Below are 83,753 nucleotides of genomic sequence, written 5' to 3'. Positions count from 1 at the left end.
GTGAGCCTGCCGCTCGACACGCCCAACGAGTTCCAGGGGCTGAGCGCCACCTCGGTCTCGTTCTCGGTGAGCGCCGAGCAGGTCCGGAACAACCCGTAACGCCCTGAAGGTGCGAGGCCCCGGGGCCGCCGCGCGGCGGCTCCCGGGGCCCTTCGCCTTGACACGCCCGGAGCGGCGTGTTATGTTATCGGCGCCGGAGCGCAAGAGGAGCGCTTTCCGAAGCGGGATGTTCATGAACGACCACCGTGCGCGCGGTGGTCATTCTCTATGCGCGGCGCCTGCCCGACGGGGAGGGCGGCCGCGCGACGAGGCAGACGACGAGAGAGGGAGAGGACGCACGTGCGCCAGCAGGTTCGCCGCGATCTGATCCACCTGGCCTGGCCGACGGCACTGGAGCAGCTGCTCAGCCTGGTGACGCAGATGGTCGACATGGCCTTCGTCGGCCGCATCGGTGCGTACGCCGTGGCCGCCGTGGGCGTCATCATGCAGCCGCTCTGGTTCACCTTCGGGCTCGCAGGCGCGCTGGGCGCCGGCATCGTCGCGCTCATCGCCCGCCTCACCGGCGCCCGGGAGGAGCGGGACGTCCGCCGCGCCACGGGCACCGCGTCGTGGCTGGGCGTCTCCCTCGCCGTGCTGCTCGGGGTGGCGCTCCACTTCGGTGCGTCCGCCATCGTCACCGTCATGGGTGCGCCGCCCGACGTGCACCCCCACGCCGTGCTCTACCTGAAGATCCTGGTGCCCGGGCTCATCGGGCAGTACTGGTTCATCACCATGTCCGCCGCGCTCCGCGCCGTGGGCGAGACCCGGATTCCCATGCTCCTTTCCCTCGGCGTCAATGCGCTGAACGTCGGGCTCGACTGGCTGCTCATCTTCGGCAACCTCGGCTTCCCCGCCCTGGGTGTGGCCGGCGCGGCGTGGGCTACCTCCGTCGCCCGCCTGGCCGGTGCGCTCGGGCTCCTGGCGGTGCTGGCCCTCCGCCGCGACCCGGTCTCGCTGCGCTGGGAGACCTTCCGGCAGTTTGTGCCCAGCCTGGCCGGGCGCATCCTGCGGGTGGCCGGCCCGTCCGCGGTGGAGCGCTCGGCGGGCTCGCTCTCCTGGGTCGTTTACGCCATCATCATCAACCGGCTCGGCACCGTGGCGATCGCCACCCAGCAGATCGCCTACGTCTGCGAGGACCTGATCTGGCTCGTCGCCTTCGGCATGGGCTCGAGCTGCGCCACACTGGTGGGCCAGTCCCTGGGCGCGCGCGAGCCCGAGCGGGCCAGGCTCGCCATCCTCGAGGGCCTCAGGCTGGGCGGGCTCTTCACGCTGGCCGTCGCCGCGAGCTTCATGCTGGCGCCCGGGCTCTACATGCGTTTCTTCACGACCGATGCCGCGGTGATCGACCTGGGGATCATCGCGCTGCGCGTGGCCGCGCTGGCCGACATCCCCATGGGGCTCACGCTGGTGCTCAACGGCGCGCTCCAGGGTGCCGGAGACACCCGCGTGCCGGCGCTGATCACCCTGCTCGGCAGCTGGGGCGTGCGCCTGAGCCTGGCCTTCGTCATGATCGACTTCTTCGGGTGGGGGCTGCTTGGCGCCTGGATCGCCGCAGGTGTGGACTGGGTCGTGCGGCTTTCGCTCTTCTGGGTGCGGTTCATCCGGGGCCGGTGGCAGGAGCTGGCGGTGTGAGGCACCAGCCGGCCTCGGATGGCCGCCTTAGTTACGGATAGACGTTGGCGCCACGTGCGGTGGCCGAAGGGCTCGATTTTGGAAAGGCGCTGGAGAACGGTTCTGTGAAGAGTTACAATCTGCATGAGGGCATGTGAATCTGGGAACTTGCGTCGCGGGGAGGTGACCGCGGGGTGAGGAGGATGGAAGGCCCCGCCCTGGGCCTGCTCGGGCTGGGGCTCAGCCTGGCGCTCTGGCACGCGGTTGCCCTGCAGTACCCGCTGTGGGCGGTGCCGACCCCGCTTGCGGTCGCCGGCGAGCTCGTGCGCCTGGCCCGGGAGGGAGCGCTCTTCAGGGCGGTGGCGATCACCACCGGCCGCACGCTGGCCGGCTTCGGCATCGCCGTCCTGCTGGGCGGGACCGCCGGGCTCCTCGCGGGGCTGCTGCCGAGGCTGCGGCAGGCACTGGCGCCAGTGGTCACGGCGGTCCAGGGTGTGCCCCCGGTGGCGCTCATCATCGTCGCGCTGCTCTGGTTCGACGCCAACCGCTCGGCGCCGGTCTTCACCATCGCCGTCGCCGTGCTGCCGATCATCTTCGCCGCGGCGCTGGAGGGGACCCGGGCCGTCGACCGCAGCCTGATCGAGATGGCCGCGGTCTTCCGCGCCCCCCGGCGCCTGCTGGTCACCGAGATCTACCTGCCCCACCTGCTCTCCTACCTCTTTCCGGCGCTGATCTCCGGCCTCGGCCTCGCCTGGAAGGTCGCCCTGCTGGCCGAGCTGATGGCCGGCAGCAAGAGTGGGATGGGCGCAGGGCTGGGCGCGGCACGGGTCAACCTGAACGTCGCCGGGATGTTCGCCTGGATCGCGGTGGTGGTGCTCCTGCTGCTGGCCATGGAGAACCTGCTGCTCCGGCCGCTGAAGCGGCGCCTGGAGCCCTGGCGCCGGAGCCAGGAAGGGGGTGGGGGCTGATGCTGACCATGACCGGGGTCGGCCACGATTACGGCAGCGTGCGCGCCCTGGACGGCGTAGACCTCCTCCTGGAGCCGGGGCGGATCATCGCCATCGTGGGGCAGTCCGGCTGCGGCAAGACCACCCTGCTCCAGATCGCGGCCGGGCTGATCGCACCGACGCGGGGGCGGGTGGAGAACCGCTTCCGCCGACCGGCCTACGTCTTCCAGGAGCCGCGCCTCCTGCCGTGGCGGACGGCGTGGCAGAATATCGCCTTCGGCCTGAAGGCCCAGGGCGCGCCGCCGGCGGCGCAGCGCCGTGCGGCGGAGGCGCTCATCGAGCGGCTGGGCCTCACCGGCGCGGCCGACATGTTTCCCCACGAGCTGAGCGGCGGCATGCGCCAGCGGGTCGCGCTGGGGCGGGCGCTGGCCACCGAGCCTGACCTGCTGCTGCTGGACGAGCCCTTCGGCGCGCTGGACCCGGGCCTGCGGGCCGGCATGCAGCGGCTGCTGCTGGACCTGCTGGCTGAGCGCCGCCTGGCCGCCCTCTTCGTCACCCACGACCTCACCGAGGCCGTGCGCATGGGCGATGAGCTGATCGCCCTCTCGCCGGCGCCGGGCCGCGTGATCGCCCGGGTGGCGCTGGGCCGCACGCCCGGCACCGACGCCGATGCTTACGTCCACCGGACCGTTGCCGCCATCTGGCCGCAAGTCTCCGCAGCTTACCCCGACTAGGAGGGATCCCCATGCGTCGCCGTGTGTCTGCCATTCCCAGGCTGATCGCCTGCCTGCTCGCCGCCGGCCTCCTCTTCGGCTGCGCCCGCCCGTCGGCGCCCGCGCAGCCCGGGCCGTCCACCGCCCCAACCGCCCAACAGGGCACCCAGGAGCCAGGCAACCCGGACTCCGGCGGCCAGCAGCCTGGCGCCTCGGAGCCGGCCGACGAGCTGTCTGAGGCGGTCGAGCCCCTGGCGTCGCTCCAGATGCAGGCGCCCGCCGCGCCCCCGTCGATCTTGCTGGCCCACCTGGCCGCGCAGGAGCGGCTGACCAGCCAGGTCTCGGAGGTCAGCTTCCAGGCCTTCGCCACGCTGGACCAGCTGCGGGCCGACATGGTGAAGGGCCAGGTGCAGGTGGCCGCGGTGCCCACCTACGTCGCCGCCAACCTGTACCAGAAGGGCCTGCCGGTGAAGCTGCTCAACGTGACCGTGTGGGGGCACCTCTCGGTGCTGACCGCCGACCCTGACATCAACGGCTGGGAAGACTTGCGCGGGAAGACGGTCTACATCCCCTTCAAGGGCGACTCGCCGGACCTGATCTTCCAGATCGTCGCACGGGAGGCCGGCCTCACCGAGGATGACATGAGCCTCGCCTACGTCTCAGCGGCCCCCGAGGCGCTGCAGATGCTGATGGCCGGCAAGGCCGACGCGGCGGTGCTGCCCGAGCCCGTGGCCAGCGCGGCCATCATCCAGGGCAAGCAGAACGGCGTGCCGGTGCGGGAACTGTTCGAGCTCCGGCAGGAGTGGGGCCGGGTGACGGGCCGCGAGCCGGTGATCCCGCAGATCGGCACCATCGCCGTGACCGAGCTGATCGATGAGCATCCCGAGGTGATCGCCGCCATCCAGGAGGGCCTCAGGGAGTCGGTGCAGTGGATCAAGGCCAACCCCGCCGAGGCCGCCGCGATCGGCGAGCCGTACCTGAACGGCCTCAAGGCCCAGGTGATCGAGAGCTCCCTCGGCCGCACCCCGTTTGACTTCGTGCCGGCGGCCGAGGCCCGGGAGGAGATCGAGTTTTTCTTCACCAAGCTCGCCGAGCTCTCGCCCGAGATCATCGGCGGCGGGCTGCCCGACGACGCGTTCTACTACACGGGCGAGTAGCTTCTCTGCCCGACCAGGCGGTAATCCGTGACCCTGATCACGGGCGGCCCGGACGGCAGCTTCCCGGCGGCGAACAGCACTGCCCGGGCCGATGCGGTCACCGTTCTCGGCCGGCCGGTGGACCCGGTCGCCGAGCGGGCGAGCCGCCGGCCTGCTACCCGAATCGCCCGGTGATATACTCTTCCGTGCGCCTGTCGGACGGGGCGGAGAAAATTCGCTCCGTCCGATCCATTTCCACCAGGCGGCCGTCGAGCATGAAGGCGGTCCGGTCGGCCACGCGGGCGGCCTGCCGAAGACTGTGGGTCACCAGCACGATGGTGACCGTCCGCTTCAGGTCGGTCATCAGCTCCTCGATCTTGCCCGTAGCGATGGGGTCCAGGGCAGAGGTCGGCTCGTCCATCAACAACACCTCGGGGTTCACTGCCAGTGCCCGGGCGATGCAGAGCCGCTGCTGCTGGCCCCCGGAGAGGGCGGGGGCCGGCTTCCGCAGCCGGTCCTTCACCTCGTCCCACAGGGCCGCCCGCCGGAGGGCGGTCTCCACGATCTCGTCGAGATCCCCCTCGTACCCGTTGACGCGGGGGCCGAACGCGACGTTGTCGTAGACGGACTTGGGGAAGGGATTCGGCTTCTGGAAGATCATGCCGATGCGGTGGCGGACGGCCATCGGGTCGGCGCCCACGCCGTACAGGTCCTCGCCGCGGTATCGGACCTCCCCGGCCACGCGGGCGCCGGGCACCAGGTCGTTCATCCGGTTCAGGCAGCGCAGGAGGCTCGACTTGCCGCAACCGGAGGGGCCGATGACCGCCGTTACCGCCCGGTCGGGAATCTGCAGTGAAACCTGGTGCAGAACCTGCTGCGTGCCGTAGTGGAGATCGAGGTTCCGCACGGCGAAGCCTTCGGAGAGCAGCACGGCCATCGTTACCACTCCGCTTTCCTCTGGAACTTGTTGCGAAGCCAGATCGCGGCGCCGTTCATCCCCAGCAGCACCAGCAGCAGCACGAGGATGCCTGCCGCGGCGGCCTCCTGGAAGGCCCGCTGCGGCATGGAGGCCCAGTGGTAGATCTGCACGGGCAGCACCGTGAAGCTGTCCAGGGGGCTGACGGGCAGGCGGGCGACGTAGACCCAGGCGCCCACGGCGATGAGCGGGGCAGACTCACCCAGGGCCCGCGAGAGGGAGAGGATGGAGCCGGTCATGATGCCGCCCAGGGCGGCGGGGAGGACGACGGTGAACACGGCCTGGCCGCGGCTGGCGCCCAGCGCGTAGGCCGCGTGCGCCAGCGAGGGCGGCACGGCCCGCAGCGCCTCCCGGGCGCTCACGATCACCACTGGCAGCACCAGCAGGGCCAGGGTGAGGGCGGCGGCCAGAACCGAGCGGCCCAGGGCCAGCCCGCGCACGAAGAAGGCCAGTCCGAAGAGCCCGTAGACGATGGACGGGACGCCGGCGAGGTTGGCGATGCTCAGCTGCAGGATGCGGTTGAGCTGCCGGAGCCAGGTCGGGCTCGCCGGATCCCCGGCGTAGAACTCCAGGAAGATCGCGGTGGCCACGCCGACTGGCAGGGCGAAGGCCGCGGCAAGGAGGACCACGTAGACCGAGCCCACCAGTGGCGCCAGGATTCCCGCCCGGTCGGCGAAGCGGGACCCGTAGCTGCTGAGGAAGGCCCAGCTGAGGCGCGGCAGGCCGGTCTGGAGCAGGTCCCGGAGCAGGAGGGCCAGGACGGCGGCGGCTGCCGCGGCCGCGAGGAGGAAGAGGGCGTGTGCGGCGGCGTCCAGCCAGCGCCTCCGCCGGCGGCGGGCGGCGCCGGGGGCCGAAGAGTATCGGACGCGCCGGGCAACGCGAGTGGTGTTCATGGCTGCTCACGCTCCCGGTACCGGCGGCGGACGGCTCCGGCCAGCAGGTTCATCGCCAGGGTGATGAGGAACAGCGCCATGCCGACGGCGTACATGGACGTGTACGCGGCCGAATCCACCTCCAGGTCGCCCTGGGCGACCTGGGCGATGAAGCCGGTCATGGTCTGGATGGACTCCAGCGGGTTGAGGGTCAGCTTCGGCGTGGCGCCGGCGGCCATGGCGACGATCATGGTCTCTCCGGCCGCCCGTGAGACGGCCAGGATCACGGCCGAGACCACGCCCGACACGGAGGCGGGCAGCACGACGCGCAGCGCGACCTCCAGCCGGGTGGCGCCCAGCGCGAAGGCCGCCTCCCGCAGCGAGCGGGGTACGGCGAGCATGGCGTCCTCGGCCATGGAGGCGACCATGGGCAGGATCATGATGCCCACCGCGATGATGGCCGAGAGGGCGTTGAACACGTCGAGGTCGGGGATCGCACGCCTCAGCAGCGGCGTCACGGCGGTGAGGGCGAAGAAGCCGTAGACCACCGTGGGCACGCCGGCCAGGAGCTCCAGCACGGGCTTGAGTACCCGGCGCACGCGGTCGGGGGCGTACTCGCTCAGGTAGAGCGCGCAGGCCAGGCCCATGGGCACCGCCACCAGCGCCGACCCGGCCGTGATCAGGAAGGTGCCTGAGAGCAGCGGCAGGATGCCGAAGCGGGCCGGCTCAAAGGTGGGAGTCCAGCGGGTACCGGTCAGGAACTCCCGGATGGAGACGAGGGCGAAGAAGCGGCTGGTCTCGGTGACGAGGGAGACGACGATTCCCACCGTCGTGATGAGCGAAACCAGCCCGGCGGGCAGCAGGAGGGCGGCCAGCAGCCGTTCCCGCACCGCCGTGGGAGTCCGGCGACGGTCCGCGGTGAGATGACCCTCCGCCGCCGGGCGGCTTCCTGCAGCCGTTGCAGACATCGCGTCACCCCCCGGATGGTGTGAGCCGCAGACGGGACGAGGGGACCGACTCGGTTTCCGACGCCGGCTCACCTCAGCTTTGCCAGACCCTCCTGGTACCGCGCGGCCGGAAGCGGCGTGTAGCCCACCTGCCGGGCCAGCTCAGCGGCGTTCTCCAGGTAGAAGGTGAGGAAGGCCTTTACCTCGGGCCGGGCCAGCGCCTGCCGGGAGGGGTAGATGAAGATCTCCCGGGCGAGGGGGTAGGTGCCGTCGGCGATGGTCTCGTCGCTGGGGGCCACGCAGCCCTCACCGGCGTCGACGGCCAGTACCTTCAGCCGGTCCCGGTTCTCCACGTAGTAGGCGTACCCGAAGTAGCCGAGGGAGTTCCGGTTGCCCGCCACGCCCTGCACCAGGATGTTGTCATCCTCGGAGGCGGTGTAGTCTGCGCGGGAGGCCCTTGCCTTGCCGTTCACCACCTCCGTGAAGTATTCGAAGGTGCCGGAGGCGGTGCCCGGGCCGTACAGCCTGATCTCCTCGTCCGGCCAGGCGGGGTCGACCTCGCTCCAGCGGGTCACGGTGGAGTCCGGCGCCCAGATCTTGTTCAGCTGGTCGATGGAGATGCAGGTGAGGAACTCGTTCTCGCTGCTCACCACCACCGAAAGGCCGTCGTAGGCCACCGGCAACTCGACGGGCTCCACGCCGTTCTGCCGGGCCTCGGCGATCTCGGATTCCTTGATGGGCCGGGATGAGTCGGCGATGTCGATCTCGCCCTTCACGAACCTGGCCAGTCCGGCCGAGGAGCCGGAGATGCCCACCGGCACCTCCACGTCGGGGTGCAGCTTGCGGAACTCCTCGGCCACGGCGATGGAGATGGGACCCACGGTGGAGGAGCCGTCGATGGTGATCGTGCCCGAGAGCTTCTGCTGGGTGCCGCCAGCCCCTGGCGTGGCGTTGTCCGTCTGCTGCTGCCGGGCGCCCCCGCCGTCCGGCGCGACGCCGCCATCCAGCGACTGTTGCCGGCCGCCGCAGGCCGTCACCACGGCGAGGAGGGCCAGAGCTGCCCCCGTCATGATCAGCGTTCGCTTCATGGACAATCCCCTTTTCTGTGTGCTGCCAGCGCGTAGCCGTATGGCTCTGCTTGAATGCTACCAGCCGACTGTTGTGAACTCGTGTTGGTTTGGTTAGCCGCTGATTAAGGGTTGCTAAAGGCCGATCATGCTCGGCCTGGCGGAGCCACCCCCGAATCGGGCGTGGCTCACGGGTCCGCGCCACCGGCTCGTCGCTCTTCGAACACGGGGCGGCGGGAACGGACCAGTGCCCGCGGACCGCCAAGCCGTCAGGGCGTTGACGGACTCACCCCATGACGAGTAAGACCCCTCCCCCGCCGGCGGGCGGAAGAGGGGTCTATCAGCATCAGACCTACGAGAGCCGCGCCTTCAGACGCTCGTACTCTTCCCGGCTCACCGCACCGGAGCGGAAAGCCTCCTCCAGCTCCGCGCGGTTGCGGTACGCCGACTTGCCGCCGAGCAGGCCGGACAGGCTGTTCACCCGAGCCCAGACGACCAGGCTGATCAACAGATTGAGCAGGATGGCGATGGCGAGCAGCCAGGCCACCCACTTCGGCCACATCACACCGACCATTGCAGATCCGTCCTTTCGTCTCCGGCCGAACGATCGGCCGGGTGCAAATTGATTGGCGCCATTCTGCTTATTCGCTAACCTTCCCTTACATCCCTTCCCGCTATTCGGAGGATGGTATGTCTTGCCGGGCTGTGCACAAAACTGTACAATAGGTCCGTAGCACAATCTTGTGCACAAACGGGGGTGATCGGCGCGTGCAGCTCGTCCGCATCGGCGACAAGGTAATCAACCCCGAGCGCATCTACCGGATGGTGGACCGCATGCTCGAGCTTCGGGCGCAGGGCCACTCGCAGCAGGAGGTGGCCGAGATCCTTGACGTCGACCGCACCCTGATCTCCAGGCTGGAGTCGGTGGGCGAGATGCGCAAGGGCAAGAAGATCGCCCTGGTCGGCTTTCCGGTGAAGAACGGCCCCGAGCTGACGCAGATGGCGCAGGCGGAAGGGGTCGATTTCATCCTTCTGATGTCGGACCAGGAGCGTCTGGACTTCGCCCGGAGCCAGAACGGCATCGAGGTGCTCAACCAGGTCATGCGCCTGATCGCCAGGGCGCGGGAGTGCGACGCCGTCATCTTCATCGGCTCTGACCAGCGGCTGAAGATGGTGGAGGCGCTGGTTGGTCCCCATGTGATCGGCATCGAGATCGGGCGGTCACCCATGTCAGAGGACGTCTACGTCGATCCCGACCGGGTTCGCAGCCTGATCCGCAGCCTGCAGGGCTGAGCGTGAGGAGGCAACTTCCGTGAAGCGCATTGTGAGTGTCAGCCTGGGGTCGTCCAAGCGGAACTCCACGGCAACCGTCACCATCCTCGGCGAGGAGGTGACGGTGGAGCGCATCGGAACCAACGGTTCGATCGAGAAGGCAATCGCCCTCATCAAAGAGCTGGACGGCAAGGTGGACGCCTTCGGCATGGGCGGCATCGACCTTTACGTGCACGCCAGCGGCCGGCGCTACGCCTTCCGGGATGCCCGTCGCATCGCGGCTGCGGCCACCCGTTCGCCCATCGTGGATGGCTCCGGCCTCAAGAACACTTTGGAGCGCCGCACGGTGCACTGGGTCAACGAGAACCTGATGCCCCTCAGGGGCAAGCGGGTGCTCATGACCGCCGCCGTGGACCGGTTCGGCATGGCGGAGGCCCTGGACAGCGTCGGCGCAGACATCGTCTTCGGCGACCTGATGTTCGCGCTCGGGATCCCGATTCCCATCCGCCGGTTCCGCACCATCCACATCCTGGCCCGGCTGCTCCTGCCCATCATCACCCAGCTGCCCTTCACCTGGCTCTACCCGACGGGGGCGAAGCAGGAGAGCCGCGAGCCGAAGTTCACCGAGTACTACCAGTGGGCGGACGTGATCGCCGGCGACTGGCTCTACATCCGGCGCCACGCCCCGGACCGGCTGCCGGGGAAGACCATCCTGACCAACACGGTCACCCCGGCGGACATCGAGTGGATGAGGCAGGCCGGCGTGGCCACGCTGGTGACCACCACCCCGAACCTGGGCGGCCGCTCCTTCGGCACCAACCTCATGGAGGGGCTGATCGTGGCCGCCGCGGGGCGGAAGCCCGAGGAGATGAGCCCCGCCGACTACGAGCACTGGCTGGACCGCATCGGCTTTGCGCCCCGTGTCGAGCACTTCGCGGCAGCCCGGAGCGGCAGCGCCGCCAGCGACTGACGTCGACCGCCGGGCACGGCACTGCAACCAGCGATTGACAACACGCGCGAACTAGGAGGGTCTCCGTGCACCTGTTCACCGAACACGTAAATCCTCACCTGGGACGGCTGCTTGAAGCCATCAACATGGACAAGCGATTCGTCCGGGGTGAAGGCTGCTACCTCTACGACGCCGACGGGCGCAGGTACCTGGACTTCGTGGCCGCATACGGCGCCCTCCCCTTCGGTTTCAACCCTCCCGAGATCTGGGCGGCCCTCCGCGCGGTGGAGGCGAGCCTGGAACCCTCCTTCGTCCAGCCCTCCGCCCTGCAGGCGGCGGGCGAACTCGCAGAGCGGCTGGTGTCCATCGCGCCCGCCGGGCTGCGCTACGTCACCTTCGCCAACTCCGGGGCCGAGGCGGTGGAGGCGGCCATCAAGGCCGTGCGCGCCGCCACGGGGCGCATGGGCATCATCGCATGCGAGAACTCCTTCCACGGCAAGACGCTGGGCGCGCTCTCGGCCACCAACCGCACGTCGTACCAGAAGGCCTTCGGCGCCCCGGTGCCGGGCTTCGCCAAGGTGCCCTACGGCGACCTGGAGGCCCTGGAGCGGCTGCTCAGCGAGCGGGGCCCGGAGTTCGCCGCCTTCTTCGTCGAGCCGATCCAGGGCGAGGGCGGCATCGTGGTGCCGCCGCCCGGCTACCTGCGGGCCGCGCAGGAGCTCTGCCGGCGGCACGGCGTCCTCTTCGTGCTGGATGAGATCCAGACCGGCCTGGGCCGGACCGGTTCCCTCTTCGCCTGTGAGGCCGAGGGGGTGACGCCCGACGTGATGGTCCTGGCCAAGGCCCTCGGCGGCGGCCTCTTCCCCATCGGGGCGATGCTCTGCACGGAGGAGGTCTACACCGAGGAATTCGCCATGAAGCACTCCTCCACGTTTGCCGGCAACACCCTCGGGGCCCGGGTGGGCCTCCGCTCGCTGGAGCTCCTCACCCGCGACGACCGGGCGCTGGTCCGCCAGGTGGCGGAGAACGGCGCCTTCCTGAAGGCCGGCCTCGAGCGGCTGCAGGAGAAGTACCCCCACGTGCTCCGGCGGGTGCGGGGCCGGGGGTTCATGCTGGGCATCGAGATCGGCGTCGACCGGACCACCTACGGCCGCACCTGCCTCCTCGGCGTGCTGGCCGAGCAGGAGAACCTGTCGCCGGTGCTCTCCTCGTACTTACTGAACGTCTGCGGGCTCCGGGTGGCCCCCACGCTCAACGGCTCCGCTGTCATCCGCATCGAGCCGCCGCTCATCGCCACCCGGGAGCAGTGCCAGGAGGCCATCGACGCCATCGAGCGCATGCTGATCCCGCTGGCCCAGGGGAACACCGCCGAGCTCGTCTCCCACCTGCTGGGGATCGAGTCCCGGCCGCAGGCGCTGCCGGCCCCCGCTCCGGCGCCGCTGCCCGAGCCCAGCGGCGACCCCGACGAGGGCCGCGTCGCCTTCCTCGTCCACCCGGTGGACCTGCGCAACTACCCCGAGATGGACGAGTCGTTCAAGGTGCTCAGCACGGAGGAGATCGCCGAGCTGGCCGATCGCTTCAACGACCTGCTGGAGCCCTTCGTGGCCGGCTCCGCCCACATCACCGCCGCGAACGGCCGCAGGGTCTTCGTCGACTTCATCGTCGTGCCGCGGACCGCCGACCAGCTGATGAACATGCCCCACGCCCAGGCCATCGCCGAGGTGCGGGCCGCGGTGGAGATCGCCAAGGCGCGCGGCGCCCGGCTGGTGGGCCTCGGCGCCTACACATCGGTCGTCACCCGCGGCGGGCTGCACCTGAAGAACCCGGGGGTGGCTCTCACCACCGGCAACTCCTACACCGTGGTCTCGGCCGTCGAGTCGATCTACCTGGCGGTGCAGCGACTGGGGACCCGGCTGCCCGAGGCGACCATCGCCGTGGTCGGCGCAACCGGCGCCATCGGCCGGGCCACCGCGATCCTGCTCGCCGAGGAAGTCGGCTGCGTTGTGCTCATCGGCAACCCCGCCCGGCCGGAGGCCAGCCGGAAGCGGCTCCTCAAGGTCGCGGGCGACGCCGTCGCCCACCTGGCCGACCTCGCGCGGGAAGGCCGCCGGTTCGCCCCGGGCACCATCGGCGACCGGCTGCTGGAGCTGGGCCCGCTGCCGGATGCGGAGGCGGGGCCGGAGGCCTGGCAGGCGCTGGCTCTCCGCCTGGAGGAGGCGGGGGCGCTCCGGATCTCCACCGAGATCGACGCCGATCTGCCCCTGGCCGACCTGGTGGTCACCGCCACCTCCACCGCCGAGGAGATCGTGACGCCTGCGAACCTCAAGTTCGGGGCCGCCGTCTGCGACATCTCCCGCCCGCCCAATGTGTCGCGGGCCGTGAAGGAGGCCCGCCCTGACGTGCTGGTGATCGACGGCGGTGTGGTGGAGGTGCCCGGCCGCCCTGACCTGGGCTGGCACTTCGGCTTCGAGCAGGGGCTCGCCTACGCCTGCATGGCCGAGACGATGATGCTGGGCCTGATGCACCACTACGAGGACACGTCGCTGGGCACCGACCTGAACCTGCCGACGATCCGGCAGCTCCGCCAGTGGGCCGAGGAGCTGGGCTTCCGCCTGGCGCAGCTGCGCTCCTTCGACCGGCCGCTCTCGGAGGCGGAGTGGAACGAGCTGATCGCCGCCCGCACCCGCGTGCTGAGCGCGGCGGGGGACGACTAGAGAACAACCGAGACCGTACATGGAGCGGGCGGGGACGAGCGGTCCCCGCCCGCATACGCGTGGCACGAGTCTCCGGGAAGGAGAGCCGGGCGGAGAGGGGGGGACAGGGACCTCCGGCCCCCTGCGTCCGTCGGGTGGCGAGCAAGATGGTCTAGGCCGTGGTGGTGCCAAAGTATGGATGCGAGAAACTCCTGCCGACCTGGCAGGAGTTTTGTGTGTCGTGGAGAAACACCAATGTGGAAACGGTTCCACACCACATATCTCGAGACTTTGTAACATATTCATACTCTATTGTGGAAACGTTTCCTGAAGGAGACGTGTCATGGCTGTAACCATTCGGGATGTGGCACAGCGGGCCGGCGTGGGCGTGGCCACGGTCTCGCGGGTGCTGAACGGAACCGGCTACGTGAAGGCTGAGACCCGCGAGCGGGTGCTCGAGGCTGCCGCCGCGCTGGGCTACGTGCCCAGCCAGCTCGCCCGGGGGCTGGTCCGCCACCTGAGCGACACCGTGGGCCTCGTCATCCCGGACATCACGAACCCGTTCTTCCCGCTCATCACGCGGGGGGTGGAGGACGCCGCCAGCGAGGCGGGCTACACCGTCTTCCTCTGCAACACCGACAATGACCCCGCCCTCGAGGCGCACGACGTGCAGAAGCTGCGCGAGCGCCGGGTGGACGGGATCATCTTCGTGGGCACGACCGAGCGGCGGGAGTTGGTGGACCGGCTGCTGGCCGACGGCGTCCCCATGGTGGTCATGGACCGGCAGCTGGGGCACGCCGACGTGGACACCGTGCTGGTGGACAACCGCTGGGGGGCTCTCGCCGCCTGCCGCCACCTGATCGAGCTGGGCCACCGGCGCATCGCCCACGCTGCCGGCCACCAGTCCACCCGCACCGGGCAGGACCGGCACGAGGGCTACCGGGAGGCGCTGGAGGAGGCGGGCATCGCCTACGACCCCGCGGCCGTGGTGTGGGGCGACTTCACCTACGAGTCCGGCTACCGGGTCGGGCAGGTTCTGCTGGGGCGCTACCCCCGGCCGACGGCGATCTTCGCCGGCAACGACCTGATCGCCCTCGGCGTCATCCGGGCGGCGGAGGAGGCGGGGCTCTCCGTCCCCGACGACCTCTCCGTCGTCGGCTTCGACGACATCCAGATGTCCGCCGTGGTGCGGCCCGGCCTCACCACGGTCCGCCAGCCGGCCCGGGAGATGGGCCGCCTGGCGATGGCGATGCTGCTGGAGCGGATCACCGGGAAGGTGTCCGGTCCCGGGCGGCGCCACGTGTTCCAGCCTGAGCTCATCGTGCGGGGGACAACCCGGAGGAGGGAGCCGCTTGCATAGGCCAGTCGTGGTGGTTGGGAGCTTGAACCTGGACCTGGTGGTGACTCCGGAGCGCGCACCGGCGGCCGGCGAGACCGTCTTCGCCCCCCGCCTCGACCAGTTCCCGGGCGGGAAGGGCGGCAACCAGGCCGTGGCCGCCGCGCGCCTCAGCGCACCGGTTGCGATGGTCGGCCGGGTGGGGCAGGACGCCTTCGGCGACCGGCTGCTGGAGAGCCTTCGGGCCGACGGCGTCGTGACGGAGGCGGTCTCCCACTCGGCGACGGCGGGCACCGGCACGGCCGTGATCACCGTCGACGCGGCGGGGCAGAACCGCATCGTGGTCGTCCCCGGCGCCAACGCCGAGGTGGCGCCGGAGGTGGTGGAGGCCCACCGGCAGCTTATCGCATCGGCCGCCGTCCTCCTGCTGCAGCTGGAGGTGCCCGTGGAGTCCTGCGAGCGGGCGGCCGAGATTGCCGCGGCCGCGGGCGTGCCGGTCATCCTCGACCCGGCCCCTGCGCCTTCCGAGCCGCTGCCGCGGCGGCTCAGGGAGTGCACCTGGCTGGTCACGCCCAACGAGACCGAGGCTGCGACGCTCACCGGCGTGCCGGTGGAGGGGCGGCGCGGGGCCGAGGAGGCCGCCCGGGCCCTGGCGGCCCAGGGGTTCAGGCAGGTGCTGATCAAGTGCGGCGGCGAGGGCGCCTACCTCTATCGGGACGGTTCCGGCGCCTGGTTCGACGCCTTCGCGGTACCCGTAGTGGACACGACGGCCGCAGGCGACGCCTTCGCCGGCGGGCTGGCCGCGGCGCTCCAGCGGGGCATGGCGCTGGAGGAGGCCGTGCGCTGGGGCATGGCGGCCGGGGCCCTCGCGGTGACCCGGGCCGGCGCGCAGCCGGCGATGGGCACGCTGGGCGAGCTGAAGGCCCTTCTGGAGAGAGGGAGGCAGCGGGCATGAAGAAGACGACGCTCCTGAATCAGGCCCTTTCCGAGGTCGTGGCGGGCATGGGCCACACCGACCTCCTTGTCATCGGCGACTACGGGCTGCCCTGCCCTCACGGGGTGCGGCGGATCGACCTCGCCCTCCGGCCCGGCATGCCCGCCTTCCTCGACGTGGTGGAGACCGTCCTGACCGAGCTGCACGCCGAGGCGGCCATCGTCGCCCGGGAGACCGCCGAGAGGAATCCGGAGGTGGCCGAGGGGCTGAACCGGATCCTGGGCGGCGTGCCCGTGGAGACGGTCTCGCACGAGGAGCTGAAGCAGATCTCCGGCCGGGCGGTGGCCCTCGTCCGCACCGGCGAGTGCAGCCCCTATGCCAACGTGATCCTCAGGGCGGGGGTGACGTTCTGATGCCGGCCTCTCCCGTGGTTGAGATGCGGGGGATCGTGCGCAGCTTCCCCGGGGTGAAGGCGCTCTCGGGCGTCGACCTGGAACTGCGGGCCGGCGAGGTGCACGCTCTCCTGGGGGAGAACGGCGCGGGCAAGTCGACCCTGATGAAGATCCTGGGCGGCCTCTACCACCCCGAGGCCGGGGAGATCCGGATCGACGGCCGGCCCGTGCGCATCGAGTCGCCCGCGGCGGCCACGAAGCTGGGCATCGCCTTCATCCACCAGGAGCTGAACCAGGCGCTGCACCTCTCGGTGGCCGAGAACATCTTCCTGGGCCGCCCGCCCGTGACCGGCCCCCTCCGCCGGGTGGACTGGCGGGCCATGTACCGGGGCGCCGCTGCGGCCTTGGAGCGGCTGGGCGCGGAGATCGACCCGCGCGCCGCCCTCGGCGGCCTGGGCGTGGGCGCCCGGCAGATGGTCGAGATCGCGCGGGCCCTCTCGCTCGACGCCCGGGTGCTGATCATGGACGAGCCTACCGCGGCCCTCACCGGGGCCGAGGTGGAGCGGCTGTTCGCCGTCGTGCGGTCGCTTGCCGCCTCCGGCGTGGCCATCGTCTACATCTCCCACCGGCTGGAGGAGATCTTCAGCCTCTGCCGGCGGGTGACCGTGCTGCGTGACGGCCACCGGGTCGGCTCCTGGACCATCGACCAGGTGAGCCCCGACGAGCTGATCGCTCACATGGTCGGCCGCCAGCTGACCGAGCGCTTCCCCAAGGTCGCCGTTACGCCGGGCGAGACGCTGCTCGAGGTGCGGGACCTGACCCTGCGGGGAGCAGGCGGGGCCGTCTCGTTCAGCGTGCGCCGGGGCGAGATCGTGGGCCTGGCGGGCCTGATGGGCGCCGGCCGCACCGAGCTCATGCGGGCGGTCGCCGGCATCGACCGCCCGGCCGGCGGCGCGGTGCTGCTGGAGGGCCGGCCTCTGCCCCCAGGGGACGCCGCGGCAGCGATCGCCCGGGGGCTGGTGCTGGTGCCCGAGGACCGGCGCCGCCAGGGGCTGCTCACCGGCCGTTCGGTGCGCGAGAACCTGAGCCTGGCCCGGCTGCGCAGCCTCTGCCGGCTGGGACTGATCCAGGCGGGCGCCGAGCGGCAGCTGGTGGATGCGTACGTTTCGGAGCTCGGCATCCGCACGCCGCACCGGGAGCAGTCGGTGACGAACCTGAGCGGCGGTAACCAGCAGAAGGTGATCCTCGGGCGCTGGCTGGCCACCTCGCCCAGGCTCCTGATCCTCGACGAGCCGACGCGCGGCATCGACGTGGGCGCCAAGGCCGAGATCTACCGGCTGATGGGCGAACTGGTACAGCGGGGGATGGGGATCATCCTGGTCTCCTCGGAGCTGCCCGAGGTGATGGGCCTCTCCGACCGCATCCTCGTGATGCACGAGGGGCGCCTCACCGCCGAGTTCGGCCGGGCGGAGTTCGACCAGGAGCGAATCATGCAGGCAGCCACCGGGAGGAAGCGCCATGCAGGCTAGAGTGCAGATCAAGGACCGCGTGCGGCAGATGGGCCCCGGCCTGGCCGTGATCATCATGGGGCTTGCCCTCGCGCTGCTCAGTAGGGATTTCCTCACCGTCTCCAACCTTCTCAACCTGCTCCGGCAGGTCTCCATCAACGCCATCATCGCCTGCGGCATGACGCTGGTGATCCTCACGGGCGGCATCGACCTCTCCGTCGGCTCCGTGCTGGCGCTCTCCAGTGCGGTGCTGGCCGGCCTGGCCAGCGGGGGCACCCCCTGGCCGCTGGCCCTGCTGGCCGCCCTCGCCCTGGGCGCGGCGCTGGGCCTCTTCAACGGCGTCGTGATCACCCGCGGCCGGATCGCCCCCTTCGTGGCCACCCTCGCGACGATGGCCATCGCCCGGGGCCTCACCCTGGTCTACACGGGCGGCCGCCCGATCACCGGGCTGCCGGGCGCCCTCCGCTGGCCGGGCACCGGGTACCTGGGGCCCGTCCCGGCGCCGATCATCATCATGGTGGCGGTGTTCGCCCTCGTCTACCTGATGCTCGCCCACACCCCGGTCGGCCGCTTCATCTACGCCGTGGGCTCGAATGAGGAGGCGGCCCGCTTCGCCGGCATCCCGGCTGCCCGGGTCACCGCGCTCACCTACGTGCTCACCGGGCTGGCGAGCGCCCTCGCAGGCGTGATCCTCACCGGCCGCCTGAACTCGGCGCAGCCCACGGCCGGCGCCGCGTTCGAGCTCGACGCCATCGCCGCGGTCGTGCTGGGCGGCACCAGCCTCGCCGGCGGCCAGGGCGGCGTGCTGGGCACGGCGGTGGGCGCCCTCATCATCGGAATTCTCGACAACGGGCTCAACCTGCTCGGCGTCTCCTCGTTCTACCAACAGGTCGCACAGGGCGCGGTCATCCTGCTGGCTGTGCTGATGGATCGGCGCAGGTAACGGCCGGGCCCCTCACATAAAGCGACGCACAGGAGGATGGTCATATGAACCGGATCGTGCGATTCCTGGTTGCACTGCTCACCGTCGCAGCGCTGGCCGCCTGCTCGTCCGGCGGCTCCAGCAAGACCCCGAGCCCCGGCCCCTCGACCGGTACCGGTTCCGAGCCCGCCCCGACCACACAGGTCAAGACCCTGGGCCTCGCTGTCTCCACCCTGAACAACCCGTTCTTCGTCGACCTGCGCGACGGCGCCCTGGCTGCGGCTGACGCCGCCGGCGTGAAGCTGATCGTCATGGACGCGCAGGACGACCCGGCCAAGCAGATCAGCCAGATCGAGGACCTGATCACCCAGAAGGTCGACGCGCTGCTCATCAACCCCACCGACTCTGACGCCATCGTGACTGCCGTTGAGTCGGCCAACAAGGCGGGCATCCCGGTGATCACCGTCGACCGCGGCGCCAACGGCGGCGAGGTCGCGGCCCACGTGGCCTCCGACAACGTGCTGGGCGGCAGGATGGCCGGCGAGCTCATCGTCGAGCTGATCGGCGGCCAGGGCAAGGTGGCCGAGCTGGAGGGCATCCCCGGCGCCTCCGCCGCCCGTGACCGGGGTCAGGGCTTCCACGAGGCCGTCGACGGCGTCTCGGGCATCGAGGTCGTCGCCAGGCAGCCGGCCGACTTCGACCGGGCCAAGGGCCTGACCGTCATGGAGAACATCCTGCAGGCGAACCCTGACATCGTGGCCGTCTTCGCCCACAACGACGAGATGGCCCTCGGCGCCCTCGAGGCCATCGAGGCCGCCGGCAAGGCCGGTCAGATCAAGGTCGTCGGCTTCGATGCCACCGACGACGCCGTCAAGGCGGTCCAGGAGGGCCGCATGGCCGCCACCGTGGCCCAGAAGCCGAAGGACATCGGCCGCCTGGGCGTGGAGGCCGCCGTCAAGCTCCTGAACGGCGGGCAGGTCGAGGCGTACATCCCGGTTCCGCTGGAGCTGGTGAAGAAGTAGGTCTGCGGCGCCCGGCCAGGAACGAGGCCGACACCTGCTGAGGCGGGGCGCTCGCGCCCGGCAGAGACAGGCTTCGGCACCTGGCGAGGCAAGAGGAGGCCCCCCGGCGAGGGGGCCTCCTTTTCAGTTGCACCAACCCGATCGTTTAACGGTTCGTAACAAGGCGATAAAGCCCACGTAACCGGGGCTCGTCATAATGAAGGGGAGGAGGGTGATGCATATGCTGCGACGCGCCACGGCCGCCCTGCTGGCCCTGCTCTTGGCCGGCTGTGCCGCCGGCGTGAGCCCCGACCCGGCCCCCCCCGGCCCCGCCCGGCTGCTGTTGGCCTTGCCCGACGGCTTTCGGATGTCGCTCAGGCCCGTCGACCCGGTGACGCTGGCCGACCTGCCCGGGTTCAGCCCGATCCCCTTCTACAACGGCTCCGAGCATGCGTTCACCCCGGACGGCCGGACGCTCGCGTTCTTCCGCAGGTCCAGCGGTGAGCAAGGTGACGCGCTCCACTTCGTCGACGTGGAAAACTGGGTAGTCGAGACGATCCCGCTCTCGCTCGCGAACGACTGGGCGGGTCACCTCTTCTTCAGCACGGACGGGTCCACGCTCTACTGGATCGAGGTCGCCTCGGCGGACCAGGGCGTGTGGCGGCCCTATGTGCTGCACCGGTTCGGCCGGACGGACGGCACGATGGGCGTGATCAGCAAGCTGCCGGAGACCTTCATGCCCCTCGAGGTTCAGCCGCTGGCCGACGGGCGGGTGGCCATATTCGGACAGGCGGTCACGGACGAGAACATGGCCGAGGGCGATGCCCGGGTGCTGCTCATCCGCCTGACCGATGGAGAGGTGGAGGCGGAGATCCCACTGCCGGGCGTGGTCTCGGGGCAGCGGACGAGCGCGGCGGGCGAGTACCGGTACGACCGGCCGGGCCTGGCCTGGGACGTGGAGCGGAGCCTGCTCTACGTGGTGGACGGTAGCCCCGACCGGGTGACGGTGGTGGACCTGGCCGGAGGCCGTCTGGCGCGCCAGGCCGAGCTGCGGACTGCATCCTGGCTGGAGCGGCTGGGCCTCGTGCGCATCGCCGCCGCCAAGGCGCTGCCCGGCACCTGGGTCTCAGCCGCCCTCAGCCCCGGGGGCGACCGGCTCTACGTGGCCGCCTTCCGTGACGAGGTGGAGGGACCCTTCCACAGTCCCGCCGTCTGGCGCAGCTCGCCGCTGGGCCTGACGGTCATCGACACCGCCGGCCTGCGCGTGGTACGTCGGCTGGACCTGCCCGTCGGGGAGGTCGCCCTCGCGCCCGACGGCCGGACCCTCATCCTCTGGGGCCGGAGCTTCGTGTGCGAGGGCAGCTGCACGCAGGAGGGGCACGGCATCTACCTGGTGGATGCGGCGACGCTGAAGGAGAAGGCCCACCTGCTGCCGGGCAACGACGCGACGCTGCTGGGCTTCTCGCCCGACGGGCGCTACGCCTACATCGGGGAGGACACGGGAGCAGGCAACGTCTGGCACCTGGACCACCGGGTGCTCGACCTGGCGACGGCGCGCCTCGGCGCAACCCGGAAGATCCCGCGGGGGTACGCGTTCTACGTGCAGTAAGGAGGTGCGGCGCCATGCCGGTGCGGGTGCTGCTGGTGGACGATGAGCAACCGTTCGTCATGGGCCTCACCGCGAGCCTGCGGCAGGCCGGCTACGACGTCAGCGCCGCCCACGACGGCGAGTCGGCCTGGGCCGCCTTCCGGGAGCAGGCTCCCGACCTGGTGCTCCTGGACATCATGCTGCCCGGCGTGGACGGGCTGGAGCTCTGCCGGCGCATCCGGGAGCACAGCGGCACCCCGGTGATCATGCTGACCGCCCGGGGTGAGGACGTCGACAAGATCGTCGGCCTGGAGATCGGGGCCGACGACTACATCACGAAACCCTTCAACGTGCGGGAGCTGCTGGCCCGGATGAAGGCGGTCCTGCGCCGCAGCGCTGCCGTACCCGCCGCGCCGGAGCGCCTCCGTTTCGGGGCGGTGGAGGTGGATCTGGCCCGGCAGGCCGTCACCCGCGGCGGCAGGCCGGTTCCTCTGGCGCCCAAGGAGTACGACCTCCTGGCCTTCCTCGCGCAGCACCCGAACCGGGTCTTCGGCCGGGACGAGCTGCTTCAGCGGGTGTGGGGCTACGACTTCCCCGGCGACGACCGCACGGTGGACGTGCACATCCGCCGCCTGCGGGAGAAGCTGGAGGAGGACCCCGGCCGCCCGGCGCTGATCCTCACACGCTGGGGGAAGGGGTACTACCTGGCAGATCCGCCGGAGGGGAGGGGCGGCCTTGGGTCGTAGCCTCAGCCTGCGGCTCCTGCTCTCCTACCTGCTGGTCACGCTGCTGGTGCTGGCCACCGTTGACGTGCTCTCGCTCACGTACCTGGAGCGGACGGCCCTGTCGGAACGCAGGGCCGCCCTGTCCGAGCAGGCCACCGTCGTCGCCGGGGCCAGCCGGCAGTACATGCTGAAGGGGCACGACTACCTCGAGTACATCGCCCAGGACATGGGCCGGCTCGCCGGCACCCGGGTGATCATCCTGGACGCCCGGGGGGTGGTGCTGCGCGACTCGTTCTACGACCCCTCGCTGCTGAACACCAGCCTGGCGGCCCGCCCCGAGGTGGGCGCGGCGCTGGAGGGGGCGTACGCCACCCGCCTTGAGCGCGTGGACGGAGCGGGCCGCACCCTCTACGCGGCGGCCCCCATCCCCGACGACCGGGGGCGCGCGCTCGGGGCCGTGCTGGTGGCCACCAGCGTGGAGCCCCTACTCGCCGAACTGGCGCCCGTCCGCCGAGTGCTGCTCACCGTCAGCCTGGCGGCGCTGCTGGTCGCGGCGGGCGCCGGGTGGTGGTTGGCCAGGTCGCTGACCCGGCCGGTGGCCGCGCTCACCGCGGCCATCCGGGCGGTGGAAGCGGGTGATCTCACCAGCCGGGTGGCGGTGGACTCTCAGGACGAGCTGGGCCGTTTGGCCGAGGCCTTCAACCGCATGGCCGACCGCCTCTCCCGGCTGGAGGCCAGCCGGCAGGCGTTCGTGGCCGACGCCGCGCACGAGCTGCGCACGCCGCTGGCCGGGCTGAAGGCCCTGGTGGAGCCGCTCCTCTCCGGAGCCGTTCCGCCCGGGCCGGAGCAGGAGGCGTTCCTGCGGGAGATCGGGCGCGAGGTGGACCGCCTGGCCGAGCTGGCCGCGGACCTGCTCACGCTCTCGGAGCTGGAAGCCGGCCGGCCGCTGGCGCCCGGTGAGAGCGACCTGGTCGTCCTGCTGGGCTCGGTGCGGGCGCGCCTCACGCCGCTGGCCCAGGCGAGGGCGGTCTCCATCCACCTCGATGCCCCCGCCGCCCTTCCCGCGGTGGTCGACCCCCTCAAGCTGGAGCGGGCATTCTACAACCTTGTCCACAACGCGATCGCGCACAGCCCCGCGGGTGAGGCGGTGACCCTCTCCGCGGCGCGGCAGGGCGACTGGATGTCCGTCACTGTGGCCGACCGGGGCCCGGGGATCCCGCCGGAGGAGCTGGGCCGCATCTTCGACCGCTTCTACCGCCGGGAGCGCTCGCGGAGCCGGGAGCGGGGCGGAGCGGGCCTCGGGCTCAGCATCGCCAGGGAGATCGTCGAGGCCCACGGCGGGCGCATTCGCGTTGAGAGCGTGGTGGGGGAGGGAACGCGCGTTGTCGTGGAGATCCCAGAGGGGCCCGGAACCGGCGCCGCGGCACGCACCGGACAGGCCGGTGCAGTTACGGCCGCTGGTACGGACGGGCCCGAGGCCGCCGGTGATACGCCTTAGGGCGACACCGCAGCCGGGGCTGCGGCGCCTGTCCCGGCCCGTGACGCTGACGAAACTGTGGTCGTCCCTGACGGTGCCAAAACCGTCGTCGTTCCTGACGGAGCGGGGACCGTCTCCGCTTCGGGTGCTGCGGAGGCTGCCGCTGACCGCCTTGCTGCTGCTGGCGCTGCTCACGCTCCCGGCCCTGGCCGCCGGATGCGCCGGGCGGGAGACGCCCGGGCCGGTCGTGAGCCCGGTGCCCTCCCCGACCCTGGAGGAGGTGACCCTCTACTTCCCGCACCGCACCCGCGAGGGGCTGGTGCGGGAGGTGCGGCAGGCGGAGCGGCGGGGGGAACAGCCCGAGCGGTTTGCGCTGCAGCAGCTGCTGGCGGGCCCCCGCTCCGCGGAGGCCCGCCCTGTGTTCGCGCATGCGTTTTCGGATGGTGAGATCGCCGTCTCCGCCAAGGTGCTCGGAGGCGAGATGGTGCTCTTGCTTACGGCAGAGGCGGCCGACGCGCTGGCCGCTGGCGGAGACCTGCTGCCTGTTCACGCCGTGGTCGCCACCCTGGGGAGCCTCGCCCGGGTGGAAACGGTGCAGTTCCGCGTGGAGGGCCGGGAGGAGCCGCTCGTCGTCGCGGGCACGGACCTCTCGCAGCCGCTCACGCCCCGTTGGGACCTGGTGCTGGAGTGATGCTGCAACGCAGTCGCTGGCCGACGACTGCTGGGGGCCCAGGGCGACCCGCTGGCAGCTGGAGCGGGCGCCCGCCGAAGGCAGGCCACAGAAGCCGCCGCAGGAGGTAGTTCTACTCCAGCGGCGCTCTCAGCGTCATCGGCCATCCCAGATACCGGTACCGGACGACAAGCACCTGCTGACCCACGAACTCCTTCCAGGTCTCGATCCTGACGCCGTACAGCACGTCGGGGACGGGCCTGTCCGGCGCGATGACCAGGCCCTTCCCGGAGTCGAACGGCTCGTGGGCGGACGAGCCCGGATCGGCCGCGACGCTCTCGGGGAGCAGGATGCTCGACCCCTGACGCGCCGTTGAGACGATGAAGACGTCAGCTTCGGGATTCTCCACCGCAATCTTCTCGATGGTCACGTTCCACTTGCCAAAGTTGCACAATCGCTTGCCAACGAGGTGGGTCTCGCCGATCTGGTTCGACGCGCCTCCACAGAGCGCCAGGGGCGGATTGGCCTTCGCCAGAGCGACGGCCGCCCCGTAGCCGAGGGCGGCCAGCAGGGGGGCCAGGACGGCGGCCCACCGGATTACCCGGCGCCTCAGACCGCGTCCGGCGCTCATGGCTTCACGCCCAGCTCCTCGCCCGTGATGGAGAGCCGCTCCGCCCCCGAGGGGGTCACGACGAAGGTGGACTCCAGCCCCACCGCGCCGCGGCCCGGGAAGAAGAACTTGGGCTCGACGGCGATGACGTTGCCCGCCTCCAGCGGCTGCTGCTGCCGGGGGGCGAGGATCGGCCACTCGTCCAGCTCCAGCCCCACGCCGTGGCCCACGAAGCGCACCCGGCTCTCGCCCCAGCCCATGAAGTGCTCCTCCAGCCCGGCCCGCCGGGCGATGGCCACCGCCCGCTCCCAGAGCTGCTCGCCGGTGGCCCCGGGGCGGGCCTCCTCCGCGATCATGTCCAGGATCTCCCGGCAGACTCCGTGGGCCCGCACCAGGTCAGGCGCCAGCCGCCCGACCACCATGGTGCGGGTCTGGTCGTGCACGTAGCCGTCCACCACCGTCGGGTAGTCGACGCAGACCGGCTCGTCCCGCCGGATGGCGCGCCGGCCCGCCCCGTACGGGGCTGCGGGAGTGAGCCCCTCGCCGCCGAAGGGCGTGTCGGCGAACGAGAACGCCAGGCCCGACTCGCCGGCCAGCACCATCATGACCGGCGACTCGAAGGCGTTGTGCGCGTGCCAGCGGATCATGCCCTGGGCGCCCGCCAGCCGCTGGGCGGTCTCGCCCACCACCGAGAGCTCCAGCTCGGTCAGCCCCTCCCGCAGGGCGACGTAGAGCGCCTTGTAGGTCTCGTCGGCCGCCCGGGCGGAGGCCCGGACGCGCTCCACCTCCCACGGCGACTTCACCGACCGCAGCTGCCGGATGGCCGGCCCCACGTCCACCGCCTCCACGCCGGGCAGGTGGCGCCGGTACAGCTCGAACTGGGTCACCGGCAGCCGGTCCAGCTCCATGCCGATCCGGCGGGCGGAGCCCAGGTGGTCCGGCAGGGCGCGCAGGCTGGTCAGCGGCTCGATGTGGCTCAGGGCCGACTCGCGCCGGGCGCGGTCCAGCACCCGGCGCACCAGGTAGCGCGGCTCGCCGGCGGCCGGCACCCAGAGGTGACCCTGCTGGGCGCTGCCCGTGAAGTAGAGGAGCGACGTGGTGCTGTGCAGCAGAGCCCCATCCAGCGCCTGCCGCTCCAGGGCGGCCTGCAGCCTGCGGATGCGGTGCTCCAGCTCGGTGCGGGGCGTGAGGAGCACAGAAAGCCCTCCCTCGGTCTACGCGTGTTTTCATTTGGACGAACGATAGCAGTGCCGGGCGACGGGCCCGTGCATAGGCTGGGAACAGACGCAGTCGTGTCCCTGTCCGGAAGGAGGTGGCCCGTTGCTCCTGGAGATCATCTCGGAGGCCGTCGTCGGTCGGGGCGAGGTGACGGTCAACTGGTCGCACCAGGTGACAGCCCAGGGCGTCTCCCAGGTTCTCGGTGTGCGCGTCGGGCAGGCCACCTGCGCGCTGAAGCACGAGGGGAACGGCCCCCAGGCTGACATCACGCTGGAGGCTGACCTGTGGTGCCTCGGTTCCGGCGGTACCGAGGTCCTACACACAAGCAGCCACACCGTGCAGGAGGTGTCGGTGTCCCTGCGGGGCACCCTGGTGAGCGACCCCAGCTACCATCTGCGCCTGGTGGGAACCCCGCGCGCCACCGGCGTGCACGTCGAGGGCGAGACCATCCACGTCGACTTCTCGGCGACGGTGGAGGTCGAGGCCAGGGCCCTCACCCGCTACTGGGTGCGGGCGGAGGATCACGTGCCCGAGGTCTGAGCGCGCCTCCCGTTGTCCCGTGAACCGAGCCAACGCCGCACAACCGGCCCGTGGCCACTGCCACGGGCCGTTGGCATTACGTAAACCACGCCTCCCCCTCCTGCATACCGTGATAGGAGGAAAGGCAGGGGGTGCAAGTGAAAGCCCTGGTTCTCTTCGCCGGACGGGGGAGCCGCCTGCGGCCGCTGACCCACACCCGGGCCAAGGCAGCGCTTCCCGTTGCTGGCCGGCCGATCTGGCAACACGTCTTTGACTACCTGGCACGATTCGGCTTTGAAGAGATCGGGGTGGTCGTCAGCCCCGGGCAGCCGGAGCTGGAGGAGGCGGTGCGGCAGTGGCCCCACCTGCGCGTGCACGTGATCCAGCAGGCCGAGCCCCGGGGCATCGCCCATGCGGTGGCGACAGCCCGGCCGTTCCTCAGCGATGAACCCTTTCTGCTCTACCTGGGTGACAACCTGACCGACGCGGACCTCACACCCGCCCTCCGGCGCTTCGCCGAGGCCTCGCCCGCCGCACTGCTCACGCTGAAGCGGGTCGCCGATCCCAGCGCATTCGGCGTGGCCTCCCTGCAGGGTGAGCGCGTGGTGGGGGTCGTGGAGAAGCCGGCCGACCCGCCCTCCGACCTGGCCGTGGCCGGCATCTATCTCTTTTCCCCCGCCGTGCACGCCGCGATCGAGGGCCTGCGGCCGTCGGCCCGCGGCGAACTGGAGATCACCGACGCGATCGGCGGGCTCATCGCTGCCGGCCAGCTGGTGCTCGGCCACACCCTGACGGGCTGGTGGCAGGACGCGGGCAGCGTGACGGGCCTGCTGGAGGCCAACGCCCGCCTCCTCGCCGCCCTCCCTACCCGCATCGACCGGACGGCCGTCCTGGAGGAGGTGTCCATCGAGGGGCCCGTGCAGATCGGCCCCCGCGCGGTGCTGCGGGGGGTCCGGCTCAGGGGTCCCCTGGTCATCGGCGCCGACTGCCGGGTGGTGGGCAGCGAGATCGGTCCGCTGACCAGCGTCGGCGACGGTGTGACGCTCGAGGGGGTCAGGCTTGTCAACTCCGTGCTCCTGCCCGGCTGCCGGCTGGAAGGGCCTGCGCTCCACCTGGCCGACTCGGTGGTGGGCGCCGGCGCGCAGGTGTGGACCCGGGCGGAGAGCCCGGCCGCCCTGGTGCTGGGCGACGACGCGCACCTGCTGGTTCCGCCGCAGCAACCGCAACCCTGGGAGGTGACCCGGTGAACAACCGGCCAGCTACCCTCTTCATCCCCGCAAACACCGGGATCTTCGTGCCCTCCACCACCGAGGCGTGGATCATCCGGAGTGGGCGAGAACCCGTGCCTGCGCCTGCCGACCCGGAGGACTTCTGGTCCCGGCGGTCGCACGCAGTCGCGGCGGCCCTGGCTAGTGCGAGGAGAGAGGACGACGCCCGAGCTGACGACCAAGTCCCGCCTGAGATCCTGGCCCTGGCCGAGCAGGCGGCGCGCGCCTGGGACATGAAGGTCACCGGCATGACCGTCGCCGCCACCAAGCCCGAGAAGGGCTGGGGTGCGATCTGGAGGATCGAGACCAACCGCGGCACCCGCGCCCTGAAGCTCCTGCACCGACCCTTCGAGCGGAACCTGTTCTCCATCGGCGCCCAGGAGTACCTGGTCAAGCAGAAGGCCCGGGTGGCGCCTCTGGTGCCGACCCGCGACGGTAAGCTCTACACCGTGGTCGGCGGGCGCATGTTCATCGTCGCCGAGTGGATCCAGGGGCTGCGCCAGGCCCCGAAGGAGACCATCGACGGACCGGAGATGCTCTGCTACGGCCTGGGCGAGTTCCACCGCCGCTCCCGCGGCTACCAGCCCCCGCCCGGCGCCTACCACGCCAGCCGGCTCCACCGCTGGCCCCGGGTCTATCAGAAGCTGCGCACCAAGCTGGACTGGTTCGAGCACCTGGCGCGGGCCTACCGCGACATGCCGGCCAGCCCCCTTCTGCTGGAGGTGCTCCCCCGGTTCCGCAACCAGGCCGACGAGGCGATCCGGCTCCTGGAGGAGTCCGCCTACCGCGACCTGATCGCCCGGGGGGACCAGGAGTGGGGCCTGGCGCACCAGGACTACGGCTGGTCCAACGGCCAGATCGGTCCCGACGGCAAGGTCTGGATCATCGACCTGGACGGCGTCGCCTTCGACCTGGCCTTCCGCGACCTGCGCAAGCTGATCACCGGCACGATGGACGACCGGGGCGACTGGGACGTCGGCTGGATGCGGGCGATGATCCGGGCCTACAACGAGGCCAACCCGCTGGAGCCCGCCGCCCTTCAGGTGATGCTGATCGACATGCTCCTGCCCAACGAGTTCTACAAGCTGGTGAAGGACGCCCTCTTCGACCCCGGGATGATGCTGGACGCCACCATGGTCGCCGCCCTCCAGCGGCTGCTGGTGACCGACGAGCGCAAGCAGCGGGCCCTGGCGGAGCTGGGCCTCAAGCGCAGGAGGTGAAGGCGCCGTGCGCTGCCTGATGATCTGCACCGAGAAGCTGCCCGTCCCGCCGGTGCGGGGCGGCGCGATCCAGACCTATATCGCCGCGGTGGCGCCGCGCCTGGCCCGCCACCACCAGCTGGCCGTCATCGGCGTCAGCGACCCCGAGCTGCCCCAGCGGGAGACCCGGGACGGGGTGGCCTACTGGCGGGTGCCCGGCGGCACCTTCCCGCTCTACCTGGAGCGGGTGCTGGACCTCCTGCGCGACTGGAACACCCGGTTCGACGTGGTCCACATTTTCAACCGGCCCAAGATGGTCCTGCCCGTGCAGGAGGCGCTGCCCGGGAGCCGCCTGATCCTCAGCCTGCACAACGAGATGTTCCGCCCCGAGAAGATCGGCGCCGACGAGGCGAAGGCCGCGATCGAGGCGGTGGACCGCATCGTGACGGTGAGCGACTTCATCGGCCGCGGCGTGGCGGCGCTCTATCCCGAGGCGCAGCCCAAGCTGCAGACCGTCTACTCCGGGGTTGACCTGGCGCGGTTTATGCCCCTCTGGAGCCCGGAGGCGCGCCGGATCCGGCAGCGGATCCGGTCGGAGCACGGCCTCGGCGGCGGACCCGTGGTGCTCTACGTGGGGCGGCTCTCGCCCAAGAAGGGGGCCGACGTACTGCTCCGGGCCATGGGGTACGTGGCCCGGCGGTATCCGCAGGCGACCCTGGTGCTGGTGGGCAGCAAGTGGTACGGCGAGGACCGCATCAGCGACTACGTGGCCTACGTGCGGGCCCTGGCGGCCCGGGCGCCGCTGAAGGTCTACACGACCGGGTACGTGCCCGCCGACAAGGTCCACGAGTGGTTCGCAGCGGGCGACCTCTTCGTCTGCGCCTCGCAGTGGGAGGAGCCGCTGGCGCGGGTCCACTACGAGGCGATGGCCGCCGGCCTGCCCATCATCACCACCGACCGGGGCGGCAACCCGGAGGTGGTGCGGGGGCAGGGCAACGGCCTCGTCGTGGAGGAGCCGTCAAACCCCGAGGCCTTCGCCCGGGCGATCCTGCGCCTGCTGGGCGACGCCGACCTGCGCGTGCAGATGGGCCGCCGCGGGCGGGCGCTGGCGGAGGAGCGCTACGGATGGGACCGGGTGGCCGGCGACATCCGCAGCCTCTGGGAGCGTGGCTGAGCGATGCGGATCGCGCTGGTGTGCACGGAAAAGCTGCCGGTGCCGCCGGTGCGGGGCGGCGCCATCCAGACGTATATCGACGGGGTGCTGCCCTTTCTCAGCGCCCGGCATGACGTGACGGTGGTCGGGCGCACGGACCCCGCCCTGCCCGACCGGGAGGCGGTCGCCCTCGCCGGCCCGTCCCTGCCGCAGGGCAGGGCGGGCGGCGGCACCGTGCGGCACGTGCGCCTGCCGGCCGAGGGCGGGGCCGAGTCCTACGGGGACCGGGCGGCCGCCTTCCTGGCCACCGAGCGCTGGGACGTGGTGGAGATCTTCAACCGCCCCGCCTTCGTGGAGCGGATCGCCCGCGCGGCCCCCGGTGCCCGGCTGGTCCTCTCGCTGCACAACGCCATGTTCGCCCCCCACCGCCTGAGCCCGGCCGAGGCCCGGCGCATCCTGGCCAGGGTCGACGCCGTGGTGACCATCAGCGACTTCATCCGGGGCTCCATCGCCCGGCTCTACCCGGAGTACGCGGGCAAGCTCCGCACGATCCGCTCGGGGGTGGACCTGGAGCGCTTCCGTCCGGGGCCGTCGCCGCAGTCGGAGGCGCTCCGGGCCCGGCTCGGGCTGGCGGGGCGGCCGGTGGTGCTCTCGGTGGGCCGGCTTTCGGCCAAGAAGGGGATCCACGTGCTCCTGGAGGCGATGGAGCGGGTGCTCCTCACGCACCCCGAGGCGGTGCTGGTCCAGGTGGGCTCCCGCTGGTACGGCCGGGACGACGCGGACGCCTACGTGCAGGCCGTCCGGCAGCAGGCCGCCCGCCTGGGCGACGGGGTGCGGATGGTGGGCTACGTTCCCTACCACGAGGTGGACGCCTACTTCCGCCTGGGCGACCTCTTCGTCTGCGCCTCGCAGTGGGAGGAGCCGCTGGCGCGGGTCCACTACGAGGCGATGGCCTGCGGGCTGCCCATCGTCACCACCGACCGGGGCGGCAACGCCGAGGTGGTGGAGGAGGGGCGGAACGGTTTGCTGGTCCGCCCCTGCCACCGGCCCGAGGGGTTCGCCTCGGCCATACAGGCCCTGCTGGACGACCCGGACCTGCGCCGCCGCCTCGGCGCCGAAGGCCGCCGCATGGCGGAGGAGTCGTTCAGCTGGGAGCGGGTGGCCCGGGAACAGCTGGCCGTACTGGAGGGGTGAGCAATGGCGCGCTTTCTCGTGACCGGGGCGGCGGGGTTCATCGGTTCGCACCTGGTGGAGCATCTGCGCGCGTCCGGCCATACCGTGGTGGGGGTGGACCGCCGTCCGGGGGCCGACGTGCAGGGCGACCTGCTGGAGATGGACCTCGCCCCCCTGCTTGACGGGGCCGAGTACGTGATCCACCTCGCCGGCCAGCCGGGGGTGCGGGAGAGCTGGGATCAGTTCCCCGCCTACAGCCGGGGCAACATCGAGACGACCCAGCGCCTGCTGGAGGCCGCCAGGGGGCGGAGCCTGAAGAAGTTCGTCCTGGCCTCCACCTCGTCGGTCTACGGCGAGGCGCCCATGCCGGCCAAGGAGGACGGGCCGACGCTGCCCGTCTCGCCCTACGGCCTGACCAAGCTCGCGGCGGAGCGGCTGTGCGACCTGTACGGGCGGACGGCGGGCATCCCCTGGGTGGCCTTGCGGTACTTCACCGTCTACGGCCCCCGCCAGCGCCCGGACATGGCGTTCTCCCGCTGGCTGACCGCAGCGCTGACCGGCGCGCCGATCAAGATCTACGGCGACGGCCAGCAGCTGCGCGACTTCACCTACGTGGGCGACGCCGTGGTGGCGACGCAACGGGCGGCCCTCAACCCCGTGGTCGGCATGGCCATCAACGTGGGCGGCGGCACCGCCGTGACGGTGCGCAAGGCCATCCGGCTGATCGCAGCCGTCACCGGGCGTCCGGTCCGGCTGCAGTACCTGCCCCCCGCCCCGGGCGACATGCGGGAGACCCGGGCCGACACCACCCGGCTGTGGCAGGAGGTGGGCTTCCTGCCTTCGACGCCGCTGGAGGAAGGCCTCTGGCAGCAGTATCAGTGGCTCCTGGCGGGGCGGGAGTGAGAAGCGCCCCGCCCCCGCCATGAGCAGACGGTCTCCGGGTGGCATAGCCTGATACGAGAACATAACCCGAGGAGGATGACCCTTGTCCAGCATACGGTTGCAGGAGATCGTGACCCGTGCCGTCGTGGGACGATGCGACCGCCGGGTTGTCTGGTCGCGCTCCGCTCCCGCCGAGGATGCGGACTGCGTGCTCGGGGTTCACGTGAGCAGCACGGCCGTCACGGTGGAGCCCGGCGCCGAGGGGCCCGAGGTCCACCTGACCGCCGTTTGTGAGGTGTGGTGCGGCACCGCCGACCGTACCCGGGTGGAGCGTCTCACCTGTACACACGCCGAACCGGCCAACGTGCCGCTGATCGCCCAGGTCGTCGGCGATGTGGAGACCACCTGCAAGCTGGTCGGCGGCGTTCGCTGCGTCGAGGCCGAGGTGCGGGACGGGCTGATCCAGGTGACCCTGGAGTCCCGCATCGCCCTGGAGGCCGTCGGCCGGGCCCGCCTCTGGGTGAAGGCTTACGACCTGCTGACCGACGGCGAGGTCGAGGACCTCGACAGCTCCGTGAGCTCGGACTTCAGCGATTCCTCGGCGAGCGTGAGCGAGCCGGCCGGCGCGTTCGCTCCCGAGGTGGTGGCGGAGCACGAGGCGATCGTGGAACCGGACGAGGTTGCGGCTGAGGCGGAGGCGGAAGTGGAGCCGCAGCCCGAAGAGCATGTGGCCACGCTGAACGGCGTGCGCCAGCACTCCGCCCCCGAGCCCCGCCGGACGGCCGTCTCCCGGTTCCAGCGGTACTCGGGCCTGGCCCGGGTCTCGATCGTGCAATAGCCGCACACTCGCCCCCCGACTCGGGGGGCGTTTGTGCTGGGTGTGGTGATTCGCGCCGTTCACCCGCCCTACAGCGCATCCAGCTCTCGCAGCAGCAGCTCCCGGCGGTCCACCGCCCAGCGGCGCAGGCGCTCTACCTCCGCGGGGAAGTCGGCCTGCGCAAGGTAGGGGTCTCGCTCCAGCCAGCGCTCCAGCTGCTGGCTGAGCCGGTCGATCAGCGGGAGCACGGTGTCGGGGGCCAGCGGACCGCCGAGGGCGGTCCGGAAGGCGCGGCGGAAGCGCTCCCGCCCGTGCGGGTGGGTGAAGAGGCGGTGGGAGAGCTTGTTCCAGCCCGTCACCGGCACCCGGTCCAGGCGGGCGGGGCGGCCGTGGATGTCGATGCCCCAGGTGGCGTCGTAGTCCCACGGGATGATGCGGAAGCGGCGCTGGTTCGGCTCCAGGTACAGGGCGTAGTTGTGCATGAACCCGTCCCGGTTCCCGACGAAGACCGCCCCGATCACCCAGTGGATATAGCGCTCCAGGTCGAACCAGCGGGCGGCGACCTCCGGCACGTCCTCGGCCGGGGACAGGTTGATGGCCATCAGCATCTCTCGGATCGGGCCCGGATCGGCTCCGCCCAGCGCGAAATACCCCTTCTCCAGGGGTTCCTTCAGGGTGCGGGTGAAGGGGCTGATCAGTCCCAGGTTGGCGTTGCGGTTCACGGCGTAGAAGATGGGGCCCGGGGTCCAGCCCCGGCGCCGGCAGAAGTCCTCGTCCACTGACTCCAGGGCCACGTACAGCCCGGCCGGCTCGCCGCTGACGATCAGGTGTACGTGGCGCCACCGGGGCGCGTCCACGCCCAGGGCGGGGAAGAGCGTGTAGCAGAGCGCCGAACGGAGCAGGGTGGGGTCGACGAAGTCCGCGTTCAGGTGGATGCGGCGGACGGCGTGGCCGGCAGGCGGCTCGTCGGGCAGGCGCGCACCCCGCAGGGTCACCTGCAACGACCGCTTGGGGAACTTCCGGGAGTGCGCCCCCCGGATGCGCACGGAGACAGGCAGGGCGGGCCCCCGGTCCCAGCTGAGCTGGCCGGTCACGCTGCCCTCGGCCAGCCTCGGCCACGGGTCTGGCCCCAGGTCGAGTTCACACAAGTGCACGAAACTTCTGCCCCCTCCAGGCCCGGCCCAGGTGACGGAATACGCCGGGCGGGCATAGGATGGAACGTCAGGTCGCAGCAGGGACCGCACAACCACCTCGGAGGGATGGGAGCATGACGCAGTTCGAGAACCTGGCTGATCGCCTGCTGGAAGTGGTCGAGGAAGAGAAGCTGGATATGGATTCACTCTATGCTGAGGAGCCGGTCCGGGCTCACCTGCTGCAGGCCACCGGTGATGGCGAGGGTGACGAGGACGCCGGCTCGGGCGACGGCTCGGGCGGTTCGGGTGACGGTTCGGGCAGCGGCTCCTACGGCGACGAGGAGGACGGTTCGGGCAGCGGCTCCTACGGCGACGAGGAGGACGGTTCGGGCAGCGGCTCCTACGGCGATGAGGAGGATGGTTCGGGCGGCGGTTCCGGCGACGAGGAGGACGGTTCGGGCTATGACGCCGACGCCGAGGGCGACGGCTCGGGCGACGATGCTGACGCCGAGGCCGACGGCTCGGGCGACGACGCCGACGCTGAGGGCGACGACTCGGGCGGCGAGGCCGACGCCGAGGGCGACGGCTCGGGCGACGAGGCCGACGCCGAGGGCGACGGCTCGGGCGACGAGGCCGATGCCGAGGGCGACGGCTCGGGCGACGACGCTGACGCCGAGGGCGAGGGATCAGGCGACGACGCTGACGCCGAGGGCGAAGGGTCGGGCGACGACGCTGACGCCGAGGGCGACGGCTCGGGTGACGACGCCGACGCCGAGGGTGACGGCTCGGGCGACGACGCTGACGCCGAGGGCGACGGCTCGGGTGACGACGCCGACGCCGAGGCTGATGGCTCGGATGGCGGCTCCGGCGACGAGGAGGCCGACGGATCGGGCGGTGACTCCGACGCCTAGGACGGCGGCTCGGGCAGCGGTTCCGGCGATGTCAGGCAGGTAAGTGTAATGATGTATAAGCAAAACCCCGAGGGGTTCAGCCCTCGGGGTTCTCTTGTGGCATCAGCCGGCCAGCCGCAGAACCCGGTGGCGCCGGGGTGCCGCCCGCGTCGGCTGACCGGCAGCATGGTCTGGTGGCGCTGGGGTGACCAGGGCCCACCCGGCTAGGCGGGAGGGTGGAACCCCCGGTCCCGCCCGACGCCCCGGTAGCGCAGGCCGGCTGTCGCCATCACCTCGGGGTCGAAGAGGTTCCGGGCGTCCACGACGAGGTCGCCTGCGAGGGCGGTGCGGATCGCCTCCGGCGGGGCGGCGGCGTACTCCGGCCACTCCGTCAGCACCAGCAGCGCGTCGGCTCCCCTGGCCGCCTCCCACATGTCGTCAACCAACGTGAGCCCGTCCGGCAGGCCGGCGCCAGGCGCCGGCACCCCCGTGCTGGCAGGGGCGCTGCCTTCCCGCTGCACGCCCGTGCCCGTCAGGGCCGCTGCGAAGGTGCGGCGGGCCTCGGGGTCGTGGGCGACCACCCGGGCCCCATGCGCCAGCAGCGCCGGGATGATCTCCAGGGCCGGCGACTCCCGCACGTCGTCGGTGCCCGCCTTGAAGGCGAGGCCCCAGACGGCGATGCGCTTCCCCGCCACGGGTCCCAGCTTCGCCAGCACCCGCTGCCGCTGGCGCCGGTTGGCCCGCTCGGCAGCGGGGAGGAGGTCGAGGCGGACCCGCCGCCGCCGTGCGGTCCAGCGCAGCGCGGCCAGGTCCTTGGGCAGGCAGGAGCCGCCGTACCCGGGACCGGGCGCCAGGAAGTGCGGGCCGATGCGGCGGTCCAGCCCCACGCCCCTGAGCACGGTCAGGCCGTCGGCGCCCAGGCTGTCGGCCACGGCCGCCACCTCGTTGGTGAACGAGAGCTTGACGGCCAGGAAGGCGTTGCTGGCATACTTGATCAGTTCCGCCTCCTCCCATCCCGTGACCACCACCGGCGCGTCGATGCCCCGGTAGAGCGCCGCCACCTGCCGGGCGGCGGCGGGCTGCGCGGCGCCGACGACGATGCGGTCGGGGTGGAAGAAGTCGTGGATGGCGGTTCCCTCCCGCAGAAACTCGGGGTTCGATACCACGGCGAAGCCGGCACCCAGCCGCTGCTGGGCCCGGCGGTTCGTCCCAGGGGGCACGGTGGACTTGACGACGACGGTCAGTTCGCCCGACCGTCTCTGCCGGCGCAGATCTCCGAGCAGGCGCCAGAGGGCCGAGAGGTTCGGGGCGCCGGAGGCGGTGGGCGGGGTGCCCACGCAGGCGATCAGCACCTCGGCGCCGTCCAGCGCCTCGCTCAGGTCGGTGGTCACCTTGAGGGCCCGCCCCAGGTGTCGCTGGAGCAGGGCGTCCAGCCCGGGTTCGAAGATGGGGCTCTCGCCTCGCTTCAGTCTGGCCACTCGTTCGACGTCGATTTCCAGGAGCGTGACCTGGTGGCCCAGTTCGCAAAGGCAGGCTGCAGTGGTCAGGCCCACATAGCCCGCTCCGGCTACGGCGATTGGCAAGACGCTCCCCCCCGGTTCGATTGTTCTGTGTATCCTATGGCGCAGGAGTTCATCCGGCCTTAGCGAACCTGTGCAAAGCGCAAAGCTCACAGGGGGTTGCGTCATTTGAAGCAGTACAAGGGCTACGTCTTCGACCTGGACGGCACCATCTACCTCGGCGACCACGCCATCCCCGGCGCACCCGAGACGCTGGCGGAGCTGCGCCGGCGGGGGGCCAGGGTGGCGTTCCTCTCCAACAAGCCCATCGAGCCGGCGGCCAGCTACGCGGCCAAGCTGAACCGCCTGGGCATCCAGGCGGCGGTGGAGGAGGTGCTCAACTCCTCGATCATCATGGCCCGCTACCTGAGCCGCCACGCACCGGGGGCCAGGGTTTACCTGATCGGCGAGGAGCCCCTGGCGGAGGAGCTGCGGAAGCGGGGCATCAAGCTGGTGGCGGACCCGCTGGCCTGCGAGTACGTGGTGGTCTCGTGGGACCGGCAGTTCACCTACAAGAAGCTGAACGACGCCCTGCAGGCCATCCGCAACGGCGCACGGTTCATCGCCACGCACCCCGACCGCACCTGCCCGGTGCCGGGCGGTGAGGTGGCCGACGTGGGCGGGATGATCGGCGCGGTGGAGGGCGTCACCGGCAAGAAGGTGGAGCTGATCACCGGCAAGCCGTCGCCCATCACGGTGCAGGAGGCCATGGACCTGCTGGGGCTCACCCCCGACGAGTGCATCATGGTCGGCGACCGGCTGGAGACTGACATGCGCATGGGACGGGAGGCCGGCATGGCGACGGCGCTGGTGCTGACGGGCGTCACCCGGCGGGAGCAGGTGGAGCACTCGCCGTGGAAGCCGGACTACGTGCTGGAGAGCGTGGCCGGGCTGGTGGCGGAATAGCGAGGGAGGGGGCCTGGCCCCCTCCTTTTTCGTGACACCGGGGCTGCCCTCGCTCATATACTTTAATCCAACCGCTGACAGGGTGCGGGCGTGTGGGAGAGGAGGGTACCCGTGGACCTGAAGGAGCGACTGGAGCAGCACCGGGCGGAGGAACAGCGTCTGGCCTGGGAAGGCACCTTCCTGGACTACTTCGAGATTGTGAAGCGCAACCCCGCAGTGGCCGACCTGGCGCACGCGCGGGTTTACAACATGATCATGAACGCCGGCGTCGAGAAGGGGCCGGACGGCCAGAAACTTTTCAAGTTCTTTACCGGCGAGATCTTCGGGCTGGAGAAGCCGCTGGAGCAACTGGTGGAGTACTTCAGCTCCGCGGCCAAGCGGCTGGAGGTGCGCAAGCGGATCCTGCTCCTGATGGGGCCGGTGGGCGGCGGCAAGTCGACCATCGTCTCGCTCCTCAAGCGCGGGCTGGAGCGCTGGTCGCGCACGGAGGCGGGGGCGATCTACGCCATCAAGGGCTGCCCGATGCACGAGGAGCCGCTCCACCTGATCCCCGAGGAACTGCGGGAGGAGATACGGAAGGAGTACGGCATCTACATCGAGGGCGACCTGTGCCCCGCCTGCCGGCAGATGCTCAAGGACAAGTACGACGGCCGGATCGAGGACGTGATCGTGCAGCGCATCGCCTTCTCGGAGAAGAACCGGGTGGGCATCGGCACGTTCACCCCGTCGGACCCCAAGAGCCAGGACATCTCCGAGCTGACGGGCTCGGTGGACCTGAGCACCATCGGGCAGTACGGCACCGAGTCGGACCCCAGGGCCTACCGGTTCGACGGCGAGCTGAACGTGGCCAACCGCGGCCTCATGGAGTTCATCGAGATGCTGAAGTGCGACGAGAAGTTCCTCTACGGCCTGCTCACCCTCAGCCAGGAGCAGTCCATCAAGACCGGCCGCTTCGCCATGATCTACGCAGACGAGGTCATCATCAGCCATACCAACGAGAATGAGTTCAACGCGTTTGTAAGCAATAAGAAGAACGAAGCGCTGAAGGACCGCATGATCCTCGTGCGTGTGCCGTACAACCTGAAGGTCAACGACGAGGTCCGCATCTACGAGAAGCTGCTGGCCGACTCGGGGCTGAAGGGCATCCACATCGCACCGCACACCCTCCGCATCGCCTCGATGTTCGCCATCCTCACCCGGCTGGAGCCGTCCAAGAAGGCGGGCCTCAGCCTCATCAAGAAGCTGAAGCTCTACAACGGCGAGTCCGTGGAGGGGTTCACGCAGAAGGACATCAAGGAGCTGCAGGAAGAGGCGCAGCGGGAGGGGATGATGGGCATCTCCCCGCGCTACATCATCAACCGGCTCTCCAGCGCCCTGGTGAAGGAGGGCGTCACCTGCATCAACCCGCTGGACGCCCTGCGGGCGCTCAAGGACGGCTTCGAGCAGCACACCGGCATCACGCGCGAGGACAAGGAGAACTACCTGAACTTCATTTACGAGGCGCGCAAGGAGTACGACGAGCTGGCCCGCAACGAGATCCAGCGCGCCTTCATCTACGCGTTCGAGGAGACGGCCCGCTCGGTGTTCAACAACTACCTGGACAACGTGGAAGCCTACGTGAACAAGCAGAAGCTGATCGACCCGATCACCGAGGAGGAGGTCGACCCGGACGAGAAGCTGATGCGCTCCATCGAGGAGCAGATCGGGGTGACCGAGAACGCCAAGAAGGCGTTCCGGGAGGAGATCATGATCCGCATCTCGACGCTGGCCCGCAAGGGGCAGAAGTTCGAGTACACGAGCCACGAGCGGCTGAAGGAGGCCATCGAGAAGAAGCTGTTCGCGGACATGAAGAACGTGGTGAAGATCACCACGTCCACCCGCACCCCGGACCCGGAGCAGCAGAAGCGGATCAACGAGGTGGTGCAGCGGCTGATCGACGAGCACGGCTACTGCGAGGTCTGCGCCAACGAGCTGATCCGGTACGTGGGCACGTTGTTGAGCAGGTAGGTTGGCGGCGCGAGCGGCGGCGAGCACCGGCGTTCAGGGGGCGCTCGCCTGGTGATCCGGCTGACCTGGCAGGAGATCAGACAGAGCACCCCCACGCGTCGAGGAGGCGCTGGGGGTGCTTCGGTCGTTCCTCTCGCCCATACCCTTGGAATGGGCAGCGGGACCAAAGTGGCGGGGGAGGCATCGCCCGGACAACATTCATCATCGGTGCGGGCATCGGCGGACTGGGGGCGGCCGTGGCCCTGTACGCATTCGCGGCCAGCGCGGCCGGCCAGGCGAGTGGAAGCGGTCGAACCTGCTGCCTGACGAGGCGGCTCACTTCCAGGGGAGCAGCCCGCACTGGGCGGAAAGCTATCCGCAAGGGATGAGGCCAGTCAGACAGTGGGCATGAGGGGGCACGATGGATGGCAGGATCTGTTGAGGGTCGCATCGGCGGCGCCCTGGCGGGCAACGATATCCGCGTTACGTATGAGAACGGCGGCATCAGAGGGCGCTTCGGCGGTGCCCTGACGGGCAAGGACGTCAACCTCTTCTTCGATGGTGCGGTCCTGCGCGGGCGCTGGGGCGGCGCGATCGTCGGGAAGGATCTCTACTTCGCAATCAGCGGGAATGAGGGCCGGGGACGGATGGGAGGCGAGGTCGTCGGCTGGGACATCGCGCTGGCGCAGTCCGGCGACCAGATCACCGGCCGGATCGGCGGGACCATCTCCGGCGCTGACCTGCGGCTGACCGCCGCAGGTGGCCGCCTCACCGGTCGGATCGGCGGCGACTTCGTCGGCAAGGACTGCAACCTGCAGGTCGACGGCGTGCCCTCCCTGGTCGCGGCCGCGCTGGCGGCCATGGTCTACTACCAGCTCCACCTGGATAGCTCCTCAAGCGCGTCGGCGAGTTCGTAGAGGGGCACCTGAGGGGCCTGCCGCTGCGGGACGGCCCGGGCAGAACTGGAGCCCGCTGGTCGCGCTCTGCCCCTGAGGTGGCGTTAACCCGCCCGCCCCTGACGGAACTCCTCTGTAAGGTGGTCGCGGTCGATGAGGTACACGCCGAGCTTGCGCGCACTCTCCTTGGCGTTCTCTGTGAAGTAGGAGGTAGTGACGACGATGGCCCGGGCGCAATCATAGTAGTCCTTGCCCGAGTAGACCTCCTGAACCGCCCGGACGCCTACGGAGTTCCGGCGGTCGTATCGCTTGGCCTGTACGGCGATCCGCTCTCCCGTCCCGGGGCGGGTCAGAATCAGGTCAACGCCATAGTCTCCGGAGGCGGGCGTGAGTGCGACCTTGAAGCCCTTGCGCTCGAACAGCACCCTGAGGAACTGCTCGAACTCCTCACCGGACATCCGGTCCAACTGGGCCATTTCCCGGGCAGGTCGCAACCTGGCGCGCGCCTTTCTGCTCCGCGGAGTCAGCAGCGAGAGCACGAATGACACAAGCGCGATGGGCACGAACAAGACGAACGTGATCCACCAGATGTCCAGGACTGCTCTTATGCTGCTTGCCATCGGTCGGTCACTCCATGTCACCTTTGAAGAGCCGGCTGCCCCAGGGTGCGCCTGCTGGCATGGCCACCAGGCCCGGGTAGCAGGGTGACGCCCTCGAAGGGCCTTGACTACAGTTGGATGTCCTTTGGCCAGAGAAAGTACGGGCCGTGCTTCTTGGAGAACATGAACTGACCGCCGGCCCGTTTTCCTTCGTCGGTGAGCCTGACTTTGTCACCGTCCTTGGTAAGCCAGCTCTTCGCGATTAGCAGCTCGACCAGCTCTCCTGTGCGAAGTCCGCGTTCCCGGGCGAGTTTCGACGTCGTCAGCTTGTCGTAGCCTTGCTCGTCCCTGACAGCGTCCGACGAGTCCGGTTCCTCGCCGTCGGTGCCATCGAACTGGACTGTTTCACTGACCCTGATCAGCCGCAGGGCCTCCTCATACGTGTCGCGGTAAAGCTCGGGGTCCACGTCTCTCTGAATGTAGACCCCCATCTCGTTGTTGTTGATCTGGCTGAACTCGTACAAGTTCATCGATGTGATGATGGCCGCCTGCTCGTTGAGGTAGCACTTCGCATGGAGGTTCTGGCAGAAGAAGGTCCGCACGAACTCCATGGAACGAAGCCAGTTCATCTCCTGCGGCGCCAGTTCAGTCTTTCCGTACACGATCCGGACGTCGATCTTCATGCGGTCTTTGTCCGCCAGAAGCTCCTTAACCCGGTCGTTGAACTTCAGATACGGACTGATCAAAATCAGCCGCTCCTGGGCCTTCTTGATCAGCTCTTCCAGGTAGTAGTTCGTTGCGGTTGTGTTGAGGAACTTGGCCACGTCTTGCTCCTCTCCTCGATGACCCGTCGGATCATCTATAGTTGTCTGGTCTATTGTTCAATTACTTGAGCCCTAAGTCCTCCCGGTGCATCCAGCAGATCTGCTTCGGCCGGACCAGAACCAGCCATGACTGGCAACCGGATAGCGGTCTCCTCAGCGATGGGCAGCGAAGAGGACCCCACTCCACGCACCAGGGAGTCGGGGTCCTCTCCTCTTCCGGACCTCACCAGACCTGCTTACCGCCCGTTTTCCGTATTGACTGATCACCCGCGATCGCCTATACTCAAAACCGAGCATAAACGAGCACAAACAGCCACGATTACATGACAGGACGTGATCGGATGTTCCCGGAAGAGCGCAAGCGTCGCATCCTCGAGCGGGTACGCAGCGGCGCATCCGTCACCGTGCAGGACCTCAGCCAGGCCTTCGGCGTGTCGGAGTCGACCATCCGGCGGGACCTGCGGGAGCTGGAGCGCGAGGGCCTCTTGGAGCGGACGCACGGCGGCGCCGTCCCGGCGGACCCCACCCGCGAGGAGCCCAGCTACTTCGAGAAGACCGACCAGAACCGGGCGGAGAAGGTGGCCATCGCCCGGGTGGCTGCGGGCATGGTGCACGACGGGGCCTCGATCATCCTGGATGCCGGCACGACCACGCTGGAGATCGCCCGGCTGCTCAAGGACCGCCGCAACCTGACGGTGGTGACCAACGCCTATCCCATCGCCGCCGAGCTGGCGGATGCCCCCGGCGTCGAGGTGATCGTCACGGGCGGATCGGTCAGGGGCAACACCCTGGCCCTGGTGGGCCCGCTGGCCGAGCAGGCCCTGGAGCAGGTCAACGTCGACATGGTGTTCCTCGGCACCAACGGCATCGACCTCGAGCGGGGGCTCACCACGCCCACGCCGGCCGAGGCGTCCGTCAAGCGGCGGATGATCGCCTCTGCCCGCAAGGTCGTGGTGGTGGCCGACAGCTCGAAGGTCGGGCGCGTCGCCTTCGCCACTGTCGCCCCCGTGGCCGGCATGCATATGCTGATCAGCGACCGGGGGATGGACCAGCGCTTCGCCGCCGAACTGGTGGCCCGGGGCGTTCAGGTGCTCACCGCCGAGTAAAGGGGATGCATACAACGTTGAAGACCATCACAGCCGTCGCCCTCAACCCAGCCATCGACCGCACCCTGCTGGTCCCCGGGTTCACCGCCGGCGCCACCAACCGGGTGGCCGCGGTCCGCATGGACCCCGGGGGCAAGGGGATCAACGTCGCCCGGGTCGCGCGGGCCCTGGGCGCCCCCGTGCAGGTCCTCGGCTTCCTGGGCGAGGAGAACGCGGACCTCATCCTCAGGAGCCTCACGCAGGAGCAGGTGGCTCATCGGTTCCTGATGGTCCCCGGCGAGACCCGAGTCAACCTCAAGATCATCGAGCCGGCCACCGGGCAGCTGACCGAGCTGAACGAGAGCGGCTTTACGGTGTCGGAGCAGCGGGTGCAGGAACTCGTCGCCCTGGTGGAGCAGCTGCTGCCGGAGACGGCGGTGCTGGTCCTGGCCGGCAGCCTGCCGGCGGGCGTCCCCGTCACCGTCTACCGGGACCTCATCGCCCTCGCGCGCCGGGCCGGGGTGCCGACCATCCTGGACACCGACGGCGAGCCGATGCGCGCTGCGCTGGCCGCCCATCCCACCCTCATCAAGCCGAACCTCGCCGAGACCGAGCGCCTGCTGGGCCGCCGCCTGAAGACCCCCGATGCCGTGGTGCAGGGCGCCCGTCAGCTCCTGGCGGAGGGCCCTGAGGTGGTGGTGGTCTCCAGCGGCGCAGACGGCGCGGCGCTGGTGACCGGCCGGCAGTCGTGGTGGGCGACGCCCCCCGACATCCGCCCGGGCAGCACCGTGGGCGCCGGCGACTCGATGGTGGCCGGCTTCGCCGTGGCGCTCAGCCGGGGCCTGTCCCTGCCGGATGCGCTCCGGCTGGCCACCGCGGCGGGCACCGCCACGGCGGGCCTCGACGGAACGCAGGTATGCACAGGCGGCGCGGTGGAGGCCGTGTTGCCCCGTGTGCGCATAGCCGAGTGGAATCCCGCAGAAGGAGGTGAAGCCAAGTGAGCATCCGGGAACTGATCACACCTGAAACGGTAACCCTCGATCTCAAGGCCGGAACACCCGAGGAGGCCATGGCCGAGCTGGGCGCGCTGCTGGTGAAGACCGGTGCGGTGACGGATCTGGAGACCTACCTGCAGGCGGTGAAGGCGCGGGAGGCGCTGGGCACCACCGCGGTGGGGTTCGGCGTGGCGATCCCCCACGGGAAGAGCGGCGGCGTCAGCCGGGCGGCGGTCGCCTTCGGCCGCAGCCGGAGCGGCCTCGCCTGGGAGAGCCTGGACGGCGAGCCCGTGCAGATGGTCTTTTTGATCGCCGCGCCGGACGGCGCCCACGACCTGCACCTCAAGGCGCTTTCGCAGCTCGCCCGGCTGCTCATGCACGAGGAGGTCCGCCAGAAGCTGCTGACGGCCGAGAGCCCCGCCGATGTCGTCAACGCCCTCCAGTGAACCGCAGAACCTGGTGAACAGCTAACCCTTCCATGGGAGGTGCCGCACGTGTCGAAGAAGCTGGTTGCCGTTACCTCTTGTCCAACCGGCATTGCCCACACCTACATGGCGGCCGAGGCGCTGCAGAAGGCCGCCGCGGCCAAGCAGATGACCATCAAGGTCGAGACCCGTGGTTCGATTGGGGCGGAGAACGTGCTCACCGATGACGACATCCGCGAGGCCGACGCCGTCATCATCGCGGCGAACACGCAGGTGGATAAGTCCCGCTTTGCCGGCAAGCCGCTGATCGAGGTCGGCGTGGGCGACGCCATCAAGGACCCGGCCGGGCTGATCGACCGGGCGCTGGCCGCCAAGCCGGACCTCGTGGCCCAGGTCGAGGAGATCAAGAAGGAGCGGAAGGCGCAGGCCACGGGCTGGTACAAGCACCTGATGACCGGCGTCTCCTACATGATCCCCTTCACCGTGGCCGGCGGTATCCTGATCGCCATCTCGTTCATGTTCGGCATCGAGGCCGCGGCGACCGAGGGCACGTTCGCCTACGTTCTCAACGTCATCGGCGGCCAGGCCGGCTTCGGCTTCATGGTCCCGATCCTCGCGGCCTTCATCGCCTACTCCATCGCCGACCGCCCGGGCATCGCCCCCGGCATGGCCGCCGGCTTCCTGGCCAACTCGGTGGGCGCCGGCTTCCTCGGGGCCATCGTGGGCGGCTTCCTGGCCGGCTACCTGGTCTTCTACCTGAACAAGTGGATCCGGCTGCCCCGCACGCTGGAGGGCATGAAGCCGGTGCTGATCCTGCCGCTGCTGGGCGTGGGCATTACGGGCCTCATCATGGTGTACGTGCTGAACGAGCCCATGGCGGCGATCATGGCGGGCCTGCAGAACTGGCTGACGGGCCTGAGCGGCGGCTCCGCCGTGGTGCTGGGCCTGATCCTCGGGGCGATGATGGCCTTCGACATGGGCGGCCCCGTCAACAAGGCTGCGTACGCCTTCGGCACGGGCCTGCTGGCCTCGCAGGTGTACGAGCCCATGGCCGCCGTCATGGCCGCCGGCATGACCCCGCCGCTGGGCCTCTTCCTGGCGACCCTCCTGGCGCCCAAGAAGTACACCGACGAGGAGCGTGAGGCGGGCAAGGCCGCCGCAGTGCTGGGCATCTCGTTCATCACCGAGGGTGCGATCCCGTTCGCCGCCGCCGACCCGTTCCGGGTCATCCCCGCCATCATGGCCGGCTCGGCCGTCACCGGCGCCCTCTCGATGGCCTTCGGCGCCAAGCTGATGGTGCCGCACGGCGGCATCTGGGTGCTGCCCATGGGCAACGTGATCACGAACCTGGGCCTCTACCTGGTGGCCATCGCCATCGGTACCGTCGTCACCGCACTCGTCGTCAACCTGCTGAAGCCGAACAAGGAGTAAGCTGCTGCACCGGAGGGCGAGACGAGGCTCCCACCCAGGCGTCTGGGCGGGAGCCTCTTTGCATGCATTCCTGGCCTGGGAAGCCGCACCCCTGCGTGGGTACGGCCTCGCACTGTGCGCGAACCTTACATTTTTATAACTGACAGCTGTAACCGAACTCAAAGGGTATGGCTGCGGGGTCTTCTCAGCGAGGAGGTGCCCCACATGAGCGATTCGCAAAACCAGATGCCCACTGTCCCGCGGCCCTCGGCGTGGCAGCAGACCCGGCGGGCCCTCGCCCATCCCGCCGCGATCACGTACCTGCTGCTGTGGCTGCTGGCCGCGGCGACGCTGGCGCTGCGCGGCTTCACCGGCCTGCTCCTGCAGATCGCCGTCACGGTGGGCGCGTTGCTGGTCATCACATGGCTCCTGCTGCGCTGGCTCGCGCCGAACCCGCCGGAGGCCGAGGCTTCCCGCCACAGCCGGTGGGCCCTGTCGGTGCAGGTGGTCCTCATCCTCGCATTTGTCCTGCTGACCGGCCTGAGCGCGCTGAGCTTCCACAACGTCGCCCCGGCGGGCTGGGAGCACATCCCGCTCTGGACCCCGCTGGAGCAGGTGCTTGAACTTGCCGGCGGGCTGCTCTTCGGCAACGACAACTGGGTGCGCAACCCCTGCCTGTACATGATCTTCCCCGGCGCCGTGCTGCTGCTCTGCCGCGTCAGGCCGGCGGAGCTGGGGCTGAGGAGGGGCTACCGCTCCTGGGCCGTCGCGGCGCCGTTCCTCCTCGTCGTGGGTGCCCTGGCGGCCGTGAAAGTTGCGATGGGCGATACCCGGGTACTCTACGTGCTCCCGTTCGCCATTCTGGACAACTTCCTGCAGAACGGCTTCATGGAGGAGTTCCTGTTCCGGGGCGCCCTCCAGACCCGGCTCAACCCGCTGATCGGGGAGGGCTGGAGCCTGGTCATCAGCTCCCTGCTCTTCGGTGTGTGGCATCTGGGCGCGACCACGGCGATGCTGGGCGGCGACTACCTCGCGGGCCTGGCCATGTCCATCGCCAGCCAGGGCGCCATCGGCCTGGTGTTTGGGATGATCGCCAACCGCACCCGGAGCCTGATTGCCCCCACGGTGGCGCACATTACCCTCAACCTCCTGGGCTGAGCGTTTCGGGTACCGCGGACCATCCTCGGAGGCTCCCTCCCGGCGATTGGGCAGGAGCCTCCATCGCGCACGCCCACGGATAACCGATTCGACCTTACAGCGTGACAACAGCGAACTGTCTGGGAACAACGGGGGCGCCATGGCGGAGGTGCGGATCGCGCTGGGTGGCATCAGTTTGAGCTACCATCTCCCGCGCGTGCTGGTCTTCGCCCTGAACGGGTTCACGGAGGAGTTTCTGTTCCGCGGGGCCCTGCAGACCCGGCTCGCACTGCTCACTGGTGACGGCTGGGGCTTGGTGCTCACTTCCCTGATCTTCGGCGTCATGCATGTGGGCGCGGCCGCGGCGCTGCTGGGGGGCGACTTCCTTGCCGGAATGGCGCTGTGCGTCGCCAGTCATGCCCCCGCCGGTCTGCTGTTCGGGTTGACTGCCTTGCGCACCCGGAGTCTGATCTCCCCCACCGTGGCGCATATTGCCCTCAATCTGGCATCGGTCGCGTGGCCCGGGGCCTGACGGGCTCCCGGGCCACTCCGATTCTTATGCTGCCATGCTGCGGGGAGGAACGATTTGAGTATACAGTAAGACAACAGTGAACGGTATGAGAACGAAAAGGTGTAGACCTGTGGTCCTAGCGTATGAGGAGGCGCCCCGCATGACCGTGCCGCAGGACTTGGTTTCCCCTGCACCACGGCCCCCGGTATGGCGCGAGATCTGGGCCGGCACCAGGCACCCGGCCGGAGTCACGTTCCTGGCGCTGTGGCTGGCGTCCGCAGCGACGCTGGTGGTGCGCGGCCACACAGGAGTGCTCCCCAGGATTGCCATCGATGTCGACCTGCTGGCTGTCGTCCCTATCCTGCTGCTGCTCTGGCTGACCCTGCACCCTCCGGGGGCTCACGCCCCCCGGCACCGTCGGGCGGCCTTGTGGGGTCAGGTGGCTTTCATCCTCGCTCTCATTCTGCTCCTCGGATTAACCGGCATGAGCCTCCACAGGGTCGCACCGGCGGGTCTGGACGAGATCCCGCTCTGGACCGAGCTGCAGCGGGCCGGCAGGCAGCTGTTCCGGAACCCCGCCTGGCTGCGCAACCCGGTTCTCTACGTCGTCCTGCCCGGGGCCGTGCTCCTGCTCTGCCGCGTCAGGCCAACTGAACTGGGCTTAAGAAGGTGGTACCGCTCCTGGCTCGTCTCGACGCCGTACCTCCTTCTCATAGGGGCTGCGGCAGGTATTCAACTTGCGATGGGCGATACCCGGGTGATCCGAAGGTGGCGCGCACGGTGTTGGATCTCTTCCTGCAGAACGGCTTCTCGGAAGAGTTCCTGTTCCGAGGCGCCCTGCAGACCCGGCTGTCCCAACTGCTCGGTGATGGCTGGGGCCTGGTGCTCGCATCCCTGGTCTTCGGCATCGTTCACCTGGGCCTGAACACTAAGAGTCTGGGGGGCGACTACCTCGCTGGGCTTGCCGCGTCCGTGGTCTTCCAGGCCACCTCCGGCCTGCTCTTCGGGTTGACCTTTATGCGCACCCGGAGCCTGATCGCCCCGACCGAGGTGCATATCGTGCGCAACATGATGTTCTGAATCCTTGTTCAGCGTGCCGTTCACGGTCTGAGGCCGCCCCGAGGCCGCACCCCGCGTGGGCTGCGGTCCGGCGAACAAGGGAGAAACACCTGAGACCTGGCTTCCGTGGCCAGGTCTCGGCTCGCTTCAAGCAGTACGTGTGCTGAGGAGTCGGTCCCTTCAAGTTCCTAGTAGATGTATCCCATCCCGCCGACCGCGACGGTATTCCTCGTCTGGTCGACCAGGACCCCGCCCGAGTACGTGTCCGCATGGCAGCAGAGCTCTTCCTGAACGTAGCGGGTAACAGTGTAGAACCGGACGGTGGCCTCGCCGGGGCCGGTCACCGTCACCTGCGGCAGGAACTCCTCCGGCCGCTCCCCAGCCCACTGCCACCGGGCGGCCTCATCGGGGTCCAGCTCGGTAACGATCTCGTGGGTCGACCAGTGAGCCCCGTGCCAGCAGGCCCCCAGCTCCCGCAGTTCCCGGATGAGCAGGGAGCACTGGAAGTAGGAGAGGGGGGACCCTTCCGGCTCGAGGAACGCCTCGATGTCCTCCCTCGCCCACTCAGGCAACCCGGCGGCCCGCGGCGTCGGGATGATGCCCTGCCGCCAGGCCAGGTCAGGTCTTTCCGGCGGCGGGGGCAGCCGCCGGTCGGCGGGGACTGCGAACACGAAGCCGTTGCCGTCGGGTCCCGTGAGGTACTGGTAGGAGTCCAGGCGGTATCCTTCCTTCAACCTCACCAGGGGGAAGTAGCGAAGCAGTTCCCCCGGGTCGCGGGGCGTTGATCCAGCCATGGAGGTTCATCCTCCCCAGGCGCTGCTCCAGCTTGCTGGCATGTGCCCGGACGGCCCTTAGCTGCTTCAGGAAGGACTCCGGGGCGATGGTGACGGTGCGGAACTCATCCATTTAGACCGCCTCCTCGCAGCGGGCTGTTCACATCTGCGGGGTTCCACGGTCGTGGAGCGCTACAGCTTCCGCCAGAAGTTCCGCACGAGCCCCTCCCTGTAGCCGGCCTCGATCAAGATGTCATCGATGATCCGCCGGAGGGGTTCAAACGCCTCGCGAGTGACCGGTTTGGCCAACATGCGGCGGCAGAGGTTAACAACCTCTGCCCCTCGGGCGTGGCGTTCAACCAGCCACCATGCCTGCCACTTGGGGTAGGGATGCGGCTCCTCCCGGGCCAGCAGGGGTAGAGTCAGGGCGCTCTCGATGGCCTTGCCCAGCATGACCTGGCGGCACAGCTCTTCCCGGGAGTCCTCGATGGTGACCAGGCTGCGGAAGGTCCGGTACCGCGAAGCCACCAGCTGCGGCACGTGCTCCCGGAAGCGCTCCGCAGCCAGCGCGACCCGCGCCGGCAGTTGGGCATCAGGATCCTGCACGACCACGGCATGCTGGTAGATCCACAGCGACTCCGGATCGTCGCCGGCCAGCCGGCGGCGCAGCCAAGTCATCGGGCGGACCTTCTCGTCCACCAGCGGGGTGTGCGCCTCGTCGTGCACCCGAAGTCCCCTCGGCCCGCCGGCCCCTTGGAGCATCGCAGGATAGAGCTCGTCCGGCACGATCATCTCGATGTCGAGGTCGGAACCACATCGGGCCGTGCCGATGGAGAAGCCACCCGTCACCAGAACTTTCGCCACTGGCAGGGCGGGCTTCAGGTGTGGGTACGCGGGTTGCTCAAGCAGGCGGCTTGCGAAGTAGTCGCAAATGAGGCTCCGCACGGTCTCGTGGTCCTGTGACACCGAGGGCACCCCCTGAAGAGTTCGAAGCCCGTCCGCCCCGGCAGGCCCCTGCCATGCGATGGAGTGAAGGTGGCGCGAGTTGCACTGACGCATTGAGTGTTCCGCCAATCATGCGAATGTACCTGCTGGAGCCACCGGCCACCCGATCCATGACAGCTGCCGGGTAGCTGTGCGGTGCAGTGGCGCGGTTCGGCGGTGAGGCGCAACAGAGCGGGACCTCCCCACCGGAGGTCCCGCTTCCCCATACCCTGCTTGAGTTCCCGCTTCAATATCTTCCCCGCTGCGCCTTCGGCAGCTCGGTCCGGAGTTCCACTTGCTTCGGGATCTTGTACCTCGCCAGCAGCCCTCAGCAGTGCTCGATGAGCTCCTCCGCCGTCAGGCTCGCGCCGGGGACATAGTCCCACCGCTAATCGTCGCCAGGATCGCGACCCACAGGCAGGACGGATCACGCAGACAGGAGTTGCAAATGCGTCGCCGAATATATCGAAGGGAAAACGGTTCGTGTGTATTCTAGTATGGGGGTCTAGTCATGAAGAGGCTACCCTTTATCGCCATTCCCTCTAAGACCCTTCCTGATGTCCTGAGCGTTATCGCGGACTTTCCTCCGGGGGAACGTGCCGACACAGTTATACGCGCTCTCGCCGCAAAAACAGGGAACAGCCCCAAGACGACTGAGGAATACCTTCGCTCTCTAAGACGCCTTGGAATACTGGTCGACGACGTGCGTGAAGTCCGCTTCACGCCTAGCGGAACTCGAATCTGGGAAGAGATGCGCGCTGGATCCTGGAGAGCGCTAAAGGAGCATCTGGAAAGCACTCCAGAAGTTCGAGACCTCATGCTGGCCGCATCCAAGATAGTTGGACGAGGAACCCAGCTAGTTCAATCCGAGCACTATTACAAGTTGGTAGCCTCCGTGATGGAGCGCGAACTCGGGTACTCCAAGGTGTCTCCACGTCGAGTGGACAACTACCTGTCGCTGTTCAAGCAATGTGGATTGATCAATGACCAATTCGCCGGGGCTAGGGCGTTCGTGCCAAGCGAGATCAAGGACCATCTGGAACTTGCCCAGCTGCTGAGACTAATCTTTGCCGAGGCTAGGCAAAACAACCCTGTCTTGGAGAAGATACCGTACATTCCCATCGAAGACGTCGAAAGCTTGCTGGTATCTGAGTCTAGGATCACTCCTGATCGTTTGTGGAATTATCTGGTGCGGCTGTGGCAGGAGGACTTCATAGACCTGCTCCAGACGAAACTCTCAATCGCAAATCAACTCGGCATTCGAACGTACTCAGCTGATGGTTTCTTGTTCACCTCGATTGCCCTACGGGATGGTGACAAGGTTGGCTAGTGTGCAGATGCTACCAGTTGATTGGGAGAAGGTAACGGTAGCAAACAATCCATTCATGGGACCAGGTTCAGCTGTCTGTGACCCGTCTTCGCCCAAAGAGGATCTGAACAGGTACGTCAAAGTAGGGATAGTGAAGAATGTAACTAATCTCGTAACGAAATGCATGGCGACTGGGGTAGTCCAGCACTTCTTGTTGCTTGCCCCGTTTGGATACGGCAAGTCACGGTCCTTTGCAGCAGCTATGGCAATCGCGAAAGCTAACAATGCGATGACGTTGTACGTAAAGTTCTCCAACTACCGCACCGAAGAGGCGGTCGATGTAATACTCGGCAACCTCTGTAAGGAGCTGTTCAACCAGGCGTGTGCCATCTCAGGGGAGTCGCCAGTCGTCCTGCGCAAGAAACTGGTGGGAAACGCTGATCCGATGTCGTTGTCTCCTCTCGAGTTTCTTCCCAACTTGTCGAAAGCTCTCGGGAGTAAGTGGCTGTTAGTGTTTCTGGACGAGATCGAGAAAGTGCTTGAAGCCGAGGGCCTATCCATCGATCACAAAATCAACATCCTCAACGTGTTCAAGCACTGGGCTGAGTATGGTAAGGAAGGTTACGTGTTGGGTCTTGCTGGTACAGGATCCGTGCAGCAGTGGCTCACAACTGCTGCCCCTGAGTTCATCGATAGGTTCGAACTTCTCCGGGACGAGGGATTGTCCCCAACTGAGACCGTTCAGTACATCCGGGAGACGTGCGAGAAGGTGCTGGGCCCAGGCAAAGAGATCATCAGTGATTCAGTGGTAACAAGTCTGCATCGAATCGCCCGTGGAATCCCGCGGCTCTTGGAATCAATTGCCCATGAATGTTGGAACTGGGCGGCTGGCACGAAGAAGGTGCTGGATGCTCACCAGTTCCGCCTGATGGTGAGTGAGGTTTACGGGCTCGCCCTCAAAGAGACGTGTCGTGCTCATGAGTTCTCAGATGAGCAGATGGAGATTATCCTCAAGCTCCTTCAGTTCGGCGGGACGGCACGGCTGCGCGACTTGGTCAGTCCTGATGACCTCCAAACATATCGGACACACGGAAAATGGCTGCTCTCTCTGGCCAAGAAGTCCGATTCCAGGGTTGTCGAACGTTCGAAGCGTGGAGTCTACACGATTTCCGATGAGTTCATGATGGAGATTATCCGCCGCAAACTAGCACGGCGAGGTGGAAAGTAGTGAAGGAGCAACCTCTGAAGGCAAAGCCCCCAATCCTTCCTTTTCTCGGGATGGAGAAGGCGCCTGACGGGACCGACGATACGAATCACAAGAGTAAGTTTCGAGACCATGTAGCGGCCAAGGTCCTTAGCATGAAGCCGGTTTTTACTGATGAAGAGATCGATGAGATGTTACAGGGAACTGGAACGTATAGGGATGAACTGGAACAAGCCTTCGAGGTGCTGTACTTGGGTCAAGTTCGCACGGCTGTCTTCCTCGTGGGACGGACCCTCGAGGCGGTAACTCGACAAAGGTTCCGATCTCGAAGGATACCTGGCATGACTGTCAAGGGTAAACAGAAGTTGACGTGGAACGACATATTGGAGACATTAAAAAAGAAGAACATCATAGACAAATCGACGTATGATAGAATGTCTACCGTCAAGTCAGATCGCAATGTAGGAGGACATCCGGCCGCCCCGGAGGCCGTTGAGCAATTGGAGGGCTATGCTCGCCAGACCATAGAGATGGGGATCAAGCTAATTAAGGATATCTTGAACGGCAAGATCCTCTAGTGCGCAGAGGGGGCGCCGTAGTTGACAGATCTCAGGTCGCAACACTCCTACGACTTCTCCTCGTTGACCTGTGATCCTGACTGGTCATTCTCCAGTCTGAGTGCCAAGGAGACGAGTGAGGGAACTCATGCTTATCATAGCTATCCGATGAGATTTGTTCCCCAGCTAGTCAGGAAAGTGCTGCAGCATTATACACCCCCTGGGGCAGTGATCATGGACCCCTTCATGGGCTCTGGCACTACAATCGTTGAGGCAGCCTTGAAGGGGCACGCTGTCATAGGTATTGACGTTAATCCTCTTGCCAAACTCATTACCGATGCCAAAGTCACTCCGATAGATCCAGTGCTACTGTCGCATCGGGTGGACTGCATGTTTGAGAGAGCAGAAAGGATGAAGGGGACCGCGAAGGCACCCTTCGAACCAAGGGCGTCGGAAAGGATTGATTTTTGGTTTCCTCCATCACAGAGAGAGAAGTTAGAAGCCCTCTTGGCTGCGATTCAGGCAGAACGCAACGGTGATGTACGGCGCTTGCTCATGTGTGGTTTCTCCAATATCCTGAAATGCTGTTCGTTATGGTATCCGGGAAGTACAAAACCCGTTAGGTCAGACAAGCGAAGACGGAACCCGGAGGATCCCTTCAAGGCGATGTCGCGTCAGCTACGGATTATGGCAGAGAGGAACGAAGAACTCTTTGAGTACTGGGGCCCCACGTCCGCTATGCGTCGACCGCCGATCAAGACCCTCTGCCGCGACATCCGGCTGATGCGGTTGCCTGCTTCATCGGTTGATTGCGTGATAACCTCACCCCCCTACGTTACTTCCTACGACTACGCTGAGCTGCATCAACTTTCACTGCTATGGCTTGGATATGCTGCGAACCACCAAGATATTCGTCCTTCATTCATGGGCGCAGTTCATGGGCTTCATCCGAGTCAACATCCGACGCGGGAACTGGGGTCCAACCTGGCCGCGAGTATTGTTGATGATCTGCGGGAATCCCCAGCCGAGCCGCATCTGGTGCGCGCCGTGACAAAGTACTATCAAGATATGTGGTTGTTCGTACGCAAGGCCAGAAGAGTGCTGAAGCCTGGAGGAGTTCTAGTACTTGTTATCGGCAACACCGTCTTGCGTGGTGTACTTGTTCGTAATGCTGAAGCTCTTGCTGAGATGGGGGAGAAGCAAGGCCTTCGTCTGACTCAGGTAATAAGGCGGCGCATCCCACTCAAGAGCATTCCGCAAAGACGTGACCCTGTGAGCGGCCGGTTTACGTCTCATCAGGGTGGTACCGCGAACGCATATCCAGAGGAGTATGTGATTGTGATGAATGCATGACCTTGCGGCAACGTACCACTTGGACAGGAAGTACTGAATGCGATCCGAAAGCCCTTCGGGCGCAAGAAGTCGGGTTCAATCTAAGAATCAGAACCAAGTGTGCGCCCGTGGGTCAGTGCACGTAAGGCACGGCATTACGATGTTGAGCCGCAAGCGGGACCTCCCCACCGGAGGTCCCGCTTCCCCATACCCTACTTCAGTTCCCGCTTCAATATCTTCCCCGCTGCGCTCTTCGGCAGTTCCGTCCGGAACTCCACCTGCTTCGGGATCTTGTACTTCGCCAGCAGCCCCCGGCAGTGCTCGATCAGCTCCTCCGCCGTCAGGCTTGCCCCCGGCTTCAGCACCACGAAGGCCTTGCCCACCTCGCCCCACTTCGGGTCCGGGATGCCGACCACGGCGCACTCGGCCACGGCGGGGTGCTGGTAGATGGCGTCCTCCACCTCCAGCGGGAAGACGTTCTCCCCGCCCGAGATGAACATCTCCTTCTTCCGGCCCACGATGTAGTAGAAGCCCTCGGCGTCACGCCGGGCCAGGTCGCCGGTGTGGAGCCAGCCGTCCTGGACCGCCTCCGCCGTTGCCGCCGGGTTCCGCCAGTAGCCCGAGAAGACGTGGCCGCCCCGGATCAGCAGCTCGCCCACCTCGTTGGGGCCGCACTCCTGCCCGCCCTCCGCCACGATGCGCAGTTGCACGTGGGGGAGGGGGAAGCCCACCGAGCCCGGCTTCTCCCACGACCGGTGGTCCGGCATGCCGAAGGTGTTGGGCCCCGCCTCGGTGAGGCCGTAGCCGATCTTGAACAGGCAGCCCTTCGCCCGGTAGGCCAGCTGCACCGGCTCCGGGCAGGCGGCGCCGCCCGAGATCAGGAAGCGCACCCGGCTGAAGTCCGTCTCGGCGAAGCGGGGGTGGTCCATCACCATCTTGAACATCGTCGGCACCATGAAGATGACCGTCAGCCGCTCGTTGGTCACGGCGTCGAGCAGCTCTCCCGGGTCGAAGGGGCCCATCAGGATCGAGCAGGCCCCCAGCTCCACCAGCGGCGTGGTGAAGACGTTCAGGCCGCCCGTGTGGAAGAACGGCGTGAGGATCGGCACCCGGTCGTCCGGCGACATCGTCCAGCCGGAGATGGTGTTCCAGGCGTTCCAGAGCACCGCCCGGTGGCTGAGCACCGCGCCCTTGGAGCGGCCGGTGGTGCCCCCGGTGTAGAGGATCATCCAGGGATCCTCCAGCTGCACCTCCTCAGCGGGCGGGGCGAACTCCGGATACCCGCTCAGATCGATCTCCTCCAGCGCCACCGGCCCCGGCGGCTGCAGCTCGGCCGCGGCCTGCCGGAAGTGGGGGCCGTAGAAGAAGAGCTTCGGGTCGGTGTCGGCCACCAGCGGCCGCAGCTCGGCCACCGTGAGCCGCCAGTTGTAGGGCACGAAGATGGCGCCCAGCTTGCCGCAGGCGAAGAGCAGGTTCAGCATCTCCAGCGAGTTCTGCGCGAGCACGGCCACCCGGTCGCCCCTGCGCACGCCCCGCTGGTGGAGGAAGTGGGCCAGCTGGTTGGCCATGCGGTTCCACTGATCGTACGTGAGACGCAGCGGCTGGCCGCCCGGGTTGCCCAGGCCGGCCCGCTGCGCGCCCGGCATCACCACGAGACCCTCGCGGAAGGGGGTGTGGAGGGCCCGGCGCCCCAGCCAGTCGCCGACTGCATTGATCATGAGAGATTGCCTCCTTCGGGTGGCACGGGATTGCGACGTGGTCGGGCCTTACCCTCCCAGGTACGCCCGCTTCACGTCGGGATTCTGCCGCAGCTCCCCGGCCGGGCCGGAGAGGACCAGCCGGCCGGTCTCCAGGATGTAGGCGTGGTGCGCCACCTGCAGGGCCAGGTTGGCGTTCTGCTCCACCAGCAGCACCGACATGCCCTCGGCGTTCACCTGGCGGATGGTGGCGAAGATCTCCCGCACCACCAGCGGCGCCAGGCCCAGCGAGGGTTCGTCCAGGAGGAGCAGCCGCGGCCGGGCCATCAGGGCGCGGCCGATGGCCAGCATCTGCTGCTCGCCGCCCGAGAGCGTGCCCGCCTCCTGCCCGTAGCGCTCCCTGAGCCGGGGGAAAAGGGAGAGCACCCACTCCAGGTCCCGCCGCACGCCCGCGGCGTCCCTCCGGCTGTAGGCGCCCATGCGCAGGTTCTCCGCCACGGTGAGCTGGGTGAAGACCTGCCGCCCCTCCGGCGCCATCGAGATCCCCAGCGGCACGATGGCCTCCGCGGGCCTGCGGGTGAGGTCGTGCCCGTCAAAGGTGACCGCACCGGCGGTGGGGCGGAGCAGGCCGGTCACCACCTTGAGGGTGGAGGACTTGCCGGCGCCGTTGGCCCCCAGCAGGGCGACGATCTTGCCGTCGGGCACCTCCAGGGAGAGGTCGGTGAGGGCGCGGATCCTGCCGTATGCGGCGCTGACGTGTTCCAGCCTAAGCATGGGCCGCATCCTCCTCCTCGCCCAGGTAGGCCCTGATGACCGCCGGGTTGGACTGCACCTCGGCCGGCGTGCCCTCGGCGATCTTCCGGCCGAAGTCCATCACCGTGATCCGCTCGCAGATCCGCATCACCAGGCTCATGTCGTGCTCCACCAGCAGCACGGTGGCCCGGTAGCGGTCGCGCACCTGCCGGATCAGCTCGGCCAGCTCCTGCGTCTCTTGCGGGTTCATGCCCGCGGCGGGCTCGTCCAGTAGGATCAGCTTCGGCTGCGCGACCAGCGCCCGGCCGAACTCCACCCGCTTCTGGATGCCGTAGGGCAGCGAGTGCGGGTAGGCGTCCTTGTATGTGGCGATGCCCAGGAACTCCAGCACCTCCAGCGCCCGCGCCTCGGCCTCCTGCTCCTGCCGGCGGACGGAGGGCAGCAGGCTCCCCAGGGCCGAGGCCACCAGGCCGTAGCGGAAGCGGCTGTGCTGGCCGACCAGGAGGTTGCCCAGCACCGTGAGGCCGCGGAAGAGCTCCACGTTCTGGAAGGTGCGGGCGATGCCGTGGTGGATCACGTCGTGGGGGGCCATGCAAAGCAGGTCCTTGCCCTGGAACGAGAGGCTGCCGGCCGTCGGCTCGTAGAAGCGGCTGATCAGGTTGAAGACGGTGGACTTGCCGGCGCCGTTGGGTCCGATGAGGCCGTGGATGGCGCCCTCCTCCACCGCGAGGTCCAGCCCGTCCACGGCGACGATGCCGCCGAAGCGCATCGTCACCTGCTTCAGCTCCAGGATGGCCACCTACTTCACCCCCCTGGCTGCGGCGGGGCGCTGACGTCCGGCCCACCAGTGCTGCAGCCTGTACCAGAGCTCCACGAGGCCCCTGGGCAGGTAGAGCACGACGAGGACCAGGATGACGCCCGTCAGCACCTGGTTCAGGTTCTTGAAGACGTTCATCAGGAACGGGGAGTGGTCAAAGGCCCCCGGGCGCTGCAGCGCCAGGGAGATCTTCTCCACCACCTTGGGCAGCAGGCTCATGAAGAGGGCGCCGACGATGGATCCGGGCACCGAGGCCAGGCCGCCCAGCACGATGATGGTGAAGAGCTCCATCGACATGGCCAGGTTGAAGTCGTGCGGGGCGATGTAGTTCATCATGTGGGCCCAGAGGCTGCCGCCGATGCCGGCGTAGAAGGCCGACAGGGCGAAGGCCATCGTCTTGTATCGCGCCAGGCTGATGCCCATCGCCTGCGCCGCGACGCTGCTGTCCCGGAGGGCGATGAAGGCCCGCCCCGTGCGCCGCTTGGCGATGTTCAGGGCCGCCCAGGTGAGGATCGCCAGGGCGATGAGGATCAGGTAGTAGTAGGGCCGGTCCTCCTTGAACCAGAGGCCGTAGAGGTAGGGGGCTGCGGGCTTCACGCCGGTCCACCCGCCGGAGAGCCACTTCCAGATGTTGAGAATCTGGGGCACCGCCACGCCGAAGCCCAGCGTGGCGATGGCCAGGTAGTGGCCCTGCAGCCGGAGCGCCGGGAAGCCGAGGGCGTAGCCCAGCGCGGCGGTGATCAGCCCCGCCAGCGGCAGGGCGCCCCAGAAGGGGATGCCGAGCTTGGCGGTCAGCCCGTAGCTGCTGAAGGCGCCGATGGCGATGAACGCCGCATGGCCGATGGAGATCTGCCCGGCGAACCCCGTGAGCAGGTTGAGGCCGATGGCCACGATCCCCAGGATCAGGGCCCGGTTGATCAGGAGCACCAGCCACGACCACTCGGCCGGCAGGGCGTAGGGTAGCACCAGCAGCGCCGCGATCCCGAGGAGCAGAGCCAGCTTCCTTGCCATGTGCTACACCTTCTTTCGCTGGACGGTCCCCATCAGGCCGGCGGGCCTCACCACCAGCACCAGCACGATGAGGGCAAACGCAAACGGGGTCTTCAGCTGCGGGACGAACTGGCCGACGATGTTCTCCAGCACGCCGAGCGTGAGGCCGCCCACCACCGCCCCGGGGAGCGAGGTGAAGCCGCCCAGCACCGCGGCGGTGAAGGCCTTGATCTGCATGTCGGCCATCATGTTGATGTCCAGGTTGGTGACCGGGGCGATGAGGATGCCGGCGGTCGCGGCCAGGATGCCGCCCAGGCCCCAGGTGAGCGAGAGGATGCGGTCGGTGGCGATGCCCATCAGCCGGGCCGCCACCCGGTTCTCCGCCACCGCCCGCATGGCGATGCCCAGCTTGGTGAACTTGAAGAGCACGAAGAAGCCGGCCATCACGGCGAGGCTGACGACGAGGTTGACCAGGTCGGGCAGGGTGATGATGAGGCTCCCCAGGCTGATGGGGCTGCCGCTCACTGCGGTCGGGAAGGGCTTGGCCTGGTAGCCCCAGATCCAGCCGGCCACGCCGTTGATGATCTGCATCAGGCCCAGCGTGGCGATCAGCACGCTGATCAGGGGCGCCTGGGCCAGCGGCCGGAGCACAGCGCGCTCGATGGCCGCGCCCATCAGGAAGGCGAAGGCCAGCGCCAGCACGAAGGCGCCCCAGTACGGGAGGCCGCCGGCCTTCAGCAGGGTGAACATGATGAACGTGCCGAACATGGCCATCTCGCCCTGGGCGAAGTTGACCACGTCGGAGGTCTTGAAGATCAGCACCAGTCCCAGGGCGGCCAGGGCGTAGAGGGAGCCCGTGGCCAGGCCGCTGATGATCTGCTGGGCGAGAATCACGCAATCGCCCTCCTACGGTGGGGGGGAGAGGGGGGGAGACCCGTGGCGCCCCGCGGCCGGCGGGGGATCCGCCACGCCGCTCCCCCCGGTTTCGTGCGTTGCTTCAGCGAGGCCGCGCCTACCGGAGCTTGTACGGCTCCTTGTTCACCTGGATCATGACGATGTTGCCGTCCTGCTCCACCACCTTGTTCAGGTAGAAGGCCTTGACGCCCGCCCGCTCGCCGGGGCCGTAGGTCAGGTTGCGGGCCATGATGCCGCTCCAGTCCTTCAGGCCCTCCAGCGCTTGGATGAAGCTCTCGTAGGTCAGGTCGCGGCCGGCGTCCTCGAGGCCCTTGACCAGCAGCTCAGCGGCGATGAAGCCGGCGGTGCCGTAGGCGTCAGGCAGCTCGCCGTTGTTGTACTTGGCGTAGATCTCGAAGAACTGCTTGATGTTGGGGTCCTCCGGGTCGGCCACCGGCACCCAGCCGCCGGCGTAGAGGCCGACCGCCGCCTCGCCGGCCAGCGCCGGCACGTTCACCGGGTCGGCGTTGACGTAGGAGGTGATGGGCACGGCGGCCACGCCCTGCTTGTGCATCTCCTTGACGATGCCGATGGTCTCGGCCAGCGTGGTCATGATCACCACGCCCTCGGCGCCCTTCTGCTTCAGGTTGAGCACCGGCGTGGTGAAGTCGACCGACTTGGCGTCGTGCGGGGCGTCGTAGACCAGCTCGGCGCCCAGCTCGCCGATGTAGTCCTTCACGCCCTTGAGCCCCTGCTCACCCATGTCGCTGTTCTGCCAGAGCACGGCGATCTTCTTGAGGCCGAGCTCGTCCACCAGGTACTGGGTGAGGATCCTGGCCTCGTCGTAGTTATTGGGCTGGACGGCGAAGATGTTCTCCTGGGGCGGGTGGGCGGTCTGCTCCACGCCGGTCATCGGGTAGATGACGGGGATCCGCTTCTCCACGAAGTAGTCGTAGCTGGCCATGTAGCCGGCGGTGCCCAGGATCGGCGCCAGGGCGAAGACCTTGTCGGACTCGACCAGCTGCTTGGCGGCCGTCAGCGCCTTGGCGCCGTCGAACTGGTCGTCAGCGATCTGCACGATGTCGATCGTGCGGCCGTGCACGCCGCCCTGGTCGTTCACGTGCTTGATGTAGGCCTCGAAGCCCTTGCGCACCGAGATGCCGATGGGGGCCACGGGGCCGGACTGGGCAGCGAAGCCGCCCACCTTGACCGTGGTGTCGGTGACGCCCTGGGCCTCACGCCTGGGCGCCTCAGGCTGGGCCGTGGACTGCCCGGACGACTGCCCCGGGGACGGGCTCGTGGTCTGGCCGGACTGGCTCGAGGTCTGCCCCGGCGACTCGGCCTCGGGCGGGGCGGAGCAGCCTGCGATCAGGGCGAGGGACAGGGTGCAGGCGAGGAGCGCAGCAAACCAACGTCTCACTTCTTCTTCCCCCTCATGCGGAATGTGCGTGGATTCGCGCGGGTGTTGGACCTGTTGCGGAAGGCGGGCGGCTCAGGCCCGCTCGACCACCATGGCGATGCCCTGGCCGCCGCCGATGCAGAGGGTGGCGAGGCCGTAGCGGCTCTGCCGCCGCCGCATCTCGTAGAGCAGCGTGACCAGGATGCGGGCGCCGGAGGCGCCTACCGGATGGCCCAGGGCGATGGCGCCGCCGCTCACGTTGACCCGGCTCATGTCCAGCTCCAGCCCGCGGGCGACGGCCAGCGCCTGGGCGGCGAAGGCCTCGTTGGCCTCGATCAGGTCGATCTGGTCGATCGTGAGCCCGGCCCGGGCCAGGGCCTTGCGGCTGGCCGGGATGGGGCCCGTGCCCATGATCCGGGGCTCCACGCCGGCGGAGGCGTAGCTGCGGATGACCGCCAGCGGCTTGATCCCCAGCGCGGCCGCCCGCTCGGCGCCCATCACCACCACCGCCGCGGCGCCGTCGTTGATGCCGGAGGCGTTGCCGGCCGTCACCGTGCCGCCCTCCTTGAAGGCCGGGCGCAGCTTGGCCAGCGCCTCCACCGTGGTGCCGAAGCGCGGGTGCTCGTCGGTGTCGACCACCGTGTCGCCCTTGCGCCCCCGGACGGTGACCGGGACGATCTCGTCCTTGAACCGGCCGGCCTTGATGGCCGCCTCGGCCTTCTGCTGGGAGGCGGCGGCGAACTCGTCCTGCTCCTGCCGGCTGATGCCGAACTGCTCGGCGATGTTCTCGGCGGTGATGCCCATGTGGACCCGCTCCGTGGCGCAGGTGAGGGCGTCCAGGATCATTGAGTCCACCAGCTGGCCATGGCCCATCCGGTAGCCGAACCGGGCCGAGGGCACCAGGTAGGGGGCGCCGGACATCGACTCCTGGCCGCCGGCCACCACCACGTCGGCGTCGCCGACCATGACCGCCTGGGCGGCCAGCGCCACCGCCTTGAGGCCGGAGCCGCAGACCTTGTTCACGCCGGTGACCGGCACCGTGTACGGCACGCCGGCCTTCAGGCTGGCGATGCGGGCCGGGTGCTGCCCCTCGCCCGCCTCGAGCACCTGGCCGATGATGACCTCGTCCACCTGGTCGCCGGTGAGCCCGGCCCGCTTCAGGGCCTCGGCGATGACCACCGCGCCCAGGTCGTGGGACTTCAGGCTGGAAAGCGCGCCGCCGAAGGTGCCGATGGGGGTGCGCACCGCCGCTGCGATGACCGCTTCACGCATGGGTTTCTCCCTCCCCGGGGGTTACATCCAGACGCCGCCGTTGCAGTCGATCACCGCACCGGTCATGTAGTGGGCCCGGGGCGAGGCCAGGACGCCCGCCCAGTAGGCGATGTCCTCCGGCTTGGCCCAGTAGCCGCACGGGATGGTGGCGGTGATCTTCGCCCGCTGCTCCTCGGGGTAGCCCATCATCATGTCGGTCATGATGTAGCCGGGCGCCAGGGCGTTGACCGTGACGCCGTGGCGGGCCATCTCGACCGCGACCTCCTTGGTCAGCCCGATGACGCCGGCCTTGGAGGCGGCGTAGTACGGCGTGCCGAAGACGCCGGTGCGGCCCACGTAGGAGGCGATGTTGATCACCCGGCCCCAGCGCCGCTCCCGCATGGCGGGGGTGAAGGCCCGGGTGCAGAGGAAGACCCCGGTGAGGTTCACGTCGATCACGAAGTCCCAGTCGGCCTTGCGGGACTTCTTCATGGTGCCGTCGCGGTTGACGCCGGCGTTGTTGACCAGGATGTCGACCTGACCCACCTCGGCGGCCATGCGGCTGACCTGCTCCTCGTCGTTGACGAAGGCCGGGTAGAAGCGGGCCTTCACGCCCAGGGCCTCCGCCGCCGCCACCGTCTCCGCCGCGACCCCGGCCATGTCCGGGATGTCGTTGATGATCACGTCCGCGCCCCTGGATGCCAGCTCCAGTGCGATGGCCCGCCCCAGGCCGCGGGCTGCCCCGGTGACCAGGGCGACCTTGCCGGTGAGTTCCCGTTCCATTTCCAGCAACACCTCTGCTCTCGTTACTCGCTCTCCGCCTTGCGCGGAAGCTGTAGGCAGTGCTCCATGAAGGCCATGGCGTCCTCCAGCCGGAGGCAGCGCATTTCCTGCCCGGTCTGCACGTGGCGCACGAGCACCCGGAGGGGGGGCCCGTTCGGGCCCGGACGTGTCCCCTCCACCCGCAGGAGGCGAACCACGAAGGAAGCGATCAGCGGCTGTTCGGTCACGATGCTCTGCCTCCCGGTCACGCCGGCAGCGCCTGGCGCAGGAAGTCCACGGCGGTGCGGGCGAAGCTGTCCACCTGCTCCAGGAACATGCAGTGGCCGGCCTGCCGCAGCACGGCGATCCGGCTGTGCGGGATGCGCTTCTGCAGCGCCTCGCTGTAGCTGAGCGGGGTGAGCACGTCCTCGTCGCCGGTCATCAGGAGCGTGGGGCAGGTGATCCGGTGCGCCTCACCCATCACGTCGTGCTCCATCGCGCCCCGGATGAGGTGGAGCACGGCGTGGGCGGGCAGGGCGGTGCCCTTCTCCCGCCAGGGCTTCAGCGCCTCGTAGTGGGCGTTGAGGAAGGAGGCTCCCCAGATCCAGGCGACGGAGACGTCGAAGCGCAGGGGCCCGCCGCCGGCCTCCATGGCCCGGAGCCAGGAGTTCAACTTCACCTGCATCGCCGTGTCGGCGACGCCGTAGCCGTTGGCCAGCACCAGGGCGGAGACCCGCTCGGGCCAGCGGGCGGCGAAGCTGAGGGCCACGCAGGCGCCGCTGGAGACGCCCAGGAGGGCGACCCGCTCGAGGCCCAGCCCGTCCAGCAGCCCCTTCAGGTCGTCGGCGTGCAGCGCCGGGGTGTAGGGCCCCTCGTCCGGCTTCGCGCTGCCCCCCTGCCCCCGGCAGTCGTAGGTGAGCACGCGGAAGTGCGGGGTGAGGTGGGGCAGGTGGCCGTTCCAGCTGCTCAGGTCGGTCAGCAGGCCGTTGATGAGGACCAGGACGGGTCCGTCCTCCCGGCCCTGCCACTGGTAGTGGAGCGAAATGCCGTTGGCACGGATCTCAGGCATCGGGTTCACCTCGCGATCGCGGGCCGCTGCGGCCCTCGTCTGGTTCGTGCGGTGACGCGGGCTGGTCGCCGGGCGCTGCGGACTTGTGGCCCGGCTGAGCGCCACGGGTCGCTCACCCGGCCCTGCGGCCTTGGAGCCTGGCTGAGCGCCACGGGTCGCTCACGGGGCGCTGCGGCCTTGTAGCCAAGCTGAGCGCCACGGGTCGCTCACCCTGCGCTGGGGCCTTGCAGCTTGGCTGAGCGCCACTGGTCGCTCACCCGGCGCTGCGGCCTTGTAGCCTGGCTGAGCGCCACGGGTCGCTCACCCGGCGCTGCGGCCTTGTAGCCTGGCTGAGCGCCACGGGTCGCTCACCCGGCGCTGCCGCCTTGTAGCCCGGATGAGCGCCACGGGTCGCTCACGCGGCGCTGCGGCCTTGTACCAAGCTGAGCGCCACGGGTCGCTCACCCGGCGCTGCGGCCTTGTAGCCTGGCTGAGCGCCACGGGTCGCTCACCCGGCGCAGCCGCCTTGTAGCCCGGATGAGCGCTACGGGTCGCTCACGCGGCGCTGCGGCCTCGTATCCCGGCTGTGCGCCACGGACCGGTGCGGTCTTCATCCAGGCGGCTCAACCGCCGTTCACCCGGCACTGTGATCGTTCGCCTGACGGGCTCCCACAGGCCCCCACTCAATGGCGGTGGCGCCCCAGGCATAGCCGATGCCCGCGCTGACGCCCACCACCAGGTCGCCGTCCTTGATCAGCCCCCGCTCCAGGGCCAGGTGGATGGAGAGGATCTGGTCGATCTGGCCGATGTGGCCGTACTCCTCCAGGTAGATGGCCCGCTCGACGGGGATGCCCAGCTCGCGGATCAGGCCCTCGTGGGCCGAGCGCTTCATGTGGAGGATCGCCAAGTAGTCGATGTCCCGGGTCGTGTAGCCGCCCCGGGCGCAGGCCCGGGAGACCACGTCGACCCACCGCTGCGTCGACACGGCGTTGAGCCGGGACTTCATGCCGTCCACGTCGAACACGTCCAGCTGGTAGAGGGAATCGTCGTGGTTGTGCAGGCCGGCCAGGGTACCGCCGCCCCGCACGCCGACCGTCTCGGAGAGCGAGCCGTCCACGATGATGTCCGAGCCCAGCACCCGGTTGCGGCCGTAGTTCTTCTTGAGCAGCATGGCGCCGCCGCCGGCCCCGAGGTTGTACATGAAGGAGACCCGGGGGTTGGCGTAGTTGATGTAGTCCACGTTGCGGTAGCCGCCGGCCAGCAGCACGGTGTTGACGCCCTCGTCGCTCAGCATCAGGGCCTGGGCGAGCTTCATGCCCAACACCCAGGTGCCGCACCGCAGCTGCGTATCGAAGGCCCAGGCGCGGGTGGCGCCCACGGCGTGGGCCGTCTTGATGCCGGCCGTCCAGAGGAGGTACTCCTTGTACTCCTCGCCGATGTAGATCACCAGGTCGATGCTCTCCGGGTCGATGCCGGCCCGTTCGATGCACTGCTGTGCAGCCCGGATGCCCATGGCGGCCGTGCCGTCGTCCGGGCCGGGCAGGGGCTTGCGCAGGATCCCCATCTTGCGCTTCACCACGTCCAGCGGCACCCCCGACCGGGCTGCGATCTCCTCTGCGGTCATGAAGCGATCCGGGATGTAGATGCCGGTGCTGACCACACCGACGTGGGGTTGAGTCTTGGTCATGGGCTGCACCTCACAGCGAGCGCGTGTTGTGGGTTGGGCAGCGTGTTGCTGTTGGTTCCAACCTAGAGGGCGTGAGTAACCGTGCTGTCACACGGGAGTTACCAAAACGAACGAGGACCCGCTCGTCCGGATGGAGGAGCAGGTCCTCGTTCGCGCGTTGGAGATCAGCGGATGGGAACGCGGCACCGGTAATTTTCCTGCCGGGTGTACACCCGCGTTCCGGCGCCGGCGTCGGTCCCGTCTTCCCGAGCCAGGTCGATCCGCTCATAGCCCGCTTCCTGAAGGATGAAGCCGGTCGCGTCCGTTCCGTCCACGGGGACCGGGTTTCACGGTGGCCCTGGGCCGCGCCGCTCACCAAGTGAAAGCCGGTGAGCCACCGCGGGTGCGACGGTGGCTCATCCGTTTTCAGTTGCGGGTCCGGTTGTGGGCGGGAACGGAGGGAGACATACCTGGAGGGGTATCTTTCGGTCTGTGCAAGAAGGCGTATGGACGAGGTCTCCGGTGCCGGCGACCGACCAGGCGCTACAGGTCGGTGATCTGTGAGACATCAAGTGAAAGGGGATGAGCCACACCGGATGAGACGGTGGCTCATCCGCTTTCAGTTGTGGTCGCCTCCTGGCCAGAAACGGCGGTAGTTGATACCCTGCGGGGTATCACCCGGTCGGGTCAAGAAGGCGTATCGACGAGGCCGCTGGTGCAGGCGAGCAACCAGGCGCCACAGGTCGGTGTTCCTTAAGACATGAAGTGAAAGCGGGTGAGCCAGGGCGGGCGCGACGGTGGCTCATCCGTTTTCAGTTGCGGTCCGGAACTCGGCGGCAGCAGCGGCGCAGGCCCCAGTGCACTGTTCGATCACAGGTCGGCGAACTAGCGGCTGGCGGTTCGGCAATGACATGCCCCGGCCTCCCGGGTGCAGAACGCGACGAACTGCCCGAGCCCCGACCCCATGTCCCGGTTGCAGATGGGAGCACCGACCAACCGGGTGCTCCTCGTGCATGTTCTCCAACTCAGATCCCGAAAAACCCCACCATCCGCTCCGGCGCCTCCACCGGGGCGGAGTGGCGGAGCAGGTGCAGGGTCGGCGAGCAGGGGTAACCGTGTTGTAGACACGTGGATGGTAACGCTGTGAGCCACGGTGGCGGAGGGGGTGGCTCATCGGGTTACCCTTGCAGCCGGGTGGATGACGGCCAGAGCAGAGTCGGTTATGGCGAGGTAGTTGAACGGTGAACGGCAAGGAAATGAGCCACGCCGGGCAAAGGGGGTGGCTCAATTCCTTGCCATTGCAGCCGGGCTGGAGGCCACCACCGTGTCGTTGGATACCGGTCGGGGTAGCTGAACAGGCTGACAGGCCCCTTTGAGGTCGGTCGGGAGGGAGGTCTGAAGGCGTAGGGGAGGTAGTTGAAAGGTGAACGGCAAGGATTTGAGCCACGCTGGGTGAAGGGGGTGGCTCAATTCCTTGCCATTGCAGCCGGGCTGGAGGCCACAACCGTGTTGTTGGATACCCGACGGGGTAACTGAACAGGCTGACAGGCCCCTTTAAGGCGGGTCGCGAGGGCGGGCAGAAAGCGACAGGGAGGTAGTTGAACGGTGAACGGCAAGGATTTGAGCCACGCTGGGTGGAGGGGGTGGCTCAAATCCTTGCCATTGCAGCCGGGCTGGAGGCCACAACCGTGTTGTTGGATACCCGACGGGGTAGCTGAAAAGGCTGACAGGCCCCCTTGAGGCCGGTCGGGAGGCCGGGCTGAAGGCGACGGGGAGGTAGTTGAAACGTGAACGGCAAGGAGATGAGCCACGCTGGGTGAAGGGGCAGGCTCATTTCCTTACCAATACGGGGGGCTGATCTCCTGATCGTTGCGGTCGGGCCGGAGGCCCCAACCTAAGCTTTGGATACCCTGCGGGGTAGTTGAACAGAGACTGTGTGGCCCCTGGAGGAGAACCCGGGGGGACGGGCTGGAAGGGATCGTGAGGAAGACGAAGAGCACCCCTCAGGGTGCTCCGCTCTCGTATTGCTCGCCCATGCCGCCGATCCCCACGCTGAGATAACCGGCCACTGGACGACAACGGCCCGGTCACCTCCGCCGGGGTGGTGAGGCAGTAACTCGACCTCTCGCTCCACCAACATTATACCACGAAACTGCAGAAATTACGAGACTGGAGGGCCGCAGAGGGGGAATGTACACTGGGCAGGCTGGCACACTCTCGGACGAGGAGGGACCCCCTTTGCGGCTCAGCTGGACCAACCTCCCCTTCAAGGCGCGCAACCGGGCGGAGTTCAGCCAGGGGCTTACCAACTGGCTGGGCCAGGTCTTCTACGAGCAACTGCCCGGGCACGGTTACGAGGTGCGCGAAGAGCAGATCTACACCGCCTTCCGCATGGCCAGGGCGCTCGCAGAGGGGCAGCCCCTGTTTGCCGAGGCCGGTTCGGGGACCGGCAAGACCTTCGCCTACCTGCTGCCCGCCGTCTGCTACGCACGGTTCCAGGGCAGACCGGTCGTGGTGGCCACCTCCTCGAAGGTCCTCCAGGCACAGTTGATCGGTCCGCAGGGGGACATCCAGGCGCTCTCCCGGCTGCTGGGGCTGGGAATCGACGCCCGACTCGCCACCGAACCCGGGGAGTACGTCTGCCGGCGCAAGGCGGACGCCCTGTTCCTCCACCGCCCCAAGGGCTGGAAGGCGCTGCACAGCTGGGCCCGCAAGACGAAGACCGGCGCCCGGTCGGAGGTGCCCCGCACGCCCGACGAGCTCTGGGACCAGGTGAGCTGGGACCCCTCTCTTCCCTGCGACGCCTGCCGCATGCGGGCCACCTGCCACGTGTCAGCCGCCCGCCAGCGCTGCCGGGCGGCGACCGACCTGATCGTGACGGACCACCGGCTCTTCGCAGCCGACCTGCTCACCCGGGCCGAGCGGCTGGCCACCGGTCATCTGCCGCTGCTCCCCGCGTACTCGGCGGTGGTGCTGGACGAGGCCCACCACTGGCCCGAGACTTGGCAGCGGGCCCAGGGCCACGTGGTGAGCCGCAGGCGGCTGGCCCAGACCCTCGACCTGATCGCCGGCTACGCCAGGAAGCGCGCCCGGGGCTCGTCGCTGCAGCGCCGCTACGAGCGGCTGGCGGACGTGGTGGTCGCACAGGTCCGCGAGGCGGGACGGCGGCTCCTGGACAGCGTTGCGGCCGCGGTCGGACCGGAGGAGGGGAAGCGCACCATCCCCCGCGCGGGATCGGTGATGGAGGCGGTGGACGGCCTCGTGACGGCGGTGGAGCAGCTGCAGGACGAGCTGGCCACCGAGGAGACGATGAACGAGGGACTGGAGAGCGAGGTGACGATTCGGGCGTACCAGGCCTGGCTCGACGACCTGCTCGCAGCGCTGTCGATGCTCAGGGAACCCGACTCCTTGCCATGGCTGGAGGGAGAGGACATGTGGGTGGTGCCCCGCCGCCCCCTCCCGCTGTACGGCGAGCAGACCCTTTCCACCGGGACGCCGGTCCTCTTCTCCTCGGCGACGCTGGAGCCGGCCTACATGGCCCGTGTGCTGCAGATCAACCGGTACGGGACTTCCCGGGTGGGCGTACCGTTCAACCTGGCGGAGCAGGTGCTGGTCTACCGCCCGGCGGAGGAGGCCGATGACGTCGCCGAGACCGTGAAGATCATCGAGGCCATGCGGGGACGGGCGCTGGTGCTCCTGAACAGCCGGGCAGACCTGGAGCGGTACCGCCGGTCGCTGACCTCGGCCGGACTCCCCTGGCGGATCCTCTTCGAGGGCGACGGCGAGCGGGGCGCCATGCTGACGCAGTTCCGGAAGGACGCGTCCTCGGTCCTGGTGGGGGTGACCTTCTGGGAGGGCGTTGACGTCCCCGGCGAGTCGCTCTCCTGCGTGGTCATTCCCCGCCTGCCCTTCCCGGCCCATGACCCGCTGATCCGGGAGCGGCGGGAGCAGGCACAGGCGCGGGGCGAGGATCCCTTCCTGGCGGTCGACCTTCCGGAGATGCTCATCAGGCTGAAGCAGGGGGCCGGGCGCCTGATCCGCACCGCGCAGGACCGGGGCGTGCTGGCCCTGCTCGACCTCTCTTACCTGCGGCACCCCTGGCGGGATCTTGTAGCAGACGCCCTGCCGGAGGGGGCGGAAGTCACCGCGGACCTCCAGCGGATCGCGGCGTTCTGCCGGGATGGGCGGCGATGAGCGGGCCGGCTCCTGGTGAGGCGCCGCACCATCAGCCATGCACCCGTCGTCATGAAGCGAGGAGCACCCACGCCGGGGTGCTCCTCCCGCATTTCCTCCACGTCAGATGCCGAAGAACTCCACCAGCCGCTTCGCCAGCCGCTCCGGCGCCTCGACCGGGGCGGAGTGGCCGACGTCCGGCCAGAGCTCCAGCTGGGCGCCGGGGATCTGGTCCCGGGTCCGCTCCATCATGTCCAGCGTGACCAGGCCGTCCTTCTGCCCGTAGATGATGAGGGTGGGCACCCGGAGCCCGGCCACCTGCTCCACCAGGTTCATCACGTCCAGCGCACGCCCGTTGGGGATCAGGGCGCCGGCGGACTTGGTGACAGACTCCTCCAGCACGGCGCGGTAGAACTCGTCCTGGGGGGCGGTGGGCATCATCATGCCGAGCGCCGCCTTCAGCAGCTCGGGCATCTGCACGGCCGCCTCCAGCTGCGCGTACCGCTCGGGCGGCGTCACCAGCCCCTCGGCGGGCGCCGAGTTGATCAGCACCAGGCGCTCCACCAGCTCCGGGCGGGCGACGGCCAGCTGCATGGCGACCCCGCCGCCCAGCGAGTGGCCCACGACGAAGCAGCGCCCGACCCCGAGGGCCTGCGTGAACTGGTAGATGTCCTCGGCCAGGTCGGCGATGGACCACGGGGGCGCCGGCTTGTCGCTGTCGCCGCAGCCCCGGAGGTCGGGGGCAAGGACGCGCACGCTGCCGGGCAGGTGCTCCATCACCCGCTCCCACCAGAGCGAAGAGGCGGTGTTGCCGTGGATCAGCAGGACCGTCTGCCCTCCCTGGCCACGTTCCCGGTAGAAGATGCGCAGACCGTTCCCAAGCGATACCGCAGCCATGTGGTTCCCTCCCATCAGCGAGGTGGTCGCCTGCGTTGCGAAAGGGTGGTGTCACGCATCAGCGCGGCGTACTGCTTCATGATGGCAGGGCGGTGTTACACGGCAGTCACCAGATGGGGGGCTAGCGCTCCTCGCCGCGCACGGTGTGCGAGGCGCTCCTGCGGATCCGCTCGAAGAGCCGTGCCGTGGCGGGCATCGGGCTGATGCCCAGCTCCTCCTGCAGGTTCTGCACGCACCGCTCGTAGGTGCGGAGCGCCAGCGCCCGGTTGCCGAGCCGGAAGTGGCTGTACATCAGGAGGCGATACGCCTCCTCCCAGGTGTGGTCGGTGGCCAGAATTAGGTCGCAGAGCCGGACGCACTTCTCGTAGAGCCCCTGGCGGGCCGCGTCCTGGGCCAGCCACTCCAGCGCGCGCAGGTAGAGCACCTGCAGCCGCTCCCGCTCCTCCGAGCACCAGTCCTCGTACCGCAGCTCGGCCAGGAAGTCGCCCTGGTAGAGCTCCACCGCCTGGCTCAAGGACTCGCGGGCCTGCGCCTCCTGCCGCTGCTCGCCGCAGGCGAGGCCGTGGGCGGCCAGCCGTTCGAACTGGTCGGCGTCCAGCCAGTAGCCGGACTGGGGGTTGAGCCCGTAGGCCTGCCCCTCCCGCACGATGTAGAAGGGGTTCGCCCGGGCCGGGCGGTCCGGCTCCAGGGCGGTGAGCAGCGAGTTGAGGGCCACGCGGAAGTCCCGCTGGGCGACCGCGGGGTCCGCCTCCGGCCAGAGCAGTTCCATGATCTGCTCCCGCTGCAGCAGCTTCCCCCGGTGGGTGATGAAGAGCTGGAGCAGCTGGCGTGCCTTCTCCCGCCGCCACTCCCGGCGTGTGATCTCCTGCATCCCCCGCCAGGCCTGGAAGGTGCCCAGGGTGCGCAGCCGCAGGGTGTAGCCGGGGTGGTGCTCCGGGTCGGCCACCTTCATCTCCGCCAGGAGCCGGGTGGCGTAGGCCGCCTGGATGGACCGCTGGCGGGCCTCGTGCAGAAGCGGGATCAGGACCTGCGGGTCCTGGGGGCCGAAGAGCGTCCGCCGGGTGAAGAGGAAGCCGTAGTCCTGCTCCTGGGCGGTGGCGAGGGCGGCCTGCAGCGCCGCGGCGAAGGCATCCCGGTCCCGCCGGCGGTGGGCCAGCAGCGCCTGCCAGAGCCGGGTCATGGTGAGGCCGTAGGGGTCGGCGGTCTGGGTGAAGGCCTGCTCCGCCTGCCGGAGGTAGCCGTCCGCCTCCGGCCGGGCCAGCGCGGCCGCCGAAGCGCCGAGGCTGAGCAGGCAGTAGCCGTGGAACCAGTTGTCGCAGGCTGCCCGGGCGATGCGGGCCGCCTCCAGGCCGTGGTGCTCCGCCTGCGCCCAGTTGCCGGCCCGGTGGCCGTAGAACAGGGAAAGTCCTGCCAGCGGCTCGGCCTTGCCGCGCGTGACGTTGATCTTCTCCATCAGGGCGATGGCGGCCTGGTACTCGGCGGCCACCGCCTCGTCGGGCGCCAGCGGGTTGAGCTGCAGCGCGTGGGCCCGGCGCATGAGGCCGACGCCCTCCACGAAGGGCGAGCGCTTTTCCTGCCCGAGGCGGATGCCCTCCTCGGCGCCGGTGCGCGCCAGCGGCACGTCGCCCATGAGGGCGGCGATGTACGAGATGAGCAGCGGGACCTCCCGGTGGGCGCGGCTGGCCCCGGCCAGCCCCTGCCGGGAGAGCCGCGTCAGGGCGCGCATCGCCTCGGACAGCCGGCCGGTCCGCAGCAGGGCGCGCACCTCCAGGAGGTCGTCCACCCGGGCCCCGGCGCCGGCGGCGGCCAGGCTGGCGAAGCGGGCGGCGTCGGTGGGCCGGCCGCGGTTGGTCTCGTTCTCGGCCAGGAGCGCCATCAGGTCGGCGCGCTCGTACTCGGTGAGGGCGTGGACGAGCTGCTGCGCCTCGGCCAGCACGTCGTCGGCCTTGCCGGGCGAGATCGTGTCGAGGTAGACCCGGGCCTCGCCCATAAGCGCCAGGCAGCGCCCGCGGGCGTCCCCCAGCGCGCCGTACTTCTCGGCGGCCTGGCCGTAGTAGGCCAGGGCGTCGTCGAAACGGCTGGTCAGCCGGGCGACGTCGCCGCAGCGCAGGAGCAGCTCCGGGAGCCGGCTGAAGGTCTCCTGCGGCAGCCGGGAGAGGAACGCCCCCAGCGCCTCCACCCGTCCGGCGTTGATCATCCCGTCTGCCGCCTTGAGAATGGCGCCGGCCGCCAGGTCGTACTCGCCCACCTCCGCGAAGTGGCCCGCCGCCACCTCGGCGCAGCCCGCCTCCAGGTAGTAGCGCGCCGCCGTCAGGTGGTGGGTGCGCCAAGCTTCGCGGTCCTGCTGGGCCTGGGTCCTGAGGAACTGGTGGAAGAGCTGGTGGTAGCGGAACTCGCCGTCGCCGACGGCCTGGATGAAGAGGCCGTTCTCCTCCAGCGCCTGCAGCACGCGGTCGCTGCCCGGCTCGCCCATCAGGAGGTCGCAGACCGGCGGCTGGAGGCGCTCCAGCACGGACGTGGTCAGGAGGAAGCGGCGGACGAAGGGGCGCTGCCGGTCCAGCACCTCGTGGGCCAGGTAGTTGAAGAGCGTGTCGAGGTTCTTGGGCCGCCCCTCCCAGAAGTCCTGGAGGGTCGACCCCTTGCGCAGCCCCTGCCAGGCCAGCTGCAGGGCGATGATCCAGCCCTCGGTCCGCCGGGCGAGGGCGGCGGTCTGCTCGCTGGTGAGGCCCACGCCGTACTGGTCGAGGAAGAGCGCCTCCACCTCGGCGGGGGTGAAGGCCAGATCCTGCTCGGTGAGCTCCACCACGTCGGCCAGGGCCCGCCACCGGGGCAGGCCGCCCAGCGGCGGCCGGCGACGGGTGGCCAGCACCAGGTGGACGTGGTGCGGCATGTGCTCGATGAACTGCTCCACCAGCGCCACGACCTGGTCGCCCTCGTCGACGTTGTGGAAGTCGTCCAGGACGATCAGCAGCTCGTGCTGGGCCCCGGTGAGCAGGTCGGAGGTCAGGGCGTCCACCACGTGCGCCCAGGACCGGTTCGGGCCCTCGCCCTGCTGGAGCAGCTGCAGCGCCCGGCCGCCCACCTCGGGGAAGGCGATCCGCAGGGCGTAGATCAGGTGGAGGAGGAAGGGGAAGGGATGCAGGTCGTCCGGCGTGAGGGTGTACCAGACGGCCCTGCAGGGCGCCTCGGCCAGGAAGGAGACCAGGGCCGTGGTCTTGCCGTACCCCGGCCCGGCCTGCAGGATGGTGAGCGGCACGTCCAGCGCCTCCGCCAGCCGCTCCTGAAGGCGCGGGCGGACCAGCGTGTGCCGGCGGAGCCGGGGGGGAACCAGTTTGGCCTTGAGGACTTGCTCTGCGGCGAACATGGAACCACCCCCCTGGGTGAAAACCTTGACGAAGGGTTCCACCTACGGAAGGACTTCTCCTCCACCGGAGGAAGGAGACGGAGGTTGGCAAGCGGACCCTGAAGCACCCGTGGGTCCGGGCGCAGCTGACCGCCATGCAGGGGTTCGACGCGAGCCTGACCGGGGAGATCGTGGCGCGGACGTAGTGCGAGCTATGGAAGAGGGCTGGCCCAGTCGTCCGGACTGGACCAGCCCCTTGCTTATGATCCGCCGTATGCCTGCCGCCGGCGGGCGTAGCCGGCGAGGAGGAGCAGCATGGGCGTGAGCGCCAGGAAGTAGAGCGGCATGCCTGCCTGCAGGGTGTACTCGTGGGCGCCCATGAAGTCCAGGAAGTGCACGCCGTCGCCGGGACCGGCGTACCACATGATGACGTAGAGCACCTGGAAGGGCTTGTCGCTTCGGGTCGCAGCGCCCAGGGCGACGGCCAGCGACGGAACGAAGAGGCAGCCGATCAGGCAGGCGCCCAGCTGGGGCCAGCTCTGCGCCAGGGCCAGGCGGGTGATGGCGCCGCTGCTGGTGACCAGCGCCAGGAGCAGCCCGGCGAGCCAGGCGGCCGGCAGCTGGTGGCGCACGGTGCGGGCGGCGCCCAGGACGAGCTCCTCCGGGCGGGAGGCGTAATCCTTCGCCGCCAGCCGGGACCAGAGCCCCACCGGCCAGAGCCAGGCGGCCAGCCGGAAGGTGTGCAGCATCTCCTCCGGCACGGTGAACGTGAGCAGGATCAGGACGGCGGCGCCCACGTACCACGCGAGGCTGGTGCCCTTCAGCAGCAGACGGAGCTCCTGTGCCAGCATCGGGGCCAGCCGGAAGGCGGCGCGTCCCTCGGGCGCCCGCTTGAGCCACGCGGGCGCCTCCGCCCTCCCTGCGGCCGGCGGGCCGTCGGACGTGCGCTGCTCCCTGGGTGCCCGCCGGATGGGCGGCGTGGCGTTGAACCGGTCGAACAGGGGGATGGCCGCGGCGGTGATCAGCGCGGCCACCGGAACCCAGGCCAGCCGGGCGGCCACCAGCGGCAGCGACCAGTCCATCCCGTTCCACACGAACGTCCTGGGAGCTCCGGTGCCGGACTCGATGATGGAGAGCGATCCCGTCACGTCCGGCTGGCTCAGCAGGGCGTCACGGATGGCGCTCACCAGCAGGTTCGCCCCGAACGTGTCCACAGCCAGCACGCCGATGTCGGTCCGCGTGGTGTTCATGCTCACCATGACCAGGCCCAGCCAGGCGAAGAAGTAGAGGACGTTTCCGAGGCTGCCCCGGAGGGGCCGGATAGACTCGAACAGGACGGCAAGCGCCGCGACGACGGCCATGCCCGGCAACGTCACCAGCAGGAAGGGCGCCAGGAGGGGCCAGGGCTGGATCGCCGGCGCCTCGCCCCTGAGCAGCTGCATCCCGGCGGCGACCACCGCCAGCACGCCCACCAGGACGGCGAGCAGCGCGAAGTTGCTGGTGGCCTTGCTCAGGATGTACGTGGCCCGCGTCATCCTCGTGGCGGCCAGGACCTGCCCGACGCCCGTCTGCCGGTCCCGGCCGATCGCGTCGTTCACCAGGTAGAAGCCGAAGAGGGATAGGAAGAAGCTGGTCACGAGTGCCACCGATGCGCCCACCCACGCCGAGTTGTAGACGCCGCGGTAGCCGCCCACGGTCAGCACGTTGTACCCGGCGTTCCCCGGGACGAACAGCGTGCCGATGGCGGCCGTGGCCGCCGTGATTAGGAGGAAGCGCCCTCCCCGCACCCGCTCGCGGAAGTCGCCCAGGAAGAGGCGCCAGAGCACCGCGGTGTTCATGTGCGCTCACTCCCGGCGCGGGAGAGGAGGAGCAGGTAGGCGTCCTCCAGGGTGGGCGTAACCGGGCTGCTTCTAATGTAATGGACTATAGACAGGTGTGACTTGGTTCAATTAAACAACACAAGCCCCCTCGGGTGAGGGGGCTTTGGGGCGTGTTCTCAGATGTGCCGGTCGGTCCACTCCCGCCAGTCGTCGCCGATGACTCCCTGCGCCCGTGCGCCGGCCATCGCCCGGCCGCAGGCGCACGATCGGGGGCTGCGTGCCAGTTCCGTCGCGCGAACCAAGACCGGAAGCAGCCCCGCGTGGAGCCCGTCTGCCGGCGGCCGGGCCTCCACCACCACCAGCGCGGCGTAGCAGAGCTCCAGCTCCCGGGCCAGGAAGGCCTCGGGCACCGGGCCGGATCCAACCAGGTCAGCGCCCCACGTGCGGTACATGCGCCGCTCGGCGGGCGTCGCCTCCCGCTGCCCGTCCGTACCCACCAGCGTGGCCCCCCGGAACGCCCGGGGGGTCGCCGCGCGCGCAGCCTCATACAGCGCCGCCATGAGTTCCGGGCAGAAGGGCGGGTCCACCTTGATGAAGCCGTAGCCCTTCCCCACGAAGAAGGTGGACGGGAGGAGGCGGGTGAGGTCGACCACGTCGGCCGGCACCACCAGGTCGCCGGGCTCCAGCAGCGGGCTGATCGGATCAGCCGTGGCCGCGGCCAGCACTCCGCAGGCGCCCGCCTGCTTCGCCGCGTAGATCAGGGCCCGCGGGTCGGCCGCCTGATCCCGGATCAGGGCGCCGCCCCGATCTGTCACGGCGCCGTAGGGCGTCTCGTGCCGGCTCACCCGGCCCTCGGGGGCCATCCCGGGCGGGACGATGTAGACCACCTCAGGCATCCTGCTTCGCCTCCTCCTCCAGCAGCCGCCGTATGATCTCGAACATCAGCTGCCCCACCTCGGGCCCGAAGAGCCGCTGTTCCGGCCCGTCGAAGGGCACGCCGGTGGCGTAGTTGGAAACCCAGCAGAGCGAGCCGTACGCCATCCCCAGCTCCCGGGCCAGGAAGGCCTCCGGCGCCAGCGTCATCCCCACCAGCTCTGCCCCGGCCTGGGCCAGGAGGGCGATCTCGGCCCGGGTCTCGAGCCGTGCGCCCTCGGTGGCGGCGTAGACCGCCCCCGGCGCAGCCCGGTGGCCGCAGGCGGCCGCCGCCCGCACCAGCTCCGCCCGCAGGCCCGGGTCGAAGAGATCGCCATCCGGATGCACCGCCTGCCCAAAACTGGCGGGACGCCGGCGGGTCCAGTCGATCAGGTCCGACACCACCGCCAGGCTCCCGGGCGGCAGGGAGCGCACCAGCGAGCCTGCGCTGTTCCAGCTCAGGATCCGCCGGGCGCCCAGGGTGCGCGCGGCCCAGACGTTGGCCCGGTAGTTGACGAAGGGCGGCGTCACCCCCAGGCGCCCCTCGCCCCCGTGGCGGCTGAGGAAGGCCACGGGACGGCCCGCCACCTCGAAGAGGCGGAAGGGGCCGGCGAGGCCGTAGGGCGTCTCCATCGTCCGTTCCAGCCAGCCCGAGTCAAACTGTAGGTGGTAGGCCGCTGTGCCGCCGATGATCACGGTGTCAACGTGTGCCGCGGCGTTAACCGCGCCATGCCCACCCGTGTTCACGGCCTCCGCCGGCCAGTGCCCATCCGTGTTCACGGCCTCCGCAGCCCCGTTTCCACCCGTGTTCACGGCCTCCGCCGGCCAGTGCCCGCCCGTGTTCACGGCCTCCGCAGCCCCGTTTCCACCCGTGTTCACGGCCTCCGCCGGCCAGTGCCCGCCCGTGTTCACGGCCTCCACCGGTCCGTGCCCACCCGTGTTCACGGCCTCCACCGGTCCGTGCCCACCCGTGTTCACGGCCTCCACCGGCCCATGCCCGCCTGTGTCCACGGACTCGCTCTGCCAGTGCCCACCCATCCTCACGGTCTCCACCGCCTTACCGATCCTCCCGCCAGGCATGGCCGTCCGGGCCCCTCACGCATCCTCAGGCTCCGGCGCCGCGAAGTAGTCCCGCAGGTTCCAGGGCGTGAACAGCCCCCTCTCTGTCGCTATGACGCTCACGTACTGCGGCGGCGTGATGTCGAACGCCGGGTAGTAGCCGCGGATCCCCTCGGCGGCGGTGCGCACCCCCCGGCAGTAGAAGACCTCCTCCGGGTTCCGCTCCTCGATGGGGATGTCGGCGGCCGTCGCCCGGTCGGGGTCGGGGCCGTCGTAGCCCAGCACGATGAAGGGCACGCCGAAGTGGTGGGCCAGGACGGCGTACTGGAAGGTGCCGATCTTGTTGGAGACGTGGCCGTCCAGCGTGATCGAGTCGGCCGCGGTCACGTACTTGGTGATCATCCCCCGGTAGAAGAGGTAGCCGGGCATGTTGTCCGTCACCAGCGTCACCGGCACGCCGATCTCCCGCGCCTGGGCCGCCGTCAGCCGGGCGCCCTGCAGGTAGGGGCGGGTCTCGGTGGCGATCAGCTCGATGCGCTTCCCCGCCTCCAGGGCGTAGTAGAGCATGTAGTTCAGGGCGGCGCCGGCGAAGCAGTGGGTGAGGATGCGGTCGCCGTCCTCCAGCAGTCCGGCCGCATGGCGGCCGCTCAGCCGGGCTGCGCGGTCGCCCGCCCGGATCTGCGCGTCGACGAAGGCCACGACGGCCGCCTCGGCGTCCCGCCCCTCGGCGATGGCCGAGAGGGCGAGGTCCAGGGCCCGGTCCAGCAGGGGGAAGATGTCCGCCCCCGTGGGCCGCGTGTCCCGCAGCTCCCGGTGCGCCTGCGCAAGGGCATTCCGGTACTCCCCGGCCGGCATGGTCCGGAACTGGCGTGCGGCCAGCGCCAGGCCGTAGCCGGCCGCATAGGCCAGGGGCGGCGCCCCCTGGATCACCATGTCGACGATGGCCTGCGCCACCTCCCGGTAGCTCCGGCAGTCCACGAACACGATCTCCTCCGGCAGCCGCCGCCGGTCGAGGATCCGCACCACCCCGTCCACGTACTTCAGCGTGTCGGCCCGGTTGGTCAGAATGGGCAGTCTGGGCCTGCTCACGGCGCTTCCTCCCTCAGTGCGCGTCTCCTCCCATCATGACGGAACGGCCGGCGCGATACCGGCCGACCGCTGTCACAAAACGGACAATCGTGCCAAATCCGCCCCTGCGGGCCGGCCCGCCCCGCTAAAGTAGAGGAGGTACCGACCGAAGAAAGGAGCCGGGACATGGGCGGGAACAGCCTGCTGGAACGGACCCTCGATTCCCGGCTGGCCCCCATCTACCGCAAGGTGGTGGCGGGCCAGCGACTGACCTTTGACGACGGCGTCACCCTGATGACCCACCCGAGCCTCTTCGCCGTGGGCCAGCTGGCCAACCTGGCCCGGCGGATGCGCGTGGGCGACCGGGTCTACTTCAACAACAACGCCCACATCAACTACTCCAACGTCTGCGCCATCCACTGCAAGTTCTGCGCCTTCGGCCAGAGCCGGCGCAGCTCCAAAGCCTACACCCTCACGATTGAACAGATCGTCGCCAAGGCCCGGGAGGCCGTGGCGAAGGGGGCCACCGAGCTGCACATGGTCGGCGGCCTGCACCCCGACCTGCCCTGGGAGTGGTACCCCGAGATGCTGCGGGCGGTGAAGGCGGCCTGCCCCGGCGCACACCTCAAGTGCTTCACCGCCATCGAGCTCATCCACTTCACCCGCATCTCGGGCCTCACGCTGGAGCAGGTGCTGCTCACCCTCAAGGAAGCCGGGCTGGGGTCGATTCCCGGCGGCGGGGCGGAGATCTTCGCCCCCCGGGTGCGGGAGGCGATCTGCAAGCCCAAGGAGACCGCGGAGGAGTGGCTGCACGTCCACGATACGGCGCACCGGCTGGGGCTCAGGTCCAACGCCACCATGCTGTACGGCACGGTGGAGACCCCCGAGGAGCGGGTGGACCACCTGGTGCGCCTCCGGGAGCAGCAGGACCGGAGTGGCGGCTTCCAGGCCTTCATCCCCCTGCGCTTCCACCCCGAGAACACCAACCTCGGCCACCTGCCCGGCCCCACGGGCTACGACGACCTGCGGGTGATCGCCGTGGGCCGGCTCATGCTGGACAACTTCCCGCACATCAAGAGCTACTGGATCGCCAGCTCGCCAGCCATCGCGCAGGTAAGCCTCCACTTCGGCGCCAACGACATCGACGGCACCGTGCGGGAGGAGAAGATCTACCACATGGCCGGGGCGCGGACCGCCCAGTACACCGAGCTGCAGCAGCTGCTCCGGATGATCTGGGAGGCCGGGCGGATCCCGGCCGAGCGGAACACCGTGTACGAGGTGATCCGGGAGTACCCGGCGGAGCCCGATCCGGATCTGGTGGCCGCCGGCGCCATCCGCGGCTACACCGTCGAGACGGTGCACCTCTCCCGGGCCGAGCGGGCCATGGCTGAGGGCCGGTTCCACCCGGGCGGTCGCAGGGGGCGGCCTGTGCCCGTCCAGTTTCTGGATGAGCAGCAGACCGGAGGCGCCGGCGAGCGCACTGCGGAAGGGAGGGCGTGAGCGGTGGAGCCGTTGGAGCAGGTGAGACCACTGAAGCAGGCGGAGCCGATGGAGCAGTTGGAGCGGATCCATGAGGCCCTCGCGCGGCCCGAGCCCACCCCGGCGGTGGAGCGCATCCTGCACAAGGCCCTGGACGGCCACCGGCTCAGCTACGAGGAGGGCTGCGTGCTGATGCGGGAGGGCGACCTGGGCTCCCTGGGCCTGGTGGCCGGGGAGATCACACGCCGGCTCCACCCCGGGGGCATCGTGACCTTCGTCCAGGACCGGAACATCAACTACACCAACGTCTGCGTGACGGACTGCAAGTTCTGCGCCTTCTACCGCCACGAGAAGGACAGCGACGCCTGGGTGCTGAGCCACGAGCAGATCCTGCAGAAGGTAGGCGAGCTGGCCGCGTCCGGGGGCACGCAGGTGCTCATCCAGGGCGGCCACCACCCGAAGCTGCCCTTCGACTACTACACCGAGATGTGCCGGCTGATCAAGCGGCACTACCCCCAGATCGCCATCCACTCCTTCTCGGTCTCCGAGATCCGCCACTTCGCCCGGGCGTACAAGATGCCGGTGCGGGAGGTGGTGGAGCGGCTCCGGGAGGCGGGCCTCGACTCGGTGCCCGGCGCCGGCGGCGAGGTGCTGGCCGACCGGCCCCGCCGCATCATCGCCCCCCTGAAGGACCCGGCCGCCGACTGGCTGGCCACCTACGAGATCATCGCCGACGTCGGCCTGCGCGGCTCCTCCACCATGATGTTCGGCCACGTGGAGACGCTGGAAGAGCGGGTGGAGCACCTCCTGAGGCTCCGGGAGGTCCAGGACCGGACCGCCGAGCGGCACGGCCGCGGCGTCTTCTGGTCCTTCATCTGCTGGACCTTCCAGCCCGGGAACACACCGCTGGTGGCGGAGGGGCTGCACAACGGCGTGACCACCTCCAGCTACGAGTACCTGCGCACCCTGGCTGTGGCCCGGATCTTCCTGGACAACATCGAGAACATCCAGGCCTCGTGGGTCACCCAGGGCGTGCGCATCGGCCAGATCAGCCTGGACTGTGGCTGCAACGACTTCGGCGGCACCATGATGGAGGAGAACGTCGTGGCCGCGGCGGGCACGGTCTTCCACGCCACGCCGTCCGATGCCATCCGGCTGATCCGGGACGCCGGCCGGGTCCCGGCGAAGCGGAACACATTCTATGAGATCCTCGAGATCTACTAAGGGGGGCAGACCAGGATGGGTGAACATCTGCCCGGGCCGGGGCGCACGGCGCGGCCCGGCGGCAGCCCCGGCGCACCGGTGGCGCAGGCGGCCCCGTCGATCCGGCTCGGCTACATCGACTACCTGAACTGCCTGCCCGTCTACTTCGGCATCGAGCGGGGGGCTGTGGAGCTGGACGTGACCGTGGAGAAGGGGCCGCCCTCGGTGCTCAACCGGGCCTTCCTGGAGGGGCGCCTCGACGTCACGCCCATCTCCAGCATCGAGTACGCCCGCCACGCGGCGGACTGCGTGATCATCCCCGGCCTCTCCATCAGCGCCGACGGCAGGGTGGCGTCGATCCTGCTCTTCCACCGGCGGCCCCTGGCCGAGCTGGACGGCCGCCCGGTGGCGCTCACCGCCTCGTCCGCCACCTCGGTGGTGCTGACCCGGATCATCCTGGAGCAGCGGTACGGCGTGCGGCCGGCGTACCGGGTGGCTCCCCCCGACCTGGAGGCCATGCTGGCGGAGCACGACGCCGCACTGCTGATCGGCGACGACGCCCTGCTGGCGGCGCTGAACCATCCGGAGGTCCCCTGCACCGACCTGGGGGCAGAGTGGAAGGCCTTCACGGGCCACCCGATGGTCTACGCCCTCTGGGTGGCCCGCCGGGAGCTGGCCGAGGCCAACCCGGGCGCCCTGCGCCAGGTCACCCGGCTGTTCAACGCCTCCCAGGAGTACGCCTGGGACCACCGCCCGGACATGGTGGAGGAGGCGATGGCCCGCCGGGGACTGCCCCGGGCGGTCGCGGACGACTACTTCGACCTGATCCGCCACGAGTTCGGGCCCCGCTACCGCCGGGGGCTGCTGGCCTTCTACGAGCACGCCCGCCGGCTGGGCGAACTCGAGGCGGTGCCTCCCCTGTACGTGTGGGGGGAGGAGTAGGAGAACACCAAGGCGAGCCCCTCTCCGGGGGCTCGCCTGCGTTCTTGCGGGCGCGGCCTCGGCTACTTGTCGCCGATCAGGAGGTTGGCGGTGCCGGCCTTCTCCGACTCCTTGCGCGTGATGGTGATCAGGCCCGACCTGGTCTCGGACTCGCCCGAGAGCATAACCATGATCTCGCCATCGATCTCCATCTCCGAGCGGCTCACCTCGATGCCCATCTCCTTCAGCGCCTCCTCGTAGAAGTCGGCCACCGCCATGGCGTCGCCGGTGAAGCTGAGCTCGGCGCTGTAGGTGGTCTTGCCGTTGGTCGTCACCCGCCCAGACCCGACCACCTTGGCCCCGTCGTAGACGGGCAGCGGGAAGCCGGCGACCAGCCTGTCCTCGGCGCTGTCGCCGCTCAGCGTGATCGCCTGGCCTTCCGGGCCGGTGATCGTGATGGAGCCGTCATCCACGTCCACGGAGATCCCAGAGGCGCCCTCGACGATCTTCTCCGTGGCGCTCTGGATGACCCTTTCCGTCGCACTCTCGACCGCCCGCCCGGCCAGGCCGCAGCCGGCCAGCGCCAGCGCCGCAAGGCCGGCGAGGCAGGCCATCACCAGGTTCCGCACGCGCATCCCCTCCATCACGATCGTCCCAACATGATCACTATATGTGCCTCACGCCCCTTTTCATCACCTTTAGCACTACAGTTCGCTACCACCAAAAAATCTCTCGCCGCGAGCGAAAGGACTTTTTGACCCATTAGAGAATATACACTACCTAATATCCGGGAGAATCCCGTGATAAGGCAGACAGAGAGGGGTTTTCAGAGAATGAGGGGGGTCAGCATGAAGCGTGCACTGGTTGGGCTCCTGGTAGTCTCCATGTTCGTGCTCGCGGCTTGTGGCGGTTCGCAGGCTCCGGGTACCAGCACCGGCCCCGGGTCGAGCTCCAGCAGCAGCTCGAGCTCGAGCAGCAGCTCCGGTTCCGGTTCCGGCTCCGGCTCGGCTGAGAAGGTCATCAAGATCGGCCTGATCGCGCCGCTGACGGGCAACGTGAAGACTTTCGGCGAGTCCTCCAAGATGGGCTTCGAGCTCGCACTTGAGCAGGCTGGCTACAAGGCCGGCGACTTCAAGGTCGAGGCCGTCTCCGGCGACGACAAGGGCGACTCCACCGAGGGCGTCAACATCGCGACCCGCATGATCACCCAGGACGGCGTCAAGGCCATCATCGGCTCCGTCACCTCCGGCGTCACCATCCCGGTCGGCATCGTGGCCAACGAGAACAAGATCCCGATGATCACCGGCACCGCGACCGCCGAGGGCGTCACCGTCAACGACGACGGCAGCCGGAAGCCCTTCGTCTTCCGCGCCTGCTTCATCGACCCGTTCCAGGGTCAGGTGGCCGCGAAGT

General features: G+C 69.1%; 76 protein-coding genes (1 of these 76 cut by a window edge). 45 read left to right on the top strand and 31 right to left on the bottom strand.

Annotated elements, in window-relative coordinates; translation table 11 throughout:
- Window positions 1-339: 339 nt before the first annotated feature.
- From J2Z79_RS06175 to J2Z79_RS06155, 5 genes are all read left to right on the top strand, one after another.
- Window positions 340-1,671, top strand: coding sequence for an MATE family efflux transporter (locus J2Z79_RS06175; RefSeq protein ID WP_209465996.1), 1,332 nt, complete (start codon window positions 340-342; stop codon window positions 1,669-1,671).
- A 182-nt stretch (window positions 1,672-1,853) separates the two neighbouring features.
- Window positions 1,854-2,618: an ABC transporter permease gene (locus J2Z79_RS06170; protein ID WP_245302337.1), complete on the top strand. Its 765-nt coding sequence runs from the start codon at window positions 1,854-1,856 to the stop codon at window positions 2,616-2,618.
- Window positions 2,618-3,331 (top strand): ABC transporter ATP-binding protein, encoded by a 714-nt coding sequence (locus J2Z79_RS06165; protein WP_209465994.1) that lies wholly within the window; start codon window positions 2,618-2,620, stop codon window positions 3,329-3,331. The genes J2Z79_RS06170 and J2Z79_RS06165 overlap by 1 nt, the downstream gene beginning before the upstream one ends.
- An 11-nt stretch (window positions 3,332-3,342) precedes the next feature.
- Window positions 3,343-4,467, top strand: coding sequence for an ABC transporter substrate-binding protein (locus tag J2Z79_RS06160; protein WP_209465993.1), 1,125 nt, complete (start codon window positions 3,343-3,345; stop codon window positions 4,465-4,467).
- 27 nt (window positions 4,468-4,494) lie between these two features.
- Window positions 4,495-4,641 (top strand): hypothetical protein, encoded by a 147-nt coding sequence (locus J2Z79_RS06155; protein ID WP_209465992.1) that lies wholly within the window; start codon window positions 4,495-4,497, stop codon window positions 4,639-4,641.
- Here the strand turns inward: J2Z79_RS06155 and pstB are convergent.
- From pstB to J2Z79_RS06130, 5 genes are all read right to left on the bottom strand, one after another.
- The gene (pstB, locus tag J2Z79_RS06150; protein WP_209465991.1) at window positions 4,622-5,383 is read right to left on the bottom strand and encodes a phosphate ABC transporter ATP-binding protein PstB; all 762 of its coding nucleotides are present in this window, start codon (window positions 5,381-5,383) and stop codon (window positions 4,622-4,624) included. The genes J2Z79_RS06155 and pstB overlap by 20 nt on opposite strands.
- A 2-nt stretch (window positions 5,384-5,385) precedes the next feature.
- The gene (pstA, locus tag J2Z79_RS06145; RefSeq protein WP_245302280.1) at window positions 5,386-6,315 is read right to left on the bottom strand and encodes a phosphate ABC transporter permease PstA; all 930 of its coding nucleotides are present in this window, start codon (window positions 6,313-6,315) and stop codon (window positions 5,386-5,388) included.
- On the bottom strand, window positions 6,312-7,262 hold the full coding sequence (gene pstC / locus J2Z79_RS06140; protein ID WP_209465990.1) for a phosphate ABC transporter permease subunit PstC: 951 nt from the start codon (window positions 7,260-7,262) through the stop codon (window positions 6,312-6,314). Before pstC ends, pstA begins: the two co-directional genes overlap by 4 nt.
- 68 nt (window positions 7,263-7,330) lie before the next feature.
- Entirely contained in the window at window positions 7,331-8,329 is a 999-nt protein-coding gene (locus J2Z79_RS06135) for a PstS family phosphate ABC transporter substrate-binding protein (RefSeq protein WP_245302278.1), read from the bottom strand.
- Between the two features lie 331 nt (window positions 8,330-8,660).
- Entirely contained in the window at window positions 8,661-8,882 is a 222-nt protein-coding gene (locus tag J2Z79_RS06130; RefSeq protein ID WP_209465989.1) for an SHOCT domain-containing protein, read from the bottom strand.
- A 194-nt stretch (window positions 8,883-9,076) separates the two neighbouring features.
- Between J2Z79_RS06130 and J2Z79_RS06125 the strand changes: the two genes are divergently transcribed.
- The 13 genes from J2Z79_RS06125 to J2Z79_RS06065 all read left to right on the top strand — a co-directional run bounded on the left by J2Z79_RS06125 (window position 9,077) and on the right by J2Z79_RS06065 (window position 23,796).
- Window positions 9,077-9,601 (top strand): transcriptional regulator, encoded by a 525-nt coding sequence (locus J2Z79_RS06125; protein ID WP_209465988.1) that lies wholly within the window; start codon window positions 9,077-9,079, stop codon window positions 9,599-9,601.
- Between the two features lie 19 nt (window positions 9,602-9,620).
- A complete protein-coding gene (locus J2Z79_RS06120; protein WP_209465987.1) occupies window positions 9,621-10,550 on the top strand; it encodes a quinate 5-dehydrogenase in 930 nt (309 codons plus the stop codon).
- A 65-nt stretch (window positions 10,551-10,615) separates the two neighbouring features.
- On the top strand, window positions 10,616-13,243 hold the full coding sequence (locus J2Z79_RS06115) for an aminotransferase class III-fold pyridoxal phosphate-dependent enzyme (RefSeq protein WP_209465986.1): 2,628 nt from the start codon (window positions 10,616-10,618) through the stop codon (window positions 13,241-13,243).
- Window positions 13,244-13,565: 322 nt separating this feature from the next.
- Window positions 13,566-14,582, top strand: a complete 1,017-nt coding sequence (locus J2Z79_RS06110; RefSeq protein WP_209465985.1) for a LacI family DNA-binding transcriptional regulator — start codon at window positions 13,566-13,568, stop codon at window positions 14,580-14,582.
- Complete coding sequence (rbsK, locus tag J2Z79_RS06105; RefSeq protein WP_209465984.1) at window positions 14,575-15,513, top strand: ribokinase; 939 nt, start codon at window positions 14,575-14,577, stop codon at window positions 15,511-15,513. The genes J2Z79_RS06110 and rbsK overlap by 8 nt, the downstream gene beginning before the upstream one ends.
- Complete coding sequence (rbsD, locus tag J2Z79_RS06100) at window positions 15,510-15,905, top strand: D-ribose pyranase (RefSeq protein WP_209465983.1); 396 nt, start codon at window positions 15,510-15,512, stop codon at window positions 15,903-15,905. Before rbsK ends, rbsD begins: the two co-directional genes overlap by 4 nt.
- Window positions 15,905-17,413, top strand: coding sequence for a sugar ABC transporter ATP-binding protein (locus J2Z79_RS06095; RefSeq protein ID WP_245302276.1), 1,509 nt, complete (start codon window positions 15,905-15,907; stop codon window positions 17,411-17,413). Before rbsD ends, J2Z79_RS06095 begins: the two co-directional genes overlap by 1 nt.
- Window positions 17,403-18,335 carry an ABC transporter permease gene (locus J2Z79_RS06090; protein WP_209465982.1) on the top strand — a complete coding sequence of 311 codons (933 nt, stop codon included), beginning with the start codon at window positions 17,403-17,405 and terminating at the stop codon, window positions 18,333-18,335. Before J2Z79_RS06095 ends, J2Z79_RS06090 begins: the two co-directional genes overlap by 11 nt.
- A gap of 44 nt (window positions 18,336-18,379) precedes the next feature.
- Window positions 18,380-19,336: a ribose ABC transporter substrate-binding protein RbsB gene (rbsB, locus tag J2Z79_RS06085; protein ID WP_209465981.1), complete on the top strand. Its 957-nt coding sequence runs from the start codon at window positions 18,380-18,382 to the stop codon at window positions 19,334-19,336.
- Window positions 19,337-19,556: 220 nt separating this feature from the next.
- A complete protein-coding gene (locus tag J2Z79_RS06080; RefSeq protein ID WP_209465980.1) occupies window positions 19,557-20,924 on the top strand; it encodes a beta-propeller fold lactonase family protein in 1,368 nt (455 codons plus the stop codon).
- 14 nt (window positions 20,925-20,938) lie between these two features.
- On the top strand, window positions 20,939-21,649 hold the full coding sequence (locus J2Z79_RS06075; RefSeq protein ID WP_209465979.1) for a response regulator transcription factor: 711 nt from the start codon (window positions 20,939-20,941) through the stop codon (window positions 21,647-21,649).
- A 163-nt stretch (window positions 21,650-21,812) separates the two neighbouring features.
- Complete coding sequence (locus J2Z79_RS06070) at window positions 21,813-23,126, top strand: sensor histidine kinase (protein WP_425353534.1); 1,314 nt, start codon at window positions 21,813-21,815, stop codon at window positions 23,124-23,126.
- Between the two features lie 73 nt (window positions 23,127-23,199).
- Complete coding sequence (locus tag J2Z79_RS06065; protein ID WP_209465977.1) at window positions 23,200-23,796, top strand: GerMN domain-containing protein; 597 nt, start codon at window positions 23,200-23,202, stop codon at window positions 23,794-23,796.
- A 112-nt stretch (window positions 23,797-23,908) separates the two neighbouring features.
- Here the strand turns inward: J2Z79_RS06065 and J2Z79_RS06060 are convergent, their stop codons facing one another.
- Entirely contained in the window at window positions 23,909-24,406 is a 498-nt protein-coding gene (locus J2Z79_RS06060) for a hypothetical protein (RefSeq protein ID WP_209465976.1), read from the bottom strand.
- Window positions 24,403-25,581 (bottom strand): M24 family metallopeptidase, encoded by a 1,179-nt coding sequence (locus J2Z79_RS06055; RefSeq protein WP_209465975.1) that lies wholly within the window; start codon window positions 25,579-25,581, stop codon window positions 24,403-24,405. The genes J2Z79_RS06060 and J2Z79_RS06055 overlap by 4 nt, the downstream gene beginning before the upstream one ends.
- A 124-nt stretch (window positions 25,582-25,705) precedes the next feature.
- Here J2Z79_RS06055 and J2Z79_RS06050 point away from each other — a divergent pair, with 124 nt between their 5' ends.
- From J2Z79_RS06050 to J2Z79_RS06020, 7 genes are all read left to right on the top strand, one after another.
- Complete coding sequence (locus J2Z79_RS06050) at window positions 25,706-26,143, top strand: hypothetical protein (RefSeq protein WP_209465974.1); 438 nt, start codon at window positions 25,706-25,708, stop codon at window positions 26,141-26,143.
- 131 nt (window positions 26,144-26,274) lie between these two features.
- On the top strand, window positions 26,275-27,369 hold the full coding sequence (locus J2Z79_RS06045; protein ID WP_209465973.1) for a glucose-1-phosphate thymidylyltransferase: 1,095 nt from the start codon (window positions 26,275-26,277) through the stop codon (window positions 27,367-27,369).
- Window positions 27,366-28,610 carry a CotS family spore coat protein gene (locus J2Z79_RS06040; protein ID WP_209465972.1) on the top strand — a complete coding sequence of 415 codons (1,245 nt, stop codon included), beginning with the start codon at window positions 27,366-27,368 and terminating at the stop codon, window positions 28,608-28,610. The genes J2Z79_RS06045 and J2Z79_RS06040 overlap by 4 nt, the downstream gene beginning before the upstream one ends.
- A 7-nt stretch (window positions 28,611-28,617) precedes the next feature.
- The gene (locus J2Z79_RS06035; RefSeq protein WP_209465971.1) at window positions 28,618-29,763 is read left to right on the top strand and encodes a glycosyltransferase family 4 protein; all 1,146 of its coding nucleotides are present in this window, start codon (window positions 28,618-28,620) and stop codon (window positions 29,761-29,763) included.
- Window positions 29,764-29,766: 3 nt separating this feature from the next.
- The gene (locus tag J2Z79_RS06030) at window positions 29,767-30,936 is read left to right on the top strand and encodes a glycosyltransferase family 4 protein (RefSeq protein ID WP_209465970.1); all 1,170 of its coding nucleotides are present in this window, start codon (window positions 29,767-29,769) and stop codon (window positions 30,934-30,936) included.
- A 3-nt stretch (window positions 30,937-30,939) separates the two neighbouring features.
- Entirely contained in the window at window positions 30,940-31,818 is an 879-nt protein-coding gene (locus tag J2Z79_RS06025) for an NAD-dependent epimerase/dehydratase family protein (RefSeq protein ID WP_209465969.1), read from the top strand.
- An 82-nt stretch (window positions 31,819-31,900) separates the two neighbouring features.
- The gene (locus J2Z79_RS06020; RefSeq protein ID WP_209465968.1) at window positions 31,901-32,635 is read left to right on the top strand and encodes an outer spore coat protein CotE; all 735 of its coding nucleotides are present in this window, start codon (window positions 31,901-31,903) and stop codon (window positions 32,633-32,635) included.
- A gap of 68 nt (window positions 32,636-32,703) precedes the next feature.
- Here the strand turns inward: J2Z79_RS06020 and J2Z79_RS06015 are convergent, their stop codons facing one another.
- Window positions 32,704-33,768, bottom strand: a complete 1,065-nt coding sequence (locus tag J2Z79_RS06015; RefSeq protein WP_209465967.1) for a CotH kinase family protein — start codon at window positions 33,766-33,768, stop codon at window positions 32,704-32,706.
- A 113-nt stretch (window positions 33,769-33,881) separates the two neighbouring features.
- Between J2Z79_RS06015 and J2Z79_RS06010 the strand changes: the two genes are divergently transcribed.
- Window positions 33,882-34,658: a midas domain-containing protein gene (locus J2Z79_RS06010; RefSeq protein ID WP_209465966.1), complete on the top strand. Its 777-nt coding sequence runs from the start codon at window positions 33,882-33,884 to the stop codon at window positions 34,656-34,658.
- A gap of 203 nt (window positions 34,659-34,861) precedes the next feature.
- Here the strand turns inward: J2Z79_RS06010 and J2Z79_RS06005 are convergent, their stop codons facing one another.
- Window positions 34,862-36,220, bottom strand: a complete 1,359-nt coding sequence (locus J2Z79_RS06005; RefSeq protein WP_209465965.1) for a UDP-glucose dehydrogenase family protein — start codon at window positions 36,218-36,220, stop codon at window positions 34,862-34,864.
- 105 nt (window positions 36,221-36,325) lie between these two features.
- Here J2Z79_RS06005 and J2Z79_RS06000 point away from each other — a divergent pair, with 105 nt between their 5' ends.
- The 3 genes from J2Z79_RS06000 to J2Z79_RS05990 all read left to right on the top strand — a co-directional run bounded on the left by J2Z79_RS06000 (window position 36,326) and on the right by J2Z79_RS05990 (window position 40,005).
- Window positions 36,326-37,102 carry an HAD-IIA family hydrolase gene (locus J2Z79_RS06000; RefSeq protein ID WP_209465964.1) on the top strand — a complete coding sequence of 259 codons (777 nt, stop codon included), beginning with the start codon at window positions 36,326-36,328 and terminating at the stop codon, window positions 37,100-37,102.
- A 111-nt stretch (window positions 37,103-37,213) separates the two neighbouring features.
- Window positions 37,214-39,109 carry a PrkA family serine protein kinase gene (locus J2Z79_RS05995; protein ID WP_209465963.1) on the top strand — a complete coding sequence of 632 codons (1,896 nt, stop codon included), beginning with the start codon at window positions 37,214-37,216 and terminating at the stop codon, window positions 39,107-39,109.
- A 404-nt stretch (window positions 39,110-39,513) separates the two neighbouring features.
- Window positions 39,514-40,005 (top strand): hypothetical protein, encoded by a 492-nt coding sequence (locus tag J2Z79_RS05990; protein ID WP_209465962.1) that lies wholly within the window; start codon window positions 39,514-39,516, stop codon window positions 40,003-40,005.
- 83 nt (window positions 40,006-40,088) lie between these two features.
- Here J2Z79_RS05990 and J2Z79_RS05985 read toward each other — a convergent pair whose 3' ends face one another.
- Together J2Z79_RS05985 and J2Z79_RS05980 are read right to left on the bottom strand one after the other, a co-directional pair.
- Window positions 40,089-40,604 carry a restriction endonuclease gene (locus J2Z79_RS05985; protein WP_209465961.1) on the bottom strand — a complete coding sequence of 172 codons (516 nt, stop codon included), beginning with the start codon at window positions 40,602-40,604 and terminating at the stop codon, window positions 40,089-40,091.
- A gap of 107 nt (window positions 40,605-40,711) precedes the next feature.
- Complete coding sequence (locus tag J2Z79_RS05980) at window positions 40,712-41,407, bottom strand: phospholipase D family protein (RefSeq protein ID WP_209465960.1); 696 nt, start codon at window positions 41,405-41,407, stop codon at window positions 40,712-40,714.
- Between the two features lie 341 nt (window positions 41,408-41,748).
- On the opposite strand from J2Z79_RS05980, the gene J2Z79_RS05975 reads away from it, so the two are divergent.
- The 7 genes from J2Z79_RS05975 (at window position 41,749) to J2Z79_RS05945 (ending at window position 48,050) form a co-directional block, all read left to right on the top strand.
- Window positions 41,749-42,513 carry a DeoR/GlpR family DNA-binding transcription regulator gene (locus tag J2Z79_RS05975; protein ID WP_209465959.1) on the top strand — a complete coding sequence of 255 codons (765 nt, stop codon included), beginning with the start codon at window positions 41,749-41,751 and terminating at the stop codon, window positions 42,511-42,513.
- A 17-nt stretch (window positions 42,514-42,530) separates the two neighbouring features.
- Window positions 42,531-43,493 carry a 1-phosphofructokinase gene (gene pfkB / locus J2Z79_RS05970; RefSeq protein WP_209465958.1) on the top strand — a complete coding sequence of 321 codons (963 nt, stop codon included), beginning with the start codon at window positions 42,531-42,533 and terminating at the stop codon, window positions 43,491-43,493.
- Window positions 43,490-43,933, top strand: a complete 444-nt coding sequence (locus J2Z79_RS05965; RefSeq protein ID WP_209465957.1) for a PTS sugar transporter subunit IIA — start codon at window positions 43,490-43,492, stop codon at window positions 43,931-43,933. The genes pfkB and J2Z79_RS05965 overlap by 4 nt, the downstream gene beginning before the upstream one ends.
- Window positions 43,934-43,972: 39 nt before the next feature.
- Window positions 43,973-45,343, top strand: coding sequence for a PTS fructose transporter subunit IIC (locus J2Z79_RS05960; protein WP_209465956.1), 1,371 nt, complete (start codon window positions 43,973-43,975; stop codon window positions 45,341-45,343).
- Between the two features lie 204 nt (window positions 45,344-45,547).
- Window positions 45,548-46,480: a CPBP family intramembrane glutamic endopeptidase gene (locus tag J2Z79_RS05955; RefSeq protein ID WP_209465955.1), complete on the top strand. Its 933-nt coding sequence runs from the start codon at window positions 45,548-45,550 to the stop codon at window positions 46,478-46,480.
- Between the two features lie 139 nt (window positions 46,481-46,619).
- Entirely contained in the window at window positions 46,620-46,991 is a 372-nt protein-coding gene (locus tag J2Z79_RS05950; RefSeq protein WP_209465954.1) for a CPBP family intramembrane glutamic endopeptidase, read from the top strand.
- 762 nt (window positions 46,992-47,753) lie between these two features.
- A complete protein-coding gene (locus tag J2Z79_RS05945) occupies window positions 47,754-48,050 on the top strand; it encodes a CPBP family intramembrane glutamic endopeptidase (RefSeq protein WP_209465953.1) in 297 nt (98 codons plus the stop codon).
- Between the two features lie 167 nt (window positions 48,051-48,217).
- On the opposite strand, the gene J2Z79_RS05940 is transcribed toward J2Z79_RS05945, so the two are convergent.
- Together J2Z79_RS05940 and J2Z79_RS05935 are read right to left on the bottom strand one after the other, a co-directional pair.
- On the bottom strand, window positions 48,218-48,823 hold the full coding sequence (locus J2Z79_RS05940; RefSeq protein ID WP_209465952.1) for a hypothetical protein: 606 nt from the start codon (window positions 48,821-48,823) through the stop codon (window positions 48,218-48,220).
- Between the two features lie 171 nt (window positions 48,824-48,994).
- Complete coding sequence (locus J2Z79_RS05935; RefSeq protein WP_209465951.1) at window positions 48,995-49,768, bottom strand: hypothetical protein; 774 nt, start codon at window positions 49,766-49,768, stop codon at window positions 48,995-48,997.
- A 529-nt stretch (window positions 49,769-50,297) separates the two neighbouring features.
- Between J2Z79_RS05935 and J2Z79_RS05930 the strand changes: the two genes are divergently transcribed.
- The 4 genes from J2Z79_RS05930 to J2Z79_RS05915 are packed head-to-tail and all read left to right on the top strand — an operon-like array spanning window position 50,298 to window position 54,209.
- Entirely contained in the window at window positions 50,298-51,116 is an 819-nt protein-coding gene (locus J2Z79_RS05930; protein WP_209465950.1) for a hypothetical protein, read from the top strand.
- On the top strand, window positions 51,109-52,323 hold the full coding sequence (locus tag J2Z79_RS05925) for a hypothetical protein (RefSeq protein WP_209465949.1): 1,215 nt from the start codon (window positions 51,109-51,111) through the stop codon (window positions 52,321-52,323). The genes J2Z79_RS05930 and J2Z79_RS05925 overlap by 8 nt, the downstream gene beginning before the upstream one ends.
- Window positions 52,323-52,877: a DUF4145 domain-containing protein gene (locus tag J2Z79_RS05920; RefSeq protein WP_209465948.1), complete on the top strand. Its 555-nt coding sequence runs from the start codon at window positions 52,323-52,325 to the stop codon at window positions 52,875-52,877. The genes J2Z79_RS05925 and J2Z79_RS05920 overlap by 1 nt, the downstream gene beginning before the upstream one ends.
- Window positions 52,878-52,898: 21 nt before the next feature.
- Window positions 52,899-54,209: a DNA methyltransferase gene (locus J2Z79_RS05915; RefSeq protein WP_209465947.1), complete on the top strand. Its 1,311-nt coding sequence runs from the start codon at window positions 52,899-52,901 to the stop codon at window positions 54,207-54,209.
- Between the two features lie 191 nt (window positions 54,210-54,400).
- On the opposite strand, the gene J2Z79_RS05910 is transcribed toward J2Z79_RS05915, so the two are convergent.
- The 11 genes from J2Z79_RS05910 to J2Z79_RS05860 all read right to left on the bottom strand — a co-directional run bounded on the left by J2Z79_RS05910 (window position 54,401) and on the right by J2Z79_RS05860 (window position 65,486).
- Entirely contained in the window at window positions 54,401-55,906 is a 1,506-nt protein-coding gene (locus tag J2Z79_RS05910; protein ID WP_209465946.1) for an acyl-CoA synthetase, read from the bottom strand.
- Between the two features lie 48 nt (window positions 55,907-55,954).
- Window positions 55,955-56,659, bottom strand: coding sequence for an ABC transporter ATP-binding protein (locus J2Z79_RS05905; RefSeq protein ID WP_209465945.1), 705 nt, complete (start codon window positions 56,657-56,659; stop codon window positions 55,955-55,957).
- A complete protein-coding gene (locus J2Z79_RS05900; protein ID WP_209465944.1) occupies window positions 56,652-57,437 on the bottom strand; it encodes an ABC transporter ATP-binding protein in 786 nt (261 codons plus the stop codon). The genes J2Z79_RS05905 and J2Z79_RS05900 overlap by 8 nt, the downstream gene beginning before the upstream one ends.
- Window positions 57,438-58,466 (bottom strand): branched-chain amino acid ABC transporter permease, encoded by a 1,029-nt coding sequence (locus J2Z79_RS05895; RefSeq protein WP_209465943.1) that lies wholly within the window; start codon window positions 58,464-58,466, stop codon window positions 57,438-57,440.
- Between the two features lie 3 nt (window positions 58,467-58,469).
- Window positions 58,470-59,339 (bottom strand): branched-chain amino acid ABC transporter permease, encoded by an 870-nt coding sequence (locus tag J2Z79_RS05890; protein ID WP_209465942.1) that lies wholly within the window; start codon window positions 59,337-59,339, stop codon window positions 58,470-58,472.
- A gap of 118 nt (window positions 59,340-59,457) precedes the next feature.
- The gene (locus J2Z79_RS05885; protein WP_209465941.1) at window positions 59,458-60,759 is read right to left on the bottom strand and encodes an ABC transporter substrate-binding protein; all 1,302 of its coding nucleotides are present in this window, start codon (window positions 60,757-60,759) and stop codon (window positions 59,458-59,460) included.
- Between the two features lie 72 nt (window positions 60,760-60,831).
- Window positions 60,832-62,010: an acetyl-CoA C-acetyltransferase gene (locus J2Z79_RS05880; protein ID WP_209465940.1), complete on the bottom strand. Its 1,179-nt coding sequence runs from the start codon at window positions 62,008-62,010 to the stop codon at window positions 60,832-60,834.
- Window positions 62,011-62,031: 21 nt separating this feature from the next.
- On the bottom strand, window positions 62,032-62,772 hold the full coding sequence (gene fabG / locus J2Z79_RS05875; protein WP_209465939.1) for a 3-oxoacyl-ACP reductase FabG: 741 nt from the start codon (window positions 62,770-62,772) through the stop codon (window positions 62,032-62,034).
- Between the two features lie 23 nt (window positions 62,773-62,795).
- Entirely contained in the window at window positions 62,796-62,999 is a 204-nt protein-coding gene (locus J2Z79_RS05870; protein WP_209465938.1) for a hypothetical protein, read from the bottom strand.
- Window positions 63,000-63,016: 17 nt separating this feature from the next.
- Window positions 63,017-63,820, bottom strand: a complete 804-nt coding sequence (locus J2Z79_RS05865; RefSeq protein WP_209465937.1) for an alpha/beta fold hydrolase — start codon at window positions 63,818-63,820, stop codon at window positions 63,017-63,019.
- A gap of 613 nt (window positions 63,821-64,433) precedes the next feature.
- Window positions 64,434-65,486 carry a 3-oxoacyl-ACP synthase gene (locus J2Z79_RS05860; RefSeq protein ID WP_209465936.1) on the bottom strand — a complete coding sequence of 351 codons (1,053 nt, stop codon included), beginning with the start codon at window positions 65,484-65,486 and terminating at the stop codon, window positions 64,434-64,436.
- Window positions 65,487-67,703: 2,217 nt separating this feature from the next.
- Between J2Z79_RS05860 and J2Z79_RS05855 the strand changes: the two genes are divergently transcribed.
- Window positions 67,704-69,659: an ATP-dependent DNA helicase gene (locus tag J2Z79_RS05855; protein ID WP_209465935.1), complete on the top strand. Its 1,956-nt coding sequence runs from the start codon at window positions 67,704-67,706 to the stop codon at window positions 69,657-69,659.
- A gap of 102 nt (window positions 69,660-69,761) precedes the next feature.
- Here J2Z79_RS05855 and J2Z79_RS05850 read toward each other — a convergent pair whose 3' ends face one another.
- The 6 genes from J2Z79_RS05850 to J2Z79_RS05825 form a co-directional block, all read right to left on the bottom strand.
- Window positions 69,762-70,535, bottom strand: coding sequence for an alpha/beta fold hydrolase (locus tag J2Z79_RS05850; protein ID WP_209465934.1), 774 nt, complete (start codon window positions 70,533-70,535; stop codon window positions 69,762-69,764).
- A gap of 121 nt (window positions 70,536-70,656) precedes the next feature.
- Window positions 70,657-73,899, bottom strand: coding sequence for an AfsR/SARP family transcriptional regulator (locus J2Z79_RS05845; protein ID WP_209465933.1), 3,243 nt, complete (start codon window positions 73,897-73,899; stop codon window positions 70,657-70,659).
- A 239-nt stretch (window positions 73,900-74,138) separates the two neighbouring features.
- Window positions 74,139-75,716: a hypothetical protein gene (locus J2Z79_RS05840; RefSeq protein ID WP_209465932.1), complete on the bottom strand. Its 1,578-nt coding sequence runs from the start codon at window positions 75,714-75,716 to the stop codon at window positions 74,139-74,141.
- A 158-nt stretch (window positions 75,717-75,874) separates the two neighbouring features.
- A complete protein-coding gene (locus tag J2Z79_RS05835; protein WP_209465931.1) occupies window positions 75,875-76,594 on the bottom strand; it encodes a phosphorylase family protein in 720 nt (239 codons plus the stop codon).
- On the bottom strand, window positions 76,587-77,663 hold the full coding sequence (locus J2Z79_RS19115; protein WP_209465930.1) for an MTAP family purine nucleoside phosphorylase: 1,077 nt from the start codon (window positions 77,661-77,663) through the stop codon (window positions 76,587-76,589). Before J2Z79_RS19115 ends, J2Z79_RS05835 begins: the two co-directional genes overlap by 8 nt.
- A gap of 42 nt (window positions 77,664-77,705) precedes the next feature.
- Window positions 77,706-78,758: a s-methyl-5-thioribose-1-phosphate isomerase gene (locus tag J2Z79_RS05825; protein ID WP_209465929.1), complete on the bottom strand. Its 1,053-nt coding sequence runs from the start codon at window positions 78,756-78,758 to the stop codon at window positions 77,706-77,708.
- Between the two features lie 165 nt (window positions 78,759-78,923).
- On the opposite strand from J2Z79_RS05825, the gene mqnE reads away from it, so the two are divergent.
- From mqnE to J2Z79_RS05810, 3 genes are read left to right on the top strand one after another with little or no spacing between them, the layout of a single operon-like run.
- Window positions 78,924-80,237, top strand: a complete 1,314-nt coding sequence (gene mqnE / locus J2Z79_RS05820) for an aminofutalosine synthase MqnE (RefSeq protein ID WP_209465928.1) — start codon at window positions 78,924-78,926, stop codon at window positions 80,235-80,237.
- A 3-nt stretch (window positions 80,238-80,240) separates the two neighbouring features.
- Complete coding sequence (mqnC, locus tag J2Z79_RS05815; RefSeq protein WP_342589426.1) at window positions 80,241-81,440, top strand: cyclic dehypoxanthinyl futalosine synthase; 1,200 nt, start codon at window positions 80,241-80,243, stop codon at window positions 81,438-81,440.
- 15 nt (window positions 81,441-81,455) lie between these two features.
- Entirely contained in the window at window positions 81,456-82,361 is a 906-nt protein-coding gene (locus tag J2Z79_RS05810) for a menaquinone biosynthetic enzyme MqnA/MqnD family protein (protein ID WP_209465927.1), read from the top strand.
- 62 nt (window positions 82,362-82,423) lie between these two features.
- Here the strand turns inward: J2Z79_RS05810 and J2Z79_RS05805 are convergent, their stop codons facing one another.
- Entirely contained in the window at window positions 82,424-82,969 is a 546-nt protein-coding gene (locus J2Z79_RS05805) for a hypothetical protein (protein WP_209465926.1), read from the bottom strand.
- 219 nt (window positions 82,970-83,188) lie between these two features.
- Here J2Z79_RS05805 and J2Z79_RS05800 point away from each other — a divergent pair, with 219 nt between their 5' ends.
- Window positions 83,189-83,753 carry the start of an ABC transporter substrate-binding protein gene (locus J2Z79_RS05800; RefSeq protein ID WP_245302274.1) on the top strand. Its footprint extends 659 nt past the window's final position, so 565 of the gene's 1,224 nt are visible here — the first part of the coding sequence; its start codon is at window positions 83,189-83,191; its stop codon lies beyond the right edge, outside the window.

Source organism: Symbiobacterium terraclitae, from assembly GCF_017874315.1.
Lineage (GTDB): Bacteria > Bacillota > Sulfobacillia > Symbiobacteriales > Symbiobacteriaceae > Symbiobacterium > Symbiobacterium terraclitae.
The sequence above is the reverse complement of the archived record's forward strand: the minus strand, read 5'-3'. Positions and strand labels throughout refer to the sequence as shown.

What these genes read in the sequence shown, in the direction of transcription:
- J2Z79_RS06170 (WP_245302337.1), top strand. Translation starts at nt 1,854, where the DNA reads ATGGAAGGCCCCGCCCTGGGCCTGCTCGGGCTGGGGCTCAGCCTGGCG.
- J2Z79_RS06165 (WP_209465994.1), top strand. Translation starts at nt 2,618, where the DNA reads ATGCTGACCATGACCGGGGTCGGCCACGATTACGGCAGCGTGCGCGCC.
- J2Z79_RS06160 (WP_209465993.1), top strand. Translation starts at nt 3,343, where the DNA reads ATGCGTCGCCGTGTGTCTGCCATTCCCAGGCTGATCGCCTGCCTGCTC.
- pstB (WP_209465991.1), bottom strand. Translation starts at nt 5,383, where the DNA reads ATGGCCGTGCTGCTCTCCGAAGGCTTCGCCGTGCGGAACCTCGATCTC.
- pstA (WP_245302280.1), bottom strand. Translation starts at nt 6,315, where the DNA reads ATGAACACCACTCGCGTTGCCCGGCGCGTCCGATACTCTTCGGCCCCC.
- pstC (WP_209465990.1), bottom strand. Translation starts at nt 7,262, where the DNA reads ATGTCTGCAACGGCTGCAGGAAGCCGCCCGGCGGCGGAGGGTCATCTC.
- J2Z79_RS06135 (WP_245302278.1), bottom strand. Translation starts at nt 8,329, where the DNA reads ATGAAGCGAACGCTGATCATGACGGGGGCAGCTCTGGCCCTCCTCGCC.
- J2Z79_RS06130 (WP_209465989.1), bottom strand. Translation starts at nt 8,882, where the DNA reads ATGGTCGGTGTGATGTGGCCGAAGTGGGTGGCCTGGCTGCTCGCCATC.
- J2Z79_RS06110 (WP_209465985.1), top strand. Translation starts at nt 13,566, where the DNA reads ATGGCTGTAACCATTCGGGATGTGGCACAGCGGGCCGGCGTGGGCGTG.
- rbsD (WP_209465983.1), top strand. Translation starts at nt 15,510, where the DNA reads ATGAAGAAGACGACGCTCCTGAATCAGGCCCTTTCCGAGGTCGTGGCG.
- J2Z79_RS06095 (WP_245302276.1), top strand. Translation starts at nt 15,905, where the DNA reads ATGCCGGCCTCTCCCGTGGTTGAGATGCGGGGGATCGTGCGCAGCTTC.
- J2Z79_RS06090 (WP_209465982.1), top strand. Translation starts at nt 17,403, where the DNA reads ATGCAGGCTAGAGTGCAGATCAAGGACCGCGTGCGGCAGATGGGCCCC.
- rbsB (WP_209465981.1), top strand. Translation starts at nt 18,380, where the DNA reads ATGAACCGGATCGTGCGATTCCTGGTTGCACTGCTCACCGTCGCAGCG.
- J2Z79_RS06080 (WP_209465980.1), top strand. Translation starts at nt 19,557, where the DNA reads ATGCTGCGACGCGCCACGGCCGCCCTGCTGGCCCTGCTCTTGGCCGGC.
- J2Z79_RS06075 (WP_209465979.1), top strand. Translation starts at nt 20,939, where the DNA reads ATGCCGGTGCGGGTGCTGCTGGTGGACGATGAGCAACCGTTCGTCATG.
- J2Z79_RS06070 (WP_425353534.1), top strand. Translation starts at nt 21,813, where the DNA reads ATGCTGAAGGGGCACGACTACCTCGAGTACATCGCCCAGGACATGGGC.
- J2Z79_RS06060 (WP_209465976.1), bottom strand. Translation starts at nt 24,406, where the DNA reads ATGAGCGCCGGACGCGGTCTGAGGCGCCGGGTAATCCGGTGGGCCGCC.
- J2Z79_RS06030 (WP_209465970.1), top strand. Translation starts at nt 29,767, where the DNA reads ATGCGGATCGCGCTGGTGTGCACGGAAAAGCTGCCGGTGCCGCCGGTG.
- J2Z79_RS06025 (WP_209465969.1), top strand. Translation starts at nt 30,940, where the DNA reads ATGGCGCGCTTTCTCGTGACCGGGGCGGCGGGGTTCATCGGTTCGCAC.
- J2Z79_RS06010 (WP_209465966.1), top strand. Translation starts at nt 33,882, where the DNA reads ATGACGCAGTTCGAGAACCTGGCTGATCGCCTGCTGGAAGTGGTCGAG.
- J2Z79_RS05990 (WP_209465962.1), top strand. Translation starts at nt 39,514, where the DNA reads ATGGCAGGATCTGTTGAGGGTCGCATCGGCGGCGCCCTGGCGGGCAAC.
- J2Z79_RS05985 (WP_209465961.1), bottom strand. Translation starts at nt 40,604, where the DNA reads ATGGCAAGCAGCATAAGAGCAGTCCTGGACATCTGGTGGATCACGTTC.
- J2Z79_RS05975 (WP_209465959.1), top strand. Translation starts at nt 41,749, where the DNA reads ATGTTCCCGGAAGAGCGCAAGCGTCGCATCCTCGAGCGGGTACGCAGC.
- J2Z79_RS05955 (WP_209465955.1), top strand. Translation starts at nt 45,548, where the DNA reads ATGAGCGATTCGCAAAACCAGATGCCCACTGTCCCGCGGCCCTCGGCG.
- J2Z79_RS05950 (WP_209465954.1), top strand. Translation starts at nt 46,620, where the DNA reads ATGGCGGAGGTGCGGATCGCGCTGGGTGGCATCAGTTTGAGCTACCAT.
- J2Z79_RS05940 (WP_209465952.1), bottom strand. Translation starts at nt 48,823, where the DNA reads ATGGCTGGATCAACGCCCCGCGACCCGGGGGAACTGCTTCGCTACTTC.
- J2Z79_RS05930 (WP_209465950.1), top strand. Translation starts at nt 50,298, where the DNA reads ATGAAGAGGCTACCCTTTATCGCCATTCCCTCTAAGACCCTTCCTGAT.
- J2Z79_RS05910 (WP_209465946.1), bottom strand. Translation starts at nt 55,906, where the DNA reads ATGATCAATGCAGTCGGCGACTGGCTGGGGCGCCGGGCCCTCCACACC.
- J2Z79_RS05905 (WP_209465945.1), bottom strand. Translation starts at nt 56,659, where the DNA reads ATGCTTAGGCTGGAACACGTCAGCGCCGCATACGGCAGGATCCGCGCC.
- J2Z79_RS05895 (WP_209465943.1), bottom strand. Translation starts at nt 58,466, where the DNA reads ATGGCAAGGAAGCTGGCTCTGCTCCTCGGGATCGCGGCGCTGCTGGTG.
- J2Z79_RS05880 (WP_209465940.1), bottom strand. Translation starts at nt 62,010, where the DNA reads ATGCGTGAAGCGGTCATCGCAGCGGCGGTGCGCACCCCCATCGGCACC.
- fabG (WP_209465939.1), bottom strand. Translation starts at nt 62,772, where the DNA reads ATGGAACGGGAACTCACCGGCAAGGTCGCCCTGGTCACCGGGGCAGCC.
- J2Z79_RS05865 (WP_209465937.1), bottom strand. Translation starts at nt 63,820, where the DNA reads ATGCCTGAGATCCGTGCCAACGGCATTTCGCTCCACTACCAGTGGCAG.
- J2Z79_RS05860 (WP_209465936.1), bottom strand. Translation starts at nt 65,486, where the DNA reads ATGACCAAGACTCAACCCCACGTCGGTGTGGTCAGCACCGGCATCTAC.
- J2Z79_RS05850 (WP_209465934.1), bottom strand. Translation starts at nt 70,535, where the DNA reads ATGGCTGCGGTATCGCTTGGGAACGGTCTGCGCATCTTCTACCGGGAA.
- J2Z79_RS05845 (WP_209465933.1), bottom strand. Translation starts at nt 73,899, where the DNA reads ATGTTCGCCGCAGAGCAAGTCCTCAAGGCCAAACTGGTTCCCCCCCGG.
- J2Z79_RS05840 (WP_209465932.1), bottom strand. Translation starts at nt 75,716, where the DNA reads ATGAACACCGCGGTGCTCTGGCGCCTCTTCCTGGGCGACTTCCGCGAG.
- J2Z79_RS05835 (WP_209465931.1), bottom strand. Translation starts at nt 76,594, where the DNA reads ATGCCTGAGGTGGTCTACATCGTCCCGCCCGGGATGGCCCCCGAGGGC.
- mqnE (WP_209465928.1), top strand. Translation starts at nt 78,924, where the DNA reads ATGGGCGGGAACAGCCTGCTGGAACGGACCCTCGATTCCCGGCTGGCC.
- J2Z79_RS05810 (WP_209465927.1), top strand. Translation starts at nt 81,456, where the DNA reads ATGGGTGAACATCTGCCCGGGCCGGGGCGCACGGCGCGGCCCGGCGGC.